122 protein-coding genes and 1 pseudogene (2 of these 123 only partly in view) are annotated in these 113,097 nt (G+C 64.5%); 41 read left to right on the top strand and 82 right to left on the bottom strand.

The features are described from left to right. Nucleotides 1–823: the 5' portion of a zinc metalloprotease HtpX gene (htpX, locus tag MYCSP_RS18495; RefSeq protein WP_088414632.1), read on the bottom strand. Its footprint begins 50 nt before the window's first position; the window shows 823 of its 873 coding nt (coding positions 1–823); the start codon lies at nt 821–823; its stop codon lies beyond the left edge, outside the window. 69 nt (nt 824–892) lie between these two features. Next, nucleotides 893–1,879, bottom strand: coding sequence for a polyprenyl synthetase family protein (locus MYCSP_RS18500; protein WP_088414634.1), 987 nt, complete (start codon nt 1,877–1,879; stop codon nt 893–895). 38 nt (nt 1,880–1,917) lie between these two features. Here MYCSP_RS18500 and menJ point away from each other — a divergent pair, with 38 nt between their 5' ends. Next, a complete protein-coding gene (gene menJ / locus MYCSP_RS18505) occupies nt 1,918–3,147 on the top strand; it encodes a menaquinone reductase (RefSeq protein ID WP_088414636.1) in 1,230 nt (409 codons plus the stop codon). Nucleotides 3,148–3,171: 24 nt separating this feature from the next. On the opposite strand, the gene MYCSP_RS18510 is transcribed toward menJ, so the two are convergent. The 6 genes from MYCSP_RS18510 to MYCSP_RS18535 form a co-directional block, all read right to left on the bottom strand. Next, a complete protein-coding gene (locus MYCSP_RS18510; RefSeq protein WP_088414638.1) occupies nt 3,172–3,855 on the bottom strand; it encodes a demethylmenaquinone methyltransferase in 684 nt (227 codons plus the stop codon). A 100-nt stretch (nt 3,856–3,955) separates the two neighbouring features. Beyond that, nucleotides 3,956–5,098, bottom strand: coding sequence for a glycosyltransferase family 4 protein (locus MYCSP_RS18515; RefSeq protein ID WP_070909293.1), 1,143 nt, complete (start codon nt 5,096–5,098; stop codon nt 3,956–3,958). 61 nt (nt 5,099–5,159) lie between these two features. Then, nucleotides 5,160–5,600 carry a DUF3592 domain-containing protein gene (locus tag MYCSP_RS18520; protein ID WP_083335691.1) on the bottom strand — a complete coding sequence of 147 codons (441 nt, stop codon included), beginning with the start codon at nt 5,598–5,600 and terminating at the stop codon, nt 5,160–5,162. After that, a complete protein-coding gene (gene menD, locus MYCSP_RS18525) occupies nt 5,597–7,219 on the bottom strand; it encodes a 2-succinyl-5-enolpyruvyl-6-hydroxy-3-cyclohexene-1-carboxylic-acid synthase (RefSeq protein WP_088414640.1) in 1,623 nt (540 codons plus the stop codon). Before menD ends, MYCSP_RS18520 begins: the two co-directional genes overlap by 4 nt. A 12-nt stretch (nt 7,220–7,231) precedes the next feature. After that, the gene (locus MYCSP_RS18530; RefSeq protein ID WP_070909291.1) at nt 7,232–8,068 is read right to left on the bottom strand and encodes an alpha/beta fold hydrolase; all 837 of its coding nucleotides are present in this window, start codon (nt 8,066–8,068) and stop codon (nt 7,232–7,234) included. A gap of 11 nt (nt 8,069–8,079) precedes the next feature. Then, nucleotides 8,080–9,048, bottom strand: coding sequence for an o-succinylbenzoate synthase (locus MYCSP_RS18535; RefSeq protein ID WP_088414642.1), 969 nt, complete (start codon nt 9,046–9,048; stop codon nt 8,080–8,082). 121 nt (nt 9,049–9,169) lie between these two features. Between MYCSP_RS18535 and MYCSP_RS18540 the strand changes: the two genes are divergently transcribed. Genes MYCSP_RS18540 through MYCSP_RS18550 form a run of 3 tightly spaced genes read left to right on the top strand, consistent with a single transcriptional unit; the run spans nt 9,170 to nt 10,745 of the window. After that, complete coding sequence (locus tag MYCSP_RS18540) at nt 9,170–9,502, top strand: hypothetical protein (RefSeq protein ID WP_070909289.1); 333 nt, start codon at nt 9,170–9,172, stop codon at nt 9,500–9,502. Between the two features lie 59 nt (nt 9,503–9,561). Continuing rightward, entirely contained in the window at nt 9,562–10,263 is a 702-nt protein-coding gene (locus tag MYCSP_RS18545; RefSeq protein WP_088414644.1) for a Clp protease N-terminal domain-containing protein, read from the top strand. Between the two features lie 32 nt (nt 10,264–10,295). Next, a complete protein-coding gene (locus MYCSP_RS18550) occupies nt 10,296–10,745 on the top strand; it encodes a nitroreductase/quinone reductase family protein (RefSeq protein ID WP_083013438.1) in 450 nt (149 codons plus the stop codon). Here MYCSP_RS18550 and MYCSP_RS18555 read toward each other — a convergent pair. After that, a complete protein-coding gene (locus MYCSP_RS18555; protein ID WP_083013437.1) occupies nt 10,742–11,923 on the bottom strand; it encodes a GGDEF domain-containing protein in 1,182 nt (393 codons plus the stop codon). The two genes, MYCSP_RS18550 and MYCSP_RS18555, sit on opposite strands and share 4 nt — an antisense overlap. Beyond that, nucleotides 11,920–12,936: a pirin family protein gene (locus MYCSP_RS18560; protein WP_088415665.1), complete on the bottom strand. Its 1,017-nt coding sequence runs from the start codon at nt 12,934–12,936 to the stop codon at nt 11,920–11,922. Before MYCSP_RS18560 ends, MYCSP_RS18555 begins: the two co-directional genes overlap by 4 nt. Before the next feature lie 49 nt (nt 12,937–12,985). Here MYCSP_RS18560 and MYCSP_RS18565 point away from each other — a divergent pair, with 49 nt between their 5' ends. The 5 genes from MYCSP_RS18565 (at nt 12,986) to MYCSP_RS18585 (ending at nt 15,947) form a co-directional block, all read left to right on the top strand. Continuing rightward, nucleotides 12,986–13,336, top strand: a complete 351-nt coding sequence (locus MYCSP_RS18565; protein ID WP_088414646.1) for a GNAT family N-acetyltransferase — start codon at nt 12,986–12,988, stop codon at nt 13,334–13,336. Beyond that, on the top strand, nt 13,333–13,791 hold the full coding sequence (locus MYCSP_RS18570; protein ID WP_088414648.1) for a carboxymuconolactone decarboxylase family protein: 459 nt from the start codon (nt 13,333–13,335) through the stop codon (nt 13,789–13,791). The genes MYCSP_RS18565 and MYCSP_RS18570 overlap by 4 nt, the downstream gene beginning before the upstream one ends. A gap of 108 nt (nt 13,792–13,899) precedes the next feature. Continuing rightward, nucleotides 13,900–14,595, top strand: a complete 696-nt coding sequence (locus MYCSP_RS18575; RefSeq protein WP_088414650.1) for a hypothetical protein — start codon at nt 13,900–13,902, stop codon at nt 14,593–14,595. A 57-nt stretch (nt 14,596–14,652) separates the two neighbouring features. Further along, entirely contained in the window at nt 14,653–15,573 is a 921-nt protein-coding gene (locus MYCSP_RS18580) for a 1,4-dihydroxy-2-naphthoyl-CoA synthase (RefSeq protein ID WP_088414652.1), read from the top strand. 26 nt (nt 15,574–15,599) lie between these two features. Further along, entirely contained in the window at nt 15,600–15,947 is a 348-nt protein-coding gene (locus MYCSP_RS18585; RefSeq protein WP_157886201.1) for a hypothetical protein, read from the top strand. A gap of 175 nt (nt 15,948–16,122) precedes the next feature. On the opposite strand, the gene MYCSP_RS18590 is transcribed toward MYCSP_RS18585, so the two are convergent. Next, entirely contained in the window at nt 16,123–16,782 is a 660-nt protein-coding gene (locus MYCSP_RS18590; RefSeq protein ID WP_088414656.1) for a hypothetical protein, read from the bottom strand. Between the two features lie 88 nt (nt 16,783–16,870). Then, nucleotides 16,871–17,707 carry an SDR family oxidoreductase gene (locus MYCSP_RS18595; RefSeq protein ID WP_088414658.1) on the bottom strand — a complete coding sequence of 279 codons (837 nt, stop codon included), beginning with the start codon at nt 17,705–17,707 and terminating at the stop codon, nt 16,871–16,873. 133 nt (nt 17,708–17,840) lie between these two features. Between MYCSP_RS18595 and MYCSP_RS18600 the strand changes: the two genes are divergently transcribed. Both MYCSP_RS18600 and MYCSP_RS18605 read left to right on the top strand, forming a co-directional pair. Beyond that, entirely contained in the window at nt 17,841–18,728 is an 888-nt protein-coding gene (locus MYCSP_RS18600) for an SDR family oxidoreductase (protein ID WP_088414660.1), read from the top strand. Nucleotides 18,729–18,755: 27 nt separating this feature from the next. Continuing rightward, nucleotides 18,756–19,142 carry a VOC family protein gene (locus MYCSP_RS18605; RefSeq protein ID WP_088414662.1) on the top strand — a complete coding sequence of 129 codons (387 nt, stop codon included), beginning with the start codon at nt 18,756–18,758 and terminating at the stop codon, nt 19,140–19,142. A gap of 30 nt (nt 19,143–19,172) precedes the next feature. Here MYCSP_RS18605 and MYCSP_RS18610 read toward each other — a convergent pair whose 3' ends face one another. Both MYCSP_RS18610 and MYCSP_RS18615 read right to left on the bottom strand, forming a co-directional pair. Then, entirely contained in the window at nt 19,173–19,454 is a 282-nt protein-coding gene (locus MYCSP_RS18610; protein ID WP_088414664.1) for a hypothetical protein, read from the bottom strand. Between the two features lie 28 nt (nt 19,455–19,482). Continuing rightward, a complete protein-coding gene (locus MYCSP_RS18615; RefSeq protein WP_088414666.1) occupies nt 19,483–20,772 on the bottom strand; it encodes an inorganic phosphate transporter in 1,290 nt (429 codons plus the stop codon). Nucleotides 20,773–21,039: 267 nt separating this feature from the next. Here MYCSP_RS18615 and MYCSP_RS18620 point away from each other — a divergent pair, with 267 nt between their 5' ends. The 3 genes from MYCSP_RS18620 to MYCSP_RS18630 are packed head-to-tail and all read left to right on the top strand — an operon-like array spanning nt 21,040 to nt 23,080. Next, nucleotides 21,040–21,381 (top strand): DUF3349 domain-containing protein, encoded by a 342-nt coding sequence (locus MYCSP_RS18620; RefSeq protein WP_070909275.1) that lies wholly within the window; start codon nt 21,040–21,042, stop codon nt 21,379–21,381. Continuing rightward, complete coding sequence (gene menE / locus MYCSP_RS18625) at nt 21,378–22,526, top strand: o-succinylbenzoate--CoA ligase (protein WP_088414668.1); 1,149 nt, start codon at nt 21,378–21,380, stop codon at nt 22,524–22,526. Before MYCSP_RS18620 ends, menE begins: the two co-directional genes overlap by 4 nt. A gap of 35 nt (nt 22,527–22,561) precedes the next feature. After that, nucleotides 22,562–23,080 carry a cupin domain-containing protein gene (locus MYCSP_RS18630; protein ID WP_162266262.1) on the top strand — a complete coding sequence of 173 codons (519 nt, stop codon included), beginning with the start codon at nt 22,562–22,564 and terminating at the stop codon, nt 23,078–23,080. Here the strand turns inward: MYCSP_RS18630 and MYCSP_RS18635 are convergent, their stop codons facing one another. Beyond that, nucleotides 23,081–23,539, bottom strand: a complete 459-nt coding sequence (locus MYCSP_RS18635) for an SRPBCC family protein (protein WP_088414672.1) — start codon at nt 23,537–23,539, stop codon at nt 23,081–23,083. A 52-nt stretch (nt 23,540–23,591) separates the two neighbouring features. On the opposite strand from MYCSP_RS18635, the gene MYCSP_RS18640 reads away from it, so the two are divergent. Next, nucleotides 23,592–24,089: a pyridoxamine 5'-phosphate oxidase family protein gene (locus MYCSP_RS18640; RefSeq protein ID WP_088414674.1), complete on the top strand. Its 498-nt coding sequence runs from the start codon at nt 23,592–23,594 to the stop codon at nt 24,087–24,089. Here MYCSP_RS18640 and MYCSP_RS18645 read toward each other — a convergent pair. Beyond that, nucleotides 24,086–24,859 carry an S-methyl-5'-thioadenosine phosphorylase gene (locus MYCSP_RS18645; protein ID WP_070910001.1) on the bottom strand — a complete coding sequence of 258 codons (774 nt, stop codon included), beginning with the start codon at nt 24,857–24,859 and terminating at the stop codon, nt 24,086–24,088. The genes MYCSP_RS18640 and MYCSP_RS18645 overlap by 4 nt on opposite strands. A gap of 322 nt (nt 24,860–25,181) precedes the next feature. Here MYCSP_RS18645 and MYCSP_RS18650 point away from each other — a divergent pair, with 322 nt between their 5' ends. Continuing rightward, the gene (locus MYCSP_RS18650; RefSeq protein ID WP_235629571.1) at nt 25,182–25,799 is read left to right on the top strand and encodes a superoxide dismutase; all 618 of its coding nucleotides are present in this window, start codon (nt 25,182–25,184) and stop codon (nt 25,797–25,799) included. Nucleotides 25,800–25,840: 41 nt separating this feature from the next. Then, nucleotides 25,841–26,713 carry a 1,4-dihydroxy-2-naphthoate polyprenyltransferase gene (locus tag MYCSP_RS18655; RefSeq protein WP_083013425.1) on the top strand — a complete coding sequence of 291 codons (873 nt, stop codon included), beginning with the start codon at nt 25,841–25,843 and terminating at the stop codon, nt 26,711–26,713. Between the two features lie 20 nt (nt 26,714–26,733). Here the strand turns inward: MYCSP_RS18655 and MYCSP_RS18660 are convergent, their stop codons facing one another. From MYCSP_RS18660 to MYCSP_RS18675, 4 genes are all read right to left on the bottom strand, one after another. Beyond that, nucleotides 26,734–27,150 (bottom strand): hypothetical protein, encoded by a 417-nt coding sequence (locus MYCSP_RS18660; RefSeq protein WP_088414678.1) that lies wholly within the window; start codon nt 27,148–27,150, stop codon nt 26,734–26,736. Nucleotides 27,151–27,552: 402 nt separating this feature from the next. Then, nucleotides 27,553–28,134 carry a Clp protease N-terminal domain-containing protein gene (locus tag MYCSP_RS18665; protein ID WP_083013424.1) on the bottom strand — a complete coding sequence of 194 codons (582 nt, stop codon included), beginning with the start codon at nt 28,132–28,134 and terminating at the stop codon, nt 27,553–27,555. A gap of 6 nt (nt 28,135–28,140) precedes the next feature. Continuing rightward, a complete protein-coding gene (locus MYCSP_RS18670; protein WP_070909269.1) occupies nt 28,141–28,362 on the bottom strand; it encodes a sigma-70 RNA polymerase sigma factor region 4 domain-containing protein in 222 nt (73 codons plus the stop codon). Nucleotides 28,363–28,491: 129 nt separating this feature from the next. After that, a complete protein-coding gene (locus MYCSP_RS18675; RefSeq protein WP_070909268.1) occupies nt 28,492–28,827 on the bottom strand; it encodes a DUF4229 domain-containing protein in 336 nt (111 codons plus the stop codon). Between the two features lie 76 nt (nt 28,828–28,903). Between MYCSP_RS18675 and MYCSP_RS23350 the strand changes: the two genes are divergently transcribed. Continuing rightward, the gene (locus MYCSP_RS23350) at nt 28,904–29,065 is read left to right on the top strand and encodes a hypothetical protein (RefSeq protein ID WP_070909267.1); all 162 of its coding nucleotides are present in this window, start codon (nt 28,904–28,906) and stop codon (nt 29,063–29,065) included. A 22-nt stretch (nt 29,066–29,087) separates the two neighbouring features. Here MYCSP_RS23350 and MYCSP_RS18685 read toward each other — a convergent pair whose 3' ends face one another. The 8 genes from MYCSP_RS18685 to MYCSP_RS18720 form a co-directional block, all read right to left on the bottom strand. Then, the gene (locus MYCSP_RS18685) at nt 29,088–30,476 is read right to left on the bottom strand and encodes a MinD/ParA family ATP-binding protein (protein WP_070909999.1); all 1,389 of its coding nucleotides are present in this window, start codon (nt 30,474–30,476) and stop codon (nt 29,088–29,090) included. Between the two features lie 237 nt (nt 30,477–30,713). Further along, a complete protein-coding gene (ccsB, locus tag MYCSP_RS18690) occupies nt 30,714–31,673 on the bottom strand; it encodes a c-type cytochrome biogenesis protein CcsB (protein WP_083013423.1) in 960 nt (319 codons plus the stop codon). Then, entirely contained in the window at nt 31,670–33,277 is a 1,608-nt protein-coding gene (gene resB, locus MYCSP_RS18695; RefSeq protein WP_088414680.1) for a cytochrome c biogenesis protein ResB, read from the bottom strand. Before resB ends, ccsB begins: the two co-directional genes overlap by 4 nt. After that, nucleotides 33,277–34,056, bottom strand: a complete 780-nt coding sequence (locus tag MYCSP_RS18700) for a cytochrome c biogenesis CcdA family protein (RefSeq protein WP_083013422.1) — start codon at nt 34,054–34,056, stop codon at nt 33,277–33,279. Before MYCSP_RS18700 ends, resB begins: the two co-directional genes overlap by 1 nt. Then, nucleotides 34,053–34,652, bottom strand: coding sequence for a TlpA disulfide reductase family protein (locus MYCSP_RS18705; RefSeq protein WP_083013421.1), 600 nt, complete (start codon nt 34,650–34,652; stop codon nt 34,053–34,055). Before MYCSP_RS18705 ends, MYCSP_RS18700 begins: the two co-directional genes overlap by 4 nt. 3 nt (nt 34,653–34,655) lie before the next feature. Next, a complete protein-coding gene (locus tag MYCSP_RS18710; RefSeq protein ID WP_083013420.1) occupies nt 34,656–35,258 on the bottom strand; it encodes a histidine phosphatase family protein in 603 nt (200 codons plus the stop codon). 9 nt (nt 35,259–35,267) lie between these two features. Next, nucleotides 35,268–36,572 (bottom strand): glutamate-1-semialdehyde 2,1-aminomutase, encoded by a 1,305-nt coding sequence (hemL, locus tag MYCSP_RS18715; protein ID WP_083013525.1) that lies wholly within the window; start codon nt 36,570–36,572, stop codon nt 35,268–35,270. A gap of 85 nt (nt 36,573–36,657) precedes the next feature. Continuing rightward, complete coding sequence (locus MYCSP_RS18720; RefSeq protein ID WP_083013419.1) at nt 36,658–37,047, bottom strand: nitroreductase family deazaflavin-dependent oxidoreductase; 390 nt, start codon at nt 37,045–37,047, stop codon at nt 36,658–36,660. Nucleotides 37,048–37,068: 21 nt separating this feature from the next. On the opposite strand from MYCSP_RS18720, the gene MYCSP_RS18725 reads away from it, so the two are divergent. Continuing rightward, the gene (locus tag MYCSP_RS18725; protein ID WP_070909261.1) at nt 37,069–37,440 is read left to right on the top strand and encodes a nitroreductase family deazaflavin-dependent oxidoreductase; all 372 of its coding nucleotides are present in this window, start codon (nt 37,069–37,071) and stop codon (nt 37,438–37,440) included. Nucleotides 37,441–37,469: 29 nt separating this feature from the next. Here the strand turns inward: MYCSP_RS18725 and MYCSP_RS18730 are convergent, their stop codons facing one another. Further along, the gene (locus MYCSP_RS18730) at nt 37,470–39,554 is read right to left on the bottom strand and encodes a M13 family metallopeptidase (RefSeq protein ID WP_162266380.1); all 2,085 of its coding nucleotides are present in this window, start codon (nt 39,552–39,554) and stop codon (nt 37,470–37,472) included. Between the two features lie 98 nt (nt 39,555–39,652). On the opposite strand from MYCSP_RS18730, the gene MYCSP_RS18735 reads away from it, so the two are divergent. Next, nucleotides 39,653–40,432, top strand: coding sequence for a sulfite exporter TauE/SafE family protein (locus MYCSP_RS18735; RefSeq protein ID WP_083335683.1), 780 nt, complete (start codon nt 39,653–39,655; stop codon nt 40,430–40,432). An 81-nt stretch (nt 40,433–40,513) separates the two neighbouring features. On the opposite strand, the gene MYCSP_RS18740 is transcribed toward MYCSP_RS18735, so the two are convergent. From MYCSP_RS18740 to MYCSP_RS18790, 11 genes are all read right to left on the bottom strand, one after another. Next, a complete protein-coding gene (locus MYCSP_RS18740; RefSeq protein WP_088414684.1) occupies nt 40,514–42,691 on the bottom strand; it encodes a heavy metal translocating P-type ATPase in 2,178 nt (725 codons plus the stop codon). Between the two features lie 47 nt (nt 42,692–42,738). Continuing rightward, a complete protein-coding gene (locus MYCSP_RS18745; protein WP_088414686.1) occupies nt 42,739–43,497 on the bottom strand; it encodes a class I SAM-dependent methyltransferase in 759 nt (252 codons plus the stop codon). Between the two features lie 35 nt (nt 43,498–43,532). Further along, on the bottom strand, nt 43,533–43,781 hold the full coding sequence (locus tag MYCSP_RS18750) for a hypothetical protein (RefSeq protein WP_162266381.1): 249 nt from the start codon (nt 43,779–43,781) through the stop codon (nt 43,533–43,535). Between the two features lie 20 nt (nt 43,782–43,801). Continuing rightward, a complete protein-coding gene (locus tag MYCSP_RS18755; protein ID WP_083013414.1) occupies nt 43,802–44,320 on the bottom strand; it encodes a hypothetical protein in 519 nt (172 codons plus the stop codon). Further along, complete coding sequence (locus tag MYCSP_RS18760) at nt 44,313–44,750, bottom strand: hypothetical protein (protein ID WP_083013413.1); 438 nt, start codon at nt 44,748–44,750, stop codon at nt 44,313–44,315. Before MYCSP_RS18760 ends, MYCSP_RS18755 begins: the two co-directional genes overlap by 8 nt. A 37-nt stretch (nt 44,751–44,787) precedes the next feature. After that, nucleotides 44,788–45,264, bottom strand: coding sequence for a hypothetical protein (locus MYCSP_RS18765; protein ID WP_070909256.1), 477 nt, complete (start codon nt 45,262–45,264; stop codon nt 44,788–44,790). A gap of 101 nt (nt 45,265–45,365) precedes the next feature. Beyond that, complete coding sequence (hemB, locus tag MYCSP_RS18770; RefSeq protein WP_088414688.1) at nt 45,366–46,349, bottom strand: porphobilinogen synthase; 984 nt, start codon at nt 46,347–46,349, stop codon at nt 45,366–45,368. Between the two features lie 14 nt (nt 46,350–46,363). After that, entirely contained in the window at nt 46,364–48,004 is a 1,641-nt protein-coding gene (locus MYCSP_RS18775; protein ID WP_088414690.1) for a bifunctional uroporphyrinogen-III C-methyltransferase/uroporphyrinogen-III synthase, read from the bottom strand. Nucleotides 48,005–48,035: 31 nt separating this feature from the next. Then, entirely contained in the window at nt 48,036–48,959 is a 924-nt protein-coding gene (hemC, locus tag MYCSP_RS18780) for a hydroxymethylbilane synthase (RefSeq protein ID WP_070909249.1), read from the bottom strand. Nucleotides 48,960–49,030: 71 nt separating this feature from the next. Then, entirely contained in the window at nt 49,031–50,362 is a 1,332-nt protein-coding gene (locus MYCSP_RS18785) for a glutamyl-tRNA reductase (RefSeq protein ID WP_088414692.1), read from the bottom strand. Between the two features lie 144 nt (nt 50,363–50,506). Next, the gene (locus tag MYCSP_RS18790; protein WP_070909247.1) at nt 50,507–50,761 is read right to left on the bottom strand and encodes a glutaredoxin family protein; all 255 of its coding nucleotides are present in this window, start codon (nt 50,759–50,761) and stop codon (nt 50,507–50,509) included. 97 nt (nt 50,762–50,858) lie between these two features. Here MYCSP_RS18790 and MYCSP_RS18795 point away from each other — a divergent pair, with 97 nt between their 5' ends. Together MYCSP_RS18795 and MYCSP_RS18800 are read left to right on the top strand one after the other, a co-directional pair. After that, nucleotides 50,859–51,779, top strand: a complete 921-nt coding sequence (locus MYCSP_RS18795; protein ID WP_088414694.1) for an HAD family hydrolase — start codon at nt 50,859–50,861, stop codon at nt 51,777–51,779. Nucleotides 51,780–51,865: 86 nt separating this feature from the next. Next, on the top strand, nt 51,866–52,333 hold the full coding sequence (locus tag MYCSP_RS18800; protein ID WP_070909245.1) for an FAS1-like dehydratase domain-containing protein: 468 nt from the start codon (nt 51,866–51,868) through the stop codon (nt 52,331–52,333). Here MYCSP_RS18800 and MYCSP_RS18805 read toward each other — a convergent pair. Continuing rightward, nucleotides 52,330–53,334, bottom strand: a complete 1,005-nt coding sequence (locus MYCSP_RS18805) for an AraC family transcriptional regulator (RefSeq protein WP_070909244.1) — start codon at nt 53,332–53,334, stop codon at nt 52,330–52,332. The two genes, MYCSP_RS18800 and MYCSP_RS18805, sit on opposite strands and share 4 nt — an antisense overlap. Nucleotides 53,335–53,443: 109 nt before the next feature. Here MYCSP_RS18805 and MYCSP_RS18810 point away from each other — a divergent pair, with 109 nt between their 5' ends. The 3 genes from MYCSP_RS18810 to MYCSP_RS18820 are packed head-to-tail and all read left to right on the top strand — an operon-like array spanning nt 53,444 to nt 55,510. Continuing rightward, nucleotides 53,444–54,877: a DUF1254 domain-containing protein gene (locus MYCSP_RS18810; RefSeq protein ID WP_088414696.1), complete on the top strand. Its 1,434-nt coding sequence runs from the start codon at nt 53,444–53,446 to the stop codon at nt 54,875–54,877. Nucleotides 54,878–54,887: 10 nt separating this feature from the next. Next, nucleotides 54,888–55,232 carry a heme-binding protein gene (locus MYCSP_RS18815; protein ID WP_070909242.1) on the top strand — a complete coding sequence of 115 codons (345 nt, stop codon included), beginning with the start codon at nt 54,888–54,890 and terminating at the stop codon, nt 55,230–55,232. Next, a complete protein-coding gene (locus MYCSP_RS18820) occupies nt 55,229–55,510 on the top strand; it encodes a hypothetical protein (protein ID WP_088414698.1) in 282 nt (93 codons plus the stop codon). The genes MYCSP_RS18815 and MYCSP_RS18820 overlap by 4 nt, the downstream gene beginning before the upstream one ends. A 62-nt stretch (nt 55,511–55,572) precedes the next feature. On the opposite strand, the gene MYCSP_RS18825 is transcribed toward MYCSP_RS18820, so the two are convergent. The 7 genes from MYCSP_RS18825 to proC form a co-directional block, all read right to left on the bottom strand. Further along, entirely contained in the window at nt 55,573–56,160 is a 588-nt protein-coding gene (locus MYCSP_RS18825) for a DUF4352 domain-containing protein (protein WP_083013407.1), read from the bottom strand. 264 nt (nt 56,161–56,424) lie between these two features. Beyond that, nucleotides 56,425–57,354 carry an NAD(P)H-dependent flavin oxidoreductase gene (locus tag MYCSP_RS18830; RefSeq protein ID WP_083013406.1) on the bottom strand — a complete coding sequence of 310 codons (930 nt, stop codon included), beginning with the start codon at nt 57,352–57,354 and terminating at the stop codon, nt 56,425–56,427. A 142-nt stretch (nt 57,355–57,496) separates the two neighbouring features. Beyond that, nucleotides 57,497–58,570, bottom strand: a complete 1,074-nt coding sequence (locus MYCSP_RS18835) for a lysophospholipid acyltransferase family protein (RefSeq protein ID WP_088415669.1) — start codon at nt 58,568–58,570, stop codon at nt 57,497–57,499. Nucleotides 58,571–58,592: 22 nt separating this feature from the next. Next, nucleotides 58,593–59,657, bottom strand: coding sequence for an SDR family oxidoreductase (locus MYCSP_RS18840; protein ID WP_070909238.1), 1,065 nt, complete (start codon nt 59,655–59,657; stop codon nt 58,593–58,595). 63 nt (nt 59,658–59,720) lie between these two features. After that, the gene (locus MYCSP_RS18845; protein WP_003402602.1) at nt 59,721–59,822 is read right to left on the bottom strand and encodes a 30S ribosomal protein bS22; all 102 of its coding nucleotides are present in this window, start codon (nt 59,820–59,822) and stop codon (nt 59,721–59,723) included. Nucleotides 59,823–60,017: 195 nt separating this feature from the next. Continuing rightward, nucleotides 60,018–60,278: a helix-turn-helix domain-containing protein gene (locus MYCSP_RS18850; RefSeq protein WP_005061934.1), complete on the bottom strand. Its 261-nt coding sequence runs from the start codon at nt 60,276–60,278 to the stop codon at nt 60,018–60,020. A gap of 142 nt (nt 60,279–60,420) precedes the next feature. Further along, nucleotides 60,421–61,308 carry a pyrroline-5-carboxylate reductase gene (gene proC / locus MYCSP_RS18855; RefSeq protein WP_207547357.1) on the bottom strand — a complete coding sequence of 296 codons (888 nt, stop codon included), beginning with the start codon at nt 61,306–61,308 and terminating at the stop codon, nt 60,421–60,423. Nucleotides 61,309–61,482: 174 nt separating this feature from the next. On the opposite strand from proC, the gene MYCSP_RS18860 reads away from it, so the two are divergent. After that, complete coding sequence (locus MYCSP_RS18860; RefSeq protein ID WP_083013405.1) at nt 61,483–62,727, top strand: serine hydrolase domain-containing protein; 1,245 nt, start codon at nt 61,483–61,485, stop codon at nt 62,725–62,727. Nucleotides 62,728–62,803: 76 nt separating this feature from the next. Next, nucleotides 62,804–62,929: pseudogene (locus tag MYCSP_RS23730) on the top strand (LppU/SCO3897 family protein); the annotation flags it as partial. Nucleotides 62,930–63,165: 236 nt separating this feature from the next. Here MYCSP_RS23730 and MYCSP_RS23550 read toward each other — a convergent pair. From MYCSP_RS23550 to MYCSP_RS18880, 3 genes are read right to left on the bottom strand one after another with little or no spacing between them, the layout of a single operon-like run. Next, the gene (locus MYCSP_RS23550; protein WP_088414700.1) at nt 63,166–63,429 is read right to left on the bottom strand and encodes a hypothetical protein; all 264 of its coding nucleotides are present in this window, start codon (nt 63,427–63,429) and stop codon (nt 63,166–63,168) included. A 9-nt stretch (nt 63,430–63,438) separates the two neighbouring features. Beyond that, nucleotides 63,439–65,382 carry a WXG100 family type VII secretion target gene (locus MYCSP_RS23555; protein ID WP_235629494.1) on the bottom strand — a complete coding sequence of 648 codons (1,944 nt, stop codon included), beginning with the start codon at nt 65,380–65,382 and terminating at the stop codon, nt 63,439–63,441. After that, nucleotides 65,382–65,696, bottom strand: coding sequence for a WXG100 family type VII secretion target (locus MYCSP_RS18880; protein ID WP_088414702.1), 315 nt, complete (start codon nt 65,694–65,696; stop codon nt 65,382–65,384). Before MYCSP_RS18880 ends, MYCSP_RS23555 begins: the two co-directional genes overlap by 1 nt. A gap of 390 nt (nt 65,697–66,086) precedes the next feature. Here MYCSP_RS18880 and MYCSP_RS18885 point away from each other — a divergent pair, with 390 nt between their 5' ends. Next, a complete protein-coding gene (locus MYCSP_RS18885) occupies nt 66,087–68,363 on the top strand; it encodes a hypothetical protein (protein WP_157886202.1) in 2,277 nt (758 codons plus the stop codon). Here the strand turns inward: MYCSP_RS18885 and MYCSP_RS23715 are convergent. The 7 genes from MYCSP_RS23715 to MYCSP_RS18920 all read right to left on the bottom strand — a co-directional run bounded on the left by MYCSP_RS23715 (nt 68,360) and on the right by MYCSP_RS18920 (nt 73,618). Further along, on the bottom strand, nt 68,360–68,575 hold the full coding sequence (locus tag MYCSP_RS23715; RefSeq protein WP_088414706.1) for an excalibur calcium-binding domain-containing protein: 216 nt from the start codon (nt 68,573–68,575) through the stop codon (nt 68,360–68,362). The two genes, MYCSP_RS18885 and MYCSP_RS23715, sit on opposite strands and share 4 nt — an antisense overlap. 109 nt (nt 68,576–68,684) lie before the next feature. Then, nucleotides 68,685–69,128: a nitroreductase/quinone reductase family protein gene (locus MYCSP_RS18895; RefSeq protein ID WP_070909234.1), complete on the bottom strand. Its 444-nt coding sequence runs from the start codon at nt 69,126–69,128 to the stop codon at nt 68,685–68,687. 10 nt (nt 69,129–69,138) lie between these two features. Then, complete coding sequence (locus MYCSP_RS18900; protein ID WP_083013403.1) at nt 69,139–69,594, bottom strand: nitroreductase/quinone reductase family protein; 456 nt, start codon at nt 69,592–69,594, stop codon at nt 69,139–69,141. A 27-nt stretch (nt 69,595–69,621) separates the two neighbouring features. Beyond that, nucleotides 69,622–70,461: a thioesterase family protein gene (locus tag MYCSP_RS18905; RefSeq protein WP_083013402.1), complete on the bottom strand. Its 840-nt coding sequence runs from the start codon at nt 70,459–70,461 to the stop codon at nt 69,622–69,624. 5 nt (nt 70,462–70,466) lie between these two features. After that, nucleotides 70,467–71,312, bottom strand: coding sequence for a sugar phosphate isomerase/epimerase family protein (locus tag MYCSP_RS18910; protein WP_088414708.1), 846 nt, complete (start codon nt 71,310–71,312; stop codon nt 70,467–70,469). A gap of 16 nt (nt 71,313–71,328) precedes the next feature. Then, entirely contained in the window at nt 71,329–72,612 is a 1,284-nt protein-coding gene (locus MYCSP_RS18915) for a hypothetical protein (protein WP_088414710.1), read from the bottom strand. Nucleotides 72,613–72,670: 58 nt separating this feature from the next. Further along, nucleotides 72,671–73,618, bottom strand: coding sequence for a Ppx/GppA phosphatase family protein (locus tag MYCSP_RS18920; RefSeq protein WP_083013401.1), 948 nt, complete (start codon nt 73,616–73,618; stop codon nt 72,671–72,673). A 34-nt stretch (nt 73,619–73,652) separates the two neighbouring features. Here MYCSP_RS18920 and MYCSP_RS18925 point away from each other — a divergent pair, with 34 nt between their 5' ends. Beyond that, nucleotides 73,653–74,468: a hypothetical protein gene (locus tag MYCSP_RS18925; RefSeq protein ID WP_062920076.1), complete on the top strand. Its 816-nt coding sequence runs from the start codon at nt 73,653–73,655 to the stop codon at nt 74,466–74,468. Between the two features lie 12 nt (nt 74,469–74,480). Here MYCSP_RS18925 and mca read toward each other — a convergent pair whose 3' ends face one another. The 3 genes from mca to MYCSP_RS18940 are packed head-to-tail and all read right to left on the bottom strand — an operon-like array spanning nt 74,481 to nt 77,493. Continuing rightward, nucleotides 74,481–75,347 (bottom strand): mycothiol conjugate amidase Mca, encoded by an 867-nt coding sequence (gene mca / locus MYCSP_RS18930; protein ID WP_083013400.1) that lies wholly within the window; start codon nt 75,345–75,347, stop codon nt 74,481–74,483. A gap of 54 nt (nt 75,348–75,401) precedes the next feature. Beyond that, the gene (locus MYCSP_RS18935) at nt 75,402–75,947 is read right to left on the bottom strand and encodes an SRPBCC family protein (protein WP_088414712.1); all 546 of its coding nucleotides are present in this window, start codon (nt 75,945–75,947) and stop codon (nt 75,402–75,404) included. Continuing rightward, nucleotides 75,937–77,493, bottom strand: a complete 1,557-nt coding sequence (locus tag MYCSP_RS18940; protein ID WP_083013520.1) for a flavin-containing monooxygenase — start codon at nt 77,491–77,493, stop codon at nt 75,937–75,939. Before MYCSP_RS18940 ends, MYCSP_RS18935 begins: the two co-directional genes overlap by 11 nt. A 274-nt stretch (nt 77,494–77,767) precedes the next feature. Between MYCSP_RS18940 and MYCSP_RS18945 the strand changes: the two genes are divergently transcribed. Continuing rightward, complete coding sequence (locus MYCSP_RS18945; RefSeq protein WP_083013399.1) at nt 77,768–78,538, top strand: class I SAM-dependent methyltransferase; 771 nt, start codon at nt 77,768–77,770, stop codon at nt 78,536–78,538. Between the two features lie 15 nt (nt 78,539–78,553). Here MYCSP_RS18945 and MYCSP_RS18950 read toward each other — a convergent pair whose 3' ends face one another. From MYCSP_RS18950 to MYCSP_RS18985, 8 genes are all read right to left on the bottom strand, one after another. Next, complete coding sequence (locus MYCSP_RS18950) at nt 78,554–80,377, bottom strand: SDR family oxidoreductase (protein ID WP_088414714.1); 1,824 nt, start codon at nt 80,375–80,377, stop codon at nt 78,554–78,556. A gap of 15 nt (nt 80,378–80,392) precedes the next feature. Further along, nucleotides 80,393–81,463, bottom strand: a complete 1,071-nt coding sequence (locus MYCSP_RS18955) for a PDR/VanB family oxidoreductase (protein WP_162266264.1) — start codon at nt 81,461–81,463, stop codon at nt 80,393–80,395. A gap of 53 nt (nt 81,464–81,516) precedes the next feature. After that, nucleotides 81,517–82,401 carry a metal-dependent hydrolase gene (locus MYCSP_RS18960; RefSeq protein WP_005071100.1) on the bottom strand — a complete coding sequence of 295 codons (885 nt, stop codon included), beginning with the start codon at nt 82,399–82,401 and terminating at the stop codon, nt 81,517–81,519. A gap of 4 nt (nt 82,402–82,405) precedes the next feature. Continuing rightward, on the bottom strand, nt 82,406–83,359 hold the full coding sequence (locus MYCSP_RS18965; protein WP_088414718.1) for an SDR family NAD(P)-dependent oxidoreductase: 954 nt from the start codon (nt 83,357–83,359) through the stop codon (nt 82,406–82,408). A gap of 6 nt (nt 83,360–83,365) precedes the next feature. Continuing rightward, nucleotides 83,366–84,286 carry an SDR family NAD(P)-dependent oxidoreductase gene (locus tag MYCSP_RS18970; RefSeq protein WP_083013397.1) on the bottom strand — a complete coding sequence of 307 codons (921 nt, stop codon included), beginning with the start codon at nt 84,284–84,286 and terminating at the stop codon, nt 83,366–83,368. After that, nucleotides 84,283–85,854, bottom strand: coding sequence for a flavin-containing monooxygenase (locus tag MYCSP_RS18975; protein WP_088414720.1), 1,572 nt, complete (start codon nt 85,852–85,854; stop codon nt 84,283–84,285). Before MYCSP_RS18975 ends, MYCSP_RS18970 begins: the two co-directional genes overlap by 4 nt. A gap of 29 nt (nt 85,855–85,883) precedes the next feature. Further along, nucleotides 85,884–86,738, bottom strand: coding sequence for a metal-dependent hydrolase (locus MYCSP_RS18980; RefSeq protein ID WP_070909991.1), 855 nt, complete (start codon nt 86,736–86,738; stop codon nt 85,884–85,886). A gap of 157 nt (nt 86,739–86,895) precedes the next feature. After that, nucleotides 86,896–87,591, bottom strand: a complete 696-nt coding sequence (locus tag MYCSP_RS18985; RefSeq protein WP_070909990.1) for a TetR/AcrR family transcriptional regulator — start codon at nt 87,589–87,591, stop codon at nt 86,896–86,898. A gap of 292 nt (nt 87,592–87,883) precedes the next feature. Here MYCSP_RS18985 and MYCSP_RS18990 point away from each other — a divergent pair, with 292 nt between their 5' ends. From MYCSP_RS18990 to MYCSP_RS19040, 11 genes are all read left to right on the top strand, one after another. Further along, complete coding sequence (locus MYCSP_RS18990; RefSeq protein WP_062920083.1) at nt 87,884–88,543, top strand: TetR/AcrR family transcriptional regulator; 660 nt, start codon at nt 87,884–87,886, stop codon at nt 88,541–88,543. A gap of 348 nt (nt 88,544–88,891) precedes the next feature. Further along, entirely contained in the window at nt 88,892–89,854 is a 963-nt protein-coding gene (locus tag MYCSP_RS18995) for an MlaE family ABC transporter permease (RefSeq protein WP_088414722.1), read from the top strand. A gap of 2 nt (nt 89,855–89,856) precedes the next feature. Continuing rightward, entirely contained in the window at nt 89,857–90,735 is an 879-nt protein-coding gene (locus MYCSP_RS19000; protein WP_062920085.1) for an ABC transporter permease, read from the top strand. A 3-nt stretch (nt 90,736–90,738) separates the two neighbouring features. Next, nucleotides 90,739–91,827: an MlaD family protein gene (locus MYCSP_RS19005; protein ID WP_070909218.1), complete on the top strand. Its 1,089-nt coding sequence runs from the start codon at nt 90,739–90,741 to the stop codon at nt 91,825–91,827. After that, nucleotides 91,824–92,837, top strand: a complete 1,014-nt coding sequence (locus tag MYCSP_RS19010; RefSeq protein WP_088414724.1) for an MlaD family protein — start codon at nt 91,824–91,826, stop codon at nt 92,835–92,837. Before MYCSP_RS19005 ends, MYCSP_RS19010 begins: the two co-directional genes overlap by 4 nt. Then, nucleotides 92,828–93,856 (top strand): MCE family protein, encoded by a 1,029-nt coding sequence (locus MYCSP_RS19015; RefSeq protein WP_083014992.1) that lies wholly within the window; start codon nt 92,828–92,830, stop codon nt 93,854–93,856. Before MYCSP_RS19010 ends, MYCSP_RS19015 begins: the two co-directional genes overlap by 10 nt. A gap of 8 nt (nt 93,857–93,864) precedes the next feature. Further along, nucleotides 93,865–95,112: an MlaD family protein gene (locus MYCSP_RS19020; RefSeq protein WP_162266266.1), complete on the top strand. Its 1,248-nt coding sequence runs from the start codon at nt 93,865–93,867 to the stop codon at nt 95,110–95,112. Then, on the top strand, nt 95,109–96,143 hold the full coding sequence (locus MYCSP_RS19025) for an MlaD family protein (RefSeq protein WP_070909216.1): 1,035 nt from the start codon (nt 95,109–95,111) through the stop codon (nt 96,141–96,143). The genes MYCSP_RS19020 and MYCSP_RS19025 overlap by 4 nt, the downstream gene beginning before the upstream one ends. After that, a complete protein-coding gene (locus MYCSP_RS19030) occupies nt 96,140–97,231 on the top strand; it encodes an MlaD family protein (protein WP_062920091.1) in 1,092 nt (363 codons plus the stop codon). The genes MYCSP_RS19025 and MYCSP_RS19030 overlap by 4 nt, the downstream gene beginning before the upstream one ends. After that, the gene (locus tag MYCSP_RS19035; protein WP_070909215.1) at nt 97,228–98,028 is read left to right on the top strand and encodes a hypothetical protein; all 801 of its coding nucleotides are present in this window, start codon (nt 97,228–97,230) and stop codon (nt 98,026–98,028) included. The genes MYCSP_RS19030 and MYCSP_RS19035 overlap by 4 nt, the downstream gene beginning before the upstream one ends. A 3-nt stretch (nt 98,029–98,031) precedes the next feature. After that, nucleotides 98,032–98,841, top strand: a complete 810-nt coding sequence (locus MYCSP_RS19040; protein WP_088414726.1) for a hypothetical protein — start codon at nt 98,032–98,034, stop codon at nt 98,839–98,841. Here MYCSP_RS19040 and MYCSP_RS19045 read toward each other — a convergent pair. The 13 genes from MYCSP_RS19045 to MYCSP_RS19105 all read right to left on the bottom strand — a co-directional run. Continuing rightward, complete coding sequence (locus MYCSP_RS19045; RefSeq protein WP_088415673.1) at nt 98,838–99,365, bottom strand: SRPBCC family protein; 528 nt, start codon at nt 99,363–99,365, stop codon at nt 98,838–98,840. The genes MYCSP_RS19040 and MYCSP_RS19045 overlap by 4 nt on opposite strands. A gap of 8 nt (nt 99,366–99,373) precedes the next feature. Beyond that, on the bottom strand, nt 99,374–100,951 hold the full coding sequence (locus MYCSP_RS19050) for a flavin-containing monooxygenase (protein WP_088414728.1): 1,578 nt from the start codon (nt 100,949–100,951) through the stop codon (nt 99,374–99,376). A 38-nt stretch (nt 100,952–100,989) separates the two neighbouring features. Continuing rightward, nucleotides 100,990–102,540, bottom strand: a complete 1,551-nt coding sequence (locus MYCSP_RS19055; protein ID WP_088414730.1) for a flavin-containing monooxygenase — start codon at nt 102,538–102,540, stop codon at nt 100,990–100,992. Further along, nucleotides 102,537–103,394 carry an SDR family NAD(P)-dependent oxidoreductase gene (locus tag MYCSP_RS19060; RefSeq protein ID WP_083014980.1) on the bottom strand — a complete coding sequence of 286 codons (858 nt, stop codon included), beginning with the start codon at nt 103,392–103,394 and terminating at the stop codon, nt 102,537–102,539. Before MYCSP_RS19060 ends, MYCSP_RS19055 begins: the two co-directional genes overlap by 4 nt. Continuing rightward, a complete protein-coding gene (locus MYCSP_RS19065; protein ID WP_088414732.1) occupies nt 103,391–104,392 on the bottom strand; it encodes an alpha/beta hydrolase in 1,002 nt (333 codons plus the stop codon). The genes MYCSP_RS19060 and MYCSP_RS19065 overlap by 4 nt, the downstream gene beginning before the upstream one ends. A gap of 101 nt (nt 104,393–104,493) precedes the next feature. Continuing rightward, a complete protein-coding gene (locus MYCSP_RS19070) occupies nt 104,494–105,843 on the bottom strand; it encodes an ABC1 kinase family protein (protein ID WP_162266267.1) in 1,350 nt (449 codons plus the stop codon). A gap of 73 nt (nt 105,844–105,916) precedes the next feature. Beyond that, nucleotides 105,917–107,197: a TetR/AcrR family transcriptional regulator gene (locus tag MYCSP_RS19075; RefSeq protein ID WP_162266383.1), complete on the bottom strand. Its 1,281-nt coding sequence runs from the start codon at nt 107,195–107,197 to the stop codon at nt 105,917–105,919. A 150-nt stretch (nt 107,198–107,347) separates the two neighbouring features. Then, nucleotides 107,348–108,034 carry a response regulator transcription factor gene (locus MYCSP_RS19080; RefSeq protein ID WP_070909207.1) on the bottom strand — a complete coding sequence of 229 codons (687 nt, stop codon included), beginning with the start codon at nt 108,032–108,034 and terminating at the stop codon, nt 107,348–107,350. Further along, nucleotides 108,031–109,341 carry a sensor histidine kinase gene (locus MYCSP_RS19085; protein WP_088414736.1) on the bottom strand — a complete coding sequence of 437 codons (1,311 nt, stop codon included), beginning with the start codon at nt 109,339–109,341 and terminating at the stop codon, nt 108,031–108,033. Before MYCSP_RS19085 ends, MYCSP_RS19080 begins: the two co-directional genes overlap by 4 nt. A 150-nt stretch (nt 109,342–109,491) precedes the next feature. Then, a complete protein-coding gene (locus tag MYCSP_RS19090) occupies nt 109,492–110,262 on the bottom strand; it encodes a phosphoglyceromutase (protein ID WP_070909205.1) in 771 nt (256 codons plus the stop codon). Between the two features lie 64 nt (nt 110,263–110,326). Further along, nucleotides 110,327–110,860, bottom strand: a complete 534-nt coding sequence (locus MYCSP_RS19095) for a hypothetical protein (RefSeq protein ID WP_131822106.1) — start codon at nt 110,858–110,860, stop codon at nt 110,327–110,329. A 54-nt stretch (nt 110,861–110,914) separates the two neighbouring features. Beyond that, the gene (locus MYCSP_RS19100) at nt 110,915–112,240 is read right to left on the bottom strand and encodes a phthiocerol/phthiodiolone dimycocerosyl transferase family protein (protein ID WP_088414738.1); all 1,326 of its coding nucleotides are present in this window, start codon (nt 112,238–112,240) and stop codon (nt 110,915–110,917) included. 100 nt (nt 112,241–112,340) lie between these two features. Beyond that, nucleotides 112,341–113,097: the 3' portion of a flavin-containing monooxygenase gene (locus MYCSP_RS19105; RefSeq protein ID WP_088414740.1), read on the bottom strand. Its footprint extends 791 nt past the window's final position; 757 of the gene's 1,548 nt are visible here — the last part of the coding sequence; its start codon lies off the right edge, out of view; it ends in the stop codon at nt 112,341–112,343.

Below are 113,097 nucleotides of genomic sequence, written 5' to 3' on the forward strand. Positions count from 1 at the left end.
GATGCGTCGAAAACAGCGCCGCGACCCGATCGCCGGCCCGGAACGGGTTGGCGATCATCAGGTGCGACTGGCTGGCCAGCTGCGGCTCGGGCGGCAACGGCGCGGCCTGCACCCCGCCGGATATCTTGCGCAGCGCCGAAGCCAATGCCAACGGATCACCGGTCAGCTCGGCACCGGACTGGTCGGCCTGATACTCCCGAGAACGGGACACCGCCATCTTCACCACCGTGGCGGCAATCGGGCCCAGCATGGAAACCAAGAACAGCGCGATGGGATTCGGGCGGTCTTCATCGCCGCCGCCGAAGAAATTCATGAACATCGCCATATTGGCCAGCCCCGAGATGACCGCGGCAAGGGCGCCAGCCACGCTGGAGATCAGGATGTCACGGTTGTAGACGTGCGAGAGTTCATGCCCCAACACGGCGCGCAGTTCACGCTCGCTGAGCAGATCGAGAATGCCCGTCGTGCAGCACACCGCCGCGTTACGCGGATTACGCCCCGTGGCAAAGGCGTTCGGGGCATTCGTATCGCTGATGTACAACCGGGGCATCGGCTGGCGTGCGACGGTCGCCAGCTCCCGCACAATCCGGTACATGGAGGGCTGCTGCAACTCCGTGACCGGCTGGGCGTGCATGGCGCGCAGAGCCAGGGTGTCGCTCTTGAAGTACACGTACGCGTTCATGCCGACGGCAAACAGCACGGCCAGCAGCAGGATGCTCTTGCTGTGGAACAGCGAGCCGATGAACACGATCATCGCCGACATGCCGCCCAGCAGCAGCACAGTCTTGAGTCCGTTGGCGTGGCTCGGTCCTGCCGTCGGCATTAGCTTCCCTTTCCGTTACTTGGTTTCACTCAAGCTAACGAAGCAGAGACTGCTCGGGTTCCGGGCCCGCTATCCGTGGCGGCGAACGGTGTACTCGATGAGCACGCCCAGGGCGTCGCGGGCATCGCCCGGTGGCAACTCCGCCAGTTCGGCCTTGGCGCGGTCGGCATAGTCGATCACGACGGACTTTGCCGCCTCGAGCCCGGCGGAGGCCCGCAGCAGCGTGAGCGCCTCTTCCACCTCGCCGTCGTCGGTGATGGGCGCGGCCAGCAGCGTGCGCAGCCGGTCAGCGTCGGGACCGGTGTCACGCAGGGCGTAGAGCATCGGCAGGGTGTGCACTCCCTCCCGCAGATCCGTGCCGGGTGTCTTGCCCGACTCGTCGGTGAGGCTCTCGATGTCGATGATGTCGTCGGAGATCTGGAAGGCGGTGCCGACGATGGCGCCCAGGCGGCTGAGACGTTCGATCTGATCGTCGTCGCAGCGCGAGGTCATCGCGCCGAATCGCCCCGCCGCCGCGATCAGCGACCCGGTCTTCTCGTGAATCACCTTGAGGTAGTGCTCGGTCTCGTCGCCGCCCTCGGGCACCCCGACGGTTTCGCGCATCTGGCCAGTGACCAGTTCGGCGAAGGTTTCCGCGACGATGCGCACGGCCGTCGGACCCAGGCGGGACACCAGACGCGAGGCGGTGGCCAGCAGGTAGTCCCCGGCGAGGATCGCCACGTTGTTGCCCCACCGCGCGTTGGCACTGGGGACTCCGCGACGCTTCTGCGCCTCGTCCATGACGTCGTCGTGGTACAGCGTTGCCAGGTGAATGAGCTCGCAAACCGCTCCCGCGAGAATCACCTCGTCGTTGTCCGGGTCGGGCCCGGTCTGAGCGGCAAGCACCGTGAACAGCGGGCGGAAGCGCTTACCGCCGGCATGGAACAGGTGCAGCACGGACTCCGTCAACAACGGGTCGGACTGCCCCAGCTCGGTCACGATGAGGCTTTCGATGGCCGCCAGATGGTCGCGCACCTTTGCGGCGAATACGGGATCACCGAGGTCAACTCCGGCCACCGTGGTCGAGTTACTCACCGGTCCAACATACTGGGAAGGTGCAGACGTCAGCGGACCTGGTCGTCGTCGGTGCCGGCCCGGCCGGATCGGCGGCCGCGGCATGGGCGGCGCGCGCCGGGCGAGAGGTGGTCCTGGTCGATTCGGCGGTGTTCCCGCGCGACAAGACGTGCGGTGACGGACTGACCCCGCGCGCCGTCGAACAGCTCGAGTTGCTGGGACTCGGCCCCTGGCTCGACGAGCACATCCGGTACCGGGGTCTGCGCCTTCACGGATTCGGCGGTGATCTCGAAGTTCCTTGGCCCGGACCGTCTTTCGGCGGTACCGGCAGTGCGGTGCGGCGCACCGAGCTGGACGTCAAGATCCGGCAGGTGGCCGTCGACTCCGGTGCCAAGATGGCCGAATCCACCAAGGCCGTCGACGTGGAACGCGACACGGCGGGCCGGGTCACCTCGGTGCGAGTGCTCGACGACCGCGGGCCCGGAGAGATCGCGTGTAAGGCCGTCATCGTCGCCGACGGTGTGCGCTCGACCCTCGGGAAGGTCCTGGGACGCGAGTGGCACAAGGACACCGTGTACGCCGTCGCGGGGCGCGCGTACATCGAGTCGGCGCGCGGCGACGAGGAATGGATGACCTCGCACCTGGAGTTGCGCTCTCCCGAAGGCGATGTGCTGCCGGGATACGGCTGGATCTTCCCGCTGGGCGGCGGACAGATCAACATCGGTGTCGGGGCGCTCGCGACCTCCAAACGTCCCGCCGACGCGGCGTTACGTCCGCTCATCGAGTACTACACGGAGCTGCGGCGCGAGGACTTCGGACTCAGTGGACGCCTGCACTCGATCGCCTCGGCCCTACTGCCCATGGGCGGTGCCGTATCCGGCATCGCCGGCGCCAACTGGATGCTTATCGGCGATGCCGCGGCATGCGTCAATCCGCTCAACGGCGAGGGCATCGACTACGGGCTGGAGACCGGTCACCTGGCAGCAGAGATGCTCGATGCCGACGACTACTCACAGCTGTGGCCCGAGCTGCTGCGAGACCGGTACGGCCGATCGTTCTCCATCGCGCGGCGCCTGGCTGCGCTGCTGACACTGCCGCGCTTCCTGCCCGTGATGGGGCCTGTCGGCATGCGTTCTCAGACGCTGATGCGAATTGCCGTGCGGCTCATGGGAAACCTAGTGACCGATGAAGACCATGACATGATCGCGCGCGCCTGGCGAGTGGCCGGCGGCGGTTCGCGGCGCCTGGATTCGCGTCCGCCCTTCAGCTGACCTTCCCGGCGAGCGAGTACTGGGCTAGAGGGTGGCGACGTGCAGGGCGACGATGCCGCCAGTCAGGTTGCGCCACCGCACATTCGACCACCCGGCCGAGATGATCTGCTGAGCCAGCGCTTCCTGATCCGGCCACGCCCGAATCGACTCGGCCAGGTACACATAGGCGTCTGGATTGCTGCTGACGGCGCGTGCCACCTCGGGCAGCGTCTTCATCAGGTACTCCATGTACAGCGTGCGGAACGGACGGTTCACCGGGGTCGAGAACTCGCACACCGCAAGGCGGCCACCGGGCTTGGTGACACGAGCCATTTCCCGCAGGCCCTCGACGTGATCGACGACGTTGCGCAGCCCGAAGCTGATGGTGACTGCATCGAACGAATGGTCCGCGAACGGCAGCCGGGTGGCGTCGCCCGCGACCTTCGGCACGTCGCGGTGCACCCCCGCCTTGAGCATGCCGACGGAGAAGTCCGCCGCCACGCACCACGCGCCCGACTGGGTGAGCTCGGCCGTCGAGACCGCGGTCCCGGCGGCGATGTCGAGCACCTTGTCTCCGGGCTTCAGCTTCAGCGATTCGCGGGTGGCGCGGCGCCAGAAGCGGTCCCGACCGAACGAGAGCACGGTGTTGGTGATGTCATATCGCTTGGCCACCGCGTCGAACATGGACGCGACCTCGTGCGGGTCCTTTTCCAGGGTGGCGCGGTTCATACCGTGACGGTACAGGGCAGCCCGTGTCAGCGCCGACACGCCGTCTTACGGCGGGATCGTGCGGCGTGTGTCCGCCAGAAGCGGGCGTGTCGAGGCGGCATCAGGCCGTCATGATGCCGCGGCCCAGCGTGGTGCCCGCCGCGGCGGCATAGTGCTCCAGCAGCTCGTCGCAGATGGCGGGCCACGTGCGCGACAGCACACCGCGGCGCGCAGCCGCCGAGAATCGGCTGCGGGTCGCCGGCTGCACCAGGTGGTCGACGGCCATACCCAGCCTCGCTTCGAAGTCGGCCACCGGCAACAGCATGCCGTTGCGTCCCGGGACCACCAGGTCGCGCGGTCCCCCGGCATCGGGCGCGATGGACGGCACTCCGCTGGCCAGGGCCTCCTGCACCGCTTGGCAGAACGTCTCGTGCTCGCCCGGGTGGATGAAGACATCGAGGCTGGCGTATGCCCGCGACAGCGCCTTGCCGGTCAGCTCACCGGTGAAAATCGCTGTGGGCATCAGCTTTTCGAGTGCTTCACGCTCTACCCCGCCACCCACGATGACGAGCTGCAGATCGTCGCGTCCGGCCAGTACAGCGAGTCGTTCCACGTGCTTTTCCGGAGCAAGGCGCCCCACGAATCCGATGATCGGCTTGCCCTCGGGCGACCACGAGTGACGCAACTCCTCGTCGCGCGACGACGGGGCAAAGCGTTCGATGTCGACACCGCGTGACCACCGGAACACCCTCGGGATGCCGTGCGCGGCAAGGTCGTCCATCGCGGACGAAGACGGCGCCAAGGTGCGGTCGGCGCGCCCGTGCAGATGCTTGGTCCAGCGCCAGGCCGCGCGCGCGGCGAACCCGGCACCGTAGCTGTCGGCGAATCCCGCCACATCGGTCTGGTAGACGGCGACGGTGGGCACGTCGAGGTGCTGCGCGGCGCGCAATCCCCCGTAACCCAGAACGAACGGCGAGGCCAGGTGCACCACATCGGGTGCGAACTCACGAAGTATCCGGACCATGCGCGGCTGCGGTACCCCCAGCGGCAGGGTACTCACCTTGGGGAACATGATCGCCGGCACCCGGTGCACGGCGATGCCGTCGTATTCTGTCGCAGCGGGAGCCTGCCCGCGGGGGGTGTCCGGGGCGATGACGATGGCCTCGTGCCCGGTGCGGCCCAGGTGCTCCAGCACCCGCAGCACCGAGTTGGAAACCCCGTTGACGTTCGGCAAGAACGACTCGGCGACGATCGCGATGCGCACGTTGACAGCATGTCAGCGTCACCTGGCAGTTAGGTTGCCCCCAGGCATACGTCACGCAAACTTAAGCGTGAACGGGAGCCGGCCCCCTGCGCTGTATCCATGCGAGACCCAGTAGCACAGTCCCGGCCACCGCCCAGACCACCACGATGATGGACCCCGCGGGAATGATGGAAAGCGATGCGTTACGCCCTTGTACGCGAACCAGATCCGGGTTGGCCTTGTCGTACTCCACATAGATGCGCATTCCCGGGCTGAGCTCGGACGGGTAGAGAACACCCAATTCCGGCCGGTACGTGACTCGTTCGGGCGTGACGAACTCAATGGTGGAACGCCGCGGGCCCGCACTGAGCACCTCGGCGAGCGCGACGCCCATGTCCCGTTCGATGGACTTGTCGTTTCGCCAGGCTCCCGCGACCAGCAGCAGCGACTGCAGGGTCATCAAACCCGCCAGCACCAGCACTGCGATCCGGAACCTCTTGATGACGCGGGACCGCCGGGTCACAGGGCCGCCCGAATCGCGGCATGCAGCTCGCGCAGCGTCGAGCGGTCGGCCTTGACCTCCAGAACCCTGATGCCTCCTGCCGGTTCGTCCAAGGCGGCGCCGAGCTCCTCGACCGAAATGGAGTGCGAATCCACGTGGTAGGCCCGGCACAGCGCCGCGATGTCGACATCATGAGGGGTACCGAAGATGCGCGAGGAAACATCATGGAACCGCGGATCACCCTGCTCCAGCAGCTCGAAGATGCCTCCGCCGTTGTCATTTGAGACCACGATGGTCAGGTTCTCGGGCCGCGGCTCGGTCGGGCCGATCAGCAGGCCCGAACTGTCGTGTACGAAGGTCAGGTCGCCGATCAGGGCCACCGTGCGACCGCCCTTGTGCGCCAACGCCGCGCCGATCGCGGTCGACACCGTGCCGTCGATACCGGCCACCCCCCGATTGGAGCGCACGCGAACATCTTTGGCGCCCCAGGGCACCAGCGAGGCGTCGCGGACCGGGTTGGACGCACCGAGCACCAACTGATCACCGTCGCGCAATGACCCACAGACCTGTGCCGCCACATGCAGACCCGTGGTGAGCGGATGCGTACTCAGCTGCCCGCGCACCGCATCGAGAGCCTTCCGGTGCGCGTGCGCGCACCGTTGCAGCCACCCGGGATCGGGGTTTCCAGAGGTGACGGCCCGGGTCCCGGTTGCCTGCGAGTTCCCCGACACATCGGGCCAACGCGGCCCGGTAGTCAACGCGTACACCGGAATCCGGCTGTCCGCCAACAACGATGACACCTGCCGGTGCAACGTTGGCCGCCCCAACATGATGACCTGCTGGGGATGCAGCAGCGTCAGCGCCAGCGGGTGAACCGGGTTATCCGGTTGCGGCGCAGTCGGTTCAGACACAGTCGGCAAGGCCGACAGGTTGGGATGGAAGGCTGCGCCGTGTCCCGCGATCACCACGGTGTCGGGAGTCAGATCGATCTCGACGGGCTCGTCGAACGTCACGTCCGGGGTGTACGTCCACGGCGCCCCACCGGGGCGTCCGGCGGGTACCGGCCCGCCGTCGCGATCGGGCACCAACGGTTCCCGCAGCGGGATGTCGAACTGCACGGGGCCGGCGTTGGCGGTGCGAGATCCCTTGGCGGCAGCCAAGACTCGACAGGTCGCCGACCGCCAATGCGGGTTCTGGGCCTCGATCTTCTCCGAGCCCTCTTCTGCCAGGCCAATGCTGATGGCGGCGCGTACCTGGGTGCCGAAGTAGCCCAACTGCTCCATGGTCTGGTTGGCGCCGGTGCCAAGCAGTTCGTAAGGGCGATTGGCAGACAGCACGATCAGTGGCACCCGCGCGTAGTTGGCCTCCACCACCGCCGGACCCAGATTGGCCACCGCGGTCCCTGAGGTCATCGCGACCGGCACGGGGGCGCCACTGGCGGCGGCCAATCCGACGGCCAGAAAACCTGCGGTGCGCTCATCGATGCGTACGTGCAGACGCAGCCGCCCGGCCTTGTCGGCGTCATGCAGCGCAAAGGCCAGCGGGGCATTGCGCGACCCGGGGCACAACACGACATCGCGGACACCACCGCGGATGAGCTCGTCGACGACGGCGTGGGCCTGTGCGGTCGACGGGTTCATGCCATCAGGGTGTCATACCGTCTGCGCGGTGCTCGCAAAGAACTCCAGGATCACGCGGTTGACCTCGTCGGGACGCTCGATGAAGCCCAGATGTCCGGCATCGGCGATCTCGACGTACTTGCCGCCGGGGATCGCGTCGGCCACCTCCTTGCCCAGGTAGGGCGGCAGGGTCATATCGTCGGTGAACCCGATGACCAGCGACGGAACGCTGATCTCCGCGTAGGCGCCGGGCCGGTCGGGAGCGGGTATCGCGCTGCGCTGGTGATCGATGCCACCCGAGGTCGGCTCGGGCCACAGCGTGAACATGTCGATCCAGTCCTTGATCGCGGCATCGTTGTTGAGGGTCTTGGGCGAGAAGTTCAACAGCAGGCGCATGGCCGCCTGGTATGCCGGCGGCACCGCGACACCCGACGCGGACAGTTCGAGCTCGGCCTTGCGGAAGAACGACCGCGTGGAGTCCTCTCTGCCCCGGGTACCCATGAACACCGCGGCGGTCACCAGATCGGGACGGGTGAGCGTGAGCTCCTGGGCGATGAGCGCCCCCATCGAGAACCCGACCAACCGCGCAGGGGCAGCACCGAGATCCTCGATGAGAGCCGCGGTGTCGTTCACCATGTCTTGCAGCGTGAATCCGTCCGCCGACTCGGTGGTAGGCGGTATCCCCCGGTTGTTGAAGGTGATGGTGCGATACCCCGCAGCGCGGAATGCCGGCACCTGATGCAGGTGCCAACTGCGCCCCGCGCCACCGCGCCCGGAGATGAAGACGACGGGATCGCCCGAGGCACCGAGCGCCAGGGGTCCACGATCGTCGTAACTGATCTGGATGCCGTTGATGTTCGCGAGAGGCACGTTGACTGAACCTACCGGTTCAGCCGCGAGTAGCAGTCGGCCACTCGGCGTCGCCACCAATCGCGCCTGTCAGCGGGCGCGGCGAGCGCGGTGAGCCGAGCCGGATCGGGCGCCAACGACGCCACCGGGAGGTAGCCGTCGACGGGAGACAAGGTCTGGGCGACGTCCTCGACAAAGAAGCCGCCGGTCCCCAAACCGCAGGCGTGCTCCAACCCCGGCAACGCCGCCGCCGCGCGCAAGCCGATTCCTATACCCACCGCACTGTCCAGTGCACTGGAGACCACCACGGGCATGCCGATGCGCTCGGCGATATCCAGCAGCGCCCGCACACCGCCCAGGGGCGCGACCTTGAGCACCGCGATATCGGCCGCCCGTGCCTGCGCGACGCGCAACGGATCGCTTGCGCGCCTGATACTTTCGTCTGCGGCAATCGGTACGTCAGGAAGCCGACGGCGCAGCTGCGCCAGTTCCTCCACGGTGGCACAGGGTTGTTCGGCGTACTCCAGAGCGCCGTCGCGGGTCAACGCGGTCAGTGCCCGAACCGCCTGCTCGACGGTCCAGCCTCCATTGGCATCGACGCGCACGGTAGGGATCTGCGCGCGTACCGCTTCCACGCGCGCGATGTCCTCATCGAGCGCCTGCCCTGGTTCTGCCACCTTGACCTTGGCGGTCCGTGCCCCCGGGAAGCGGGCCAGCACTCCGGGAACGTCCGCGGCCGCGACCGCGGGCACCGTCGCGTTGACCGGGATTCGCGTGCGTATCGGCGCGGGCAGCTCCGTGTAGGCGGCCTCGATGGCAGCGGCCAACCAGACGGATGCCTCGGGCGGCTGATACTCGGGGAAGGCACCGAACTCACCCCACCCTGCCGGGCCGTCGATCAGCGCCACCTCACGGACGGTGATGCCGCGAAATCGCACCCGCATGGGCAAGGCGACAACGTGCAGCCGGTCGAGCACATCGTCCACCGCGGGTAGCTCCACACCAGCGATCGTCGCACGCCCGGGCCGGTGCCATCGCCGCCGAATGTGACTTTGGGTTCTAGAACCGCACCCCGACCGGATGTAAATCTGCCCTGATCGGCGAGTACGTAAAGGAGAGCACATGCTGACGGTTCACGGTGTCGCGGGATTTCAATCGGGTTGTCGGTGCGCAGGCTGCTCTTCGGCGGAATCGCAGCGACTGCAGCGCATCGGCGACTCGGAACGCGCACGCTGGGAGCCCATCAACCAGCGGGCCACCCGGCGCTCACAACGCTACTTCGCAGACGCCTCCGACCGTCCACTGAACTGGCAGAAGCCGTGGACCACGGACGAGATCGACGCAGCGCTGGACACCTCCTCGACCGCCGCGCAGGTCGCCACACACTTGGGCCGCTCGGTCGGCGCCATACATGCGGCCCGCAGGCGGTTCCGACCACGCCCGCGCCGCAACTAGCCCTTCAACTGGTCAACTTTTGGTTGACATGCTCAAGTTCGTCAACCTAGAGTTGACGCATGCCCGAGTTCTCCATCTCCTTCGACAACCTGATCGAATCCGTGCGCGGGATGCATCCCGACGGCACGGCCCTGGACCACCTCTCGGATGCGATGCTGCTGTCCGGGCGCCTGTCCGATCACGCCGACGCGCTGATCGGGCACTTCGTGGACCAGGCCCGGCGTTCCGGTGCCTCCTGGAGTGAGATCGGTTCCAGCATGGGCGTCTCCAAGCAGGCCGCGCAGAAGCGCTTCGTGCCGTCGGTGCGGATGTTCTCCCGCTTTACCGACCGGGCCCGACGCGCCGTCGTCGCCGCGGCGGCGTTCGCACTGGCCGACGGCACACCGATCACCGTCGCTCACCTGCTGGCCGGCGCCATCAGCGATCCCAAAGGTCTTGCTGCACTGATCGTTACGCAGGCCGGCATCACGACAGAGGCTCTCGGAATCCCCGAGCGAACAGCACCCGACTACGACGCCGTCGCCCCCAGGTTGCCCACGGCGGAGTTCGACGGCGACGCACAAGAGGCCCTGGAAGCCACGCTGCACACCGCACTTCGGCTGGGCCACAACTACATCGGGACCGAGCATCTGCTGCTGGCCATCCTCTCCGGCCACACCGACGTCTCGCGGAAGCTCTCCGAACTGGGGCTCAACGCGATCGTGGCCGAGGAGCAGATCGCCCGGCTTCTCGGGGAGATCCTGCAGGGTAAGACCCCCTAGCCAGCGGGCACCCGAGGGCGTACCGTGATGTCATGTCAGTTGACATCAAACCCGTTCCCAAATGGCTCAGGTACTTCAACAAGGTCGTCATCGGCGGGCACAAGATAGGCCTCAAGTTGCCGATGGTGGTGCTGACCGTGCCGGGCGCCAAATCCGGCAAGCCGCGTTCGACTCCGATCACCCCGTTCACGCTCGACGGACATCGCTATGCCGTGGGCGGGGTGCCCGGCTCGGCCTGGATTGCCAATGCCCGCAAGGCCAAAGAGGGCACCTTGACCCGGGGACGCCACACCCAGCAGGTACGCATCGTCGAACTCTCCCCCGAGGACTCACGCCCGGTACTGCGCGCATTTCCCGTCGAGGTGCCTACCGGCGTGGGCTTCATCAGGAATGCCGGGCTGGTCAAGGAGGGCACCCCGGATGAGTTCGAGGCACTCGCCGGGATCGCCGCGGTGTTCCGGTTCGACCCGCCCGAGAGCTAGGCGCCCCAGCGCCACACGTACTGATCGTCGGACTCTTCACCCGGATGACGAATCCGCGATTGGTTTCCGCCACCGCGCTTGGCCTCGTACATCGCACGGTCGGCGCACGCGGTAAGCACGTCGATCGCTTCCCGGGAAGCCACCGACACCACCCGCGAGATCGCCTGGGCCGCAACACCCACACTCGCCGTCACCTCGATACCCGCCGGCATCGAGTTTGTGACGGCCTCCCTGAGCCGGGCGGCGAAGTCGCCGACGGCCCCCGCCGGGCAGACCGTCATCACCAGGAACTCCTCACCGCCCGAGCGGCCGACGACGCTTGCACCTATCGCCCCCGAGGTGAACGCATTGGCCAGGTCGACGAGTACCCGGTCCCCTGTGCCATGGCCGTAGCGGTCGTTGATCGACTTGAACCGGTCGATATCTACGATGGCCGCGGCAATCACCCCGTCGCCTTCCAAGAGGTGTTCTCGCGTCGACTCGCTGTACAGGCGCTGCCACTCACCGTAGATGCCACGGCGATTGAGTAGCCCGGTCAGCGGATCGCGCTGCGCGGCCAGCGCATCCAGACGCACCACGGCGATCCCGAATTGGATCACCGCGGGTATCAACACCACGACCAGCAGCATGCTGGTCACCTTCACCAGCGCGGTCATCGCCGCACCGATGGTCCCCTCGGCGAACAGCCGGGCCGAGAGCGCCACGATCATCGGCGCGCACCACGCGACGTGGGCCACCAATAGCCGGTTCCCTAGGAAGAAGCTGACGTACGCCCCGACAGGCGTGAACAGCACGGTCCCCACCAGACCCGCCAGCGGATCCGAGTCCTGCCAGCAGGCCAACGCGATGCCGACATCGGCGAAGGCGACGAACACCACCGCCTCACGCAGCGACGGCCACGGTCCGACTACCCAGCGCACCGCCCACCCGAGCGACCCGAGTGCACACACCCCGACGATGACGCGACCGATCGTGCTGCGTGGCCCGGTGTCACTGAACTGCACGACAACACAGATCGCGGCGAATATCAGCGCATACGCACCGATGAGGTTGCGAACCGTCCGATCGAGCTTGCGTGCGTGCAAGAAGGCTCGCAGCCAGCCCGTAGGCACCGGCTCGGTCCACCATTGGCGCAGAAAGCCCATCCACGCGGTGGAGCGGACGTACGAGAGAATCACGATGTCGCGATGCCCGGATTGGCGGTCGGGGCATTACGTCTCGGCACCATCCGCGCCGTCGGCAACGGCGGCGCGGGCAGTCGGGCCACCGCACCCCGGTAACCTTCCACCTGCCCGAAGCGTTCCGACTCGGCCTGCCATTCCTCGCGGAACCCCACGATCTCGTCGTGGTCACGAGCGACGAAGTTCCACCACATCACGATCTGTTCGCCGAACGGCCTGCCGCCCAACAGGATCGCGCGCGCCACCTCATCCGTGGGATTCGTCACGGCGAGCTGCTGCACCCCCGTGCCGACGTATCCGAGCTCCCCACGCGACAGCCGGGTGCCCGACAACTCAAGGGCCTCGGTGTCTACCAAGAGCCCGTGCTCGAACCCTGGATCGATGTCGAAACGCACCGCGCTGCGCGGCTCTAGCAACAGCTCCGCACCCAGCAACGGGGTGGCGGTACGCACCGGCGATACCTGCCCTGCCAACGCACCCAAGAACACCCGCAGGCTCACCCCACCCACGACGACGACCTCGGGCGCGTAGTGCTGGAAGTCTCGTGCCGCGTCCCGCGCTTCGCCGGGCAGAGCTACCCATAGCTGCACGCCGTGCAGCGTGGTAGTGCCGGCCGTCGACACCTCCGAATGACAGATACCGCGGCCACCGGTCATCAGATTGAGCTCCCCCGGACGCACCATTGCGTGCACCCCGTTGCTATCGCGATGCTCGATCTCTCCGGTGAACAGCCAGCTCACCGTCTGCAGGCCGGTATGCGGGTGGGGCGCGACATCCATGCCACCGGTCCGGCTGACCTCGTGGGGTCCGTAGTGGTCGGCAAAACACCAGGCGCCGATTAGGGATCGCTGGGCCTGGGGCAAGGTCCGCAGCACCGTCATCGCACGCGGTCCGCCGAGCGGAACCTCTCGGGCAGTGAGTATTTCGACCACCGGACGTCCGGCGCCGTCCCGTGGGCAGGGGCCACCCTCACAGCGGGTTTCCGTCGGGGTGGTCTCGGTGTTGCTCATGTCATCATCATCGGCCGAACTGGCGGCACGTGCGGCATAGTTGGTCACCATGGACCGATCCGAAGCCACAGCCACGGTCGCCGACGCACCGGACAACCACCGATTCGAGATCACGGCAGACGGTGAACTGGCAGGGTTCACCGAATACCTGGACACCTCACTCGGCAGTACAGCGGTGCGAATCTTCTATCACACGGAGATCGACGAGAAGTTCGGCGGACGCGGCCTGGCCGGGACACTGGTGCAATCCGCGCTGACGTCCACCCGGTCCACGGCACGCAGGATCGTCCCGGTGTGCCCCTACGTCAGGAAATTCGTCGGCAAGCACCACGAGTTCGACGACGTCGTCGACCCGGTCAGCCGCGAGGCACTGGCGGCGGTCGAGGCACACCAGGGATGAGCCGGCATCGCGTCTACATCGACAAGCAAACCCCGTCTGTCTACCAGGGACTGACCAAGGCCGCCGCCGAGCTGCGCACGCGGGCCGCCGAGGCAGGGCTCTCGCGAACAACGTTGGAACTGGTCAACATTCGGGTATCCCAGCTGAACCGCTGCTCGTTTTGCCTGGACCTGCACACCCGGATCGCGCTGGAAGAGGGCGAGTCGACACAACGCATCGCCGTACTGCCGGCGTGGCGGGAAGCCGACTTGTTCAGCGAGGTGGAGCGAGCGGCCCTGGCCATCGCCGAAGCGGTGACGGAGGTCACCGGAGACCATCTCACCGACGAGCAATACGCCGCGGCGCGTGCGCAGTTGTCCGATGATCAGGTATCGGCGCTGGTGTGGTCGGCAATCATGATCAATACCTTCAACCGGATTTCGATTCTGAGCCGTCATCCGATCAAGCGGCGCTGATATCCGGTCGGACAGGGCGGGAATACGGCCGGGCCACCATGAGTTAAATTTCTTGAGCCAGACTAATGATCTGGTCATTGACATATCTCACGGGGAAGGTATTCGACGATGCCTCAGGTGCGTGCCACACATTTCCGTAGGACAGCGCGCTCGGCAGTGGTGGTGGCCGCACTTGCCATCGCGTTGTCCGGGTGCACCGTCTACCAGACGCTGACCAAGCCCACCGAAACCCCCCAGACCACGGCGGCAGCCACCGAGAGCGACCAGGAGCAGATCCGTCAGGTGACCGCGCAGTTGGGCAAGGCACTCGGCAGCCTGGACCTGGACGCCGGGAACGCCCTGACCTGCCCCCGCTATCAGGTGTCCAGCCGCACCGCCGACGAGAAGCTGGTTCCCTCGATCAACTCCTGGAAGGGTGCCGAGCAGGCACTGATGTACGGAGATACCTCGACTCTGGCCAGCGGTGTGGCACAACGGTTCCCGAGCGCCGGCAGCGGCGAACGCGCCACCCTCGTCAAGGCGATCGTCAACCGCGACCAATTCTCCTATCAGGCCACCGTGCTACAGATCATCCGCGAGTCCACGACTGTCGAGAAGTTCGCCATCGACAACATTAAGATCGTGGGTGACAGCGCTACCGGAGACATCACCGCGACCTACAGCTTCGGCGGCACCGGCATCCAAACCCAGACCAAGCCGAACCAGTTCCGCAAGGAAGGCGGCAAGTGGGCATGGTGCCAGCAGCCACCACCTGGCCTCTTCACCCAATGGACTACGCCCTCGACGGCGCAGTCGACGGCGTAGTCCTTCGCGGGCAGCTTCTGAGCGGCCGCGTACAAGGCGGCCTCTAGAGTCGGAGCCATGACCCCAGACGACGGGCAGACCGCCAATCCCTTCGACCCGACGCGCTGGCGGCCGGTGCCCGGTTTCGAAGACCTGACCGACATCACCTATCACCGGCACGTCAGCCAAGGCACCGTGCGGATCGCGTTCGACCGGCCCGAGGTGCGCAACGCATTCCGGCCGCACACTGTCGACGAGCTGTACCGCACCCTGGATCACGCACGAATGACCTCCGATGTCGGTGCGGTACTGCTCACCGGCAATGGCCCAAGCCCCAAGGACGGCGGCTGGGCATTCTGTTCCGGCGGCGATCAACGCATCAGGGGCCGCACCGGGTATCAGTACGCCGGGGGCGAGACAGCAGAGACCGTGGATCCGGGCCGCGCGGGGCGCCTGCACATCCTGGAGGTGCAGCGTCTCATCCGCTTCATGCCAAAGGTGGTGATCGCCTTGGTCAATGGCTGGGCCGCCGGTGGTGGACACAGCCTGCACGTGGTGTGCGACCTGACATTGGCCAGTCGCGAACACGCGCGCTTCAAGCAAACCGACGCCGATGTGGGCAGCTTCGACGGCGGCTACGGCAGTGCATACCTGGCCAAGATGGTCGGGCAGAAATTCGCCCGCGAGATCTTCTTCCTGGGCCGGCCGTACACGGCCGAGCAGATGCACCACATGGGTGCCGTCAACGAGGTCGTCGACCACGAGCATCTGGAGACCGTCGCGCTGGAGTGGACCGCCGCCATCAACGAAAAGTCGCCGCAGGCACAGCGAATGCTGAAGTACGCCTTCAACCTCACCGACGACGGCCTGGTGGGACAGCAGTTGTTCGCCGGGGAGGCAACACGATTGGCCTACATGACCGACGAGGCCGTCGAGGGCCGCGACTCGTTCTTGGAGAAGCGCAAGCCGGACTGGTCGCCCTACCCCTGGCACTACTAGGCCCGAAAGGCCGGGCTTAGCAGGGGTTGGGACTACAGCGATGGCCGCCGCCGGACGTCGACGGCACCACGGAGGTGACCGTCGTCGTCGACACAATCGTCGTGGGGACCGTAACCGTGGCCGTACTCGTGACGGTGCTCGGTACGGTTTCCATCGTTGTCACCGTCTCCGTCGTGGACGATGTCACTGTCTCGGTTGCCGTCGAGTTAGAGGTCACCGTCCTGGTTTCCGTCTCTGTCGCTGTCCTGGTCGAGGTACCGATTTCCGTTGCGGTGACGGTCACCGGGGTTACCGCCGGTGCGGTGGAGACCGAATGGATCACCGGGGCCGGCACGTCACGGCCCGCCTCTCCCGATTGCGCGAGCGCGGCGTGAGCACCCACCGCCCCGGCGGCGATCATCACGGCCACCGCGCCGGTCACCGTGTACCACATCAGAATTCGGCCTCGCAGCTGTCCGATTCCCGCTGCCACCGATCGGGGGACGTCCAGGCGCACCGCCTGTCGGCCGCGCGTGGCGGACCGAAGCAGTCCACGAATGGCTGGATCGTTCATCGGCCCGGCCCCTGCGAGTAGGCGATCGGGGCGAGCACGCCGTCGGCAGCCCGCAGTTCGTCCTGCACTTGTGCGGGGGTCAGCCCGAGCATGTCCGCGAGGTCATCGATTCCCACCTCTGCGAACGCGCTGAGCACCGTGGCCACCCGTTGAACCTGCGTCAACCGGGACAGCGGGTTGGGTCCGGAGCTGGATTGCCCGGTCATCGTCAGGCGTGAATGCGCGATCAGCGCATGGACAAACCAGCACAACGTGAAGGTCTGGATCGACGGGTGTACCGGCCCCCGCCATTTGAGAGTGGCCTGGGCGATCGCCGTTTCCATCAAGCGCCTGGCGAGCTCCGGATCGTCGCATAGCAGGCTCGCGCACTCTTCGAAGATCGGCTTTTGAACCTCGAAGGTTTGCGACATCTCCTCTTCGCGCCGGGTGAGGTCGGCCGTTATCCGCAGCCCGGACGGCAGACCGAATTCCACCTGTTTGATCGCGGGAAACAGCGCCAACGTCAGCGCCAACAGTCCCACGAATGCCAGCACGCCCAGCAGCATGGGACTACGTACAAATGGGCCCACCGCCGCCGCGGCAATCGCGACCGCGACGGGCAGCATGATGCGCGGCTGGAGCAGATCCGTCCACCGCCGAGGCTCGGTCTTACACATCGCGGGTACCCCTCTGTTGAGCTGAGTGGGGCAATCGTCGATGAATCCCGGGATGGAAGCGCGAGTATCCGACTACTCGGTTTTGGCGCTATTTGGCAGCGCGTTCCATCCAGAAGTCGAGTTCGAGATCCTCTTCGGCACATTGGCGATACTTGGAGAAGTCGGTGACGCCGGCCTCGGTGAGCACCTCGTCGTCGATGAAGCTGTTTCCGGTGACCTCGCGGCTCGGCTTGATCAGAATCTCGTACGCGGCGTCGGCCATGATCTCGGCCGAACGACAGCGGGCAACCAGCTCCGCACCGAGGATGTTGCGGATTGCGGCGGTGTCGATCGTGGTGCGGGGCCACAGCGAGTTCGACGCGATGCCGTACTTACGCAGCTCGGCAGCCAGCCCGATGGCCACCAGGCTCATGGAGAACTTGGAGATGGTGTACGCGGTGGTGGTCTGGTCGAACCACTTGGGTTCCAAGGTGATCGGCGGCGAGAGGGTCAGGATGTGCGGATTGTCGGCCTCCTTGAGCGCCCCGATCGCCGACTTCGACAGCGAGAAGGCGCCCCGCGCGTTGATGTCCTGCATCAGGTCGTAGGCCTTCATCGAAATCGATTCCGACGGTGCGAGATTCAACGCACTGGCGTTGTTGACCACGATGTCGATCCCACCGAACTTCTCGACGGTCTGGGCCACCGCGGACGCCACCACCTCGTCGTCGCGAACGTCCCCGAGGATGGCGAGCGCATGACCACCGGCGGCCTCGATCTCCTCGGCCGCGGTGTAGATGGTGCCGGGAAGCTTGGGGTGCGGCTCGGCCGTCTTCGCCATGATCGCGACATTCGCGCCGTCGCGCGCCGCTCGGAGTGCGATCGCCAGCCCGATACCGCGGCTGCCTCCCGACATGATGATGGTCTTACCTGCCAGCGATCCCATAGAGCCACGTCCTTGTCGTCATTGGGTGAGTGAGGCCAGCGTAGGGCACCGCCGATACGCGAGACCGTGCGAGATCTATGTCACCGGGACCCGGCATTTCGCGCCCGTCGAAAGAGGAATACAGTTCTTACTCGTGAGTAAGAACTCGGTCAGCAGTCGCGTCAGTACAGCCATCGCGCGCGCGGCCATGCAGCCATATCCCAGCCCCTCACTCCTGCGGGCCAAGTTCGATCCCAACTACGGGGTCCCCCTCAAGGGCAAGCGTGTGCTCATCACGGGCGCCTCTTCCGGCATCGGCGAGGAAGCCGCGTACCGCTTCGGCCAGCTCGGAGCCAAGGTCATCGTGGTCGCCCGCCGCGAGGACTTGCTGAGCGAGGTCGCTGCCCGCATCACCGCGGGCGGCGGCGAGGCCGACGCCATCGCCTGCGACCTCTCCGACCTGGATGCCATCGACAAACTCGTCGAGACGGTGACAGAACGCCACGGCGGCATCGACATCCTGGTCAACAACGCCGGTCGTTCCATTCGGCGTGCCACCCACGAATCCCTGGACCGTTGGCACGACGCCGAACGGACCATGCAGCTCAACTACTTTTCGCCGTTGCGATTGATCCGCGGGTTCGCACCGGGCATGGTCGAACGCCGCAGCGGGCACATCATCAACGTGGCCACCTGGGGTGTGCTCAACGACGTGGTGCCCAAGTTCGCGGTGTACAACGCGTCCAAGGCAGCACTGTCGACGGTCAGTCGCATCGTGGACGCCGAGTACGGCAAGTACAACGTGCACACCAGCACGCTCTACTTCCCCCTGGTGCGTACCCCGATGATCGCCCCCACCGATGCCTTCACCGACGCACCCGCACTGACCTCAGCCGAGGCGGCCGAATGGATGGTGCTGGCAGCACGCGTGCGTCCCGCACGGATCGCCCCACGCTTCTCGGTGCTGGCCGCGACGGTGAACGCGGTGGCGCCCGAGCTGGTGACACGCATGGCGCGCACCGGTCCCGAAACCCTGGGTTAGTTCGGCCTGCCGTGGTAGACACGGCTCATGGAGATATTGTCCAGCCGAATATTGTTGCGTCCTAAGGACTATGACACGACGCTGGCGTTCTACCGAGACACGCTGGGGCTGGCGATCGCCCGCGACTACGGGGCGGGCATGGTGTTCTTCGCCGGCCAGTCGCTCATCGAGATCGCCGGGCACGGCCGCCCGGACAGTCCCCCGCCGCCGTTTCCGGGTGCGCTCTGGCTCCAGGTGCGTGACGTCTACGCCACCCAGACCGAGCTGGAAAGCCGGGGGGCGTCGATATCTCGCGTCGCGCGACAAGAGCCGTGGGGTCTGCATGAGATGCATGTCGCGGCGCCCGACGGCATCACGCTGATCTTCGTGCAGATCCCCCCGGACCACCCGCTACGCAAAGACACCCGGCAGTAACTCCTGCCGGGTGTCTTTTATGCGTCTTGGCTACTTCTTCAGGAACGGGAAGAAGTCAACGCCGGTGTGGTGAATGATCGTCGTCCGGGTGATCCACAGCAGCGCGATGAGAATGACCGCGCCAACCAGGGTGAACAGCGCCAGTCCCAGGAACTTCACGGCCGGGTTCGGGGCGACCACGGTGCCGTCGTCATTGGTGCCACCGGCACCCGACGAGTAGGCGACCAGGCCCGCCGCGAAGACGGCAGGCAGACCCGCACCGAGAATCAGCCCAACCACGAGCACCTTGCCGATGGCTTCCAAGTAGTTCATCGAGGATTCCTTCTCTTCGCTGGGGTGGCTAGACCGAAGCCGTGTCGTTGGCGGAGTCCTTCTTCGGAGCATCCTTGACCGACACCTCGTCGGACGCTTCGAGCTCGACCTCACGAACATCGGCGGGGACCACCGAGTTGGTGGATTCGTCCCAATCGGCGTTGACATTGCTGGAGTCGACCTTCTCCTGCTGCGCACGCCACCACATGTAGCCGGAGAGCACCACCAGCAGGGCGAAGATGATCAGGTCGCCGACCATCGGGGTGGTGAGGTTGCCGACCAGGTGCGACAGCCAGTAGGACAGCGCGCCGACGATGCCCGCGGCGGGCAGGGTGACCAGCCAGGCCAGCACCATGCGGCCGGCCACGGCCCAGCGGACCTCGGCGCCGGGCTTGCCGACCCCGGTTCCCAGGATGGAACCGGTCGCCACGTGGGTGGTGGACAGTGCCATACCGGCAGCACTCGAGCTCAGGATGATCGCGGCCGAGGACGCTTCGGCAGCCAGACCCTGCGGGGACTCAATCTCGACGAGGCCCTTGCCCAGGGTGCGGATGACGCGCCATCCACCCAGGTAGGTGCCCAGGCCAATGGCGATGGCGCAGCTGGCGATGATCCAGAACGGCAGGCCGGTCTCCTTGACGTTTCCGGTCAGGTGGCCGGTGGTGATGAGCGCCAGGGCGATCACACCCATGGTCTTCTGCGCATCGTTGGTTCCGTGCGACAGCGCGACCAGGGACGCAGTGGCGATCTGGCCCCAGCGGAAGCCCTCTTCACGCCGCTTCTTCACCACATTGCGGGTGATGCGGTAGACCAGCCACGTGCCGGCGGCGGCCACCAGGCCCGCGATCAGCGGTGCGGCGAACGCGGGAATGATCACCTTCTGCAGGATGCCGTCCCACTTGACGCCCGAGGTGCCGATCGCGGCGAGGGCGGCACCGATGAGGCCACCGAAGAGCGCGTGCGACGAGCTGGACGGAATACCGAAGAGCCAGGTCAGCAGGTTCCACAGGATGCCGCCGATGAGACCGGCGAAGATGATCGTCAGGCCCATGGACGGGGTGATGTTGGGCAGCAGGTGACCGGTCTTGCTGTCCTGCACCTTGATCACCGAGGTGGTCACGGTGACGGCAACCTCGACGGAGAGGAAGGCACCGACGAGGTTCAGCACGCCGGCCAGCAGGACCGCGGTCTTGGGCTTCAGAGCGCCCGTTGCGATGGACGTGGCCATGGCGTTACCGGTGTCATGGAAACCGTTGGTGAAGTCGAAGGCCAGTGCCGTTGCGATCAACAGCACCAGGATGATCATGGTTGCGTCCATGGCGCTAATTCTGGGGCAAAGGCCTTGACTTTGACCAGCTGATGGCGGACCAAGTTTGGGCGCTGACCGGCCAGTTTGATATTTCCCGCAAGGAGTTCACATTCCGTTAACCTTCCGGGTGCTGACTGTTCGGACTGCGCGCCGGGCTCCGAGACGTTTGCGACTACCTTTCAGCCTGGCGACAATGGAAGCCATCGGCACTAGCATCGCTATGCAGTCGACATGAACCAGGACGGCCGCCCGTCCCCCTGTCAGGAGTAAGAGGCCGTGAACGCATTTCTGAACAAGATCGTCACCTGGCTTCGGGCGGGATACCCCGAGGGTGTCCCGCCGCCCGACTATGTCCCGCTGTTGGCATTGCTCGGTCGCCGCCTCTCCAATGAAGAGGTCAAGACCGTGGCCCGTGAGCTGATGGCCCGCGGCGACTTCGACAACATCGATATCGGGGTACTCATCACCCAGATCACCGATGAACTGCCCACCGGAGAAGACATCGAGCGCGTGCGCGAACGGCTGTCGAAAAAGGGGTGGCCCCTTGATGATCCGCGCGAGCCCGCGGACCACACAGACGAGCCGGGCTCCGGTCAGTCCTTCGACCACCCGGCGTGACGCGGCTGCTGCGCGCGTTGCCCGTGCCCAGCGGGCAGACGATGCTCGGCTTGCTTCCCCGCCTGGCCGAACTGCTCGACGGCCGTGGCGATGCGGTGCTGCCGGTGCCTGCCGACGATGCCGATCACGCACATTTCCTGGCCGCGGAGCTCGCGGCTGACGAGCCCATCGCCGAGGATGTCGCGGTGGTGGTGTCAACCTCAGGAACCACGGGGAAACCCAAGGGCGCCATGCTCACCGGCACAGCACTGTCCGCCAGCGGCGCCGCGACGCACGCACGCCTGGGTGGTGCCGGCCAATGGCTGTTGGCACTGCCGCCCCACCACATCGCCGGGATGCAGGTGCTGTTGCGCAGCATCCAGGCCGACACCGATCCCGTGGTGCTCGATGTCTCGGCAGGCTTCTCCGTATCGGACTTTGCGCGAGCGGCTGCCGAAATGACCGGCAGTCGCCGATACATCTCTTTGGTGGCAACACAATTGGCGAAAGCGCTACAGGACCCGGCAGCGTCCGAGGCACTCGCGTCCTTCGACGCGGTTCTGTTGGGCGGCGGGCCGCTGCCCGCTGCGGTCGCCATCAAGGCGGCGCAGGCACGCGTTCCGGTGGTCAGGACCTACGGCATGAGCGAAACCTGCGGAGGCTGCGTGTACGACGGTGTGGCACTCAGCGGTGTGCAGGTACGCATCGGAACGGAGGGTCAGATCAGCCTCGGCGGCGCCACGCTGGCAGCGGGCTATCGAAACATGCCGGGCCACAAAGCCTTCGCAGAACCCGGATGGTTCCATACCGACGACTTCGGCGAATTCCAGGATGGCCGACTCCGGGTGCTGGGACGTTTGGACGAGGCCATCAGCACCGGTGGGCTCACCGTGGCCCCGCAGGTGGTGGAGGCCGCCCTCGGCACTCATCCCCTGGTTGCCGAATGCGCCGTCTTCGGCGTGCCCGACGATCGGCTCGGCCAGCGCGTCGCGGTTGCGGTGGTGCCGGCACCCGAGGGCTCCCCCACTCTGGAGGACCTGCGCGAGCACGTTACCGCGACGCTCGACGGCACCGCGGCACCACGCGAACTGCACCTGCTCGACGAACTGCCCCGTCGCGGAATCGGAAAACTAGACCGTCGCGCCCTGGTAAAACGCTTCTCTTGACCTCAAGTTCACTTGAGTTCCTACCGTTGAGCGGTATGACACTCGAACAGTTTGTGGCGGGATCAGCTCCACTGGTTCGCGATAGCGATCGCGAAATCGTCAGCACTGCAGCCGGAAACAAGACCGGACTGGTGATGGACTCCAATGCGACGGGTGGCGCGGTCAGCGTGCTCAGTATCCACCTACCGAGGGGTTCCGACGGCGCCGCACCGCATTTCCACACGCGCTCGACCGAACTGTTCTACCTGGTGTCAGGACGGCTGGAGGTTCTGGCCGGAGATCACATCGAGATTCTGGAGCAGGGCGACACACTGCTGGTTCCGCGACTGATGCCGCATGCGTTCGGCGCGACCACCGACAGCGACGCCAGCATCTTCACGGTGCTCTCCCCCGGTGTCCAGCGCTTCGACTATTTTCGACTGCTGGACCGAATCGTCCACGGCCAGGCCGATATCAGCGAGCTGGAGACAACGCCGCAAACATACGACAACCACTTCACCAAGAGCCCGGTGTGGACTCGAGGACGCGGGCTGTCGGCGCTGGACTCCGCGTAGTCACGCGGCCTCGGCAACCACCTTGATCCGATTCAAGGTTTCCCGCATGCCGTTGCGATTGGTGCGTCCGCGCGCCCAACCCAATAGTGCCCAGTAGATCCGCACCGGCAATGACGGTGTCAGTTCGAAGGATTCGGTGACGTCGGTGCCGTCACCGGCGGGCTCGAACTGATAGCGCCAGGTGTTGACCGTCTTGCCGTTCGGCAAGAGCACCGCGAAGGCAAACGAACGTTCGCGATCGCACTCGACGATCCGGCACACTGTCCAGTAGACGGGCCCCTTCTGATTGCGCTTCACATGACCGCGGAAGCGCACACCCACCGCGGGCGCGCTCGCGCCGTCGAGCCATTCGGCCTCGAACGTCTCCGGACTGAACTTCCCGGTGTTGGTGATATCGCTGACCAGCTCCCAGATCGTGGCTGCGGGAGCCGACATGTGGACGGTGACCGAATCACGCATGGCGTTACGGTACCCGCGATGAATCTGGCCGGCGGGGCGGGTCTATCCCTGCATGACCCTCACCCCTCATTTCGATCAGCGCTTCAGCGAGCCGGGCGCCTCGGCGCCCGCATGGACCGACGTCTCGGACTTGCTGGCCGCCGCCGAGCTGTACTGGATCAGCACCGTCCGGGCAGATGGCAGCCCACACGTCACCCCGCTCGTGGGCATCTGGCAACAGGAATCGTTCGTGTTCTGCACAGGCCCTGCCGAGCAGAAGGCCCGCAATCTCGAAGCGAACGCCGCGGTGGCCGTCGCAACGGGTATCAGCACCTGGAATGACGGGCACGACGTCGTCGTCGAGGGCACAGCCGAACGCGTGTTGGATGCCGCCGCGCTGCGCAACGTCGCGGACGCCTACTTCGAAAAATACGGCGAAGACTGGAAATTCACGCCGAGCGACGGCGGTTTCGGCGAGGGCGATCAGTTCGCGGTCGTATACAAGGTAGTGGCGTCAAAAGTGCTGTCCTTCACCAAAAAACCCCACGGACAGACGCGTTACGGCCGCTAGGGAAGCTCGATGGGCAGCTTGACGCCTTCATGTGCACGGCAATGTGCGCAGGTGTCGACGGATTCGGTGGCAGTGACCGCAGAGCGCACCAGCTCCTTGAATCCGCCGATATTGCGCTCGAACTCGGCGAACACGTCGACCGCACGGACACCCTGTCCATGTTCGATGCCGGCATCCAGATCGGTAACCAAGGCGATTGCGGCATAGCAGATCTCGAGTTCCCGAGCCAGCACCGCCTCGGGGTATCCGGTCATGTTGACCAGCGTGAAACCCTGAGACGCATACCACCGGCTTTCGGCACGGGTCGAGAACCGCGGCCCCTGAACCACCACCATGGTGCCGCCATCGACAACCTCGGGCTGCAGGGATACGGCGCGCAGCCCCGGGCAGTACGGATCGGCGAATTCCACGTGGATGCCGCCGCTCTCGAAGTACGTCTGCTCACGCCCGTTGGTGCGGTCGACCAACTGATCGGGCACCACGATGGAGCCGGGCCCCAAATCCGGGGTCAGGCTGCCCACGGCGCACGGCGCGAAGACCCGGCGCACGCCCAGCGCCCGCAACGCCCACATATTGGCTCGGTAGGGCACGGTATGCGGCGAAAATTCGTGACGACTGCCGTGCCGTGGCAGAAACGCCACCTCACGTTCGCCCACCAGACCGATCGTGATGGGCGCGCTCGGCTCGCCATAGGGTGTCGACGGGGCAACGGTCCGCACCGGTTTGTCGAAGAACGAATAGAAACCGCTACCACCGATCACCGCGAGCATGCCGCCATTGTCGTTCACCGTCCCGCCTCATGGCCAATTGGGGCGAATCGTCGTACCCCACACTCATTGGTCGCGTAAACATATGCAATAGTTCCCAACGCATTTCGGCGGCCGCGCCGACGATATTGTTCCGACAGATTTGCGCCGGGAACCTTGACGCACCGCCCACCACGGTTACGGTGGATATGTGAATTCGATTGGTTCTCAACTACATCGAAGACAATTCCTGCTCATGATGGCGGCATCTGCGGGAGCCCTGGCGCTCACGTCATGTTCCAACCAGCCGCGAGAGGAATCGACTCCCACGAAAAAGGCGGCCACCGTGTATGAATTGCCGAATCTCGACTGGGACTACTCGGCCCTGGAGCCGCACATCTCCGGCGAGATCAATCAACTGCACCACGCCAAGCACCACGCCGCCTACGTCAAGGGCGCCAACGACGCCGTCGAGCAACTTTCGACAGCACGCGAGAAGGGCGACAACGCGTCGATCGTGCTGTTGGAGAAGAACCTCGCCTTCAATCTCGGGGGTCATGCCAATCACTCCATCTGGTGGAAGAACCTGTCACCGGATGGCGGCGGCAAACCCCAGGGTGACCTGGCATCCGCCATCGATCAGCAGTTCGGAAACTTCGACAAGTTCCGCAGTCAGTTTTCTGCGGCGGCCAACGGCGTTCAGGGCTCGGGCTGGGCATGGCTGGGGTACGACACCCTCGGCAAGAAGCTGCTGACCTTCCAGATGTACGACCAGCAATCCAATGTGCCGTTGGGCACCATCCCGCTTCTGGGCCTGGACGTCTTCGAGCACGCCTACTACCTGCAGTACAAGAACGTGAAGGCGGACTACATCACGGCGTTCTGGGACGTGGTGAACTGGACAGACGTTCAGACCCGGTTCGCGGCGGCCGTGACCAGAGGGCCGGGCCTGATCTTCACGTAGCCTCCGGGACGACGCGAACGCGCCGTGGCAGGATTTGCCACATGGCCAGCATCACGCAATGGATTGAAGGTTCCCGTCCCCGCACCTGGCCTAACGCGCTGGCCCCTGTCATTGCCGGTACCGGCGCTGCGGCAGCAGCGGGTTCAGCAGTCTGGTGGAAAGCCCTGCTGGCCCTGGCCGTATCAATCTGCATGATCATCGGTGTCAACTTCGCCAATGACTACTCGGACGGCATCCGCGGAACCGATGACGACAGGGTCGGACCGCTGCGCCTGGTGGGCTCGCGGGTGGCCTCACCCTCGGCGGTAAAGGCCGTGGCCATCGGATTCCTGGCCCTGGGCGCGGCGGCAGGTTTGGCATTGGCCATCACCACCGCATGGTGGCTGGTGGCGGTCGGGGCGGCGTGCGTCGCCGGAGCCTGGTTCTACACCGGCGGTTCGAAGCCCTACGGATACAGCGGATTTGGCGAGATCGCCGTCTTTGTGTTCTTCGGTTTGGTGGCGGTCCTGGGCACCGAGTATGTCCAGGCGCTGGCGGTGAGCCCGCTCGGCGTTGCACTGGCGGTGGCGATCGGCAGCTTTTCCAGCGCGGTGCTGGTCGCCAACAACCTGCGCGACATCCCCACCGATCGCGAATCCGGCAAGATCACGTTGGCCGTCCGGTTGGGCGACGCGCGCACCCGGATCCTGTTCCCGGCGCTGCTCGCCGTTCCGGTTCTGATCAGCATCGGCCTGGGCATCGGTCACCCGTGGCGCCTGCTCGGGCTGGTCATGCTGCCGTTGATGGTCAAGGCCGCCCGCCCGGTGGTCACCAAAGCACAAGGGCCAGCATTGATCCCGACGCTGCGCGACACCGGGCTCGCCATGCTCGGCTGGGCGATTCTCACTGCCTCCGCGCTGACCTGGTTGAGCTAGCACCCCAGGTCAGCGACCAGTCAGGAGAAGTTCTTACAAACAACGCCGGTGTTCTGGCATGTGGCACCGGTGTGGTCCGGCGCGCTCACCCATCCGCCACCTTGGGTAAGGCCAGGAGGCAGATCCGTGCGATTGGGGTTGCCGGTGGCATCGCAGAACACCCAGCTGTTTTGGCACGCGTGTCCCTGGCCGTGAGGAAGCGTTCCCCAGCCGGTGTTGCCGTCCCTGCCGGGCTGCTGGTTGGTAAACGACTGGCGCGTACCGTCCCCGACACCGGGCCCGGGTATGGGCGTTGTCGGCTCCACCGGGCCTGCCAGCGATGCCGCTGTGGCCGGCTCGCGCAGAACGCTGGCACCCTGCGTGGTGAATCCGTACAGAGGAAGGGCCAACAGCGCCGTACAGAAGAGAACGTTTCTTGTCTTCGTCAATGCATTCATAGCGACTCCGTGAAATCCGCGTATTGGGGTGCGGCCCCGGAAAAAATCACTGGAGACAAAAGCACGGCGCCGCTTCTATGTCACCCACAGTACACCTGTTGTTCATTTTGAATCAACGAGAAGTTAAGAGGCGTGGAACACCCCTACCCCGGAGGGGGTATGCCCATCACAATGCCCGCTATACCACCCGCTACCTGGATGGACAGACTCATATGGCGGGTGGTCCGCCCCGCAGCCGCCCATACCAGCGCTCTCACACCGGCCCTGGCGGGCGGCCGACTGTTGACCCCGCTACCGTCCAGTGCTATCGGGTCCGCTGAGCGTCTCGCGGGCTACCGGACCCGCCCCGCACGCGGTCCCGGGGAACGGGTTTCCCAGTTCCACTCCACGGGGCCGGGACAACTAGGCGGCCTGATCGAGCAGGCCGACCACCGCCTGACGCAGCTCATCGGCGGGCACACGCTCGGTGATGACGGCCAGCGCCACCGGATCGGCACCGCGCAGGATGCCCAGCACCATGTGCTCGCACCCGATCCAATTGTCTTTGTGCGCAATGGCTTCCCGCAACGCCAGCTCCAAGCACTTCTTGGCCGAAGAGTTGAACGGGATCATCCCGAACGGACGCCAGCCGCGGATGCGCCCCCTGCGGCGCCCCGATTTTTCAAGGGCCTCGTCGAATGCCTTCGGGCCAAAGACTTTCGAGACGCTCTCGCGCACCTGGGACAGATCGATGCCGATCGCCTTGAGTGCCTGAGCGTCCTCGTCGTCCAGGGGCGGCTCCACGGATCCCGTGCGCAGCCGGTCGCGCACACCGTCGGCCGTCAGGCCATATCCGATCAGCAACTCCGACAGCGGTCCGCCCGCGCTCTCGAGCACCCCGACCAGGACATGCTCGGCACCGATGCGCGATTCGTCCATCTCGCGAGCCTCTTCTTGCGACAGCACCACGGCGACCTTGGCCGACTTCTGGAACTTCTCGAACATGGCTACTCACTTCCTCGCGCGGTTGTATTTCTGATGCACGGCCTGGCGGCTCACCTCGAGCGCCTCGGCGATGGCCTGCCAACTCCACCCCTGGCTGCGGGCGTTGGTCACGTGGATCGCTTCCAGTCGTTCACACAAGCGCCGCAGGGCCTGCACGGCCCGCAGGCCCACGGCGGGATCGGTACTACTGACGGCGTCGTCCAGATCAGCCGCCGGGAGATCACTCATGGTTGTCAACGTAGATTGACACATAGGGCTTGTCAAGAAAAGTTGACAAACAAGAGTGCACCTCGACACGCCCGTTTATGGCGCGAAGATGCGATACAAATCCGCCACGAGGCGGAGTGTCGGCGAGGGCTAGTCGGTGTCGGAGGTCGCCGACCCTGCGGCTCCGCCGGGCTTCTCGCCGCGCAGGCGTGCCTGTAGGTCGGCACGATCGGCCCGGCGCCGCTCGTCGACGACGGCGATGCTCGCGGTCACCCGACGGCGCAGCGGCGCGAACACGGCCATGCCCAACGGCAGCGCGATGATCAGCGCGAACAGAATTGCGATCGCCAGCGGGAAGTCCTGGTAACCGATGAGCCGGGCCACCCAAAAGATCACCAGCGTCAAGACGACCGCAAGACCTAACCGCGCCAGGGTGTACAACGCGATGTCGATAGCGAGCCGGCTCCCCGGCGACCGTTCAGCCACGTCACCACCCTATCGCTGCACCGAACACCAACCTTGGCCGCGCGTATATTCGGAGTTAGTTGTTCAGGAGGCTCTTGTGTATTACGTGCTCATCGCGCTCGTGCTCGGCGCGCTGATCTACGCCGGGTGGCGAATCAGTCAGTCGGTCCCGACCCGTCCCCAGACCCGGGTGACCGGCCCCGACGACGACCCCGAATTCCTCTGGCGCATCAGCAAGAACGATCCGTCGGGGCCGTAAAGGCACCGGCGCGCCGCGCGGGCTAGCCCTGGAAGGTCTGCTGCTGGCGCTGCGTGCCAGTGAATCCCTGCGCCACCACGGCCGCCAGCTCGATGAGCGCGCGACGCGTCTGCGGCCGGAGCCGATCCAGGCTGATCTCGGCGCCCTCTTCCAGATGCGGATCGAACGGCACCAAGCGCACCGCACGGCACCGTCGCGAGAAGTGATCGACGACCTTCTGCATGTCGACCTTGCCCGAACGCGGACGCACCGCGTTGATGACGGCGACCGAGCGACGTACCAGCTCCCGATGCCCATGGGCATCGAGCCAGTCCAGGGTGGCCGAAGCGCTGCGCGCGCCGTCCACCGAACCAGAACTGATGACAACCAGGGTGTCGGCCTGCTCCAGCACCGACGACATCGCCGAGTGCATGAGTCCGGTACCGCAGTCGGTGAGCACCACGCTGTAGAAGCGCTCGAGAATCTCCAGGGTGCGCGAGTAGTCCTCGGCGCTGAACGCCTCGGACACCGCCGGATCACTTTCCGACGCGAGCACCTCCAGACGACTGGGCCCCTGTGACGTGTAGCTGCGGACGTCGCTGTAGCGCTGGATCGAATTGGCATCGCGCAACAGGTGCCGCACCGTGGCCGGTGTCTCCAGCGGCACCTTCTGGCTCAGCGTGCCACGGTCCGGGTTCGCGTCGACGGCGATGACGCGGTCACCGCGGATGGACGCGAAGGTCGCGCCCAGGGTTGCGGTGACGGTGGTCTTGCCGACGCCGCCCTTGAGGCTCAGCAGCGCGATCTTGTAGCAGCCTTGCAGCGGCTGATTCACCTGCGCGACGAGGTCGTTTTCCTCGGTCTTCTTGGTGCCCTCGCCCAGGTTGATCGTCCCGAACGATGCGCGGTATACGGTCTTGCGCCAGCCCGCAGACGGCGCCGGCTTGTGCGGGCGCAGCAACGCCGAGGTGGACAGGTCACGCGAGGACGGCGGCAGTTCCGGTCGAATCTGCGCGCCGATGCCGGTCTGCTGGCCACCCACCGGGGTGTAGTAGCGGGAGCCGCCGACGGGGGGCTGCTGGGCCTGCTGCGGAATACCCGACGGCGGGGTGTCGCTGGCCCAGCGATCCGCCGTGAACGGCGTCGGCTGCGAGGGCTGCTCGCCGGAGTCACTGAATCGGTTGTCGGCCCGGAACCCACCCGAGGATCCGGCCGCGCCGATCGCGGTGGGATCGGCGTTTTCCTGGCCTCCGGACGGAGTGAAATCAAGCGGTGCGAACGAGCCGCCGAGCGTGTTCAACGAAGGCACCGACGGATCGTGGCCGCCCAGGCCCGCGAGGTCCTGCTGCGGCGCGAACGGATCCTGGAACGGGACAGCCTGGAACTGCTGGGTCATCTCGTGGGGCTGCTGCGGTGCGCTCTGGCCGTACATCACCGGCTGCGCGGGCTCCTGAGCTGCCCATGGCGGGGCCGTCGGTCCACCCTGTGCTTCTTCGGTGTACGGCGACGGTCCATCCGGCGCGCGGTGCGCGGGATAGTCAGACATCGATCCCCCAATGCATTGGTTGGACGTGCAGTTCGGACGCGGAGAGTTCGGAACGACTGTTCAGAACGACTCAGCATCGCACCCTATCGCAGGTGTGATGAACCGATCTGGCGGAACAGTTCGCTAGCTCACACCAGCGTACGAGTGAAGACCGACCGTCACCAGGTTGACGAAGAACAGGTTGAACACCATGGCCACGAATCCGGCCACGTTGATCCAGGCCGCCTTCTTGTCCCGCCACCCGGCGGTGGATCGGGCGTGCAGGTAGGCGGCGTAGATGACCCAGGCCACGAAGGAGACGGTTTCCTTCGGGTCCCATGCCCAGAATCTGCCCCAGGCTTCCTCGGCCCAGATGGCACCGAAGATCACGCCGAATCCGAAGATGGGGAATCCGAAGATGGTGGTCCGATACGCCAGCCGGTCCAGAGCCTGGGCATCGGGCAGCTTCGCGGCGAAGGAGTTGTCGGGGAAGTACATCTTGATCAGGAACAAGATGCTCGCCACCCCGGCGACCAGGAAAACACCCGATCCGAGGCTTACCACCGACACGTGGATGGGCAACCAGTACGACTGCAGCGCGGGCATCACCGGAGCGGCGTAGGTGTAGAGGTACCGGCCGGACACCGTGAGCAGGATGAGCACCGGGATCAGCACGAAAACCCAGAGCGCCCGGTCATACCGTTTGCGCAGCACGACGGCCGCCGTCACCAGACCGCATGCGCAGGTGAGGTTGATGAACTCGTACATGTTGCCCCAGGGCACCCGCGTGGTGGCCACACCGCGCAGCACGATGCACACCAGCAGCAATCCGATACCCAGATACACAAGGGCCAGCCCGGCTCCGCCGACCCGCTCACCGAGAGGACGCTTGCCCTGCGGCACCACCAGACCCGGCTGGTTCCTGTCGGCGGACACCACCTCACCGCCGGAGCTGACGAGCTCACGCTGGGCGGTCTTGTTGCTCTGCCGGTATGCCAGCTCGATGGCCAACAGCACCAGCGCACCGACCATCACCACGATCGCCGAGGTGAAGGCGTAATCGGAGAACCTGGCCAGATTCACATCGATATTGGTCGAATTCATTCGGCATCCTGATCTTTGTGGCCGTTGCCGGCCATTGCTGTGCCCAGCGGGGGTAGGCCCTCAAGGCAGCGGTCGCACAACCGCTCGAACTCATCGCCCCAGCCGGAGCTGTCGGTACGCGCAAGCCCTCCGAGCTCCACGTTTACGGTACCCGCGGCCGCCCCCGGAGTCAGCCGCGCCCAAACCCGGCGGCGCTTGATGACGAGCGAGACCACCAGGCCCGCCATCATGGTCAGCGCGAAGACCAGCACCCACAGTTGGGCGGGGTCGCGCGACACCTGCAGATTCACGAAGTTGACCGCACCGTCGAACCTCACGATGGTGCCGTCATTGAGCTTGACCGACTGCCCCGGCAACAGATTGGCGCGGGCCACCTGGTTGAGCCGTTTCTGTTCGATCATGCGGGGATCGAGCTCGAAGATCGATTGCGCGCGACCCGAGTCCAGTCCGGTGTCGCCGCGATAGATGTTGATCGCCACGGCGGGCTTGCGCATTTCCGGGAAACTGGAGGAGAGCAGGGTGCCGTGCAGCTGTTCGGTGGGAGCGAACAGCCCCTGGATGGCAATCTGATTCTTGCGGCGCACGTTGGGATCCGGGTAGGTACCGGCCGGAGGATCGATGCGCACCGCACCCGAAGACAACAGTGTGGTGGGGTCGTCGGGCCGCCATTGAATCGTCTCGCTGCGTTTGCGCCCGTCCGGGAAGGTCACCGTGAAGGTGGGCGCATAGCCGTAACCGAGCAGGTACACGCGGTTGCCGTTGACGCGCAGCGGGTGATTCATGGCCAGACGATCGGGCCGCCACACATTGTTCTGTAGGTCGTCGCCGGCCTGGTACTCGATGTTCGATTCGAATGAATGCGCCTGCCCCGAAGCAAGATACGTGGCCTTGAAGTCCTTGACCTTGACGCAGATCGGATCCAGGTCGGTGCCGTCGACGGTGTTACCTGCCCGGAACGAGTCGAAGGCCGCGGGCGACGAGGAGCAGAATCCGGGACCGTTGTTGGCGATGACGATGACATTGCCCTCATAGCCGAACAGCTTGCCGACCGCAAAGGCCACCAACAGACCCACCAGCGACAGGTGGAAGACCAGATTTCCGAACTCGCGCAGGTAGCCCTTCTCCGCGGAAATCTCGGTGGCGTCGCCGTTCTGACGGGTGGTGCTGCGCCAGTGCCGGAGCCGATGGGCAATGGCCCCGGCCAGCTCCTCCTGATCCGCGGCGACGGTTCGGTCGGCGTGTTTAGGCAGCCGCCCCAGGTTCCGAGGCACCGGAACCGGCTGCGCGCGAAGAGCCTTGGCGTGTTCGACGGTTCTGGGGATGATGCATCCCACCAGCGAGACGAACAACAGCACGTAGATCGCCGTGAACCAGAAACTGGAGAACACGTCGAAGGCCTGCACACGATCCAGCCATGGGCCGATGGTCGAGTGTTCCGCCAGATATTCGTCGACCTTGGCCTGGTTGAGCGCGCGCTGCGGCAGCATCGCCCCGGGTACGGCGCCGAGGGCGAGTAGCACCAGCAGCGCCAGCGCGGTGCCCATGGACGTCAGGCCGCGCCAGGTGTTGCGCGAGAACGAAAAGAGACGCGTGGCGATTTTCACTAGATGGGCAACCTTGCGTCCGAAACAAACGAATCACGCACCCAGGACACGAAATCGGCCCACACACCGGTAATCAGCGCGACGCCGACCGCCAGCAGCGCGATACCGCCGATGATCTGAATGGTCCGAGTGTGCCGGCGCAGCCAGTCCATTCCGCGCACCGCACGGGCCGAACCGAAGGCCAACAGCAGGAACGGGATTCCCAGCCCGAGGCAGTAGGCGATCACCAGCGTGATCCCCCGGGCCACGTCGGCGCCCTCGGTGGCCGACGCGACGGCCACCACGCCGGTCAGGGTCGGCCCCAGGCAGGGGGTCCACCCGAGCGCGAAGACCGCACCCAGCAGCGGAGCGCCGGCCACCGTGGAGATGCGGCGCGGCGTGAACCGAATATCCCGCTGCAGGGCCGGCACCAGGCCGATGAACACCAGACCCATCGCGATCGTGATCACTCCCCCGATGCGTTGCAGCAGTATCTGATTCGTGATCAGCGTGGTCGTCATGCCCATCACCGCGACGGTGCCCAGCAGGAACACCGCGGTGAACCCGGCGACGAACAGCAAGGCCGACCCGGCGACCCGCAGCCGCGCGGCACGGGCACTATCCCGGTCGTCGGCGCCCACCACCGCGGCCAGGTACGACAGATACCCGGGCACCAGCGGAATCACGCACGGCGACGCGAACGACACCAGTCCGGCCAGCGCGCAGGCACCCAACGCCAGCAGCAGCGGTCCGCTGGTCGCCGCGTCCTGGAAGGCGGAGCCGGCGTCGGCGAGAATCACTTCGCATCTCCCGCAGGCTCTTTCGCGATCCGCTCGACGACGGGCTGCAGGTCTTGGGTAAGCAGCTCGCGCAGGAACACCGCCGCCACCCGGTGCTTGCGGTCCAGCACCAGGGTCGCGGGGATGGCGCCGGTGGGGAATTTCTTGCCGAACGCGATGAGCGTGCGCATCGGCGGGTCGTAGATGGATGGGTACGGCACCTTGCGGTCGGTCACGAAGTCCTGCGCCTTGGTGATCTCGTTGTCCCGAACGTTGATACCCAGGAACTCCACCCCTTGGGCATGAGTCGCCTTGTAGACGTCCTCCAGCGCGGAGAACTCCGAGCGACAGGGACCGCACCACTGCCCCCACACGTTGATGACGACGACCTTGCCGGCGAAGTCGCCCAACGACAGCGTCTTCGACGGGTCCAGCAGACTGGGCCCCTCGATGGGCCCGGGTGTCTGCCGCGCCTCGGGCGGGTCGTAGAAGATATCGGTCTTGCCCCCGGGCGAGACGAATTGGAACTGACCGCCGCGCGCCACGGCGTCATCACCGGTGGAACACCCGGTGATGAGCAGTAACAGCGCGGCCAGCGCCGCGACCACACCTCGCACTCGTTACCCCGCCGGTTCCGAGTACACGACGTCGACCAACCGCTTCCCGTCGAACACCAGCGAGGTCAACGAGGCGACATTGCACTGGCGCTTGCGCGGGTCGTGCCACAGTCGATTGCCCTGCAGATGCTGGCGAGCAGTCCACACCGGCAGCTGATGGCTCACGCATACCACCTCAGACCCCTCGGCACGCTCCCGGGCCCGCTCTATCGCCGCGGTCATTCGAGATGCGATGTCGCGGTAGGGCTCTCCCCAGGATGGCGTGAACGGGTCGCGCAGCTTCCACCAATTGCGGGGGTCGCGCAACGCCCCGTCACCCACCGACACCTTCATGCCCTCAAAGGAGTTCCCGGCCTCGATGAGGTCCTCGTCGGTGACGATGGCCAGTCCGTGGGCTTCGGCGATGGGCGTCGCGGTCTGCTGAGCTCGCAACAGGGGCGAGGCGACCACCGTGGTGATCTGGTTGCCCCGCAGCGATTCCGCCACCTTCGCGGCCTGCGCCTGCCCCTTGTCCGACAACCGGAAATTGGGCAGCCGGCCGTACAGGATGCCTTCGGGGTTGAATACCTCGCCATGGCGCATCAAATGAACGATGGTGCGACTCATCGAAATTCCTTACCTCTCCTCGACAGAGGCCGCGGCACGGGCAGCGGCGGGCAAAGCGTCGGCAATACGGTCGAACGCCTCGTCATCGAGGGCGGTGGAAACAAACCAGGTCTCGAACGCGCTCGCCGGCGGGTATACCCCGCGGCTGAGTAGTGCATGGAAGAACGCGGGATAGCGCCACGTTTCGGTGGCCTTGGCGCCCTGGAAGTCCTGTACCGGCTCGGCGCCGAAGAAGATGCTGAACATGTTGCCCGCGCGGCCGATCTGGTGTGCCACGCCCTCGGCATCCAGAGATGCGGTGATCAGCGCAATGAGTGCGTCGGCGTTACGATCAAGCGTCTCATAGGCTTTGGCGTCCGCGGCACGCAGTGAGGCCAGCCCTGCGGCGACCGCGATCGGGTTACCGGACAGTGTGCCCGCCTGGTACACGGGGCCCAGCGGGGCCAGTCGATCCATGATGTCGGCGCGGCCGCCGAACGCGGCGGCGGGCATGCCGCCGCTCATCACCTTGCCGAAGGTGACCAGATCGCCGGCCACCCCGTCGATGCCGAACCAACCCGAGCGACTGAGCCGGAAACCGGTCATGACCTCGTCCATGATCAGCAGTGCGCCATGGTTTTCGGTGATGCGCCGCAGCCCGGCATTGAAATCCGGAGCCGGCGCCACAGTGCCCATGTTGCCAGCGGCGGCCTCGGTGATGACGGCCGCGATCTCATCGCCTTGTTCGGCGAAGATGCGGGCCACCGCGCCGATGTCGTTGTACGGCAAGACAATGGTGTCGGCGGCCGAGGCACCGGTGACACCGGGCGAGGACGGCAGGCCGAACGTGACCACACCCGACCCGGCGTCGGCCAGCAGGGCATCCACATGTCCGTGGTAGCAACCGGCGAACTTGACGATCTTGGGTCGGCCGGTGAATCCGCGGGCTAGGCGCACCGCGCTCATGGTGGCCTCGGTGCCGGAATTGACCAGACGCACCTTCTGGACCGGCTGCACTCGGTCCACGATCTCGCACGCGAGATCGATCTCGCCCTCGACGGGGGCACCGTACGAAAGCCCGTCCTTGGCGGCGCGCTGCACAGCCTCCACCACCGCGGGATGAGCGTGGCCGAGGATCAGTGGCCCCCAGGAGCAGACCAGGTCCACATACCTGTTGTCGTCGACGTCGGTGAGCCAGCATCCGGCGCCGGATTTGATGAATCGCGGGACGCCACCCACCGCGGCGAAGGCACGCACCGGCGAGTTCACTCCTCCTGGGATGACGACTGAGGCGTCGGCGAACAGACGTGCGGAGTTGGGCGTCACGTCGGGCAGCGATGAGCCGCTTGCGCGAAGAGCATCAGACACGGCATCCAGTGTCTCAGCTGGCGCCAAATCGTCCACTACAGGGTGTAGTGGATCAGGCAGGTCTGAGCGCGAAGGTGGGGTGATCGGCGTCGTCGGGGAGCTGGGCGAAGTAGCCGTCGACCACCTTCCCCGCCTTGGGTTTGTAGGCGGCGATGATCGGGGCGCGGTCGGCCACCGGAATCTCGGTGGCTGTGTATGCCGTGGTAGCGCCCTTGACGGTGAGCGTGACCTGCGGGTTGGCCCTGATGTTCTTGACCCATTGACTCTCGCCGCGGGTCGACACCAGGTACTTGATGCCGTCGACATCCACCGTGGCCACCGGGATCTGCTGCGGCTCCCCACTGACCCGCTTGGTGATCGTGAGCGTCTCGCCGATATTGGCAACCATCGCCACCTTGTTGAAGACGTTTTTCACGAACCACGGGGGCTTGAGGTATGCCATGGATCACAGTTTGATGGTGGTATGCAACTGCCGCAATCGCTAGCGCGCTTCAACCGGTACGTCACCAACCCCGTCCAGCGCTTATGGGCCGGCTGGGCCCCGAGCTTCGCGATCATCGAGCACAAGGGCCGCAAGTCCGGCAAGGAGTTCCGGACACCGGTCACGGCTTTCAAGACGCCCGACGGCGTGGCCATCTTGCTCACCTACGGCCCCGACCGGGACTGGCTCAAGAACCTGCAGGCTGCCGGAGGTGGGAAGGTGGTGCGCGGGGGCAAGACGCACGACGTGATCAACCCGCGGGTGGTCAGCCGCGACGAGGCCGCGGCGCTGGTGAAAAGCCGCGCCTTCGGACGTCTGCCGTTCGAGCAGGCCGTGCTGCTGACCTATTCCTAGTCCCCTAATTCCGCGAGCAGTGAGCGCGCTTACCAGATCTTCACGAACTTGTCCGGCGGGTTCACCATGGGATCACCTGCCAGGCAACCAAATTCGGCGGCAAAGGGTGCGACGTTGGGCACCACACCGTTGATTCGCAGCGCCGGCGGGGAGTGCGGATCGCTGGCCAACTGCGTGATCGCGGCCTCGGGACGCTGCTTGTCACGCCAGATCCGGGCATAGTTCAGGAAGAACCGCTGCTTGTCGTTGAACCCGACGATGCCGCTCACCTTGTCCGCATCGCTCTTCTTGGCCAGCTCTGCGACCAGCGCGTCATAGGCGGTGTTGACGCCCCCGAGATCGGCGATGTTCTCGCCCAGGGTGAGCTTGCCGTCGACATGCAGCTCGGGGTGACCGGGAATGGGCGCGTAGGCGTTGAACTGCTCCACCAGCCGGTTGGCGCGCTTCTCGAATTCCTCACGGTCGTTCGGGGTCCACCAATTGACCCGGTTGCCCTCCCCGTCGAACTGGCTGCCCTCGTCATCGAAGGCGTGCGTGAACTCGTGCCCGATCACCGCACCGATGCCACCGTAGTTGAACGCCGGATCCCCCTTGGGGTCATAGAACGGTGCCTGCAGGATCGCCGCGGGAATGGTGATGCTGTTTTCCGTCGGGTCGTATTGAGCGTTGACCGTCTGTGGCGTCATCCCCCACAGCGACCGGTCGGTGGGATGCCCGATCTTGGCCATCTCGAAGTCGTGGTTGAACTTCAGTGCCGCCGCGCGGTCGGTGTAGAAGTTGTCGCCCGTCAGCTTCAGTTTCGAAAAGTCCCGATTCTTGTCGGGGAAGCCCACCTTGAGGATCAGCTTGTCCCACTTGCCCTTTGCGGCAAGTTTGGTCTGCGGACTCATCCAGTCGACAGCCTCGATGCGCTTGCGCAGCGCCTCTTTCACGTTGCCCACCATCTCGGTGGCGGAGCGCTTGGCGCGATCACTGAACATTCGGTCGACGTACAGCTGCCCCAGTGCCGGACCTATCAGTTCGTTGACGCTCTCCAGTCCTTGCTCCCAGCGCTGCTTCTGGGCGGTCGTCCCGGTGAGCGCCGAGTTGTACTTGAAGGCGTTGTCGCGGAAGGCCTTCGACAACGCCTCGGCCGACCTGTGCACGGCATGGAAGGTCAGATACGACTTCCAGGTGTCCAGGTCGGTAGTGGTCAGCAACCGATCGAATGTCGTGAAAAACTCGGTCTCGGCCAGCGAGAATGACCGGGCCTGCGGAGCCCCCAGCGCCTTCAGATAGGCGCCCCACTCGAAGTGCGGAGTCACCGCGTCGGCCTGCGCCACGGTGACCAGCTTGTACTGGTTGGCCGGATCGCGCCGCTGCACCGGGCTCAATGTCGCTGCAGCCAAGGCTGTTTCGAGTGCAGCCACCTGCTCCGCGCGGGCCTTGGCCACCGCTTGGTCGGCGCCGATCAAGCCGAACGTCGACGCGATGTAGGTGCGGTAGGCGTCGAACACCGCCGCGTACTTCGGATCGGTGTAGTAGTCCTTGGCAGGCATACCCAGTGCGTCGGCCCTGGCATAGCCGATCTGTTCGGTGGCGTTCGCATAGTCGGCCCCGGCCTCGAACCCGAACACCAGATGCTGTCCGGTGGCGCTGTCGGTGGCCAGGAATGCGACCAGTTCCTCGGGCGTGGTGATCTGATCGATCGCCGCGAGCGTGGGGCGGATCGGGTCGTATCCGGCCGCGTCCAGTTTCGCGTCATCGGTGGCGGCGCGGTAGAGCAGACCCACCTGGTAGTTGACCGACTCATGATCGGCGGTGCCCAGCCCGGAGACCGCGCCCTCGACAATCTCGCGCTGAACATTGCGCGACTCGTCGGAAAGCATGTCGAAGCTGCCGTAGCTGGACTTGTCCGCGGGGATGGTGGCCTGCTCGACCCACTTGGCGTTCACGAACCCGTTGAGATCGGTGCACGCGGCAAAACGCATGCTCAGCTGGGCATTATCGAAGGTTGGGATCGGCGCGTTGGACGCTACGGGGGCGGTGGGCCGATTCTGGGTGCACCCGGAAACAGACATGGCCAACACCAGCGCCGCCACACCGGCGGATCGACTCACACGCATGCCCACCATTTTGCCCATCTGAACCGCCACGTCGAGCCTCACGCTGTGGCGGGTTTCACTGAGAGCAGGAATTGGTTCGACTGGCTAACGGTCGTACGCTGGCACGAGTGCCGGTGCAGGAGATGTTTCTCATCGCGCTTGCCGCGTTCGGCGCCGGCGCGATCAACGTGGTCGCCGGATCGGGCACCCTCATCACCTTCCCCACCCTCATCGCATTCGGCTATCCACCCGTGGTCGCCACCATGTCCAACGCCATCGGACTGACCGTCGGCAGCATGACCGGCGTGTGGGGCTATCGCCGCGAGCTGTCCGGACAATGGTCCCGGCTCAAGTGGCAGATACCCGCGGTGCTGGTCGGCGCGCTCATCGGATCGTTCCTGCTGCTGCATCTCCCCGAGAAGACGTTCGTCACCATCGTGCCGGTGCTGTTGATCCTCGCGCTGGTACTCGTGGTGGTCGGCCCGAAGATCCAGGCGTGGGCACGCCGGCGCTCCGAGGCCCAGGGCCTGGACGCCGACCACGTTCCGCCGGGCCGCATGGCCGCACTCACCGGAGGCAACTTCCTCGTCGGGATCTACGGCGGGTACTTCACTGCCGCCCAAGGCATCATGCAGATCGCGGTGATGGGCGCACTGCTGCCCGAGTCCATGCAGCGGATGAACGCGGCCAAGAACGTACTGGCCATGATCACCAATATCGTTGCCGCCCTCGCCTATACGATCGTCGCGTTCGACCGGGTGAGCTGGGCCGCGGCCGGGATCATCGCGGTCGGCTCGTTCGCCGGCGGGCTCGCCGGTGCGCGCTGGGGGCGCAGGCTGTCCCCCGGCGCGCTGCGTGCGGTGATCGTCGCTGTCGGCCTGATCGGCCTGTGGCGCCTGCTCTTCTAGACGGCGACACGCCGTCTTATGGCGGCAACGTGCGATACGAATCCGCCACAGCACGGCGTGTCGACGCGACGGGGCGGCAGGCTAGCGGAAGGTCCTCAGCCGCAGGCTGTTCAGCACCACGAAGACCGACGACATCGCCATCGCCGCACCCGCGATCATCGGGTTGAGCAGACCTAGCGCGGCCAATGGGATGGCGGCGGTGTTGTAGGCGAACGCCCAGAACAGGTTTGCCTTGATGGTGCCAAGTGTCTTGCGCGATAGCCGCAGAGCCGTCGGCACGGTGGTGAGGTCACCACGCACCAGGGTCAGGTCGCTGGCCTCGATGGCGGCATCGGTACCGGTACCCATGGCCATCCCGATATCGGCGGTGGCCAGTGCGGCGGAGTCATTGACACCGTCGCCGACCATGGCAACCTTCTTGCCCTCGGCCTGCAGACGCTTGACGACATCCGCCTTCTCCGTGGGTTTGACACCGGCGATGACATCGCCCGCGGCGATACCGACTTCCTCGGCGACGCGCGCGGCCACCTCGGCGTTGTCGCCGGTCAGCAGTACCGGGGTGATGCCCATGACCTTGAGCTCGTCGATGGCCTGCCGGCTCGACGGCTTCACCGTGTCGGCCACCTCGACCTCGCCGCGGCGCAGTCCGCCCCAGGCGACCGCGGCGGTGGTGTTCTTGCCGGGGATGGCCTCGATCGAAACCTCTTGGCCGTCCACGACGCCGGTGACGCCGATACCCGGCTCGTTGCGGAAGCCGGTGACCGGCGACAGCGTCAACCCGGCCGCCCGCGCCGATTCCACGATTGCCTTGGCAACCGGATGTTCCGAAGCCGCCTCTACGGAGGCAGCGATGCGCAGGATCTCGTCGGCGTCCGCGACGCCCGAGCCGATGCTGCGCCGCACGGCCACCACGCTCATCGCGCCGGTGGTCACGGTGCCGGTCTTGTCGAGGACCACGGTGTCGATGTCCTTGACGTTCTCCAGCACCTCGGGCCCCTTGATCAAGACACCCAGCTGCGCACCGCGCCCGGTGCCCACCAGGATCGCCGTGGGCGTTGCCAATCCCAGCGCACACGGGCACGCGATGATCAGCACGGCGACGGCCGCGGTGAACCCCGACGCGAGCGGGTAGCCCTGGGCCACCCAGGCGACAAACGTGAATGCCGCGATGACGAGCACAACGGGGACGAACACCGATGACACCCGGTCCGCGAGTCGCTGCACCTGGGCCTTGCCGGTCTGCGCGTCGGACACCAGCTGCGCCATTCGGGCCAGCTGCGTATCGGCACCCACCTTGTTCGCGCGCACCACGATCCGCCCATGGGTGTTGACGTAACCGCCCACCACCGGGTCTCCCGCGCCGACCTCGACAGGCACGGACTCACCCGTCATGGTGGAGGTGTCCAAGGCCGAGTGGCCGTCGACCACCACACCGTCGGTAGCGATCCGCTCCCCCGGCCGCACCACGAATTCGTCACCCACGACCAGCTGGTCCACGGGGATTCGCGCCTCATGCCCACCGCGCAACACCGCCACGTCCTTGGCGCCCAGGGACAGCAGCGCGCGCAGCGCCGAGCCCGCGGACCGCTTGGCGCGCGACTCCGCGAACCTCCCGGCCAACAGGAACACGGTGACGGCCGCGACCACCTCAAAGTAGACGTGGACGTCCCCATGGGTGTGCCCGGCGCTGGCAAACAGCACCCACAGCGACCACACGTATGCGGCGATGGTGCCCAGAGAGACGAGGGTGTCCATCGTCGAAGCCCCGTGGCGTGCGTTGACGAGAGCGGCACGATGGAACGGGTAGCCGCCCCACACCAGGATGGGTGTGGTCAACGCCGCGACGACGATCTCCCAACCGGTGAAATGCCAAGGCATCACCATCGAGATGGCCACCACCGGAATTGCCAGGAGCAGCGAACCGATGAGCCGCACCTTGAGCTGACCGTCGGGCACGTCGTGGTTCATGTGATCCTGCGGATCCGAACCGTCATGCTCGTGGCGGGCCGGCTGGCCGCGATGTTGTGACCCGCCGATCACCTGGGCTTGGTAGCCCACCGATTCGACGGCCTTGACGAGATCCTCATCGGAGATCGAACCGTCGTGCTCGACGCGGGCGCTTTCCAGTGCCAGGTTCACGCGCGCCGTCACACCCTCGAGTCTGTTGAGCCCCTTCTCCACACGGGACGCACACGAGGCACACGTCATGCCATGCAGCCGCAGATCAGTGGTCTCCATGCCCGTGTCAGTGAACTCCATGCCCCAACAATACCCCTAGGGGGTACCAAATAACAGGGTGACCTGCGCTACAGACCGCGCCTGGCCACGACGATCTGCAACGGCATTGGCAGCTGAACCCTGGCGCGGAGTTCGACGACGATCGACGGGTCCGCATGGGCAGCAAGGCTACGCAACGCCTTCGGACCATAGGCACGCAACTGACTGATGGCGCCGTCATGAGCCACCGGACGCGCCCACCCCACCGCCGCCGACAGGAGGTACGAGGGCGCCAACAGCGGTGCTGGCAGGCGCAGCAGGTCGATGATCAAGAGGGTGCGCCCCACCCGGGTGCCCTCGGCGAACACCTTCGCGGCAAGCGAGGGCGGGAGATGGTGAAACGACAGCGCGAACACCACCAGATCGAACGCCCCATCCGGAGCGTCAATAGCCGTCGCATCCATGGCGCGGACGGTCACCCGGGAGTCCGAACCCAGGCCGGACGCGGCGATACCGGCGACAGAAGAGGGCTCGATGTCCGTCACCGTGACCGAGACATCGGGGCGCAACTTCAGCAGTTCGCGGGACAGGCCACCGTGCGCGGCGCCAAGCTCGAGCACGCGCGGACTATCGATGCCGACCAGGAAGCAGGCCGCCTGCTGCGCATTCCACCGGTGCAGCCCCTTCTTCTCGCCGAGAAGGTCAAGCGACTCGACGACAGCCTGTCTCTTGGCGGGAACGTCGTCGCGGTCCAGGTACTCCAGCCGGTCGGTCTGCAGCTTGCGATCCCATAGGCGAGCACCGAATCCAGCGCGCGGCATCAGGTCGATATCAACGGTTTCGGCCATGCCACCAGCGTAGGTCAATATCAGGCATCCTGATATTAGAATGAGCTATGAATCGCCTGGCCTGCCTCGCGCCGTGCCCGGACACCGCGTGATATCGCCATGACCAGGAATACGCCGGCCACCGCGGTGAGCGCGAGCGCCCGGGCCACGCAGGCACCGTCCAGCGCGGTGAAGTACAGCGTGGGCTCCCCCTTCGCGACCGGCGCGACCTCGGTGGGCACGCGGGCCGCCACCGCCGCCCAGACGGCGAGCGCGGCCGCCACCGCCGCGACGGCCAGATCCACCGCTACTCGTTTCCCGAACTTCACCACTGCTCACTCTCGATATCGATTTCCGGATCCTCCCCCAGATCCATGCCTGCCGGCGGTGCGGGCACCAACGTCGCGAGCGCCGTCCGCAGCTCCTGGTGCTTCTTGGCCCATGCCTGCGCCCGACGCCCTCCCGTCAGCCGCAGACCGACGGGTTTACGCCCCTTGGGCACACCCGTCAGCTCACCCAGCGGACGAGACTCCTCCCACACGTGGCGGTCGTCCTCGGGATACAGCCACTTGATCTGGCTGACCGCCAGGGTCTCGCCGCCCTGACGGAGCTCGGTGGGCGTCAGCTCCACGGTGGCGTGCACCCGCGCGGCGTATATCTGCAGCGATATGAAGAACGCGACGATGGCCGCGGTGATCAGCGGCATGACCAGGCTGTAACCCCCCTTGCCCCATACCTGCAGGCCGAACATGATCAGCCCGGCGAGCGGACCGAGTAGCAGCCACCGCCATCGACCACCGGGCTCGTAGAACAGGCGCGGTTCACCGTTCGGCACGTCAGCCATGGTCGCCCCCGTCGAACCAGTCCTGCGCGGAGGGCCTGATGACCAGCACATTGGCCACGATCAGCGCCAACGCCGCGATGAGCAGCAGCGGCCCCACCGAACCGGAGGTTGCCATGGCGATGGCACCGAGGACCGAGACCAACGACAGCGCGATCAACGCCCGGCGATAGCGCTTGTCTCCCTGCCGGGTGCGCCGCGCCAGAAAGGCGATGCCGACGGCCAACAGGATGCACAGCACACCCCACGCCCGGAAGTAGGTGACGAGATTTCGTACGTACTCGTCGCTCAGCTCAGGCTTCGCGGCGGCTCGCACCGCGTCATAACGCTGGGTCACTCCGGCCACTCCGTTGAGGAAGAGGGCCGCTGCCGCGACCACCCAGAACCAGAACGCCACATCGACAATGCGCGGGCGCGGTTGTTCGGGAGTCATTCGGGCGCCTTCGTCATTCGGGCAGCGTATCGGGGCGCTAGCGCTGCCTCGTCAGGTACGCGGTGGAGTCCTCGCGATGCAGTAGGAACAGGCCGCCACAGATCAGGACGGACGCGGTGATACCCGAGAGCGCCTGCACAATCGCCGGAACGCCCTCCAGGTCGATCAGCCGCGTCGCGGTGAACACCACCGACCCCACCGCGCCACCGGTCAGGAAGGTCCGGGCCAGCCGATACCCGGCGCGCATCAGGAATATCCCGGTGACGACGAGCGCTCCAACCACCACGACGATGAACCCGTTGAAGGCGTACACCGTCCACAGTGGAGCCGCCTTGCGCACCTCCGGGTCCTGCTGCCATTGGCCGACATTGGCGGCGAAATAGCTCACGATCATCAGCGGGAGCGAGGCCAGCCAGAGCCAACAGCCGGTGTCGATGTCGTCGGGCCGCGGCTTGGCCGGACCGCTCGGAGGTTGTCCAGCCAATCCGCCGGGATGGTGCGGATCGGGATACATCACTCGACCACGGTAGTGGAGAACCGCACGACCGTGCTCCGCCAGCTTGATCATCCGCGGACGAAGTGGACAAAATCGCAGCTAGACGCGGCTCGGTAGGCCTAACCGGCGAGCCAGCCCGCCGCATCCGCGGCCCAGTAGGTCAGCACGATGTCGGCCCCCGCGCGCCTGATGGAGGTCAGCGTCTCCAACGCCATGGCCTGCAAGTCGATCCAATTATTCTGTGCCGCAGCACAAATCATCGCGTACTCGCCCGAGACCTGATATGCCGCTACCGGCACCGGCGACACATCGGCGACCCGCCGCAGCACATCGAGGTAGGCCATCGCCGGTTTCACCATGACGATGTCGGCGCCCTCCTCGACGTCAAGTTCTGCCTCACGCAAGGCTTCCCGACCGTTGGCGACGTCCTGCTGATAGGTGCGACGATCGCCGCGCAGTGAGGAGCCCACCGCCTCGCGGAACGGACCATAGAACGCCGAGGCGTACTTGGCCGCATACGCCAGGATGATCACATCGGTATGCCCGGCAGCGTCCAGTCCGTCGCGGATGGCCGCCACCTGGCCGTCCATCATGCCGCTGGGCCCCACCACATGGGCCCCCGAATTCGCCTGCGCCACGGCCATGTCCACGTACCGCGTGAGCGTCGCGTCGTTGTCCACCCGGCCGGAGGCATCCAGCACCCCGCAGTGACCGTGATCGGTGAACTCGTCGAGGCAGGTATCGGCCATCAGCACCGTGGCATCACCGAGATCTGCCGACAGCGTCGACAACGCGCGGTTGAGGATGCCCTCGGGCGCCAGGCCGGCACTTCCGGTTGCGTCCTTGTCCTTCTCCTGCGGCACGCCGAACAGCATCAGACCACCCACACCGGCCTTCACCGCGTCCTCGGCGGCCCTACGCAGGGATTCGACGCTGTGCTGCACCACGCCGGGCAGCGAAGAAATCGGCTTGGGCTCCGATATCCCGTCCGCCACGAACATCGGCAGCACCAATTGTCGTGGCGCCAGCGTGGTCTCGGCCACCAACCGGCGGATGGCCGGGGTGGTCCTGAGCCGGCGGGGCCGCTGGCTTGGAAAAGGCACAGTAAAGGCCTCCGCTATCTCCGTCGACTCTTCTTACGCGGCGGTGGCAGCGCGCCCTCGGTACGCAGCCTGGCGGCGTGCTCGGCGAGCGCCTCGACCAGCGGTCCGACGGCCGCGGTCTCCGGCTGGACGTCCACCCGCAGCCCGAATTCGATCGCGGTCTCGGCGGTCTTCGGTCCGATGCAGGCCACGATGGTGCGTGCATGCGGCTTACCGGCGATACCCACCAGGTTGCGAACCGTCGAGCTCGAGGTGAAGCACACGGCGTCGAAGCCACCGGTCTTGATCATCTCGCGGGTCTGCGCGGCCGGCGGTGCCGCACGCACGGTGCGGTAGGCGGTCACGTCGTCTATTTCCCAGCCACGCTCACGCAGGCCCTCGGCGAGAGTCTCGGTCGCGATGTCGGCACGAGGCAGCAGCACCCGGTTCACCGGATCGAAAACGTCGTCATAGGGCGGGAATTCGTCCAGCAAGCCCAGCGAAGACTGCTCTCCTTCGGGCACCAGCTCGGGATTGATACCGAAGGCGCGCACCTTGTCGGCGGTGGCCTGTCCCACGCATGCGATCTTCACACCGGAGAAGGCGCGGGCGTCCAGGCCGAACTCGGCGAACTTCTCCCACACCGCACGCACCGCGTTGGTGGAGGTGAAGACCACCCACTGGTACCGGCCATCGACCAGACCCTTGACGGCCCTTTCCATTTGGGCGGGGCTGCGCGGCGGTTCCACGGCGATGGTGGGCACCTCGACCGGCAGAGCTCCGTATCCGACCAGCTTCTCGCTCATCTCGCCGGCCTGATCCTTGGTGCGCGGCACCAGCACGGTCCAGCCGTACAGCGCGCGGCTCTCCCACCAATTCAGCTTGGAGCGGCCACCGACCACGCGGCCGATCGTCAACACCAGGGCACCGGTCATCGGGCCGTGCGGGTCATTGGCATCCACCGGAACGCCGTCGATGAGCGACCCCAGCGTGGTCTCCGCGGTGCGCTGCGCGCAGGTGGTGCCCTGCGCGGTAACCGCCACCAGGGTCTGGTCGGCCAGACCATGCTCGATGAGCGCCTTGGCGGCATCGGGCACATGCGTCGGAGTGGCATGCAGGATCAGCGGGCCGGGAGCGGCGGCCAGCGCCGCCCAATCCACGTCACCGCGCACATCGGCGACGGTGTGCGCGGAGCCCGGAGGCAGGCCGGCGTAGGCGGGCACCGCGGTGCTCGACGACAGACCGGGCAGGATCTCGAAGGCCACCTGGGTCCGCGTGACCGCGTGAACCTCGGCGAGCACGGAATCGATCGAGAGCGGATCGCCGGCGACCAGGCGCACGACGTCCACACCGTTGCGGGCCTCGGCGACCAGAGTCTTGGCGACATCGGCAGGATCGCCCAGCGCCGGGCGGATGTCGATGGTCAGCGGCGGCTCGGCGGCGACCTGGCTGTCACCCGAAGCGGGCGCATCGTCACCGGTCACGGGTTTGACGGGCGCGGGAATCTCGACCGCGGATCCGACGAGGTCAAGCACCGCCTGCGGCACGTCGGGATCGGTGAACGCGACCGTGGCACCTGTGAGCACCGCGCGCGCCCGGACCGTCAACAGACCGGGGTCTCCCGGACCGGAACCAACGAACAGGATGCGCCCTGGCTTCTTGCGCCCTCGGGTCACTACTGCCTCCCATATCGGCGGTTTGCGCCGCCTATTCAGCTGTCATCAGTGCTCGCGCACCGAGATCGAGCAGCTCCCTCGCGACCGCGAGCCCAAGCTCCGCGGCCCGATCGGGGGTGCCGATCCCAGAGGCCCGAATCACGTCAGATCCGTCCAGCGCCGCCGCACATCCGCGCAACGACAGTTCGTCGAAGACGCGGCCTTCCTCATCGATCGACTCGACCACCTCGGCGATCGCGCCGACCGGTGCGGTACAGCCCGCCTCCAGCTCGGCAAGCAGAGCCCTTTCGGCAGTCACCGCGGCGCGCGTGTCGGTGTGATCGAGTTCCGCCAGCACAGCCACCAGATCGGTGGCCTCACTGCGGCACTCCACCGCCAGCGCTCCTTGAGCCGGTGCGGGCAACATCTGCACCGGTTCCAGTGTCTCGGTGATGCGGTCCAGACGTCCGATACGGGCCAAACCCGCCCGGGCGACTACCACAGCATCAAGATCACCGTTGGAGACCCTGCTCAACCTGGTATCCAGGTTGCCTCTTAGGGGGCGAATTTCCAAACCGAGACCCAGTGCTCTAAGCTGTGCCGCCCGTCGCGGAGACGAGGTACCGATGACGGAACCCGCGGGCAACTCCCCTAGCACCAATCCGTCACGAGCCACCAGAGCATCGCGATAGTCTTCACGTGGCGGAATGGCGGGTATGACGAACCGGGGGTCGGCCGCCGTCGGCAAATCCTTGTACGAGTGCACGGCAACATCGACGACATCGTCGGCGATGGCCTCACGAAGAGCAGCCGTGAAGACCCCCACTCCGATTTGCTCGACAGGTGCTGCCGACTGGTCGCCGGCGGTCGTCACGATTACCAGCTCTGCCTCGTGCCCTTTCGCGCGAAGCGCGTCCCGAATCACCCCGGCCTGAGTCGTCGCCAACAGGCTGCCGCGGGTACCAATTCGGATCATGAATGAGCCTCTCGGGCGATGACGGTCACGGTCGGACAAGCCTCTCGGCGAAGAACATCAACCACGACGCCCTATTCGTGTAATTCCTTTGTGGCGAGCGGTAATTCACCGGCCGTGGCCACCGCCTCGACGGTGTGCGGATCGAGCTCGAACAACTCGCGTAGTGCCTCGGCATAGCTGTCACCACCGGGCGCCGAGGCCAGTTGCTTCACCCGCACCGTGGGGGCGTGCAACAGCTTGTCGACGACGCGGCGAACGGTCTTGGCGACCTCGTCTCGCTCGGCTCCCGCCAGACTCGGCAGGCGCCCATCCAGACGCAGCAGCTCGGCCTCCACCACCTCGGCAGCCCGCTGACGCAGCGCGGTGACCGTCGGCGTGACCTCGGCCATCCGCTCGCCGGTCAGGTACCGGGCTACCTCGTCGTTGACGATCTGCCGTGCCGCGCCCGCGTCGTTGGCCGCCGCACGTGCGGTGGGCTCGCGCTGGATGCGCTCCATGTCCACCACGACCACGCCCGGCAGGCCGGCCACCGTGGGATCGACGTCACGGGGCATGCCCAGATCGCAGAAGACCAGCTGACGGCCACCGCCCAGGGCGCGGTGCACATCGGCCAGGGAGATCACCGGTCGAACCGCACCGGTACAGGACACCACCACGTCGGCCTGGGCCAGCGCTTGGTCCATGTTGTCCAGGGTGATCGCCTGCGCGTTCACGCCGGCCTCGCGCGCGGTCGCGGCAAGCCGCTGCGCACGCTCGGCGCTGCGGTTGACGACCCACAGGTTGTCGATACCGGCGCGGATCAGCTGTGCGGTGGCCAACGAGCCCATCGAACCGGCACCGACGACGGCTGCCGTGCGTCCGGGAAGCCCGTCGAGCTTGCCGTCGGCCAAGTCCAGGGCCACCGACACCACCGAGGCTCCGGCCGCGTCGATACCGGTCTCCGAATGCACGCGCTTACCCACGCGCAGCGCGCTCTGGGACAGCTCGTGCAGCACCCGGCCGACCGCCTGATGTGATTCGGCGGTGGCGTAGGCGTTGCGCACCTGGCCCAACACCTGCTGTTCACCGACCACCATCGAATCCAGGCCGCTGGCCACCGCGAACAGGTGCTCGACGGCGGCCTCGCTGTACCGCACGTAGGCGTATTTGGTGAGCTCGTTCATGCCCATCCCGGCATGCCGGGCGATGGCCTCCCCGATGACGGTCAGGCCGCCGTGAAAGGCCTCGACCACGGCATATACCTCGACCCGGTTGCAGGTCGAGAGCACCATGACCTCGGTGACCAGGGGCGATTGCAGAATGTGTTCGATGATCTTGGGCTGATCGGCCTCGCCAATCGCCAGCTTCTCCAGCACCGGCACAGGCGCGCTACGGTGCGAGGCTCCGAACAGCAGGACACTCACCGCAGGTCACTCCGCTGACATCTCAGGGGCTGACGCTCTTCGCGCAAGCGGCTCATCACTGTCCAGCTCCCTTGCTTTTGGTGAGGCTCGAACTTCATGCACGGTAGCCCCAAAATGGCCACTGGGCAAAATCCAAACAGCCTGTTATCGGTCACGTTTCAGGTCCGCCCGCAGCCGAGGCTCGTCCACTTCCCAGTAGCTGTGCTCCTGACCGTCCAGCAGGACCACCGGAAGTCGGTCACCGAACTCCGCCCGCAACGAGGAATCTGTGATCGCGGCCTCATCGACATCGGTGACCGTGAGGCCGACCCCGAACTCGTCGGCCAGGGCCGCCAACTCGCGCTGCGCGCGATCGCACGCGGAGCACCCGGCGCGGGTCAGCAGCGTTAGCGACGTCATACGCCAATTCTGCCACCGGGTCCCCCGAGTTCCCGCCACCCTCAGTAGGGTTGAGCGGCATCCGCACGCGGCGCACAGGAAGGGCGGGTAACCATTCATGACCAGCCCCCAGATCAACGGCGAACCCCCTGCCGAGGGCTCGACGGAGGATCAACTCCTCGCCGAGGCGTTCGCCGAAGACGTCGCGCGGGCTGCTTCCTTCGCCGAGGCCGACGCCGCCGCGGTCGACGAGACGCCGGGACCGCCGCCCGCCGACCTGACGGCGGCCGCGTTCTTCGATGTCGACAACACCCTGGTGCACGGCTCCTCACTTGTTCACTTCGGACGTGGCTTGGCGCAGCGCGACTACTTCCAGTACTCGGACATGCTCCAGTTCATCTGGGCGCAGGCGAAGTTCCGGTTGACCGGCCGGGAGAACTCCGACGATGTGGCGGCGGGGCGGCAGAAGGCGCTCTCGTTCATCGAGGGCCGCAGCGTCGACGAGCTCGTCACCCTCAGCGAAGAGATCTACGACGAGACGATCGCCGACAAGATCTGGCCCGGCACTCGGGCACTGACGCAGATGCACCTCGATGCCGGCCAACAGGTGTGGCTCGTCACGGCCACACCCAAGGAATTGGCGGAGACCATCGCCCGGCGGCTGGGCCTCACCGGAGCGCTGGGCACCGTTGCCGAGTCGGTGGACGGCGTCTTCACCGGACGCCTGGTCGGCGACATCCTGCACGGGCCCGGCAAGGCGCGGGCCGTGCGCAACCTGGCCATCCGCAACGGCCTGAACCTCAAGCGCTGCACCGCGTACAGCGACAGTGTCAACGACGTGCCGATGCTGTCGCTGGTCGGCACCGCCGTGGCCATCAATCCCGACGCGGAGCTGCGGGATGTGGCCCGGCGTCGTGGGTGGGAGGTCCGCGACTTTCGCACCGCCCGCAAGGCGGCCCGTATCGGGGTGCCGTCGGCCGTGCTGCTCGGTGCTGCCGGTGGGGCGTTGGCGGCGGCACTGGCCCGCCGCGAGAAGTGAGTGCCGCCATTACCGCTGCTGATAGGCTCAGCGCCGCTCGAACTGTCCTAGATTCGTCACTGACCTGCAGCGAAATGGGTTAATGCATGGCCATCCGCCAAGACATCGTCGGAACGCACTACCGCTACCCCGATTATTTCGAGGTCGGCCGCGAGAAGATGCGTGAGTTCGCGAGCGCCATCAAAGACGAGTGCGAGGTGAACTCCGGCGTCGTCGCGCCCATCACCTTCCTGGCCGTCGCAGGCCGGCGCGTCCAGCACAAGATTTTCACCGAGATGGACCTGCCCATCAACGTGGCGCGGGTGCTGCACCGCGACCAGAAGCTCAAGTTCCACCGCCCGATCAAGGCAGGCGACCGGCTGTACTTCGACAGCTACCTGGACAGCGTGCTCGAGTCGCACGGCATGGTGACCGCCGAAGTGCGCGCCGAGGTCACCGACGAGAACGGTGAGCCCGTCGCCACCAGCATCGTGACCATGATCGGTGAGGCCGAGGGACACGAACGCGATGCAGCCGCCATGGCCGCGAACATCGCCTCACATCGCAAGAGCTAGACATCTCTCCTGCTCAGCCGGTAAGCGCTCGGGGTGACTCCGAACCAGCGCTTGCAACTTCGGGTGAACACGCTCTGCTCGGCGTAGCCCAGCTGCCGGCTCAGGTGGTCCAGGCTCAGATCGGTATCGGACAGCAGTCGCTCTGCCGCTTCGCGACGGGTCTGGTCCACCAGTTCACCGAAGGTGGTGCCCTCGGCGCCGAGTCGCCGTTGCAGCGCCTTCGGGTGCACTCCGAGGTGTAATGCGATGTCCCCCAATCCGATCGCCCCGGTGGGAAGCAGCTGGCGGATGAGCAGCCGGGCCAACTGACTGGAATCGGGCTTGCGATTCACGTGGGTGCCGGTCAGATAGTCGACGGCGGTCTGGTGGGCAAGGTGATCCTTGGGCAAGGATTTCTGCATGTCGGTGGCGCGCAATGTGAACCCACCAACGGGTTCACAGAAGAACGGCGGACACCCGAAATAGTGCCGATAGGCCGATACCGCGGTGAGTGCCTGATGCGGGAGGTGCACGGAAACCGGTCGATAGCCGGTGCCCAGGAAGTGATGCAGCACCCGCAGCGTGACACCCAGGGACAGCTCAACGGCCTGCGCCTGCGGAGGCGCAGGTGCGAGTAGATACTCGAACTCGAACCGGCACAGCGCGGGATCGGGGTGGCCCATCATCCGGGCGCCGATCGCCGGACAGTATGCGCCCATGAACTTTTCAAGAATCGCGAAGGCGTCGGCAACCGTTGCCGCCGTGCGTGCCGCCAAACCGACCGGCCCCAGGATCTCGATGCCCTGTCGCCGGGCCAGTTGCCGGCCGAAGTCGGGTGCGTTCAGGGCGGTCGCAGTGTCCTCCAGTGCGCGGGCACCGTTGGGCAGCGAGATAAACCGCTCGTACGAGCCCGCATCGGCCGGCGAAACCCGGGCTGCGGCAAGCAGTTTGCTGCCATCACCGCCGAGCTCGGCCACCAGTTGGTGATAGTTGGTGAGCGCCGAACCCCGGATCACCGCCACGTCCCAAACTGTCAAATATTTGTCTTCTATTGTCAAGACAAGCAGGTGGGGCATGCTGCACGATCAACGTTCGGCGACTTATCGCCGCAACAGGAAAGGGTGGGCGCGCGTGAAGGTTTGGTGTACGCAGTGGACCAAATTCTTGGTCGTGATGAGCACCGTCGCATTGGCTACCGGACTCACCAGCTGTTCGAAAGAGTCTGATTCCCAGAAACTTTCCGCCGATGAAGCGAAGTCCATCGCCATGGACGCCTACATCTACGGTTATCCCCTGGTCACCATGGAGATGACCCGCCGCGTGATGACCAACGTGGAAAAACCCCAATCTCCGCGCGCTCCAATGGGACAACTCATGCGGATGCGCGAGTATCCCAATGCCGCGTTCCGTGACGTCACCGCCCCCAATGCCGATACCCTGTACACCAACGCGTTCGTCGACGTGGGCAAGGAACCGTGGATTCTGAGCCTGCCGGAGGCGAACGGCCGGTACTACCTGTTCCCTATGTTGGACGGGTTCACCAACGTCTTCGAAGTACCCGGAAAGCGTACGACAGGCACCGGGCCGCAGACCTACGCCATCACCGGCCCGGGCTGGAAAGGCACCCTGCCCCAAGGGGTCACCGAGTACAAGTCCCCTACGGCCATCGTGTGGCTGCTAGGCCGGATCTACTGCACCGGCACCCCCGAGGATTACGCGGCCGTACACGCGTTGCAGGACGAGATCTCGTTGGTGCCACTGAGTTCGTACGGCACGCCGTACACCCCGCCCGCCGGCACGGTGGATCCGGGCATCGACATGAAAACGCCCGTCCGCGAACAGGTCAACAATCTGAGCACCAAGGCATACTTCGATCTGCTGGCCACCCTGCTGAAGGACAACCCGCCCGCCGAGGCCGATAAGCCGATGGTGGAGAAAATGGCCAAGATCGGTGTCGAGGCCGGAAAGCCCTTCGACATCGACAAGCTCGGTGCCGACACCGTCAACGCCCTGCAGTCGGTACCCAAAGAAGCGTTCGACAAGATCATGGCGCACTTCAAGGACGCCGGCGCGAACATCAATGGATGGGTGTTCACCACGAAGACCGGTTTGTACGGCACAGACTATCTACAGCGTGCGACGATCACGGCAATCGGCTTGGGCGCCAACCGACCCCAAGACGCCGTATACCCGACCTCCGAGGTCGACAGCACCGGGAAACCGTACGACGGCTCCAACGCGTACGTCCTGCACTTCGACAAGGGGCAGTTCCCCCCTGCTGAGGGCTTCTGGTCCCTGACGATGTACGACGCGGGAATGTTCTTCGTCGACAACCCACTGAACCGCTACACCCTGAGCCAACGCAACACCTTCACCACGAACACCGACGGGTCGGTGGACCTGTACCTGCAACACGAGAACCCGGGGCCCGAGAAAGAAGCGAATTGGCTACCCGCACCCGCCGGGAAGTTCAACCTGATGCTTCGGCTGTATTGGCCCAAGGAGACCCCGCCCTCGATCATCGACGGCACGTGGAAACCGCCCGCTGTACAACGAGTCCCGTAAGGAGCTGTCCATGAAACTGATTGCCACAAGTCTGTTTACGGCCCTGGGCGCTGCTGCACTCTTCACCGCAGCAGCGGCGAACGCCGAGCCGGACCGCCCGCCGAACTGCACGGCGGCCGATCTGGCCGGGGTCTCGGCGGGCGTCGCCGCCTCCACGTCGAGCTATCTGTTCACCCATCCAGATGTCAACGACTTCTTCACCAGCCAGGCAGGCAAGCCGCACAGCGAGATACAGACCGCCGTGAAGGCTTACTTCGGCACCAACCCCGACGCCGAGAACGACCTACGCGCCATCCGGCAGCCGGTCGTGGACTTCCGCGAGCGCTGCCAGCTTCCGCAGGAGCGCCAGCCATGAGGCGTATGACGGTACTGGCGACCGTCGCGGTGGCGTTCGCCGGTCTACTGCCGATTGCGCAACCGGCGGCCAACGCCGACGTCTGTGTGGGTGGAGGACGCCGGATCTCGGTGAGCGGTTGCGCCAACATCGCCGACACCGTGCAGCGATACGCGCCCCCGCCCGAGGACTACGCGCCCCTGCCGGACGATCCCCCGCCTCCGCCGCCCCCACCGAACGTTCACGCCTGCGTGGGATACAACGGGCGCTGGGTCAGCGCGAGCGGCTGCAACCCCTAGCCGTCGCTCCGGTACCGGCGACGTACTCGACGACCACGCTGCCGGTGCCGTCCGCCGGTGATTCAGTCCTGAGACAGACTCACCTGGGTTCCGGCGGCCGTCGGCGAGTCACGCAAGAGGATCGCGGAGGGCTCGACCCCGTCGGGAACATCGAACGTGATGGATGCGACGACGCTCTCGCCCGGGCCGAGGTCCGCGCCGAGCATCGGCTGCGAGGCGTCTTGGTCCGCACCGAGCACCTGGTCTCCTGCGACAAGTTGCTGAATCGCCGGCTCGAATCGCTCGGCATCCGCACCGTCATTGACGACGCGCACCCCCACCACAAGATGGCGCCCCGGGGCAGCCTGCGGTACCCCGGAATCGCCAGCGGTAGCTGTCGCCGTGACCTCCGTCACCATCATGGCTAATGGACCCGACCGCACCTCCGCGGCCGCGCCACCGGGGCCGCCGACCGCCGAAGGAGCAACATCGGGAATCAGCACCGCCTGCGAGTACCGAGGGTTCCTACCGTCATGGATACCCGCAAGTGTGGCAACGACGATGAAGAGGGCGATGGCGCCCCCGAAAAACAGGGGTGCTGGAGGAAAATCGCTGCTAATCCGCTGATGGACGGCGGGCAGGTACTTGCCTTCCAGCGAAGGTGCGGTCACGATGGAGATCCTTCATTCAAGGTAGCGGTCTAGTAACATGATGCCTATTGAATGGATGATAGGCAAAGATTACGCGCAGTCTATCGACACAGCACAAGGATCGTTACAGCACGATTTTCGGACGCCATGAGGAAACGCCGACGATCACCCGCTACCGCCTCATCGACTCTTTGCTGCGCCGGGAGGTTCCCCCCGGGGTGCGCGCCGCCAGGACCTGCGGCGATTACACGAGCGTGACGACAACTCACGGTGGGGCCGCAACCCCTAGCCGTACTGGGCGGCGAGCTTGCCGATCACCGCGGCGAACTCGTCCATGGTGGCGTCCAGAATGTCCTTGACCGATTCGACACCACCGATGCGGCCGGCGACTTGACCGCTCATCGGCACGAAGGTGTCCATGTTGCCTCCGAAATAGAGGTCCATCGGATTTCCGGTGTCCAGGAGCGACACCAGATCTCGACGTTCCATCTCCTCGGTGCGCTCGCTGCGCAAAGCACGCAGACCCGGCTTGGTGAGCCGATTGAGCAGCACGGTGTCGGTCTCGCGCGCCGCGACAACCGCGGCCTTCCAGTTTCCATGGATGGGCGACTCCGCGGCCGACATCATCCTGGTGCCCATCTGCACGCCCTCGGCGCCGAGCGCGAAGGCCGCGGCCATGGACGCACCGTCGCAGATGCCGCCCGCGGCGATGATCGGAACATCGACCTGTGAGCGCACCAAGGGCAACAGCACCATGGTGGACGCACCTTTCGGATCCTTGAACCCGCCACCCTCGACGCCCTCCACCACCAGCCCGTCAACTCCGGCATCGACGGCCTTGAGCGCCGCCGCCAGTGTGGGGACGACATGAAACACGGTGAGCCCATGGTCTTTCAGAAAGCGGGTGTACTTGTTCGGATCGCCGGCGCTGGTCGTCACGAATTTCACGCCCTGATCAACCACGAACTGCGCGGTAGACGGGTCCCGCACGAAGGCCTGCGCGATGTTGACACCGAACGGCTTCTCGGTGAGCTCACGCATGATGCGGATCTCGTGCTTGATGGCATCGAGCTCGCCGGAACTGGTTTCGATGATGCCGAGCCCGCCCGCGTCGCACACCGCGCTCGCCAGCTGCGAACGCGCTATCCAGCCCATCGGGGCCTGCACGATCGGCCGCTCGATACCCAGCAGTTCGGTAACCCGGTTGGTGATCACCAGCCGAACCTACGCCTCCCCCAAGCAACTTCGAGGTCGCGGCGGCCCACAGAATCTCACCGACACTCCGCCTTATGGTGACAACGTGCGATACGAAAACGCCACGACACGGCGTGTCGGCGCAGAGAGAAGCGGCAGATGTCTAGCCGAAGAACATGTTGCGCCGACCGGCAAGCAACCGGTACAGCGTCTGCTGAATGGTCTCGCGCACCTGGTCGGTGACTTCGAAGGTCACCATCGGGTCGTCGGCGGCGGCATCGTCGTATCCCTCGGTCGGGATCGGCGTGCCGAACTCGATATGCCACTTGGACGGCAGCGGCACCAGGCCAACAGGACCGGCCGCCGGGAAGAGCGGAGTCACCGGGAAGTACGGCAGCCCGAACAGTCGGGCGATCACCTTCAGGTCGGCGATCATCGGGTAGATCTCCTCGGACCCGACGATCGAGCACGGAATGATCGGCGCCCCGGTCCGGATAGCCGCCGCCACGAATCCCCCGCGACCGAACCGTTGCAGCTTGTAGCGATCCTTGAACGGCTTGCCCAGGCCCTTGTACCCCTCGGGGAACACCGCGGTCAGCTCGCCCGCGGACAGTAGCCGGTGCGCATCGGCCGTGCAGGCCAGCGTGTGCCCCGCCTTGCGCGCCAGCTGCCCCAAGAATGGCGCGTCGAACACCATGTCGGCGGCCAGGTTACGCAGCGTCCGGTTGCCGGGGCAGCGGTCGTGCACCGCGACCGACAGCATCAGGCCGTCAAGCGGCAGCACACCCGCATGGTTAGCCACAACCAGGGCTCCACCGGTGGCGGGGATGTTCTCCACGCCGGTCACGTCCACCCTGAACCATCGGTTGAACAATGGTCTCAGCAAAGGAAGTAGCAGCGATTCGTTGAGGTGCTCGTCGAAGCCGAAATCGTCAACGTTGTAGTCGCCACCGACGCGTCGGCGAATGAACTCGGCGACGGCCGCAATGTTGGCCGCGAGCGCCGTCAACGACTCCTCGTCGCCAACGGGCGCGTTGCCCTGTGCCGCGCGAATCTCGTTGAGGTCATGGATCACAGCAGCGGTGTCCGCGGAATCTCCAGCCGGGGCGTCGTTGGTCAACGATGACGGGTGCCGCCGACCGGCGTCGGCACGCGCCTCCGCCCGGCGAGCGCGTGCAGCATGGCGTTCCGAATTAGCCTGCAGTTGAATAACTTTCGCTTTTGTCTCACCAGCCATGCTCTTCACCTCCACCCTATTTTTACGAACTGATCCTCTGCGCGAGTGCCACCGCGCGATCTCCCAATGAGCGTACCCACTCCGGCTCGATAACTGGAGTGATCCCGCGCCCCCGCACGTAATCACCAAAGGCCCCGATGGTCGTCCACTTGGGCTGGTATCCGAGCTCTGTCTTCATGCGCGTGTTGTCCATGGCACGCCCGTACGCCAGCCAGTCGCGCTGCTCGGAGCTCAACTCGGTATACCGCGTGCCCTTGGTGAAGGACGCGATCGCAGCGACCGCAAACGACGGCACCGGAATGCCGAGCTGACCGGAGCGCCGAACTGCCTGCGACATCATCATCATGCCGTCGGCCGCGATGTTGAAGGTGCCCGCCTTTCCCGCCATGGTGGCGCGTTCGAGCGCACCCAGCGCATCTTGCTCGTGCAGCAGCTGCAGGCGGGCGTCACGCCCGAGCATGGTCGGCACCACCGGACCCGCCAGATACCGCGCCAACGCGGTGTCCATGCCGGGGCCGATCAGATTGGCCAACCGCAGGATGGTCACGGCGACATCGGGACGGCGCCGGCCCAAGCCACGGGCGTAGCTCTCGATATCGATGCTGTCCCGTGCGAAACCGTCGGACGGGGGACGACGCGCACCCATCTCCTCGGTGAACATCACCGGATCCCGGGCGCTGGCCCCGTAGACCTGCGCGGTGGACTTGACCACGACGCGCTGCACCGTGGGGGCCTTCTGGCAGGCCGCGAACAACTGCATCGCGCCCATCACGTTCAGTTCCTTGAGCGCGGCACGTCCACCGGAGCGCGGCGAATAGGAGGCCGAAGCGGTGTGCACCACCGTGTCGACCTCGCCGTTGCGGATGACCTTCGCGATGAACGGGTTCCGGATATCCGCTCGCACGAACTCCGCCCGGCCCATCCGGCGCAGCAGATCCTTGCTCGGAGCGACCGCATCCACCGCGATGACACGATTGATCATCGGATTTTGCACCAGGCGCGCGGCCAGATAGCCCCCGAGGAATCTGCTGGCCCCGGTGACCAGCACAACCCTTGGGTAATGCAGATTGGTCTCGCCGGTACTCACGGACGAAGCTTATCCATCAAGGCAGCAGTAGGCATCCGGAGCGGACGCCCACTAACGCAAGGTTTACTTGCCGAGTTTTCTGCGCTGAACGCGGGTGCGACGAAGCAGCTTACGGTGCTTCTTCTTGGACATACGCTTACGCCGCTTCTTGATGACTGAACCCATGAACTCCTGCTAACTACTGTGAAATCGTCTTTACCGTGGGCGGTGTACAGCGGCTGATGCCAGCCGTACACGAGCGCCCTAACCCCTCAAGGCTTGAAACCAGGGTGCCGCACGACTCTACCCGTTACGGCCCCTCGTCAGGAAACCGGCCGAATCGCAAACCGCTACTCCGGCCGGTTCCTACTCGCCGACGGCCTAGCCGGCGTCGAAGTAAGAGGCCTGCAGCAGATCGTTGACCGCCTTGGCGTGCACACGGAACGACCGGCCGACCCGCACCGCGGGCAGCTCTCCGTTGTGCACCAGCCGGTAGACAGTCATCTTGCTGACGCGCATCAGCGCGGCGACCTCGGCGACCGTAAGGAACTGAGCCTTCCCGGATTGGCCAGCAGCCGACGCATCCCGGCCCGGCTTGGCGCCGGCCCCGTCGCGTGCGGATGGCCCGTTCATTGACGTCATCGCATACCCATTTCCCTCGGCACATGTCGTGCCGCCGATCTTCCCCATCGGCGGTACGGACACGCACGTGCTAGAAGGAGAATAGCGGGACCAGTGGGGTTACTGATACCCGTGTGGGCTAATTGATCAAGATTTGGTTAAATTACTCTGATGTGATTCCGAGCTGCTCGGAGCGTGTTTTTGCGGCGTCGACGGCCGCATAGACGCTTGCCCGCAAACCTCCACGTTCCAGTTCACGCAGCGCAGCGGCGGTAGTACCACCCGGCGAGGTAATCGTTGCGCGTAGCTCCGCGGCGGTCGTGTCGACCTCGGTACGGGTCTGCAATCCGGGGGCGCGATTTTCGTCGGTTTCGGCCCTTTCCAGGAGCATCGCGGCGGATCCGGCCATGGTTTGAATGACCAGATCGGTTGCGACGGGCCTCGTGAGACCCGAGGCGACCCCCGCATCGACGAGCGCCTCGACGAGCAAGAAGAAGTACGCCGGGCCCGACCCGGACAACGCGGTCACCGTGTCCATCTGCGATTCGGCCACCTTGATGACACTGCCCACCGACTCCAGCAGCTCGGCGACCGCGCTGAGCTGCTCGTCATTGGCGAATCGACCCTTCGCGAGGGCACTGACCCCGGCGCCGACCAGCATCGGGGCGTTGGGCATCACGCGCACCACCGGGGCTCCGGCGGCCAGTTTGGATTCGAAGAAGCTCGTGGAGACTCCGGCGGCCACCGAGACCAGCACCTGCTCGGTCTCCCGCTCGGTGCCCTCGGCATCCAGTTTCGCCAGCGCCGCGGCGATCTCCGTCGTCGCGCTCTCCACATCCGAAGGCTTGACCGCCACCACGATGAAGTCGGCTCCCTCGACGGCATCGGCCACCTCGCTGATCCGGATCGAGTAGGCCTCGGCAAGAGCCTTCGCCCGTGCGGGAACCTTCTCCGACACGACGATGTCCTTGGCTTGGCGCCCGGCCCTCAGCAGCCCGGAGATAAGTGCTTCGCCGATATTGCCGCCACCGATGATTGCGATTCTGGACATGCCGACCAGCATGGCAGACCCATTAGCACGTCCGGAAACGGCTTTCGGCCCGGATGCAGGACGTCGCCAGCGGTATGTGGGCACAGATATGCACATTCGCACCGGTTTGTGACTATTCGCAGACCTGACCTGGAGTAGTAGCGCGCGAGCCGAAACCCGGACTACAAGTTACATATGTCACAACCGCAGCGTCGCGCCGAAGCCGCCCCTGTCTTCACGCCTGTTCCCGCAGGCACCGATCTGCCCGACGGAGTGCACGGCTGGGCCCAGCCCGAGTTCGACCGGGTTGTCCGCAAGTTCGCGTCGATGTACGTCGGCCGGATCGGCGGCGGTGCACTCTGTGCGTACGTCGACGGGGAACCGGTGCTCGATATCTGGGCCGGAGAGGCGCGGCCCGGCATGCCCTGGACCCACGACACCGCACCCATCGTGTACTCGGCGTCCAAGGGTGTGACCGCGACCGTGATCCACCGGCTGGCCGACCGGGGACTACTGACCTATGACGCTCCGGTCGCCCGGTACTGGCCCGAATTCGCGGCCAACGGCAAGGAATCGGTGACGGTGCGGGAGGTGCTGGCGCACAAGTCGGGATTGGCGGCGTTGGCCCCGCTGGCGTCCACGCCCGAGGAGTTGCTCGACCACGAGCTCATGGAGCAGCGATTGGCCGCCGCGCCGGTCGGGCGCTTCTACGGTAAGGCCGCCTATCACGCGATGAGTTACGGATGGCTGCTGGCCGGACTCGGGCGCGCGATCACCGGCAAGGACATGCGTGCGTTGTACCGCACCGAAATCGCCGAACCCCTGGGAGTGGACGGCATCCACCTGGGGCGGCCACCCGCCGATTCACCGACGATCGCGGCGGGGATCTACGCGCAACTCGACAAGGCGGTCACGACGCCCTTCCTGTCTCGCGGCCTGTCCCTCGGAGCGCGCGTCATCGACATCATTCCGGCCGCGCGAGGTGCCACCGGTGCGATCCATGTGCCAGGTGCCGAACGCATCGTCGCCGACGACGGGCACACCAGTGCACCGCTGTACGACACGCAGATGGGCGCGGGTAACGCAATCTGCACCGCTCAGGGGCTGGCCAAGCTCTATGCCGCACTGAGCAATCGGGGCCGGGTGGATGGGCGGCAACTGCTGTCGGAGGAGAAGACCGCCGAACTGGCCTGCGGCCGCGGGATCAGGGCCAGCCTTCCCATCGCCCGCGACATCTGGGAACTCGGCTACCACTGCATCCCCGCACCGGGGCTGGTGGGCGGTTTCGGGCACATGGGCGCGGGCGGTTCCACCGGTTGGGCAGACCCGAAGCGCCGCATCGCTGTTGGGCTGGCGCACAACCACCTGATACTTCCCAACCCGATGCACAACGTCGCCTTCCCCCGGCTATGGGCCGCGACCCTACGGAGTGCGCGCTAGGCCGTGGCGGCAAGTGCCTGTCGGTCCTCGGCAGCAAAGTGGGAGCATGCGTCAGCCTTGAGGGAAAACGGGACGCCCCAAACTGAATGTGGTGGATTGCGGTTCCCCTCCTACCAACGGATTTAAAGTCGTGCAACGTGTTTCGACACCGGACCAGTGCCCCCAAAGGCGTGGACCAGCGGTTCTACCGCTACCCCGATGAAGGCGAGTGGACAGCCCGTCTAGATCTCGCCTGCTCGGCAAATGATTGCCTCGTCACGAATCAGACATCCGCTCGCAGGGGCACTTGCGACGACAAAGTGTCTCGAACCGATTCAAGCCTGTTGGAGTGCTCTGAGACCGGATACGCCCACCCCGTGAGCGGGTTCGCGGTGCGCATAGAGACGCAGAAGAAAGCGGCCCTGCGAAAATCCAAACCGGACAAAAATAGCCTTGACTTTATATAGGTGTGCCTCTGTTTCGACCCGGCTTTTGAATTAAGAGTTCATCATGTTCGTGTCGCCGACAGGACTCGACAAATTCGAGGGCTGATTCCTGGTTGGCAAGGAATGTATCGTACTGGCCAGGGCTTACTTTGTAGTACTCTACATAGTCAACGATTCCGTTGCTTACCGGAAACGAGACATAGTGCACCCCAAGCTCTGTTTCGATACCTATCCAATATCTATCTTCTTTGGAGAAGTAAGTGTTCTGGAACGCCATTTTTTTCTGTCACCTACCTGGGATGTCCGATATTTTGTAGTCTTCTCGTGGAACTCTTCCGCCATCAATTATCGCCTCGGACTCTCCGCCCGGCAGACGTCCACCTGGAATCCATTGACTGTTGGCTCCAGCCTCGTTACCTGACGGCATTCTTAGATCGTAGCTCCTGGGGTCCTCTATATCGACGCGAACTATTCTATTTTTGTCAAGGAATCCTTCGGGTAGCCCGAGGGCGTCTTCCATTGCGCGAGGATTTCCATGGGTGGCATTCATCAATGCATCTGCTTCGCCCTTTGGCATCACGAAAGAGGTGCCGTCTCGCTGGCCTATCCCGAAACTGTCGAGATTCTCATCGGTCATAAAACGGGCGACGCCTTTGTCGAATTGCTCCAGATGCTGCTGAATGTACTCATGTGGCAGATACGTGGCAGGGTCGGGGCGATCACCCTTCTCGATAGATAGGATCTGGTCACGGAGTTCACTAGAGATCTGGCCGGATGAATCAAAAGCGCTATGGCCTGACCAGCTGTCGTTGCTTGGCGCGTGATGATCGCTCGTGATTGGTGTGTGGTGGTCCACCGTTGATGGCGACGGATGATCGAGCGGCGTGGGCGCATAGTGCGTGTCGTCGAGTCCGTGGGTGAGGGCGCGCCCTTCTGCACCCGTGAGGTCTCCGAGTAGCCCGCGTGCTCCGGCTGCGGCTTCGCCGCCAACCGCCCCACCGGCTAGGGCCTCGGTGCCGAGGATCATGTTTTTGCCGATGAACTCGCCGGGGTGGTTGTAGAAGTCATTGGCTTGTTCAATACCCATTTTGGGTGCGGCTAAGGGGTCGGTCGTCAGTTCGTGGGCCTGGTGGGCTGCGTTGATTCCTAGTTCTTTCCAGGCTTCGGCGACACCGGGTGCGCCCGGACCGGCTTGTCCGGTAAGGATTTTCGCCTGTTCGATCTGGCCGTCAATGGTCTTGGTGGCCGAGTCGCTGGCGCGACCCATGATGTCGTTGAACTGATCACCCGGCGAGCGGTGTAGCGGCACCTCGCCTGGTGTGCGCATCTGCTCGGCCTCGGTCATGAAACGCGGGGTCTGCGCAGCCTTGACCGCGTCGTCGACCCGCTGCTCGATCTGATCGGCAGGCACCTTCGCGTTGATCAGGTTTTGGCGAGTGACTTCTTTGAACGCCGGAACATCACGGTCAGCCAATGTCGGGGCGAGCTTGGCCGGCTTTGTTTTGTCGATATTGCCCACACCCGGCACAGCCCCCACGCCGCCAAGCTGGTGACCGTCCACAGTGGTTTTGGGATACAGCTCTTTGTAATTGATCGTGTCAATGCCGCCAGGGGCAGCAGCAGCCTTGGTCGCCCCCGGATCACCATCTGGGTTGGGAGCGGCAAGATTCGCCAATGCACCCGCCGCCCCATCGGGCTTAATCGCCGAACCGGGTATCGGAGCCAATGAGCCACCAGGCGCGCTGGACGGCGCGGGGGTGGTCGCTCCATCGGTGGCGTGAATCCCGGCGGCAAGGTCATCGTTGGCCTGTCCACCGGCAGCACAGAGCTGTTTGATCGTGTTGGCGATGTAGTCACGATCAGACTTGTTGAAATCCTTGCTCAAGGGGGTGACTTCGCCGGTTGCCTCGTCGATGGAGAACTTGCCGGCCGCTTCGTTCTCCAACTTGGTCAGCAACTGTTTGAGGCCCTCGAACTCATCGCCCGCCCGATCAACTTTCCTGGCTGCGTTCTCATATGCCTCGGCGTCGGCGCCCAGCCCTTTGCCAAAGGCGCCGATTTCGTGGTCGGCGTTATCGGCAGCCACCCCGGTCCAGGTGCCTTTGTGCGGCAGATCCGAAATCCCGGTTTTGATGGCACGCATCGAGGCGGCTTTGGCGCGCAGACCTGCGGCAATGTCACGAATCGACTGAACACTGACCTTTTTCAGCTCGCCCACCGACAGCAACATCAGGAACCCTCGTAGGCGCGGGTGTTAAAGATCCTGACCTTGGACTCCTCATCGGCCGTAGCGAACGCATACCCGCACTTATCGAAGGCATCCCGGAAATGCGTCAACTCGTTGCTGATGTGCAGCGACTTAGCTTGCAGGTCAGCGGATTTGGCCGATAACACAGATGCGGCTACCCCCACCAGCCCGGAGGCTGCTCCGGTAACTTTGGCGTCGGCGGCCCGGTGTGCGTCCAGATGATCGCGCAGGTGTTTGTCCATCGCGTTCGCCGAGGCATGCAACCGCTCCGGGGTCACCTGCAACGGATCAGTCACCCTTGATCCCCCTCGCGTAGCCAGCAACCCTCCCGATCAGCCAAACAATACAAGCCGCACGGCGCCGCCGCCAACGATAGCGAACACCGAACCACCCGACCAGAAAATTGCAGAGAGGGCTGGCCGAGTAAGGCGTGCACCCAACGCCTAAGGGGCACACCTCCCGAGGGTGCGCCAAACATGTGCCGCCTACCACGCCGAGTGGGGTCAGACGGTGCGGCTTGAGAACCGCGAGCATGTGTCAGCCTTTTCAGGCATACACAGGTGTAACGAACGTACGACGGCAGGCAGGTGTATGCCCGATGCCTCATCTGTTACTAACAGGAATCAGGCTCCTGCGGCATATTTAAATAGGTCGCACTGTCTCAACGTCCAGCTTATTCTGCCCGTATGGAACACGGCGGACAACAAGATCATTTTGCTGGAATCTTGGAACTTATGCGCGCAGGGACTTCTAATGCACTAAAGCAAGCCCAAGAACTGGCGCAACAGGTCCTTGAGCGTTCGGTAAGTTCGATCATATCCGATAGTGCTGCATTTGACGCGTTCGACCTGTTGGCGTGGCTGCGGTTAAGGGAAATTCCGCCAAATATCATGCCGGGCCAGAAGCCTATTGAAGATGGCATCTTGACGCCGATGTCCTTTGTCGCCCTGTCATTACTGCCGCGAGACAGTCGTGTACCCACCGAAACAGAGGGTGCATCGCCTGAGCTGACGTGGGCGACGATCAACAATTTGCATCAGACGTGTCAGGAATTGCATCGGATGAGTGTTGTGTATTGGGAGCTGAAAAAGTATCATCTGCGCGATAACTATCATATTGATTTCGCGTCAATTCACAGATTTTCGCGCCAGGAGACGTCAATAGAAGAAATATATTTCATTGAGGACACCATAGCAGGACATCTCTTTGATCTCAAAGAGATGAACGATGTTTTCAAATTTGTATACGGTGTCAGCTATGCGGAACTAATACAGATCAGAAATGCTATCGGCGACTGCTATATGGAGGGCTGGCTGGAATATTCTGCTCAGTCCGACCTCAATAATAGCGTCGTCTCTGCATCAGTTCTCGGTACCTTTCCCGATGGCCTGCCGTTGGGAGAGCTAGGCACACTCGTCTCGTTCACGCCTGAAGTGGTAGCGGGCCGGTGCGGGGTAGATGTTGAACGCGTTATCCGCGCACTTGATGTTTTGAGTGTCAATTTTAATTCCTCATTGAATCCGTGCGACCTGGTAGACGGGTACATGTGCGGCCGAAATCCATTTTCGACCGCAGTTCTACTAAGAGACGAGTCGGGAAATTACTGCGTCGTTCAAACCCTGGATAGTTATCGGATTAGGATGACCATTGAAAATGTACTGTATGACGAAACCATCGATCATAAAGACCTCAATAAATTGAAGAGGAAATACGAGGAGCGTCGTCGGCTAGTCAGCGAAGGCGCAACTAATGAGCTTATTGAGGGCATCCTCGGACAGCCAGGGGTGGAAAACCTAAAATTCTATGGACCTATATTCAAGCATGGACAATACCTCGAACCGATAGAAAGTTACGGGAAAGAAAGAGCAATATCGGAGACGAAGGAATCGCACCTCGAAATAGATGGCTTCTTCTCTGTCGAAGACGTTGTGATACTAGTCGAAGTGAAAGGCCGCAGGTTGCGGGTGTACCCAGACGATATCCGAAAATTCGATGGGGAGATCAAAAAAGCGGTTGGCGAAGGCGCGCGACAATTAGAGACACTTACTCGACTTATCGAAACCAACCACGGACTATGGATAAGAAAAGGGAAATCCATTCATTGGATTGACTTGATTCAAGTCTCCGAAATCGTACCGCTAGTGATAACACTCGACGACTACGGGGCCGCGAACCTAGCCGTCAATGCATTCGGCGCAGACAACCAATGGGGTGTCATCCCTTATGTATGCTCATTGCACGATCTAGTGGTCATAGCAGAGATTTTCGATCATCCAGCGGAATTTCTTGCCTATATTCGGCAGCGCCGACAAATCACACATTTAGCCCCTGCTGCCGATGAACTCGACCTGTTGGACGCATTCCTCGACGGAACATTGATCGACTACACCGATCAAGAACCACCCCAAGACATCCTCCTCGATGTCACCCACAGGCTGTATACGTACATGTACTGGGCGCATGGCATCCATAACACGCCCTACGCCCCAAAACCATCCCTCCAGGCCCCCGCCGAAATTTCACGCATTATCGCGTTCCTCACCGAATCAAAGAAACCAGGATGGTTCTGGTTTTCCGCCGGGCTGCTTAGCCTGACCAGGCGACACCAAGACGCCATCGCCAGCGCAATACAGCAGAGCGTGGAGCGCACCCAAGCCGACCAGCTACCGCATGACTTCTCGTTTACCACAGGTCATCAGGAACCCCGGCTGCTCGTGGCTATCACCTGCCCCGAAGGATGGGATCAGACGGAAATCCAGACAATTCTTTCGTTTATTCTGATGAAGAAACGCTCTGAACTCAATCCCCGTGGCACGTTGAGCCTCATACTCGACTCGTCCGGGACGATACGGTATGGGGACTTGGTGATACCGGCTCTGAGCGTCACCGAGGACGGGCATCGCACGTTCTACTGGCCCAAATGGCACGGCAACTCGAACGAACAAACACCCACTGCGTCCTAACCCTCGCAGGCCAAGCCGTCTCCGTCTCGATCCAGCTTGGCCGAGTAAGCCGGTGCGCCACGCGGAATGTGGTAGTTGCCGTCCGCCGCCGCGGAGCTGCTCCTCGACGAGCGCGGTGAGGACCTGATGCGGCGCTCAGTCGCCTTTTGGACGCCCCGGATACGGGACGCGCACAGATTGAACCGCTGCATGCCCGATCGCACCAACGTCATCGCGACGGCCCCACGATGGGCTCGGGAATGTCGTCGCGGGGGCTATCCGCCGTCGCCAATGACGGCTTCAGGGCCATGTAGCACCCGAGGTAGCTTGAGCGCCTTCGTATTAGGCGGGCACGCAGACGATGACCGGGATGTCCCGGTCGGTGTTCTTCTGATACCCCGCATAGCCGGGGTTGACCTTGACGATCGTCGGCCACAGCGCGGCCTTCTCCTCGGCCGAAGCGGTGTGTGCCGTGTAGGGCCGTGCCACGTCGTCGACGGCGATCTCGACGGCCGGGTTGGCCACCAGATTCTTGTACCAGGCCGGGTTTTCGGTGCCGCCCCCGTACGAGGCCACCAGCACTACCTTGTCGGGCTCGTAGATCGGCGCGGTCAGCAGCGTGCCGCGGCGCTGCCCGGTCTTGCTGCCGATGGTGAACAACTCCACCGGCTGCATCCCCAGCACCTTCTTGGGATAGCGCCCGCCGGTCAATGCCAGCAGCACCCGGTGCCCGTTCTCCAGACCCCACGCACCGGCACGGATCGCCCAATCGGGTTGCTTGCTCATAGAAGTCTCCTTAGACCGGTTCGCAAATGACCACGGGGATGTCCCGGGCGGTGCTGCGCTGATATCCCGCGTACGGATTCCCGAATCCCCGGGTGATCTCCGGCCACAGCTCGGCCTTCTCCTGCGTGGAGGCGGTCCGGGCGATGTACGGCTTCGTCTCGCCGCGCACGGTGATCTCGACATTCGGATTGGCGACGAGGTTCAGATACCACGCGGGGTGATGCGAGGCGCCTCCCAACGAGGCGATCACGACGATCCGCTCCGGTGTGAAGATGGGCGAGCTCAACAACGAGGAGCGGCGTTCACCCGACTTGCGCCCGATGGTGTGCAGTTCCAGCGTCGGCATGAAACCGAGCTTGTGCGGCCAGCGGCCACCGGTCAGCTTCAACAGCGCCCGGTGCCCGTTCTCCAGCACCCATGCGCCGGTCTCGGCGGCCCAGTCAGGCGTCTTCTGCTTGTCGCCCATGCACGTCTCCCTCGTCAGGTAGCCCGATCAGTTTACCGGCACCATGGCGAGCTGGCGAGACTGCACCACCAGAGCGCCTTCGGAGTCGATGACGGTGTGTTCGGAATCGAACCAGTGCTGCCCGATCTGATTGGTGCTGCAGAGCACCCGCAGCCAGCCGTCCGCGGGCAACGTACGCAGATACGTGGTCAGCTGCACGGTAGGCGCCCAGCCGAAGCGCCCCAGCGGGAACGTCACCGGCACCGAGATGTCACCGCACACCAAGGCGAACAACCCGTCGGGCGCCATATCCCGCGGGCGTGCCCACAGCACGATCTCGGGCTTGCCGCGCTCGCTCAGGTCGCTCATCGACCGTAGCGACGGCCGCACGTCGATGCCGCCGAACAGGTGGAAGATCTCCCCCATCGGATGGCCTTCGCCGATGGGGGCCACCCCGGGCGGTGGTTCGGCGGGCAGCTGGGTGAGTGCCGGCGGCAGGGCCGTCAACAGTGGACCCACATGCTGTTCGGGAGTTCCCAGCGTGACGACGGCGTGGACCGCCGTGCGGTCGCCCTGGACGAGCTCGGCATCGACGAGCGAGATCTGTCGGCCGCGCTTGCGCACCGACGTGCGCACCTGCATGTCGCCGGGCGAAGGTGCGAACAGGTAGCTCGCGCTGACGGCAATGGGCTCGCTCTCCCCTGCAGACGGGCCACTCGCGTCAAGACCTTCAGCCAGCGTCTCGCGTGCGGCACCGGCGAGCAGCGCCAGCATGACGCCGCCGTGCAGCTTCGGTCCGATGGTCCAGATGTCGCTTAGGTGCGCGTCGAAGAGCCCATCGCCCGCGGGGGTGAGGGACATTGCTTGCGCGAAGGGAGCATTAACCACGCCGTCTATCGCACCAGATGGGTTCTGGCGAACTCCAGCGACTCCCTCAGAATGGCCTCACGCTGGTCTTCGGTGCGGGCGGTCGAGGTGTGCACCTCCAGTACCACCTGCCCGGTGAAATCGCCGGTCGCCAGCTCCCGGCATACCTGCGCGACGGGCTGAGTTCCCTTGCCGGGCACCAGATGTTCATCGACCGAGGCACCCGTGCCATCGGTGAGATGCAGGTGCGTCAGCCCCGATCCCATCCGGCGCATCATGTCCAACGCATCGGTCCCGGCGGTGGCGGTGTGCGACAGGTCGAGGGTGTAGTGCGCGTGATTGGCGTCGGTGGGATCGAAGGACGGCGCAAAGGCCGAGACTCCGATTCCCGGCCTGCCGCCGCGGCGCTTCATGCGCTCCACCGACGTCTGCCCGGCACCGAAGAGACGGTCGGCCCGTAACGGGAACATGTTCTCCACCGCTACGTGAACATCACTCGAATCCTCTAGCGAGGCAACCTGTTCGGCGAATCCCTCGGCATAACGGCGCTGCCACCGAAACGGCGGGTGCACCACGACAGTTTGAGCGCCCAGTTTCTCGGCTGCCCGAACGCTTCGCTCCAACTTGGGAATCGGGTTCGCACCCCAGACGCGCTGCGACACAAGCAGGCACGGGGCGTGCACGGACAGCACCGGCATGTCGTACTTGCGGGAGAGTTTGGCAACGGCGCTGACGTCCTGACTCACCGCCTCGGCCCACACCATGAGCTCGACACCGTCGTACCCGAGCCGGGCCGCATACTCGAATGCCGCTTCGGTTTTGAGCGGATACACCGAGGCCGTAGACAGACCAACCTTGATCGCGGGGCGCACGGTTGGATAACGCTACCTAATCAACCGCTTGCAGCATGAGCACAAGTGGGCCGAACGCGATCAGAGCACCCACCACGATCGCAATGAGAATGCTGGCCAGGTCCACCGTCTTGCGAATCACCCACAGCGAGGCGACCAGGATTGCGATGAACAACACACCCAGGACCAGCGCGATGCCCTGATTCCAGCTCCACAGCTCGCGGAACCCGAAGAAGAGACCAGCGCCCGCAGCGGCCGCCAACAGATACTGCGCGGCAATCCAGCTGCCCTGCAGGTAAGTCTTGATCTTCTCCCGACGGTCGGCCTTGGCCTCGGCTGTGCCGGGTTGGGGCTTCTTGTCGGTGTCGACCGCGGCAAGCTGGCCGGCTTCCGGCTCGGCGAGACTGCCGTGCTCGTCGACCAGTTCCTGAAGCTCGTGCTCCAGCTGGTAGTCGTCTTCCCGGTCCTCGAACTCGTCGTCCTCGACATCCTGCTCGGCATCGTGGGAGGTCCACTCGACGGCAGAGCCGTGCGCGTACTCGGCGTACTCCTGGTCCTCTTCGTATTCGTCCTCTTCGGACTCCGGCTCGTCGCGCTCCGCGTAGTCCGTGTGGTCCGCGGTCTGCGCATGTGTGTCTTCGTGAGATTCGGCCTCCGGCTCCGGCTGCACGACGGCGACGGGCTCGGGTTCTGGTTCGGGCTCAGGTTCGGGTTGCTTCACGGGCTCGGGGCGAGACACCGGCACGATCGGAGCGGCGGGAGGGGCCGGTGTGGTAGCGGCGGGCTCAGGCGCCGGCTCGGACTTGGGTTCGTTGGTGACGGGGGAAATGACACCGGTGGCGTCGTTGAAATCGATCGATTTGCGCGGTTCGCCCGGCCGGGTGACGGGCGTAGGGGTCGGCGGGAAGATGCTGCGCAGCGAGGACGCCATCGAGGACGGTTGCGTCGGCGCCGGGGGCTGCGTAGTGGCGGTGCCACGCCGCGCAGCTTCGTCGGCCATGCTGTCGCCGCCGAACAACGCGTCCTCGTTGGAACGCAGGTAGGAACGTGCCTCTTGTTGGGTCGCAGCCTCGGGAGCCTTCGGCGCCGACGGCGGTGTCGCCGCCTCGGGAGCCGCCGACGGAGCCGGGTTGGGGCGCGCGCGGCCGCCCTTCTTATCGCGGATGACGGGTATCTCACCGGTCAGCTCGGCCACCGGGATCGCGTCGGCATTGCCCCGCATCCGGCGACGATGCCCGCTGATCTTGCCTTCGGCGGCGCCATTGCGCGCCAGCAGCTCGGCAACCGATACCGGCCGCTGCGTGTCGTCTGACTCGCTCATGTCCTTCTCCTACCGTCCGAAGCTAATGTCGCCGGCTCTGCGGCTCCGGGGACGGGTCTTAGTCAACGAATGCCGTGCCATCTGCTTCGCTATCCAGCTTGCGCAGAATTAGCCCCTCGCGCAGGGCCCATGGACAGATGTCGACCGCCTCTAACGACAGAGCACGCATGCTTGCCTCTGCCACGAGTGCTCCGGCGACGATCTGAGGCGCCCTGTCGACACTGACTCCCTCCAACTCCGCACGGTCTGCGGTCGTCATTCGCGAGATGAACGCGATCAACTGACGCAGGCCGCTAGCTGTAAGTGTCCTCTTAACACGTGGTCCTGCGCCGGAAGGTGCAGCACCGGTGAGTCGCGCGAGCGACCGGAACGTTTTCGAGGACGCTACGGCCAGATCGGGCACCCCTGCCGCCGCCACCTGCTTGGCGGCGTCGACCAGTTCCGATTCCAGCCAGTCACGCAGCATAGCGACGCGGCGACGTCCCGGCGGATCTTCGGCCAACCACTCCCGAGTCAGTCGTCCGGCGCCCAGGGGCAGGGATAACGCGATGTCGGGTTCTTCGTCGACTCCGCAGGACAGCTCCAGGGAACCACCACCGATGTCGAGGTTGATGATGCGTCCCGCGCTCCAGCCGTACCAGCGCCGCACCGCCAGGAAGGTCAGCCGCGACTCGTTGACCCCGGAGAGGACCGCGAGGTCCACACCCGTCTCCTTCTTAACGCGCGCCAGCACCTCATCGGAGTTGGTGGCATCGCGTACCGCCGAGGTGGCGAACGCCATGATCTCCGCGCAGCCCGAGCTGCGGGCAATCTTGGAGAACTCCTGGATGGTGTGCACCAGGCTGTCGGAGCCCTTACGCGTCAGCTTGCCGGACTCGTCGATGGCCTCGGCCAGACGCAGCGCCGCCTTGGTGGAACTCATGGGTGTGGGGTGACCACCCCGTCGGGCATCGACCACCAACAGGTGCACCGTGTTGCTGCCGACATCCAGCACGCCTAATCGCACGCAGCACAGGTTAGTGGGTCTACCGTTTACATCTGTGACGACGCTGCCAAAACAGCCCTTTGGACGTGACGCCTCCCTCGACGGCCAGGAGGTGGAGCTCGACTTCGCCCGCGAGTGGGTGGAGTTCTACGACCCGGAGAATCCGGAGCATTTGATCAAGGCCGACATGACCTGGCTGCTGTCGCATTGGACCTGCGTGTTCGGGACTCCGGCGTGCCAGGGAACCGTTGCTGGACGACCAGACGACGGTTGCTGCTCGCATGGGGCCTTTTTGTCGGACGCCGATGACCGGGCGAATCTGGACGACTCGGTGAAGAAGCTCACCGACGCGGACTGGCAATTCCGGGACAAGGGGCTGGGCCGCAAGGGCTACCTGGAGAAAGACGAGCTCGATGGGGAAAAGCAGTGGCGCACACGCAAGTACAAGGGCGCGTGCATCTTCCTGAACCGTCCCGGCTTCGCCGGCGGCATCGGCTGCGCCCTGCATTCCAAGGCCCTCAAACTGGGTGTGGAGCCGTTGACGATGAAGCCCGAGGTGTGCTGGCAGCTGCCGATTCGGCGGACCCAGGCCTGGGTGGACCGTCCGGATGGTTCGCAGATCCTCAAGACGACGATTACCGAGTACGACCGGCGCGGTTGGGGTGAAGGCGGCGCCGATCTGCATTGGTACTGCACGGGAGACCCCGCCGCCCACGTCGGCAAGAAGCAGGTGTGGCAGTCCTACGGACCGGAACTGACGGAGCTTCTGGGCGAGAAGGCGTATGCGGAGCTGGCCGCGATGTGCAAACGACGCCGGGGCCTTGGGCTGATCGCGGTGCATCCGGCGACGGTGGCCGCAGGCCCTCACTAGCTCCTCGCTCGGCTAGAGCCCGGAGAAGAGGTCGGTCTCGGGCGCGGCCACATCGACCCGGGTGTGCGCGAGTTCGAACTTTTCCGTCGGCCACAGGTGTTGTCGCCATGTCCACGGCACCAGGAAGAACGGCCCGTTGGGGTCGACCTGCGACGCGTGCGCACGCAGCGCCCTGTCTCGCACGGGGAAGTAGTCACCGCAGGCGACCTCGGTTGTCGCCCGGCGGCCCCGCAGTCTGCGCGTCAGCAGGCCCGCCGCTCGCACCCAGCCGGGCACCGCCACATCGCCCAAGCGAGGATCCGCCGGCGCACCGGATGCGCGTCGTGGGATGCGACTGACCGCCCGCTCCGCCCGACCCGCGAACCGCACCATTCGCGGTGTGACCCGAACGATTTCATGAAAGTAGTAGAGCTTGGCCACACTGCTGCAGGCGTGATAGGCCGCTACAGCCATCTGGTGGCAGCGGACGTGATCGGGGTGCGGATAGCCGCCGCACTCGTTGTAGGTGAGCATCACATGCGGCTGGAAATGCCCGATCAGCTCCACCAGGCGCGCCACCGACTCGGTGAGCGGCACCCGAGCAAAGCCATCCGCCGGCAACAAACTGGGATTCAATTGCAGGCCGGAATCCATGAATCCCAGCCAATGATGTTCGACACCAAGGGTTTTAGCGGCGAGCGCCATTTCCTCACGACGCACATCGGACAGGTTCTCCCGGACACCTGGCAGCTTCATCGCCGGATTGAGGATGTCACCGCGCTCTCCACCGGTGGCCGTCACAACGAGGACCTCATGGCCCTCGGCCGCGTACTTGGCCAGGGTCGCCGCACCGCGGCTCGACTCGTCGTCCGGGTGGGCGTGCACCGCCATCAACCGCATGTGGTCAGTGGAACACAGTCCACCAGGCGCACGACGCACGGCCGGGCAGCGCTGTCAGCCGGTACGCCGCGGCCCGCGCACCGGCAACTCGCGGGCCAGCCCACCGAGGCCGAACCAGAACACCGGCTGAAGCACGGCAGCGGCCGGCCGGATCAGGAACCGCGAACCCGGGATGTTCGTCAGGTACCGCGGCGCGCAGGCCAGCGTCCAGTCGACGGTTGCCTTGCCGGGTTCGGGCTCCGGCACCACCCGGTATTCCTCGCACCAGGACCCGAACACCGGCAAGGTGGCATCTAACGCCGTGTATCGCATGACACGGGGCGCATCGAAATGAATGATCTGCTCATGCTGGGCGAACACCATCCACGAGTGGATGTACATCTGGAAATCTCGGACGGTGCCCGCACTCGGCTCGATGTCCAGCGGGTACCGGCAGCCCCACACCGAGGGCAGCCAGGACCACATTCGGTCACCCGACACCACTCGCCATACCTCTTCCGGTGATGCGTTGAAGGTGCGCCGCACCCTGGTCACGAACGGCGCCGTCGCGAAGAAGTCCTCGACCCCGTCTGTCGCGATGGGCACTGCGTCAAACCGCATGTTCGATCTCCTTAACCGGGCTGCTTATCCGCTTGAATTCATATGCGGTCGTGGGAAATTGGACACTGCGCCGGTACGACTGCAACACCGTCCACGGCCGCACATAGGGCGTATCGCCCTGCGAGTTGATGAAGTAGCTGTTGGACCCGGCGCAGTTCACCGTGAAGTACCGGTTCAGGTTGGCGCCGCTGCGCGTGATGCTCGCCTGGAAATCGTCGAGCGCCTCCCGGGTCACCTCCACCCACGTGGCTTTTCTGGCGCGGGCCAGCTTGATGACGGCTTCGATATGGCGCATCGAGTTCTCGAGGATGTAATGAAAGCTGGTACCGGTCCACGAGTACGGGCCGACGAGCATGAACCTGTTGGGAAGGCCCGGGACCGACGTGCTCTGGTAGGCCTGTAGCCCGTTCTCACGATAGAACTCGGCCAGGTCGAATCCGTTGGTGCCCAGTACAGTTCCCGACCGATAGGTTTCCGGGTCGGAGAACATCTCGTAACCGGTGGCCAGCACGAGGACGTCGATGGGGCGTTCGGTGCCCTTCTTGTCCACGATGCCGGTCGGGGTGATCCGCTCGATGCCGTTGGACACCAGCTCGACATTCGGCCGGTTGAAGGTCGGCAGGTAGTCGGCGCCCAGTGTGCCGCGCGTGCAGCCCGCGCCGAATCGCGGGCGCAGCCGCTGCCGCACATCGGGGTCGCTCACCTTGTACCTGAGCCAGCCGAGGTATGCCCACAGCGCCACCCGATCGAAGATCGCCGCCCCCACCCGGAACAATGGCTTGGGGGTGTAGATCAGTACACGCAAGCCGAGTTCTATGCCCGCCAACGCAATACCATTCACGGCATTGGCGAACCTGCGCCCGGCCAGCATCCGCTGCAGCGGCCGAGGCAGCCGAAAGTCCGGTTTCGGAAAGTACCACTGCGGCGTTCGTTGATACACGTCCAGATGCTCGACCTCACCGGCGATGGCCGGGGCGATCTGCACGGTGGAGCTTCCCACTCCCACGATTCCGACGCGCTTGCCACGCATGTCCACATCGTGTTGCCACCGCGAAGGCACCTGGATCGGCCCTGCGAACGTGTCCAGGCCCGGAATGTCCGGTGCCGTACGCGGATTGATGTAGGCACCGATGGCACTGATCAGGAATCGGGAAGAAATGCTCTCACCGTCGGCGGTGTGTACCCGCCAAAGATGGTTGTCTTCGTCGAACACCTCGCGCTCGACGCATGTTCCGAACCTCGCGTGGGCCCGCAGCCCGTGCTCGACCACCAAATCCAGTGCGTACTGCTGTATTTCGGCACCGGTGGCAAAGAATCGCTCCCAGTCCCCCTTTGGGGCGAAGGTGAATTGGTAGGCGACGACCGGGATGTCCGCCCCCACCCCCGGATAGGTGTTACGCAACCACGTGCCACCGAAGTCCTCGTCCCGGTCGATGATGACGAAGTCCCGGACACCGATCTCGATCAGCTTGATGGCCGCGCAGATGCCACCCAACCCGGCACCGATGATCGCGACCTCGTAATCGGGTTCGTCATGCAGGCCCATGGTTGTGTCCAGGGTTCGTTTCACGGCAGATCCCTTCCATCGCTCCGGCGCGTCTCGCCGTGGGCTCGTCGGTACGCCACCAGACCCACCCAGTTCCCTAAGCATCGAGAATATTTAACAGACTGACATGCCATTCGATAAATTACAAGATGGCGGCACCCGTCCATACTGCAGAAACTCTCCCCGGGCGAACCTATCCGTTATTTGAAGTATCCAGTACTATCCGTTGCACACAATTCACTCAATCGATGTGGACCCTGGAGGGACCGTGGGCATGCTGCATGATCCGAATCTGGCTGAATCGCTGATCGACCCCTCGCGGATCACCCACCCACCGCGGCGCGATCAGGGCTACCTCGACGTCCTCGGCCCCGAAAACGACGAGCCGGTTTCCCTGGCCAACCGATTCATGCAGAGCCCACTGTTGGCCGCGATCTACGAGCGCGCCTGGCGCCCGATGTTCACCCGCGGATTCAGCTACGGCGGTCGAAGCACCCTCAAGGCGCACACCGCACTGATGGACGAGATCGCCGGGCGTGGCGATCGCAAGATCCTCGACGTCGCATGCGGCCCCGGCCTCTACACCCGGGAACTCGCGGCGCAACTCGGGACCGATGGAGTGTGCATCGGTCTGGACCTCTCTGGCCCCATGCTGCGGCGGGCCGTGCGCGACAACTCCGCGCAGCACGTCGACTACATACGGGGCAGCGCACACGCACTGCCCTTCGCCGACGCGACGTTCGACACCGTGGTCTGCCTCGCCGCGCTGTACCTCATCCCCGACCCCGAACAGGCCGTGCGAGAACTCTGCCGGGTGGCGGGGCCCGAGGGACAGATCGTGATCTTCACGTCCCTGCGGACTGCCGCGGCGTCCCTACCCGGTGTCACCAGGGCGATGCGCGTCGGCGGTTTCCGGGCGTTCGGGCGCGACGAGGTCACCGGCTGGCTGCGCGCTCAGGGGTGGACCAACATCGACCAAACACTCACGGGTCAGGGACAATTCATCCGTGCCCGCCGCGAGGCCGCCCTCCGAATGGCGACCTAGCGGCGAGCCCGTCGTCTACTTCTTGGTGGGCACCAACTTGATGAGGTCGGTCATACCGGCCTTGCTAGCAAAGTAGCGCGTGAGTCCGGGCGCCAGCCGGTTGTTCAGGTACTGCAGCCGGGCCTCGGGCGTCACGGGCACAACCTGCTTGTTCTTGCGCACGGCACTGACGATCTGGCGAGCCACCTTCTCAGGGCCGTAGCGGCGCATCGCGTATGCCTTGTCGCCGGCCTGTTGCATCCGCACCTCTTCATCGGCGCTTACACCTGAAATCTTGGTGTTAGCAACAATATTGGTGTGCACGACGCCGGGGCAGATGGTGGTGACGCCGATGTTGTGGGCCGCGAGGTCGGCCCGCAGGCAGTCCGAGAACATGAACACAGCCGACTTGCTCGTCGAGTACGCCGTGAAAGCCTTCTGCGGACTGTAGGCAGCCATGCTGGACAGGTTGACGATATGACCGCCGAGCCCGCGTTCGGCCATCTTGGCACCGAACGCACGGCTGCCGTTGACCACACCGAAGAGGTTGATCTCGATGACGCGCCGAAACTCACCCGAGGGCGTGTCCAGGAATCCGCCGGCGGCACCGACTCCGGCGTTGTTCACCAGGACATCGGGCACGCCATGGAGCTTCACCACCTCCTCGGCATGCGCGTTGACGGCGTCCTCGTCCGCGACGTTGAGACGGTATGCGTGCGCGACGCCACCCGCCTGCTCGATGAGTGCGACGGTCTCATTGGCGCCGTCCAAGTTCACATCGGAAAGCACTACTTCGGCACCCTGCCGGGCGAATTCAAGTGCGGTTTCCCTGCCGATACCACTGCCGCCACCGGTGATGACCACCAACTGATCCTCGAACGGTTTGCGACTCTTGCCCATTTCTGCCCTCCGTAACGCGCGGGCTGGTTGGTTGCCCGACACCGCATCGATGAGTTCGGCAGCCGCCGCCGCGAGCACCTGTGGGTGTGAGAACGGCAGCCAGTGGCCGCCATCGAGCACCCGCCGCCATGTCTGCCGGTTCCATTTGGGCTCATCGTCATAATTGGACTGGCGCACCGCGGGATCACGGGCGCCGACGATGACCTGGACCGGAATGTTGGTGTGCCGATCCTGCGGGTGCAGCATCGCCGGCAGCGCGTTGGCGCGATACACCCGCAGGGTCCTGGTGATGTCGCTCATGAAGGTCGGCCCGAGGTGGATCTCCTCGACAGCCGCCCCTTCCGCAAGGGAAAGCCCTGTACGCCATCGCCTTTCGTTCATGGTGAGTTTGAGCAGGATATTCGGGATGATGGGAGTCATGGACCCGAACATGTAGAGCAGAGAGCCGATCTGCCCGAGCGCCAATGCGACGTTCTTGGGCGTCGGGTTGCTCAGCCGCGACCGCACCCAGCGGCTCATATGGTGCGCCGAGGGCCCGGATACGGAAGTGAACGAAGAAAATCGGTGCTCCAGCTCTGGATTGCAGATGGCTTCCCACATCGCGACGCTGCCCCAGTCGTGCCCGAGCACATGTACCGGGCTGTCGGGGCTCACCGCGTCGGCGACTGCGACGTAATCGCTCGCCATCTCGGTGAGGCGAAAGTCGCGGAAGCTCTTGGGGTTGGTGCTCTTTCCAGCTCCGCGATTGTCGACCGCGACCAGCCGGAAGCGGTCTTTGAGCAGCGGCACCACTCCGTCCCACAGGTGATGCGAATCGGGCCACCCGTGCACCAGCAGGATGGTTTCCCCATCGGGGTTACCCTGCACGAAGTACGCCACGTCGATATCGCCGTTGCGCACCACGTGTTCGGTGACACCGTGATTGGCCACTCCGTCCTCACGCTCAGTCGTGAGAGTCATCCCATATCTCCGTTCTCAGATGTCCAGTACCAGGCGCCCGCCGTCGGCACGAGACACACACAGGAGCATCTGGCCTTCGGCGCGCTGAGTTTCGGTCAAGAGGGTGTCGCGATGATCGGGGCTGCCCGCGAGCACCTTGACTTTGCACGTGCCGCAGAAACCCTGTCGGCAGGAGTGCTGTGTGCCGGGCCTGACGGCGAGCACCGTTTCCAGCGCGCTCTTGTCGGGCTCGACGTCCAAGACGGGGCCACCGGCACCCAGTTGCACCTGAAACGGCACGCCGTTCTCGATGGGCGGTGCCGAGAATCTCTCGAAATGCAGTTCCACCCCTGGTGATTCGGCGACGGCGTCGCGAATCACTTTCAGCATGGGCGCGGGGCCACAGCAGTACACCGCGAGATCGGCATGCAGCAGCGGCAACAGATCGGCGGGTGCCGGCAACCCGTTCTCGTCATCGGTCCGAATGGTGATTCGTTCGCCGTACCGGGCCAGCTCGTCCCGGAAAGGAATGGATTCCCTGCTACGCCCGGTGTACGTCATGGTCCAGGGCAGCCCCAGATCCGTCGCCGCCGCCAACATGGGAAGGATCGGCGTGATCCCGATACCCCCAGCCACGAAATGGAACTGACGAATCCCGGTGTTGAGGTGTCCGGTAGTGGCCAGCGGGAACGCGTTCCGCGGGCCCTTGACCCCGAGCGTGCCCCCGACATGGACACTGTCGTGCAGCTCTACCGATCCGCCGTTGCCATCAGGTATGCGTCGCACCGCGATCCGGTATCGGTACCGGTCTCGCGGGTCGCCACACAGCGAGTACTGGCGCACAGCACCCGAGGGCAACGTGACATCCAGATGTGCGCCCGGCCGCCACTTCGGCAGTTCCCGTCCGTCGACGGCACCGAGTGTGAACGCGACGACGTCCTGGTCGGCGGCGACCACCGCACGTTCACGCACGATCAGATTCAGCGATCGGTCCACCGGTGTGGGTTGACGAACCGGGCCCAGCAGGGGGCTCAGTCGCAACACCGCGGGCAGTGTCTTGCCCAACGCCGTGACGGCCGAAGGTCCCACGACGTCCAGAACTTTCATGCCCCAACCGAGAGGATGGCGGCCCTTCCGGGTCGCCATCGGAAGTGTCCCCGTCATGCCGCGGCCGCGGCCTTCGCGGCCGGAGACTTGGCCAGGTAGGCCACCGCCTGCGCGGTGTCTCCGATGGATTCCGGTGTGAATCCCGGGCGCAGGAAACTGCGGAAACCCTCGCCCAGGACACTCCAGCGCAGCGTGGCGCCACGCTTCATCGACCGGTTGGTCTCACGAAGCCAGCGCACCAAACTCATCTTTGGCACGTCGGGGTCGGCGCGCGCGAGCAGCCAGCTGAGCAGAATGAGACCCACCGGGATGGTCGCGCAGGAGCCGATGAAATACGCCATCATCCGCGGCCGCCCCACCCCGAGGTGACGAGCAAGATCCCATGCGACGCTTCGATGTTCGACTTCCTCCGCCCCATGCCACCGGAACATGTCGGTGATCACCGGATCAGCGCCGTACTGCTCGAAGTCGTGGTTGAGCAACCAGTCTCCCGCGGTGGCCGTCAGATGCTCGATGCCCGCGATGATGGCGATGCCTTCGACCATCACCCGGTAGCGCACCTTCGGCGGGAGCCGGTCCGTCTGCTGCTTGAAGGTGGCGAGCAGGCGGTCGGTCAGATCGTGCAGCGGCTGTGCGTCGATACCGTGCTGACCGAAATACTGCAGCAGCGCCTTGTCGTGTGTGTCGGAATGCAACTGCTCCTGGCCGATGAAGCCGATGACCTCTTCACGCAGCTTGTCATCCTTGATGAACGGCAATGCCCGACCGAACACGTCGACGAAGAACAGCTCGCCGGCAGGCAGCATGAAGTTGAGGGCCGACAGCGCATGCGAGGCAACCGGCTCGTCGGGGATCCATTGCAGCGGCGAATTCGAGAAGTCGAAACTGACGTTGCGCGCGTGCAGCGCCACCTCGCCGATGTCTGCGATGTCATTCATCTGTCTACCTCCGCGCTGCCGTGGGATTCCGGGACTCCCGGGCGCCACTCTGGCGCGGGAGCAGGTTCATGTCGTCTAGCTTGCCGAGCGCCCAGGCACCCCATCGCTCGGCACGTTCGATCGAGAACGCTTGTGTGGTACGGCGGTTGATTCCCGGCGCGAGGCGACCGAGAACGTAACCGAGCCATGCCTCGGTGCGCACCGGCACCACCGCAAGGTCATACCGCACCGCCCTGACGACGGCCCGTGCCACCAAATCCGGACTCATCGGAGAGAACGGCAATCCTGCCGCGAACTCCTGCACCCGGCGCATGATTTCCTTACCGCGCTCGACCATCTCCTGGTCCACACCTACGGTTATTCCGTTCAGCCCGATGTTGGTGTTGATGAAGCCGGGGCAAATGGCACTGACTCCAACTCCTTTGGACCCCAATTCAAGACGCAAACACTCGGTGAGCATCTTCACCCCGGCCTTCGACACCGAGTACGGCGCCATCACCGGAGTCGGGGTGAAGGCCGCGGCCGAGGCGATATTGACGATGTGCCCGCTGCCGCGTTCGACCATCTGCTCCCCGAACACCCGGCACCCATGTACCACCCCCATCAGGTTCACCGAGAGCAGCCGGTCCCAGTCCGCCGGTGTGAGCCTCAGAAACGGGCCGCCCAGGGCTATGCCGGCATTGTTCACCAGTACATCGGCCACACCGTAATCGGCCAGCACATCCCGTGCGAAGGTCTCCCATTGGTCTGGATCGGTGACATCCAATTGCGCTGCCGATGCCGTGTTGCCATCCGCCCGGATCATCGCCGTGGTGGCCTGCGCGGAATCGAGATCCATGTCGGAAACGACCACGTGGGCTCCGTGTTTGGCGAATCGCATGGCGGTCGCGCGGCCGATTCCACTGCCCGCGCCGGTCACCACGACCAGACGGGGCTCGAGTTGATTGAGTTTCACCATGACCTCCTACCCCACGCTCTCGACAAGTACCGGACCCCGACGCTCGCTCTGTCTGACCGCCGCACGCGCCCCCATCCGCTCGAACCTGTCGACGCCGAATGGGGCCATAAGCCTCCTGTTCACCGCAGGGAAGGCGCGGGACAGGAAGTACCCCAACCACGACTCCGCCTTCACCGGAACCACCACGAGATCCCATCGGACTGCGCGGGTGACCGCGCGCGCGACCAGATTGGGGCTCATCGGAGTCCAGGGCAGCTTCTCCGTGATCTCACGTACCCTCTGCATGCTCCGTTGGCTCGCATCGACGATTTCTTGGTCGACACCCACCATCGTGCCGTGCAACCCGATGTTCGTGTTGATGAATCCCGGGCACACCGAACTCACACCAACACCTTTGGGCCCCAATTCAAGACGCAAACACTCGGTGAGCATCTTCACCCCAGCCTTCGACACCGAGTACGGCGCCATCACCGCCGTCGGGGTGAAGGCCGCGGCCGAGGCGATATTGACGATGTGCCCGCCACCGCGCGCAACCATCTGCTCCCCGAACACCCGGCACCCATGTACCACCCCCATCAGGTTCACCGAAAGCTGCTTCTCCCAATCCGCCGCCGTCAGCTTCAAGAACGGACCGCTGACGACAATTCCCGCGTTGTTCACCAGCACGTCCGGCACCCCGTGCTCAATGGATACATACCGGGCCACGTCCGCCCAGTGCGCGGGGTCGGTGACGTCGAGTTGCACTGCCGAGGCATTGCGGCCCTCCGCCCGAATCAGGTCCACCGTCTCGTTGGCGGTGTCCAGGTCCACGTCGGTGACCACCACGTAGGCGCCATGTTTGGCGAATCGAATGGCGGTCGCGCGGCCGATGCCGCTTCCGGCGCCGGTCACCACTACCAGGCGAGGCTCCAGCGGATTGTTTCTCACGCACTCTCCCCGGCGGTCGACGTCACCGTCTCGGGCACTTCCGATCCCGTCGAGTAACGATAGACATCGAGGTCAAAGTGGCGATTCTGCCAATACATCTCACCGTGCGTCGTCGGACGAAATGGCGAATCTCCATGCTGGTCCAGGTAATACGTGTTTGAGCCGGCGCACACATCGGTGAACAAGAAGTTCTTCGCTTGCCGCTTCAGACACTTCTGGAAGTACTCGTCATGAGCCTGCTGCCGGATCTCACAGACGGTGGCACCGCGACGCTTGGTCTCCGCGATGGCTCGAGCCAGGTGCGCCGAAGTCGCCTCGATCATCCACAGGTAGGAGCCGAGAACGAATCCGTACGGGCCGGTGATGGAGAACATGTTCGGATACCCGGGCACCGAAACCCCTTGGTAGGACTGGAAACGATGCTTGTCCCAGAACTCGCCGAGATCCTGGCCGCCACGACCGAGCACGGGGAACGGCGGCACCGAACCCCTGTCCCACAGCTTGAATCCTGTCGCGCAGATCAGCACATCGACCTCGTGCTCGACACCGTCGACCGTGCGCACCCCGTCGGCCGTCACGCATTCAATCGATTCGGTGATCAAGCTGACGTCAGCCCGGTTGAAGGTCTTGAGGTACTCGTTGGACATCGAGGGGCGCTTGCAACCCAGTCCGTACTGCGGGATGAGCTTCTCGCGAATCACCGGATCGTCGATCTGCTTGCGCATCCATCGACGCATCGGCGCCTCGCCGCCGCGCCTTACCGCATTGATCAACCACGCCGGCCCCGCTACCTGACCGCTCATGGCCAATTCGATTCCCACAGTGGCCACTGACCGGATGGCGGAGCGAATCTGCTTGTTTCCCAGAATGATCCGGCCCAGGGGACCTATTTCCATATCGAACTTGGGGCCCACCCAGATGGGAGTGCGCTGAAAGACGGTGAGATGACTTGTCTCGTCGACGATGGCGGGAACCAACTGCAGCGAGGTCGCGCCCGTCCCGATGACAGCGACACGTTTACCCGCAAGTGCCACATCGTGATCCCACAGCGCGGTGTGCATGAGTGTGCCGCCGAAGTCCTGGATTCCAGGGATATCGGGCATCTTCGGGCGTTCCAATCCGCCGATCGCCATCACGCAGTACCGGGCGGTGATCTCCTTGCCACCATCGGTAGTCAATCGCCACAGGCTGTTTCGCCCATCGAACCCCGCATGGGTGATGCTGGTGCCCAACCGCAGCTTCTCACGCAGTCCGTATTTGTCCACCATGGCGTCGGCGTAATTCTGCAGCTCATCCCCCGGCGCGAACAAACGCGACCAGTCGCCGCGCTGCTCGTAGGAGAAGCTGTACACCACCGATGGGATGTCGACCGCGACACCCGGGTAGGTGTTCGCATGCCAGGTGCCCCCCACCTGATCCCATTTGTCGATGATGATGAAGTCGTGTATCCCCTTGCGTTGCAGAGAGATACCGGTGCCGATTCCACCGAATCCGGCGCCGACCACGGCCACCTCGTGATCGGGTTGTTCCAGCTCGGCCGTCGTTGAATGCCGTGCAGCAGTGCTCACGGTGCGCGTCTCCTTTGACGTGTCGCGGGCTACTTGAGGTGATCGACCAGAATTCCCTTGCTACCGAAGAGCTCTTGCTGCCAACGGTCCAGCAGCTCGTCGGTGTCTATGTCGTCCGGGTGGAAGCCGGGCCGCAGATACTTGCGGACGTCGCCCAGGATGCCCTTGAACAGCGGCCCGCCGAAAAGTCCCCGCGCTTCTCTCATCAGGCGCAGGGGCTGGCGCCGCGCGACCGGGTCGGCCAGCAGTGAGCCGGCGAGGATGCCTAGCGTCAACGGCGGGACGATGGTCATCGCGACCAGCATGAGACCGATGCGCATGGCCTCGGTACCGCCGACCGCGCGGTACACGTCGAAGGCCACCGACTTGTGTTCGAGTTCCTCCAGGGCGTGCCAGTTGAGCAGGTGCCACACTTCGGGGTCACCCGGGATGGCCTGCACTTCCTCACTACCGAGCGTCCGCTCGGCCAGGATCGCGGTCATGTGCTCGGCCATCGCCGTGAAGGCCAGGTGAGCGCGCGGCGGGAGCATGTTCTCGAAACGGATCAACCGATCGACCTGCTTCTGCGAATCCCACCATGCGATGGGGTACCCCAGTTCGACGAGCTTCTCGTTGACGCGTCGGTGCTCCTGACCGTGCACCGACTCCTGACCGATGAATCCGGCGACACGCTTCTTGAGCACGGGATCGGTGATCTGATCGGAAAACTTCCGCACCGAACGGATGAAACCCTCTTCGCCCGGCGGGAAACCGCCGGACAGACCCGCCACGAAGTGGCTGTAGACGATGTCGTTCTCCACGAAGTACTTGTGGGCATTGCCGTCGTCGCCAAAACGAAACCGAATCCGCCGGGTCTTGGGGTACACCGCAGCTGGGCTCGCCATCTCACCACTCCCATTCGTGACCATAAGTTACTAGTACTTCAAGTACTACCTGGAGTACACCATAGGACCACGGCAGTGTGACGCGCAATACAACGCGACAAGTGAAATGGACTCAAAGAGGGCGCAGTTCGATCAAGGGTCGACGCGGCGCGAGCAGTTAGTCGGCAGGCGGGAGGACGGGATCGTCGGGATTCAGCTCGACACCCCGGGCCTTGGCCGATGCCGCCAACCCGCCCCATACGTAGACCACCAGCTCGTCGACGAGGGCTTCCTTGCTGATCACGGGCTCATCGAACCAGCGCAGCACGGCGATGCCGGTGGAGGCCAGCACCGCGTCGATCACGTACTCGATGTGATCGGCGTTGCCGCCGCGGGAGCTGAACATCGAGCCGACCAGCTGGGCAATGGCATCGGACAGCGGTCGCCCGCTCTCGATGAGCGATGTGGCGTTCGCATACTGAACACTCAGCAGAAAGCGCACCAGGTTGGGCCGCTCGTCGACAAGATCGACATAGCCGGCCAACCCCGAACGGAACAGCTCGAGCAGGCTGACGGACAAATCGATGTTCGACACCAGTCGCTCGACGACCAATTCCTGAACGCGCATCGCCACCGCGGTGAAAAGGGCTTCCTTATCGGTGAAGAAGCGGTACAGCTTGGGCCGCGAGATACCCGCGGATTTGAGGACGTCGTCGATCGACAGATCGGGTCCGAGTTCGTCGATCGCGTTCAGCGTGGCTTCGACCAACTCCGCGCGGACCTTCGCACGATGCTCGCGCCACCGGTCGACACGGGCGTCACCGGTCAGCTCAGGAAGGCCGCGCTCCGGATACACCTGCGTTGACACGCCCACATCGTAGACCGACTGGCCGGGTCTCCGGCGCGCATAGCACCAGGTACACGAATCGCAGATCTCCGAGATCACTCTCGGCAAGCAATCTCGGTGAGACTTCCAGCAAACAAACGGCACTCACCCGACGGTATCGGTGTCCCTAGAGATAGGTATGCACCACTTCCACTTCACCTCGGAGTATTTACCCGGCCTATCGTTCAGCTAATGAAATCGTTGTGACCGCGCCCGAACAATGTCCCGGCATGTTCGTGCATTTTCCAACATATTTGCCAGCAGTGGTTACTGTGTTCGCGTGGCCAGCACAGACGGCGGTCGGCGAGGGCCGGGCCGCCCGCCCAATCCGACGCGTGCGCGCGAACGTCAACGCGCGCTGACCGAGGCCGCCGCACTGGAGTTCGCCGAAAAGGGCTACCACAAGGCCAGCATCACCGATATCACCCAACGGGCCGGTGTCGGCCGGGGCACGTTCTACCTGTACTTCGACACCAAGCGCGACGCCCTGGATGCCGTGATCGACAGTTATTTCCAGAGAACACTCGCGGCAGTGAACGACACCAGCGATTTACTCGGAAACGCCGGTGACTTCGAACTGCACCTGCGCACGGTATTCACGCGGCTGTTCGACATGCTGGACAACAGCCCGGAGATCATGCAGGTCATCCTGCGTGAGGGCCTGCTCGACACGGCGATGACCAAACGCATGTTCGGCATTCTCGACCTCATCGAGGCCATCAACGTCACCATCATCGAACGGGCCGTCGACGACGGCGCCATCACCGGCACGGTCGACGCCCCATTCCTGGCTCACGCCATTACCGGGTTGTCCATGGCGGCGACCCTCAAGGCCATCCGGGGCGAGCTCGCGGCGGACGCACGCGAGTCCTACATCGCCTCATTTGTCCAGCTAGTACGGTCGGCGACGACGAATTCTGCGCCCGCCGCAAATTCTTGACAATTCGCGTCCCAAGATCACAAACCTGCGCTAACCTCTGCCGTAGCCAATAATCTGACTACCGAGTCAGTGAATTGCTGAGGCCAGGGTCGGGGGACCTCCGACGGCTTCGCCATGACAGCGCCCAGACCGGGCGACGTGACATATCCGCATGCGCGCGGCACATAACTGCTAACGGCCAAGCGGGGCAACACCGCGCTTGACACGGACCATGACCTACACCACACTAAGCCACCGTATGTGATGCAGGGTACTAGTTACCCATTGTTACGCAAACAGAAACACTGGGCCGTTACGCCAGCTCAGCCCGGGAATGCGAAGCCGAAGGAGCCGCTGTTGAACTCAGCCATGAGTCAGGTGGCGGCCGAGGTGCGTAGGGGACCCACCGACCAAGACTGGCCCGAAGAGCCGGGCACCGAATCCGATAGCAAACCTGAAGCCGAGACCACAGGCACTTCTGCACGTGGCGGGGTCTTCCAGCTACTGGATCGGGCGCCACGACTGGCCAAACGTCCCATCGAATATGTGGTCTCTCAAACCGATTCGATGTTGAAGACACTCGGACGGTATGTCGACCTTGTCGCGCAGTCCTTCGCGTTTCTCATAAGCGACATCATCCGTCTGCGCCACCCGTGGCAAGACACTGTGATCCAGTCCTGGTTCATCCTGACCGTCACCGTTGTCCCGGCGATTCTGGTGTCGATCCCGTTCGGCGTGATTGTCGCCGTGCAGGCAGGAAGCATCATCTCGCAGGTCGGAGCGTCGTCGATCTCTGGTGCCGCGGGCGGCCTCGGAGTCATCCAGCAGGGGGCACCCATCGTCGCCGCCCTCCTTCTCGGCGGCGCGGCGGGATCGGCGGTCGCCACCGACCTGGGTGCGCGAAGCATCCGCGAGGAGGTCGATGCCATGCGCGTCATGGGTGTCAACCCGGTGCAGCGGCTGGTGACTCCGCGCCTGGCGGCAATCCTTTTCGTCTCACCGCTGCTGTGCATCTTCATCATCTTCGTGGGAATCTTCGCCGGGTATCTGGTCAACGTCGGTTTCCAGGGCGGCACCCCGGGCAGCTACCTGTCCTCCTTCGCGGCCTTCGCCAACGTCAACGACGTCACCGTGGCGGTTCTCAAGACCTGGCTGTTCGGTGTGGTGGTCATTTTGGTGGCGTGCCAGCGTGGCCTGGAGGCCAAGGGCGGTGCGCGCGGTGTCGCCGATGCGGTCAACGCCACCGTGGTCATCGGCGTGGTCACCGTCATGGTGCTCAACACCGTGATCACTCAAATCGTCGCGATGTTCATGCCGTCGAAGGTGGGCTGATCATGGCCACCTCCCGCCCCTCCCGGTACTTCCCGGACGAACTTCCCGCGGCCGCGCGGTCCATCTGGAACTTCACCAAGGGCGCGGGCGGCTCGGCCGAACATCTCGGCCACCAAATCACTTTCGTCGGCCTGGTGCTGGCCGCCATCCCCCAGACGCTCAAGCGCTACCGGCGCCAAACCGGCGTCCTGCTGGTCGACATGACATGGGGCAACGGCTCGATCATCGTCGGCGGCGGGGTCATCGGCGTGCTGGTGTTCATGGGTGTGGCCGTCGGGGCATCGGTCGGCATCGTGGGTTTCTCGACCCTCGACATGGTCGGCATGGGATCGCTCACCGGATTCATCTCGGCGTACGTGAACACCCGGGAGATGGCGCCGATGATCGCCGCGATCGGCTTTGCCGCCCAAGCGGGATGCCGGATGACGGCGGAGATCGGCGCCATGCGCATCTCCGAAGAGATCGACGCGCTGGAGGCGCAGGGCATCCGGTCCATCCCGTTCGTGGTCACCACCCGGGTGATCGCCGGAATCATCATCATCGTCCCGCTCTACGTGTTGACCCTGCTGCTGGCCTACGGCTCCTGCGCGTTCATGGTGTTCTACGTTCACAACCAGTCGCAGGGCGTCTACAAGCACTACTTCGACTCGTTCGTGCACCCCATCGACGTGCTCTATTCGGTCATCAAGGCCGTCGTGTTCGTCGTCATCATCATCGCCATCCAGTGCTATCAGGGGTACTACGCAGGCGGCGGCCCCGAAGGCGTGGGCATGGCCTCCGGCCGCGCCATCCGGGCATCACTGGTCGCGATCGTCCTGTTCGACATGCTCCTCACGTTGCTCTTCTGGGGCAACAATCCTGGAATTCAGATATCGGGGTAACGGGTGGCCATCTACAAAGATCCGAGTGGACGGTCCGCAGGTCCGGCCGCTCTCAAAGTCCGAGGGCTCGTCCTGGCGCTGGTGGTGGCCGCGGGCGGCTACTCGCTCTACCAATCCGGAATCGGCAGTTACGGCCAACCTTTCGAACTCACCCTCATCACCAACACCATCGGTGAGGGCATGGGTCCCGGCGGCGAGGTCAAGTACCGCGGCTACAACATCGGACAGGTCAAGTCGCTGCAAACCACCGGATACAACAAGCAGCGGATGACGGTGATCCTCGACGGCCGGCAGGCCAAGGCCCTCACGTCGGATACCAAGGCGCAGTTCACATCATCGAACATCTTCGGCACCGCGGCCGTCGAGCTCGTCAGCAGCGGCGTCGGCGAACCACTGAAACCCGGTGGCGTGCTGGAGATCAGCAGCGACGTCAAGGCAGCATCCATCACCGGGTTCCTGCGGATGGGTCAGCGACTCGGCGCGATTCTTGATACCCGCGAATTCAACGCGATCATCGCGACATTCGAGCGCCACGCCGACCTGACTGCCCCTGTGGTGAGGTCCTTCTGGGATCTGTTCGGAATGATCGCCGACTCCCAGACCGTGCCCTTCTCCAAGACCCTGGCCGTGATGGCCTCGATGATCGAGGGGACCAACGATTTCACCCCGGTCATCGGGTCGGCCAACAAGCTGTTGGACGGTCTGGACTTCATGGTGGGACCCGGTAACACCGAGCGAGCGACCGCCGCGCTCGATTCATTGTCGGACCTGCTGAAGGTGGCCGGTGACGGCTTCCGCGACAACAACGACTGGGCCGTCCCGTTGATTCGGTCGGTGCTGGATCTGGCCATTCCGTACACCTACTTCCTGGGCAGCCTCTCCCCCGCCTTCGACAGGCTCAACGGCCTGCTGGACCGCACCACCGCGGCATTTCCCGTCGACAACGGCAAGGTGCGCCTGAATGTCCAGCTGATCATGGACACCGCACCCGGTCTCGGCGCCGCATTGCCGATGGCGCCCGACGGTCAAGCCGCTTCCTCGGCCGCACCCACGGGGCCTGCCGCCGGGCCAACCTCTGGAGGACAGCGATGAAGCGGATCGCACTGCTGATGACTGGCCTGGCCGCCATTGTCGCGGTGGCGGTGGTACTCACCCTGATCATCGTGAACGCACTGCGCACGCCGGTGAACGGTCCGGTGCGGCGCTTCGACGCGTTGTTCACCGACGCTTCGGGATTGATCATCGGCAACGATGTGCGCATCTCCGGAGTGCAGGTCGGCAAGGTCGAGAAGATTCACCTCGACGGCAAGAACGCCCGGGTGACATTCAACGTGCTGACCGACCATCCCCTGTACCAGAACACCACCGTCGCGATCCGATACCAGTCGCTGGTGGGACAGCGGTACGTTGAAATCGCTCAGGCGCCAAGGCCCAGTGCACCCCTGGCGGCAGGCGCCACGATACCGCTCGGGCAAACGATCCCCTCGTTCGATATTGCCAAGTTGTTCAACGGTTTTCGACCGGTCTTCGAAACGCTCGATCCCGCCCAGTTCAACAGGCTGACGCAGAATATTCTTCAACTCATCCAGGGGGATCAGCGCGGTATCGGACCGATCCTGCGGGATATCGATGCCGTGCTGAAGCTCTCGGTCGATCGCCAGGCCGCCTTGCAGACCATCATCACGAATCTGGGTGACATCTCCAAAGAGCTCGGTGGCACCTCGGATGAGTTGTTCTATCTGATCAACGACCTCAACGACGTGCTGGAACCCTTTGAGAAACAAGCCGACGAATTCAACAGGGCCGGCAGGGACGCACTACCGGTGCTCCGCCGCTCGGTCAGCCTGCTGCGGTACATCGAGAACACCGTCGACGGCGCTCAACTACCCCTCTACGACGTCGCGAGCCGAACCACTCCGGGCACCCCGACCATCATGGCCGGTCTGTCGTTGATCCCCGACCTCGTGCAGGGCATGCGCGATGCCTTGATCGAGGAGAAGACCGCGCCTCCCACCGCATTCGAGTGCAAGAACGGCATGGTGAAGCTACCCGGTGTCGGTGAGGTGTCCTTCGCCAATCAAGACCTGGTGGTGTGCAAGTGAATGCGCTGAAGCGAATTTTCGCGAGAAACAATCCAATCCTCGATGAACACCAGGCGGCCAAGCGCAATCGCCGCAATGGACTCATCGGCGTCCTCGTCATCGCCTCGGTATTGGCCGCAACCGGAGTGGCTTTCGTCAACACCAGCGGCATGAAGACCTACGCGCTGCATCTTCGGGCCTCGGGTGGGCTGCGCGCCGGCGACGATGTCCGAATCGCCGGTATCTCGGTGGGCAAGGTGTCGACCGTGAGTATCGATAAATCCTTGGTAAAGGCCACCTTTACGGTGGATCACTCGGTTCCGGTCGGATCGGAGTCGCGCGCCGACATCCGGATGCTCACCCCGCTGGGCGGGCACTATCTGGCCCTGTACCCCGAAGGCGATGCACCCCTGGGAAGCACACCCATCCCGCCCGAACGCACGAGTGTCCCCTTCGAGATCAACGAGTTGTTCCAGAAGTTCACACCCGTGGTGCAGAAGGTGGATGCCAAGGTCATCCACGACAGCCTGATGGAAGTCGCTAACGCTGTTGACAAATACCCCAATGGTTTACGCGACTTCTTCACCTCGTCTCAGTCGCTCATCAGCGCGCTCGCACCGACCACCGAGGACTTCCACGCCACGCTGAACTACGCGAACGAGTACCTCCGGGCGTTCAAGACGGGCAAGGAACAGCTCGCCAGCATCGTCACGATGTTGTCCAAGCTCGGCGCCAAATACAGCAGTTCCACGACCGACCTGATCGAGGTCTTTGTCCTGCTACGGGATCTCATTCGGCTCTTGAACCGATTCTTCACGGCGTATGCGCGCGACTACGAACCGATGCTCAACGGCCTGGACGACATCGTCGATACCCTCACCAAATACCCCGAGAAACTCGGCAAAGCCGCCGAGCAGTGGGGCCAACTCGTCGGGATTGTCTTGCCCATGCTCAGTGGCAACGGCATCACCATCAACGAGAACGATCGAGTGATCCCCGGACAAGACGTCTGCCTACCGCACTTCTTCAGGTTCTGCTGAGGCCCTTGATGACACAGCCAGTATTCATTCAGAACATCGCGAACCGCATCGCGGCAATGCGGCCCGCCGCGCGCGCGGGCTCGGTGAGCGCCATCGCCCTGGTGCTCGTTGCGGTGGTGGCCACCGCCGGAATCTTCGGCGCGCGCACCATCTTCCCCGCGGTCAAGAACCTCGTGATGCCGTATCTGGGAAATGCCCATATCCCGCTGCTGGACCACACCCGAGCGCTCTGTGCCAATTTCCGGGACGGGTCCGGTTTGTACAAGGGCAACAAGGTTTTGCTCCTCGGTGTCGAGATCGGGACGGTGACGGAGGTCGCGAACAAAACCGATCACGTTCAGGTCGACTTCGAGATCCCCGAAGATATGGAGCTGCCCGCCGATGTGGGCGCCGCCAGTTATTCGCAGTCGGTGATCACCAATCGCAGCATCGAACTCACCCGGTCATGGAGCGAAGGCCCTAAATTCGCTGGAGACCAATGCATCTCGACGGAGAACACCAGAACACCGGTCACCGTCACCGAATCGTTCTCTGCCATCGGTCAGCTCGCCGACACCCTGATGCAGGCAGCGCCTGGACAGGATCCGGCGAACTCGCCCGGCGTGCAGGCACTCAACAAGACCCTCAAGGGGGCGGCCAGATCCCTTGACGGCGTTGGTCCCGGGTTCAAGGAAATGCTCAACAACCTCACCACGATGGTGGGTGACCCCTATAAGGCCGATGCGGACTACCGGCAGCTGTTCGAGAACAGCGCCATCGTCACGTCGAACTGGTTGCAGTACTGGAATGAGTTCTCGGGCGTGGTCAAGTCGCTCCCCGACGTGGCCCGGTTGATCGCGGGCATCTCCGATAACTTCGCCAGCGGTCTCGACTACTTGACAACCATTCTTCCGACACTGAACGGCATGGTGCAGCGCGCGGCCGGCCGGCTGTACAAGAACGTCTTCGACAAACTGGTGCCCTGGATACGCGATATCCTCAATGCGTACACCCCGCACATCCTGACGTTCTTCAACACCTTGCCACCCATGATCAATTGGCTGGCCGATGACATCTATCTGCCTAACACCAAGACCCACAACGTCACCTATGTACCTCCGCGCGTTGCCATCTCACCCGAGCAGGCCAGTGCCATCTGCCAGAATCTGCGCGACCGCAACACCCCGGGCTCCCAGGCCGCCTGCGCGCCCGGCACCGCCTCGGACCCGGTGACCCTCGGCTTGACGAACCTGATCATGGGGGCGGCACTGTCATGATGCGACGCGTACTGACCTTGCTGCTCACCACGGCACTCGCTGTGGTCCCGGCGTGCTCGAGCGAGGCCCTCGACCCCACCAAGATGCCCATGCCCGGCGCCTACATCCCGAAAGACACGTACCGGGTCAAGATCGAGTTCTCCAGCGTGCTGAATCTGCCCGGGCGGGCAAAAGTCGACTCGGGCGGCGTCCAGGTCGGTCTGCTGGACCGGGTGGAGCTCAAGGGCACCACGCCGGTGGTGTACGTGGACATCGACGGCGGCGCCAAATTCCCGAAGAACGTCAAGGCCGAGCTCCGGCAGGCCACCGTGCTCGGGGACATCTACATCGCCATGATCTCGCCCGCGAATCCGGTTCCCGCCCAGCTGCAGAACGGGGACACGATCGCGCTGGCGGACACGGTTCCGGCCGCGAACGTGGAAGACCTCATGCGCTCCATGTCGAACCTGATCGGCGGGGGCAGCCTCAACACCATGCAAACCACCGTCGCCAACATGAACAGCGCCTTCCCCCCGCCGGAGGAACTCGATCGCATTCATCGTGCGCTGGCCGGAATCATCAACGACCTGTCCAACAACCAGGACACCATCAACAAGATCCTGACCAACATGCAAACCATCAGCGAGACCTTCCGAGCCAACAAGGGAACGTATCGACGGTTGCTCACCGAGGGCCCGACCAAGTTGCCTTCACTGGCCAAAGTGGTTCTCAGCCTTAGCGATCTGATCATCTATGGGGCCGAGTTCGGACGGCAGATCTCACAGATCCTGGACTATCCGAACCTCATGCAGATACTGTCCTACCTCACTCCGTTCATCCACAGCGCCTCCACCGCCGATACCACCATCCCGGTACTCGGCGACAAGATGGTTCGAACCATCCGTGACAGGATCATTCCCTTCTTCAAGGACGGCGGCCCCAAGTACACCGTCACCGATATCCAGACTCCCGACGGCACACTGGGTGTCAGCCCAGGGGAACGCGCCGATTCGGTGATCCGGAACATGCAGACGATGGGGCTGGTGCGATGAGACTCAACGTCCTGGTCACCCTCGCGGTGCTCTCGATCATCTCTCTGGTCGGCGCCGTCTACATGGCCTTCGGTGTTCTCGACATCGCCTCGACCAACAAGACCCATCACATGACGCTCATGCTGGAGAGCTCGGGCGGCTTGATGTCCACCTCGCAGGTCACCCTGCGTGGGATCAAGGTGGGAAGGGTCACCAACATTCAGGCCACCCCAACGGGTTTGGCGGTCTCGATGGCCGTCGACAGCGGCTACCCCATCCCCGTTGACAGCGAGGTCAGCGTTCAGAACCTCTCGGCAGCGGGCGAACAGTACGTGGAATTCAAACCCGTTCGCATCGAGGCGCCGTACTACAGCGACGGAGCAGTGATCCCCGCATCGAAGGCGGCACCGGTCTACACCGTCAGCGATCTACTGCAGAAGGGCAACGCGCTCATGCAGGCCATGAACGCCGACGATCTGCAGATAACCCTGAACAACGTGGCGGCCGGATTTGTGGACAACACCAAGACCATCGACGAGTTGGCCACCACCACAAGGCTGTTCGCGCAGATGGTGCAGGATGACAAACACTATCTGGGTCAGCTGATCGGCAACATGTCGACCTTGACCAACGGTCTCGGTGAGATCCGGGCCGGTGACATCTTGAAGCAATCCGCCAAGACCATTCCGAACAGCGTGGACGGCTTGGTGAGCCTGGTGCAGGTGATCCAGAAGCTCGAACCCCTCGTGGAAGCCGGTGCGGGTGATGGAAAGCCGCTGACCGACCTCGTGCAAAAGCTCGTCGACTACGTCCAGGCGCTGTCCGAACCGCTTTCAGAATTCGTCACCGTCCTGGAACCGGTCGTCGCGCCGCTACGCGATCTCAAGCTGGACGCTGGGCACTGGCTGGATTTCTGGGATTCGACCTTCAACAACCAGGGCGGGCTGCGCATCCATCTCGGCGTACCCGAGTGGCCGCAACCCACAGCACCCCAGCCCGCGTCCGCCCAGCCGGGAGCCCGCCCGTCGCAGCCGGCCGCCACCCCGACCACCCCACCCAAACCGACATCAGCTCCCCAAGCAGCAACAGCAGGAAGGCCTGGATCATGACCGACATCGACGAGCGTGCGCTCACCCTGGATGACGCAGATCCCGATGAACTCGCGCAACTGGCGACCAAGTCAACCGCCGACACGACCACAGACGACACCGCGGCCGAGCCGAAGGCGAAACCGGCGAAACGGGCCAAGGCCGTTGAACAACAGGCGGATCCGGTCGAGGGCGATAGCGGTCCCAACATCTGGAAGTGGATCACCTTCGGCCTGCTCACCTTGGGCATCGTGGGTGCGATCTTCGGGGGCTGGCAATACCAGAAGTTGTCCGATGCTCTCGCCGCCACGCGTTCGGGCGATACCGAACGCACCGCGGCCACCGACGCGGCATCCGCATACGCGATGAAGTCGCTTACCTACAGCTTCGAGGACCCCGACGGCTTCTTCAAGAACGTCAAAGAGAATGCCGCCGAACCGCTGAAGAACAAGTACAGCGATGCCGAGAAGCTGCTCAAGGCCATCATGCTGCAGGCACAGGTGACGTCCAAGGGCGAGATCATCGCCTCGGATGCCGTCGCCCAGCAGAACGGTATCTATCAGGTGGTGGTCACCACCCGCCAGACCACCCGGAACGTGCAGAACCCGGAGCCGCGGGCGACCACACTGGTGCTGCAGATCACCGTCAAGAAAGACGGCGACGGGTGGCAGGTGACCGATATCGGCCCCAAGAACGCCAACTCCACCGGCACCATCATGCATCCCGGCGATCAGAAGCTGCTTCCCGAGCAGGGCGCGCCCGGCAAGGCGCCCGTGCCCTCGCTCCCACCGTTGCCCGCGCTCCCCGGTCAGAAGTAGGCAATGACACGGCACATGCGTGGTCTGGGCGCGGGTATCGCCGCGGCCGCCGTGCTGGCGTCGGCTCAGGCCGTCCATCCGGTGGCGGTGGCGCGGGCGGCATTGCCGCCCTGCCCGAGCAGAAGTACGGTGATTGTCCCGGAAAGTCCCCGGGCACACACGGATTGCCGCCTGTCCGCGGCCGATGGCACCGGGATCACCTTCGACGTCGAGTACTGGCGGCCACACCCTGACAACAACGACGCACCGGACTATCCGCCGCTGTCGGCCAGGGTCACCATCAAAGATGCCTCCGGTAACAAGCTCCAAGAGGTGAACGAACTGCTGGAGCCCTCCAGCCCCGCACCGGCCGGTCTGCAGGACATCGACGGTGACGGCCGTGATGAGATGATCATCCCGATCTCCACCCGCGTCATGAATGGTGCCGTCAACACCCGGTTTTCGGTGTGGCGGGCCGAAAAGCAGACCACCCACTTCGAGCGGGTGCAGATGTTCGGGCAGGCCATCTACCCCAGCGGTGATGGGTACATCGTGGTCAACAGCGGCGCCTTTTCCAGCCGTGACCTCGATTTCTACCTGCCGACCGCCGCCGGATACACCCACATCGTCACGTTGACCATGACCGCCGAGGAAGTCGACCTCGATACCCGCAAGGTGCTCACCGCAAGCTGCATGATCCACAAGCAGGCCGGCCTGGGGGCCATCGACATGGACTGGCAGGATTCGCCGGTGTTCTGCGATTCACCTGCCGCCAAATCGATTTGGCCGGATGCCCAACGGGTGGAGACCAACCGCCGGGTGCAGGGCCGCTAGCGATTCTGGCTCGAGCCGTCCAACAGTTCGATGAGCGAGTGCAATCCGGGCCGTAGCCCCCACGTGAAGACCGCCCGCAGGAGAGGCTGCAGCCATCGCAGCGGCAGCCACGAAACAAAGCGCGGGGTTAACGCGACGGTCCACTCGAGCCTGCAGCCTCCGGGAACGCTGGTGAGCACGTAGTCCTCTGCCCACAGCTTCAGCAGCGGCCAGGTGCCCGCCACCGCGCAGTAGGTGATGCGATGCGGCGGTTCATATCGCCAGAATCTCTCGCGCTGGATCCATAGAAACCGCCATGGCGCCGATACCGTGCCCATCTCACGTTCCAGGCCGACACGACGCTGCGATTCGTCGTACCGCACGCCACAACCGAACGGAAGCCAGGACCACGCGTGATCGCTGTCCAGCGCCGCCCACACCTGACCGATGGGCACCGGAAAGGTATGAGAGGTGCGCAGCACGATGGCGGCCGATTCGAACGCGGTGTCGTCCGCCACGGGGATCAGGTATTTGGGCGCAAGCATCGGCCAGCTCACCGTGAGACGGTCTCCTGCGAACGCTCCACGGCCGCAGTGGAATCAGCGCTCGCGGGATGCTGCTCGTAGGCATAGTCTTCGGCCGGGAAGTTCCGGGCCGCACGTCGCGCCTGCAGGGTGGTGGTGGGGCGCAACAGCGGGACGTCGTCATCGGCGTTCTTCCAGTAAGAACGCACATTGTGATTGAGCTCGGTGAAGTAGTACTTCAAGTTCCGCCCGTTGCGCAGCATGAGCTGGTGGAAGCGGTCCAGCGCTTCCTGCCGCACCTCCATGCGCGTGGCTCGACGTTCACCCGCCAACGAAATGGCACGGACGATGTGGGTGACCGCGGTGTCGGCGAGCCCATGCCAGCCACCGTTACCTGTCCAGGAGTATGGCCCGACGATGATCCAACGGTTCGGAAACCCGGTGATCGAGACGCTTTCGTAGGCCCGCATGCCGTGGGAATCGAAGAATTCGCCAAGATCACGGCCTTGCGCGCCGACCACGCGTCCTCGTTTGTAGGAGGCCGGCTCGGAGAACAGGTCGAAACCCGTTGCCGTGATGAGAAAGTCAGCCTCGTGAACCGTTCCGTCGACGGTCCGGACTCCTTCGGGCACCACCTCTGCGATCGGGGTGGTGACCAGGGAGCAATGCGGTTTGTTGAACACCCGAGGGAAGTCGGAGTTGAGCGTCGGCCGATTCCCCAACGGACCGAAGGAGGGAAGAAGATCTCTTGCAACCCGTTTGTCCTTGACCACGGCACGCAGATAGGCCCCGTACAGAGCCCGCCCGGCGCGGTCGAACTGTCGCATCAGCGGTCGCATCACCGCGCCAGGAGTGTGGATCAGGAACCACAACCCCGCGCTCCCGCCGACCAGAGCCCCCCATTCGATCGCGGAGGCAAGTCCCGGAATACGCAGTGCCCATTGGGCTATCGCCGGGATCCGAAAATCAGGTTTGGGTATGCAATAGACCGGCGTCCGCTGGAATACCGTCAGTGACGCGGTGTCGTCCGCTATTGCTCCGGAGAGCTGCACACCGGTAGCACCAGTACCGATCACCGCCACCCGCTTGCCCCGCACGTCGTGTTCCGGCAGCCACTGCACCGGCGTCACTCGGGTCCCCGCGAAGCTCTCGATCCCCTTGATATCGGGCTGCTTTGGATCGAAGAAGGGGCCGATCGCCGACACCACAAACCGCGCGGTAATCACCAAGCCGTCGGCGAGGTTCAGCCGCCAGTGATGGTGCTCCTCGTCCCATTCCTCACTGCGGACATCCACCCCGAACCGGAAGTGTGAATGCAGACCGAAGCTCTCCGCGACACGCTGGTGATAGGCCTGGACCTCGTCGCCCGGCGCGAACACCCTGGACCACTGGGGATTACGGAAGAACGAGTACTGGTAGATCACCGACGGGATGTCCACCGCGATACCCGGGTACACATTGTCCCGCCATGTCCCGCCCAGGTCCGCCGCCCGATCGACGATGACGAAATCCTCGATCCCGGCTTGTTTGAGACGTACACCTGCACACAGGCCTCCGACACCCGAGCCGATCACAACCACGTGATGGTCGGGAGTTGATGTCGTCATGAGAGCTCCTCACTGAAACTGAACACAAGGGTGAAAATCTAGTTCGACCGGGCGGCAGCGGTTTCCGGCAAGGGGACAACGCTGCCGTCCGCCGGCAGCCGATCAAAGCGGAAGTCGTCCAGCGGAAACCGCTTGCTGGCTCGCGTCGACTGGTACGCCGTGGTGGGCCGCAGGAACGAGAAGTCGCCGTGGCGGTCGATGTAGTACGAGTTGGCGTTGACGCAGGCGCGGCCATGCATGAGCGTCGACTCGGCTTTGGGCGCGATGAACTCAAAGAATCTGTTATTGGCCTCTTCCGTCACCGCGAACGCCGTGGCCCCCCGCTTGCGCGCCTCGGTGATGACTCGCACCGCGATACGCGTGGCGTTCTCCACCATCACGTGCCAGGAGCTGCCGCTCCACGCGAATGGCCCAAAGACCATGAAGGTATTGGGCAACTGGGGCATCGTGACACCCTCGTAGGCTCGGGCACGATTGTTCTCGTAGTAGTCCGCAAGGTCGAAGCCGTTGCGCCCCTTGACAGGGCGCGCGCGATAGACCTCCGGGCTCTGCGACATCTCGAATCCCGTGGCAAGCACCAGCACATCGATATCGCGATGCACCCCGTCCCTGGTACGCACACCGGTTGGCGTGATCTCCGCGATCGGATCGGTGACCAGGTCGACGTGCGGCTCGGTGAAGGTCCGGTAGTAGATGTTCGACACGCTGGGGCGCTTGCATCCGAAGCCGTACTCCGGCGTCAGCTTCTTACGCAGTTCCCGATCACGTACCTGGCTGAACAGAAAGGCGCGACATGCCCAGTTGGGCACGAGGGTTATCGGGGCAATCTGCTTGCCATACACGGTGATCGCGACAAGGCCTACTTCCACTGCGGCCGCCGCGACGCCACGAATCAACGACTGCAAGCCCGGAACGTACTTCAGTGCCCACCGTGCGATACGCGGTATCGGGAAGTCGGGTTTGGCGAAGACCCAGATGGCACGGCGTTGGTACACATCCAGATGCGATGCGACTCGCGCCATTTGTGGAATGAGCTGAACCGAGGTGGCTCCGGTGCCGATCACGGCGATTCTCTTGCCCGCCAGATCGAAATCATGGTCCCAGTTCTGGGTCTGGATGACCTTGCCACCGAATGACTCCAGACCGGCGATATCGGGAACCTTGGGTTCGACGAAAGCGCCGACGGCGGTGATGACAAACCGGGACGTGATGAGGCGGCCGTCGGCCAGGGTCAGTCGCCACAGGTGGTTGTCCTCGTCCCAGACCCGCTCCATGACCTCGTGCCCCAGCCGGAGATGGTCGTTCAGGCGGTACTGATCCACCAGGCCGGCAATGTACTGCTGCACCTCGCGCCCCTTCGGGAAGGTGCGCGACCAGTTCGGGTTCTTCGCAAAGGAGAACTGGTAGACAATCCCCGGAACGTCCACTGCGACATCGGGGTAGTGGTTGTTGTACCAGGTACCACCGATCCCCGCCGAGCGCTCGAGGATGACGAAGTCGGTGAGACCAGCTCGCTTCAACCCGATGGCCGCCCCAAGTCCACCTATCCCCGCACCGATGATGACGGTTTCGTGCTCGGGCGCACTCATAGGGCAGCCCCGACCTGCCGGTCGATACGGCCGTCATACTCACTGCGGGCTAGACGATCCACGGGCCCAACCGTTCTGTCGGCGTTCACGACTCTTCGACCGAGCAGCCATAGCCACTCCGGGACCAAATGCTGCAGGCGAAGCGCCAGGACGGTGCCCCGTGGCGAACCCACCACCGCGGGCCTACGCCGTAAGGTTGCTACCGCATCGCGTGCCACCCATCCCGGCGGAATGATCCCCAGCTTCTCCCACCATTTGAACGGGATGCCGTCCACCAGTTGCGTGCGCACCGCCGACGGCATCACGGTCGAGATCGTCACGCCCGTGCCCACGAGCTCCTCGCGGGCGCTGCGCGCGAATCCGGTAGCGGCATGCTTCGAGGCGACATAACTCGCCAGACCGGGCGAGTGGATGGCACCGGCTGCCGACGTCACGTTGATGAAATGCCCTCTCCCCCGGGCGATCATCCGCGGCGCGAGCACCTGGAAAGAGATGTAGTGGCTCCAGAAATTGACCCGCATCGTCGCCTCGGCCACCCCACGAGGCTCTTCCAGCAGCGGGCCCACGGGCATGATTCCCGCGTTGTTCACCACGATGTCGATGGGACCGACGGACTCCTCGACTTCGGACACGACCCGCGCATACTCGTCGAGTTCGGTCACGTCCAGCACGAAACCTCGCGCTCCCGAACCGACCTCACGTGCGGCTTCGACGGCCGCATTGCCGTCTAGGTCGGCAATGACCACCCGAGCTCCCATCCGTGCGAGTCGGTGGGCGATGGAAAGTCCGATTCCCCGGGCTCCGCCCGTCACCAAGGCGACGGCGCCCTGCGTCTGAATCTCCGTGAACTTCATGCCGCCGGCTGCCCAACATGCGCCCGGATGAAGTCCGCGATCTCCCCAACGGCAGCCCTCGCATCCACGAGTACATCCGCGGCGACCTGAAAGACGTGCACCTGATTCCTCCATATCTGCAGTTCGACGGGCACCCCGGCCTCGGCCAGCCGGGCTGCAGCGAATTCGGCGTCGGGGCGCAGGATCTCGTCACTGCCCACCTGAAGAAGCGTCGGCGGTAGGCAGGCCAGAGTGGCGCGGTTGCCCTCCACGAAACTGTCCAGAACCGCGAGTTCTGCCGGGTCTGTCTCGGCGCAGAGCATGAGGCGTTCCATCGCGATCAACGCCGCCTCCGGGAACAGCGGGTCGTCGGATTGGGCGGCCAATACCAGCTTGCCGGCCGGGTCCCGTTGGACCAGAGGCGAAATGCACACCAGTGCGCCCGACGAACCGTAGCCACGACGCTGCGCGATCAGACTCGTGATCAGGGCAAGGAAGCCGCCGGCGGAATCCCCGGCGATCGCGATCTGCGAGGGTTGGTACCCCATGTCGATGAGCAACCGGAATCCGTCGAGGGCATCCTCAACGGCCGCCGAAACCGGGTGTCCCGGCAGCTTGCGATAGTTGACGGCAAGAGACGTGACACCGGCGGTCATGACGATGCGTGAGACCAGCCTGCGGTGTGAATTCAGGCCTCCGACGACGAACGCGCCGCCGTGCAGGTAGAGCACGGCGCCATGTGACGGGCCGTTGCCCGGCGACATGAGCTCTGCCTGACAGTGGGTGAGCCGCACGCGTCTGCGGCGCACTCCCCGAACGGGTCTGAGTACGACGGCCACAAGATCCACGACTCGATACGGCCATGGCAAATGTGGATACCGCGCCCATAGCGCAATCACCGGATAGGCGACGAGGCGGATCGCGACCCGCCCCAATCGCAGCAGAACCGTCAGCGACCCTCGCTCGGAGCGGGTGAGTTCCACACGCTCCTGATGCAGCGGCACCACATTGGCCGTCATCGGCGCTCCTCGGTGATCTCGAGCACGGGCAGTTGTTTAACAGACTGACATGCCATTCACAAAAATACAAGACGGCATTCCCGAGCACACCGAGTGTGCTGTTATCGCTGTTGAGCCCAGCTTTCTACGTCCGCACCCATAGCGGTCGCGGTCTCGGCCAGGCCGAGATACTCGCGCGCAATCGCCGACCAGGGTGCCTCGGCACCGAGCTTGCCGAGCAATGCGGCCACGCACATCTCCGTGCGCCGCGCCATCGCGTGCGTCTCCACCAAGCGCTGGTTCCGAATGCCTTCATAGAACTTGGAGGAGGGCAGCACGGCGTCGGCGACCGAACGCCTGGCGATATCCGGGGTCATCCGCACGCTTCCGTCCGCCAGATGCCAGCTACTGACCGCGCGGATGTATTCGGTGGCGGCGCTGCGCTCCATGGCGTCTGGATCTGCCAGGAATCCTGCCGCCACGGCGAGTTCGAATGCCGCGTCGTCATCTCCGGAGAGCAACGCACGAAACACCTTGCGCTGCACCTCCGCATCCTCGGGGTCCATATCCATGCACAGCCCGAAGTCGACGAAACCGACCCGACCGTCGGGAAGCAGCATGATGTTGCCGGGATGAGGATCGGCGCAGAAGAAGCCAGTTCGGTACATCTCCCCGCAATAGAAGCGGTAGATCGCCTCCCCCACCCGGTCGCGTACCGGCTGGTCCTGGCCGGCCAGCGCGTCGAAGGGCACACCGTCGAGGTACTCGGTGACCAGGACGTGTTCGGTACACAGTTCTGAAATCGGTTCCGGAATGCGGAAGGCCGGATGCCCCCGGAACACACCGAAGATCCGCTGGTGATGCGCCAACTCGGTGCGATAATCCACTTCCTTGATCATCTGCCGCTGCACCTCCGCGACGATGGCCTGAGTATTGCTGGCCGGCATCTTCTTCGCCGCCAGCCTGGTGACCAGCTGCAGATTCTTCAGATCCGCGCGAACCTTGGACGCGATGTCTGGGTACTGGATCTTGACCGCGACCATCCGCCCGTCGTCCAAACGGCCCCGGTACACCTGTCCGATCGAGGCCGAGGCGATGGCACCGGCATCGATGCTGACAATCCGGGCCCTCAGGTCGCCCAGCTCGCGCTCCAACGAGGCATGCATCGTCTCGTCGGGAACCCTTGGGGCATTGTCGAATAGGGGTGCCAGCCGTGCGGTGAACTCATCCCTGGCCGATGCGGACGTGATGCCCACGTCCACGACCGACAACAGCTGCCCCAGCTTCTGCGCGGCACCCTTCATCGAGCCTGCGACGGCAACCAGATCGTCGGCGAACCGCAGAATATCGGCGTCCCGCCGCGCGGCCACATCCGCGGAGATCGGCTTTATCGCCGTTGTTATCGCCGAACGTACGGCGTGACCGGCGACAACCTTTCCCAGCGCTGCCGCCCTCTTGGCGCGCAGCGGCACACCCGCTCGAGTTGCGTTGACCTCGTTGTCAACTGGTTCGCCGATGGGAGTACTCCTTCGTTCCCGCGCTGATCTAGGACGCTGGGTTCAGACCATAGAGCAAAAACTGCGTGATGGCTCGGGCGTACTCGTCGATGCTGTCCGTCCGCCCGTCGTCATCGACGATCAGCGTGACGCCGCCGACCAGCAAGGACACAAAGGCCTGGCCCAGGAACTCGGTATCGATCGACGGGTCGATCCTGTCGGCACCGATCATCGAATACACGGTCTGCTCACTGCGCACCGACGCGAAGCGGAAGAACTGAATAATCGACTGCAACGCCTCCGGATCCACCCCGGCAGCCTCTGTGCACACGAAGATCAGCGCCGGCAACCGGGCGGCCACCGCCTCCAGCGCGTTTCGGAATCCTTGCGCAAGAGCGTGTTCGATGGCCTGAGGCGCATCGAGACGGCCGACTGGTCGAGACAGGACCGGTTCCATCGCCGAGAATTCGCGGACCATCAACGCATCGAGTAGGTCGCGCTTGTTCTGGTAGTAGTTGTAGAACGTGCCATGGCTGACACCGAGCCGCTCGACGATCTCATTCACGCCGACGGCGTGATAGCCGTCGGACAGGAAGCAATCGAGCGCGGCGTCGAGAAGTTCGTTACGACGGTCGGCGGCAACCGGCACCGGAACATGCATGGAGTCAACGATTTCCACCGCGGCGCTGTCCGCGCCGGAGTGCGCGATGACGCCGTCGCGCAAAATGCCCTTCTCCGCGATCAGCGAGGCTGTACTCACGAAACGCTCTCGGGTACTGGGATTGTCGTGCCGACTCTGGGCCAGCAGAAAGCCGGGCAGCACCAACGACGGCAAGAGTCTGCCCAACAGGGCCTGGTTCTGCGCGTCCCCCACCAGCCAACCTGCCCGGCGGCCGCTGTCCAAACCTCGCTGCACGTACGAGTCGAGCATCGACTGAATGCCGACGACTCGCTGCTTGAGTTCCTTGTCGGCGGCGGCCGACTGGACGGTCAGCAGCTTCAGCAGCGCGGGCTCCTGGTCCACCAGCGCATAGAGGCGGCGGCCGCCCTCCATGATGATGTCGTTTCGTTCTTCGATACCGGCCGTCCCACCGACGACATCGAGAAAATCGTCGAGCGCCAGCGTGTCGACGAGCCGCTCCACGCCGTAGTCGAAAACCAGATCCAAAACCTCGCGCTTGCTGTCCACGTATCGGTAGACGGTGCCCTGCCCCATACCCGCCCGGTTGGCGATGTCGGACATGCTGGTCTGTTCGTAGCCGTTTTCGGTGAATGCCGCGAAGGCCGCGTCGACGATCTGCTGACGCCGTTTGTCGGCCAATCCGGACACCGGGGGCCGTCCTCGACGAGGGGGCTCCTGCGCCACTAGCTGCTCCATCGACGTTTCTGACCGAACGGACCGGACACGCCCGCGGATGCGCGCGTTTCACATTGCCGTCCGAGTGTAAACGCCCGCGCTAGCGCACCTGTGCGATCGGACTCAGCCTTCCAGTTTGTAACCGAGGCCGCGCACCGTGACCAGGTGCACCGGGTTGGCGGGATCGGACTCGATCTTGGACCGCAACCGCTTGACGTGCACATCGAGGGTCTTGGTGTCACCCACGTAGTCAGCACCCCAGACCCGGTCGATCAACTGGCCGCGGGTCAGCACCCGTCCACTGTTGCGGATCAAGTATTCGAGGAGGTCGAACTCCTTGAGCGGCAGGGTGATCGCCTCCCCGTTCACCGATACCGTGTGCCGGTCCACATCCATGCGCACCGGCCCGGCCTCCAGCACTCCGTCACCGGCGGCAGTCTCTTCGGAATCCGAGCCGCGGCGCAACACCGCGCGGATGCGGGCGATGAGCTCACGTGCCGAGTACGGCTTGGTCACGTAGTCGTCGGCACCCAGCTCCAGACCGACGACCTTGTCGATCTCGCTGTCGCGTGCGGTCACCATGATCACCGGAACGCTGGACTTGGCGCGCAGCTGCTTACAGACGTCGGTACCGCTCATACCGGGCAGCATGAGGTCCAACAGCACGATGTCGGCGCCCGCGCGCTCGAACTCGGCGAGCGCCGAGGGGCCATCGTTCACGATGGTCGCCTCGAAACCCTCCTTACGCAGCAGGAAGGCCAGCGGATCGGCCAGCGAGTCTTCGTCCTCAACAATCAAGACACTGGTCATCGACGTACATGTTCCTCTCGTGTAGTCGCTTTGTGCTCTTCGCGTAAGCGGCTGGGGGGTACTTGCGGTGGGACTTGGTTGGCCGCTTCTTTGCGGTGTGCGGTGTGGTCGGCCGGCGAGTCTGCATCGGTGCCGTCATCGACATCGACATCGGCGTCGTCTTCGTACACGGGCAGGGATAGCGTGAAAGTCGACCCGGTGCCCGGCTGGCTCCACAGCTTGATGACGCCATTGTGGTTGGCCGCCACGTGCTTGACGATCGCCAGTCCCAGCCCGGTGCCGCCGGTGTCACGAGAGCGCGCCTTGTCTACCCGGAAAAACCGCTCGAAGACGCGCTCCTGATGTTCTTTGGCGATCCCGATGCCGCGATCGGTGACCGCGATCTCGATCGTGTCGCCGCGACGGCGGCGGCTGATCGACACCGGCGATCCCTGCGGGGAGTACGCGATCGCGTTGGCCACCAGATTGCTGATCGCGGTGATGAGCAACGTGGGGTCGCCGCGTACCTCGAAACCGCTGGGCGCGTCGGTGGTGACCGCGATATCGGCGTTCTCCGCGGCCACCTTGGACCGGGTCAGCGCCTCGGATACCACGAAATCGACGTCCACGACCTCCAGGTCGGGCAGCTTTTCGGCGCCCTGCAGCCGTGAGAGCGCGATGAGTTCGGTGACCATGTTGCCCAGGCGGCGCGACTCCGCAAGCACCTGCTCGCCGAAATGTCGCACCGTCTCGGGGTCGTCGGAGGATTCCAGCAGCGCCTCGGCGAGCACACCCATCGCACCGACGGGGGTCTTGAGTTCATGGCTTACGTTGGCCACGAAATCGCGGCGGGTGGCCTCCATGCGGACGTGCTCGGAGTCGTCGTCGACGTAGATGACCACCCAGCGCGTGTCGGCGTCGGACAGCCGGCGCACGTGCCCGCGCAGAGAGAACCCCACACGGCCCGGTGCCTTCGGCTTGGTGGTCAGGTCCACTTCTACGTCCTCACCGGAGACCAGGGTCCGTTGCGCGGCGTTCCACGCCTGCTCGTCGAGCTGACGGTCGCGCACCAAGCCGAGTTCTCGCGCGCGGGCGTTGACCAAGACCACATCCTGATGCTTGTCGACGACCACGATTCCGGTCGGTGAAATGGCGACGATGCGCTCCAACATCTGCGAGACGGTCAGGCCGCTCTGGGCTACCTGCGAGCCCTTCCGGGTGTTTCCGTGGGCCGATGGGCGACGCGCGTACCACACGCCCAGCGCCGCGCCCACAGCAAGCGCCGCGAGCGCAGCGGTCGCGACGAGAAGGGCCGATGCGGCGGTCACGCGAAAAGCGTACGCATTCGGTGAACGTCACCCCAGCAGCGTGCGGCCAAATGCCGAGCAAGTCACATATTCCGGCACAGGTGTTAGGCGTGAGTTCACCGAATATTCGCCGATTGGCGATCTTCCGGTGGCGCCAGGCTCACAGTGGGGTTATTTCGCACCCTGGTTGGCTACTGCCGCCGCTCCCGCGGCGGCAGCCTCCGGGTCCAGGTAGACCCCCCCGGCGGTGATCGGCTTGAGGTTCTCGTCGAGGTCGTACCGCAACGGAATGCCGGTGGGGATGTTGAGGCCGACGATCTCCTCGTCGGAGATGCCGTCGAGGTACTTCACCAGGGCACGCAGCGAATTGCCATGAGCGGCAACGAGAACTGTCTTGCCCGCGCGCAGTTCGGGAACAATGGCCTCTTCGTAGTACGGCACGAACCGAGCCACCACGTCGGCCAGACATTCGGTGAGCGGTCCCCCGTCGATATCGGCGTAGCGAGGATCCTGATCCTGGCTGTAGTGGCTGCCCCGCTCGATGGGCGGCGGCGGAGTGTCATAGCTGCGGCGCCAGGCCATGAATTGGTCCTCGCCGTACTTGGCCTTGGTTTCCGCCTTATCCAGCCCCTGCAGCGCGCCGTAGTGACGCTCGTTGAGGCGCCAGTCCCGCACCACCGGGATCCACAGCCGGTCGGCCGTGTCGAGGGCCAGGTGCGCGGTGTTGATGGCGCGACGCAGCAGCGACGTAAAGAGAATATCCGGCAGGAGCCCCTGCTGAGCGAGCAACTCACCGCCCCGCTGTGCCTCTGACCTGCCCTTTTCGGTCAGGTCGACGTCAACCCAGCCGGTGAACAGGTTTTTGGCGTTCCACTGGCTCTCGCCGTGGCGCAGCAGGATCAGGGTGGCCCCGTTTGTCTGACTGGAGGTCTCGCCGCTCATGGGCGCCAGTCTCTCACGTGCATACCCCGGCGCACCCGACGTCCCACCGCCCGGTGGCCCGCCCTCACCCCAGTCCCCGGTTCGCCTCGGCGCTCCGCAGGTCCTGGACCACAACGCGTGCATGCGTGACGAGTTCGTCCACGGAGTATCGGCACGCGACAGGATCACGCACCACGCCCACATCGACGCGCAGGACGTTGAGCGCGTTAGCGAGGTGCAGGGCCACCACCGCGCCCGACCACCGGGCCGTCGGCGGCCTCGGAACCTGCATCGCCGCGGCCAGCGTAATCACCTTCCGCGCGGCCGGGTCGTCGACGAGTGTGGGCGCCCGTGCTGCGGACAGTTCCTGGGCGACCATGTCCAAAAGGGCCTCTTCGGCGATGGCCGCTTCGAAGAACTGGATGTGCTGGATGTAGACCACGTCGTCGCCTGACATATGCGCGCCGGTTGCGAAGAACGCGGCCGTGACCGCCCGGGCAGACAGGCCCGCGGTCACCACGCTGCCGATCGCAGCCGCCGCGATGTCGAGAACCTCGACATCATCGGTGAATCCCATCTGCTCGCGACCCCAACCAGATGTGTCGAAAAGTGACCTCATTGCGGTACCTCCTACCGTCGCGGAGACCTTTGGCCGTGGAATTTCTCGGTTAGGTCAATCGAAAACCGTTGCGGGAATCAACTTCTCGATCTCGAACTGCAGTATCTGCTCAATCCTTCGGACGGCACCGCCGCCGGCGGTCAGTTTGGTGAAATCGATACTCAGGCGACCGTTGTAGCTGGTCACGAAGTAGATGCGACCCTCGACCATCGCCAGGCCCCGTGTCGCGATGAACGCGCTGACGGCGTGAAGTTCCACACCGCAACGAAAATCGTTGATGTCGACACCGTCCGGAGTGGTGAACTCCGAGACGCGACCCCAGTTGGTGATCTGGATGGCGGTGAAGGTCGGGACCAGGCCCCCCGCCGGAACCAGCAGGAAGTACCGCCTGGCCAGAGCTAGCGCCCGGCGCACGTCACCGCTGCGGACGAACACAGTCTGATGGATGCGGGTGGTTTCCAGCCCATCGCGAATGTCCGCGATCACTTGGCGGGCAAGGTCGAGCACGTCGCTGCGGCGGTCGACGTCCAGAATCATCTCGGCGATGCCCAGCACATTGGTGCCGCCCGTGGGAGCGACCGGCGGATCGATCCGTCCGCGTAAGTTGACAAAGGACGAAATTGCCACGGACAGTCGATCTTTACCCGACATTTCCCGTTCGGCGAGCGCCAATGCCGCGCTGACGAGCCCGTTTAGGGTGATCCCGTGTGTGCGTCCGATCTCAAGCAGCCGGTCGGTCTGCTCCACCGATAGGTGAATGCGCGCTCGCTCGGCGCGACGTGGACGCAATGCGGACCAGATCGATTCGGGCCCCCGGTATGCAGGACGCAGATCCATCACCTGTCTGGATGCCGATTCTGCATAGCCACGCGCGCGCAGCAGCGTCTCCGAACTCGCCGGAATCGGATGTCCAGCCACGAGCTGCCGCCCGCGGTTACCGGACGTTCGCATCCGCTCGGTGTAGAGCGTCCAGAAGTCGTGGAAATATGCCAGGGCGGCATCGGCATCGGCGATGGCATGGTGCAGAAGCAACGTCACACGGAATTTGTCGCCGGACCGACACACCCGCAGCGAGCAGACCTGCCCGATGGGCAATGCCGACTTACCGGCCATCGGATAGTCCTCGATGTCGGCGGCACCGACATCGAGGAACACAGCCGCTGGGCGGCGACGAGGCGCGAATCGCAGTTCGAACCCGCGCCGTGACATGTGGATCCTGCCGCCCAGCAGGGGGTACTTGTCGACCAGACCGGCGAGTGCATCCTCAAGTGCGGTCTCGTTCAGCACTCCCGTGCCGTAGCAGTGCTGGGCCACGGTGGCGCCCGAGACGACGAACACTGACTCCGAAGGCGCCAAAACGCGCGGCGGCAGCTCGGGCATGAAGCTCCTTTGGGCGATAGACCACACATCGAGTACACAGTTATCGGTACCAAGAGTACGTGATACTACATGTACTAGATAGGCGGTTCACCGCCTTCGGCTACCCCGCGACCGCCCGCACCGCCTCTGCCCGCCCCTCAAATGCGTAGTCGTGCAGCGGAAAGGTTCGCGACGAACGCCGCGCCGCTTGCGTGGACATCGGCCGGATGTAGGCGGACTCACCGTTGTGGTCGAAGTAGTAGCTGTTGGCGGTGGCGCAGTTGCCGACTTGAAACAGCGAGGTGGCATACCGGCCGCGGACCTGTTCGGTCCAGTCCGCCGCGGCCTGCCGGCGCACTTCGACATCGGTCGCACCCAGGCGCTGCGCCTCCGCGATGACCCGGCCGATATGCGCACCCGCGGTGTCCACCACGCTGTGCCAGGTGCCACCGGTCCACCCATAGTGTCCAAAGACCTGGAAATAGTTGGGCAACCCGGGGATGGAAATGCCGTGATAGCTCTGCGGCAGTTGATGCGCGTAGAAATCACCGAGGTCAAACCCATCGCGTCCGGTCACCGGGGTATCCCGGTAGATCTGCGGGTCGTAGAACAGGCGGAATCCCGTCGCGAGCACCAGCACATCGATATCGCGCTGCACTCCACCGCGCGTGCGGATTCCGGTCGGGGTGATGGTCTCGATCGGATCGGTGATGAGGTCGACATTGTCCCGATTGAAGGTCTGCAGGTACGAGCTGGAGACCGCCGGACGTTTGCACCCGAAGTCGTAGTCGGGAGTCAGCTTGGCACGAAGCTCCTTGTCCGGCACCGCCATCCGGTAGGTCACGTTGCGCAGGAAGCCCGATACCGCTTGCGGGATG

It is taken from the genome of Mycobacteroides saopaulense, from assembly GCF_001456355.1.
GTDB classification, from domain to species: Bacteria; Actinomycetota; Actinomycetes; order Mycobacteriales; family Mycobacteriaceae; genus Mycobacterium; species Mycobacterium saopaulense.

Excerpts from the sequence above, each read along its gene's own strand:
- MYCSP_RS19030 (WP_062920091.1), top strand. The coding sequence starts at position 96,140 with ATGAGACTCAACGTCCTGGTCACCCTCGCGGTGCTCTCGATCATCTCT.
- MYCSP_RS18895 (WP_070909234.1), bottom strand. The coding sequence starts at position 69,128 with ATGAGCAAGCAACCCGATTGGGCGATCCGTGCCGGTGCGTGGGGTCTG.
- MYCSP_RS18950 (WP_088414714.1), bottom strand. The coding sequence starts at position 80,377 with ATGACTCTCACGACTGAGCGTGAGGACGGAGTGGCCAATCACGGTGTC.
- MYCSP_RS18655 (WP_083013425.1), top strand. The coding sequence starts at position 25,841 with ATGGCCAGCATCACGCAATGGATTGAAGGTTCCCGTCCCCGCACCTGG.
- MYCSP_RS18545 (WP_088414644.1), top strand. The coding sequence starts at position 9,562 with ATGCCCGAGTTCTCCATCTCCTTCGACAACCTGATCGAATCCGTGCGC.
- MYCSP_RS18820 (WP_088414698.1), top strand. The coding sequence starts at position 55,229 with ATGAGGCGTATGACGGTACTGGCGACCGTCGCGGTGGCGTTCGCCGGT.
- MYCSP_RS18510 (WP_088414638.1), bottom strand. The coding sequence starts at position 3,855 with ATGAACCGCGCCACCCTGGAAAAGGACCCGCACGAGGTCGCGTCCATG.
- MYCSP_RS18850 (WP_005061934.1), bottom strand. The coding sequence starts at position 60,278 with ATGACGTCAATGAACGGGCCATCCGCACGCGACGGGGCCGGCGCCAAG.
- MYCSP_RS18630 (WP_162266262.1), top strand. The coding sequence starts at position 22,562 with ATGACACTCGAACAGTTTGTGGCGGGATCAGCTCCACTGGTTCGCGAT.
- MYCSP_RS19080 (WP_070909207.1), bottom strand. The coding sequence starts at position 108,034 with ATGACCAGTGTCTTGATTGTTGAGGACGAAGACTCGCTGGCCGATCCG.
- MYCSP_RS18640 (WP_088414674.1), top strand. The coding sequence starts at position 23,592 with ATGACCCTCACCCCTCATTTCGATCAGCGCTTCAGCGAGCCGGGCGCC.
- MYCSP_RS18685 (WP_070909999.1), bottom strand. The coding sequence starts at position 30,476 with ATGTACGGCCAGAGCGCACCGCAGCAGCCCCACGAGATGACCCAGCAG.
- MYCSP_RS18845 (WP_003402602.1), bottom strand. The coding sequence starts at position 59,822 with ATGGGTTCAGTCATCAAGAAGCGGCGTAAGCGTATGTCCAAGAAGAAG.
- MYCSP_RS18725 (WP_070909261.1), top strand. The coding sequence starts at position 37,069 with ATGCAACTGCCGCAATCGCTAGCGCGCTTCAACCGGTACGTCACCAAC.
- MYCSP_RS18605 (WP_088414662.1), top strand. The coding sequence starts at position 18,756 with ATGGAGATATTGTCCAGCCGAATATTGTTGCGTCCTAAGGACTATGAC.
- MYCSP_RS19060 (WP_083014980.1), bottom strand. The coding sequence starts at position 103,394 with ATGAAGTTCACGGAGATTCAGACGCAGGGCGCCGTCGCCTTGGTGACG.
- MYCSP_RS19010 (WP_088414724.1), top strand. The coding sequence starts at position 91,824 with ATGAAGCGGATCGCACTGCTGATGACTGGCCTGGCCGCCATTGTCGCG.
- MYCSP_RS18665 (WP_083013424.1), bottom strand. The coding sequence starts at position 28,134 with ATGTTCGAGAAGTTCCAGAAGTCGGCCAAGGTCGCCGTGGTGCTGTCG.
- MYCSP_RS18765 (WP_070909256.1), bottom strand. The coding sequence starts at position 45,264 with ATGTATCCCGATCCGCACCATCCCGGCGGATTGGCTGGACAACCTCCG.
- MYCSP_RS18940 (WP_083013520.1), bottom strand. The coding sequence starts at position 77,493 with ATGGGCCTGCATGACGAACCCGATTACGAGGTCGCGATCATCGGTGCC.
- MYCSP_RS18580 (WP_088414652.1), top strand. The coding sequence starts at position 14,653 with ATGACCCCAGACGACGGGCAGACCGCCAATCCCTTCGACCCGACGCGC.
- MYCSP_RS18835 (WP_088415669.1), bottom strand. The coding sequence starts at position 58,570 with ATGGCTGGTGAGACAAAAGCGAAAGTTATTCAACTGCAGGCTAATTCG.
- MYCSP_RS23715 (WP_088414706.1), bottom strand. The coding sequence starts at position 68,575 with ATGACGTTGGTGCGATCGGGCATGCAGCGGTTCAATCTGTGCGCGTCC.
- MYCSP_RS18610 (WP_088414664.1), bottom strand. The coding sequence starts at position 19,454 with ATGAACTACTTGGAAGCCATCGGCAAGGTGCTCGTGGTTGGGCTGATT.
- MYCSP_RS18815 (WP_070909242.1), top strand. The coding sequence starts at position 54,888 with ATGAAACTGATTGCCACAAGTCTGTTTACGGCCCTGGGCGCTGCTGCA.
- MYCSP_RS18645 (WP_070910001.1), bottom strand. The coding sequence starts at position 24,859 with ATGCTCGCGGTGATCGGTGGTAGCGGTTTCTATTCGTTCTTCGACAAA.
- MYCSP_RS18885 (WP_157886202.1), top strand. The coding sequence starts at position 66,087 with ATGGAACACGGCGGACAACAAGATCATTTTGCTGGAATCTTGGAACTT.
- MYCSP_RS18960 (WP_005071100.1), bottom strand. The coding sequence starts at position 82,401 with ATGAATGACATCGCAGACATCGGCGAGGTGGCGCTGCACGCGCGCAAC.
- MYCSP_RS19025 (WP_070909216.1), top strand. The coding sequence starts at position 95,109 with ATGATGCGACGCGTACTGACCTTGCTGCTCACCACGGCACTCGCTGTG.
- MYCSP_RS19020 (WP_162266266.1), top strand. The coding sequence starts at position 93,865 with ATGACACAGCCAGTATTCATTCAGAACATCGCGAACCGCATCGCGGCA.
- ccsB (WP_083013423.1), bottom strand. The coding sequence starts at position 31,673 with ATGAATTCGACCAATATCGATGTGAATCTGGCCAGGTTCTCCGATTAC.
- MYCSP_RS18760 (WP_083013413.1), bottom strand. The coding sequence starts at position 44,750 with ATGACTCCCGAACAACCGCGCCCGCGCATTGTCGATGTGGCGTTCTGG.
- MYCSP_RS18540 (WP_070909289.1), top strand. The coding sequence starts at position 9,170 with ATGCTGACGGTTCACGGTGTCGCGGGATTTCAATCGGGTTGTCGGTGC.
- MYCSP_RS18720 (WP_083013419.1), bottom strand. The coding sequence starts at position 37,047 with ATGGCATACCTCAAGCCCCCGTGGTTCGTGAAAAACGTCTTCAACAAG.
- MYCSP_RS19000 (WP_062920085.1), top strand. The coding sequence starts at position 89,857 with ATGGCCACCTCCCGCCCCTCCCGGTACTTCCCGGACGAACTTCCCGCG.
- MYCSP_RS18560 (WP_088415665.1), bottom strand. The coding sequence starts at position 12,936 with ATGAGCAACACCGAGACCACCCCGACGGAAACCCGCTGTGAGGGTGGC.
- MYCSP_RS19035 (WP_070909215.1), top strand. The coding sequence starts at position 97,228 with ATGACCGACATCGACGAGCGTGCGCTCACCCTGGATGACGCAGATCCC.
- MYCSP_RS18980 (WP_070909991.1), bottom strand. The coding sequence starts at position 86,738 with ATGGCGAGCCCAGCTGCGGTGTACCCCAAGACCCGGCGGATTCGGTTT.
- mca (WP_083013400.1), bottom strand. The coding sequence starts at position 75,347 with ATGCGGTTGATGGCGGTGCACGCCCACCCGGACGACGAGTCGAGCCGC.
- MYCSP_RS18660 (WP_088414678.1), bottom strand. The coding sequence starts at position 27,150 with ATGAATGCATTGACGAAGACAAGAAACGTTCTCTTCTGTACGGCGCTG.
- MYCSP_RS19090 (WP_070909205.1), bottom strand. The coding sequence starts at position 110,262 with ATGAGCGGCGAGACCTCCAGTCAGACAAACGGGGCCACCCTGATCCTG.
- MYCSP_RS18615 (WP_088414666.1), bottom strand. The coding sequence starts at position 20,772 with ATGGACGCAACCATGATCATCCTGGTGCTGTTGATCGCAACGGCACTG.
- MYCSP_RS18550 (WP_083013438.1), top strand. The coding sequence starts at position 10,296 with ATGTCAGTTGACATCAAACCCGTTCCCAAATGGCTCAGGTACTTCAAC.
- MYCSP_RS23550 (WP_088414700.1), bottom strand. The coding sequence starts at position 63,429 with ATGGCGTTCCAGAACACTTACTTCTCCAAAGAAGATAGATATTGGATA.
- MYCSP_RS18995 (WP_088414722.1), top strand. The coding sequence starts at position 88,892 with ATGAGTCAGGTGGCGGCCGAGGTGCGTAGGGGACCCACCGACCAAGAC.
- MYCSP_RS18900 (WP_083013403.1), bottom strand. The coding sequence starts at position 69,594 with ATGGGCGACAAGCAGAAGACGCCTGACTGGGCCGCCGAGACCGGCGCA.
- MYCSP_RS18575 (WP_088414650.1), top strand. The coding sequence starts at position 13,900 with ATGCCTCAGGTGCGTGCCACACATTTCCGTAGGACAGCGCGCTCGGCA.
- MYCSP_RS19045 (WP_088415673.1), bottom strand. The coding sequence starts at position 99,365 with ATGCTTGCGCCCAAATACCTGATCCCCGTGGCGGACGACACCGCGTTC.
- MYCSP_RS18570 (WP_088414648.1), top strand. The coding sequence starts at position 13,333 with ATGAGCCGGCATCGCGTCTACATCGACAAGCAAACCCCGTCTGTCTAC.
- MYCSP_RS18935 (WP_088414712.1), bottom strand. The coding sequence starts at position 75,947 with ATGCGGTTTGACGCAGTGCCCATCGCGACAGACGGGGTCGAGGACTTC.
- MYCSP_RS19050 (WP_088414728.1), bottom strand. The coding sequence starts at position 100,951 with ATGACGACATCAACTCCCGACCATCACGTGGTTGTGATCGGCTCGGGT.
- MYCSP_RS19100 (WP_088414738.1), bottom strand. The coding sequence starts at position 112,240 with ATGCCCGAGCTGCCGCCGCGCGTTTTGGCGCCTTCGGAGTCAGTGTTC.
- MYCSP_RS19055 (WP_088414730.1), bottom strand. The coding sequence starts at position 102,540 with ATGAGTGCGCCCGAGCACGAAACCGTCATCATCGGTGCGGGGATAGGT.
- MYCSP_RS18565 (WP_088414646.1), top strand. The coding sequence starts at position 12,986 with ATGGACCGATCCGAAGCCACAGCCACGGTCGCCGACGCACCGGACAAC.
- menD (WP_088414640.1), bottom strand. The coding sequence starts at position 7,219 with ATGAACCCGTCGACCGCACAGGCCCACGCCGTCGTCGACGAGCTCATC.
- MYCSP_RS18945 (WP_083013399.1), top strand. The coding sequence starts at position 77,768 with ATGCTGCATGATCCGAATCTGGCTGAATCGCTGATCGACCCCTCGCGG.
- MYCSP_RS18860 (WP_083013405.1), top strand. The coding sequence starts at position 61,483 with ATGTCACAACCGCAGCGTCGCGCCGAAGCCGCCCCTGTCTTCACGCCT.
- MYCSP_RS19095 (WP_131822106.1), bottom strand. The coding sequence starts at position 110,860 with ATGAGGTCACTTTTCGACACATCTGGTTGGGGTCGCGAGCAGATGGGA.
- MYCSP_RS18730 (WP_162266380.1), bottom strand. The coding sequence starts at position 39,554 with ATGGTGGGCATGCGTGTGAGTCGATCCGCCGGTGTGGCGGCGCTGGTG.
- MYCSP_RS23555 (WP_235629494.1), bottom strand. The coding sequence starts at position 65,382 with ATGTTGCTGTCGGTGGGCGAGCTGAAAAAGGTCAGTGTTCAGTCGATT.
- hemC (WP_070909249.1), bottom strand. The coding sequence starts at position 48,959 with ATGATCCGAATTGGTACCCGCGGCAGCCTGTTGGCGACGACTCAGGCC.
- MYCSP_RS18710 (WP_083013420.1), bottom strand. The coding sequence starts at position 35,258 with ATGAGTCGCACCATCGTTCATTTGATGCGCCATGGCGAGGTATTCAAC.
- MYCSP_RS18590 (WP_088414656.1), bottom strand. The coding sequence starts at position 16,782 with ATGTGTAAGACCGAGCCTCGGCGGTGGACGGATCTGCTCCAGCCGCGC.
- MYCSP_RS18955 (WP_162266264.1), bottom strand. The coding sequence starts at position 81,463 with ATGAAAGTTCTGGACGTCGTGGGACCTTCGGCCGTCACGGCGTTGGGC.
- MYCSP_RS18965 (WP_088414718.1), bottom strand. The coding sequence starts at position 83,359 with ATGGTGAAACTCAATCAACTCGAGCCCCGTCTGGTCGTGGTGACCGGC.
- MYCSP_RS19065 (WP_088414732.1), bottom strand. The coding sequence starts at position 104,392 with ATGACGGCCAATGTGGTGCCGCTGCATCAGGAGCGTGTGGAACTCACC.
- MYCSP_RS18745 (WP_088414686.1), bottom strand. The coding sequence starts at position 43,497 with ATGGCCGAAACCGTTGATATCGACCTGATGCCGCGCGCTGGATTCGGT.
- MYCSP_RS18595 (WP_088414658.1), bottom strand. The coding sequence starts at position 17,707 with ATGGGATCGCTGGCAGGTAAGACCATCATCATGTCGGGAGGCAGCCGC.
- MYCSP_RS18800 (WP_070909245.1), top strand. The coding sequence starts at position 51,866 with ATGGCCATCCGCCAAGACATCGTCGGAACGCACTACCGCTACCCCGAT.
- MYCSP_RS18740 (WP_088414684.1), bottom strand. The coding sequence starts at position 42,691 with ATGGAGTTCACTGACACGGGCATGGAGACCACTGATCTGCGGCTGCAT.
- MYCSP_RS18670 (WP_070909269.1), bottom strand. The coding sequence starts at position 28,362 with ATGAGTGATCTCCCGGCGGCTGATCTGGACGACGCCGTCAGTAGTACC.
- MYCSP_RS18755 (WP_083013414.1), bottom strand. The coding sequence starts at position 44,320 with ATGGCTGACGTGCCGAACGGTGAACCGCGCCTGTTCTACGAGCCCGGT.
- MYCSP_RS18790 (WP_070909247.1), bottom strand. The coding sequence starts at position 50,761 with ATGACGTCGCTAACGCTGCTGACCCGCGCCGGGTGCTCCGCGTGCGAT.
- MYCSP_RS18915 (WP_088414710.1), bottom strand. The coding sequence starts at position 72,612 with ATGAGCGAGTCAGACGACACGCAGCGGCCGGTATCGGTTGCCGAGCTG.
- proC (WP_207547357.1), bottom strand. The coding sequence starts at position 61,308 with ATGTCCAGAATCGCAATCATCGGTGGCGGCAATATCGGCGAAGCACTT.
- MYCSP_RS19040 (WP_088414726.1), top strand. The coding sequence starts at position 98,032 with ATGACACGGCACATGCGTGGTCTGGGCGCGGGTATCGCCGCGGCCGCC.
- MYCSP_RS18635 (WP_088414672.1), bottom strand. The coding sequence starts at position 23,539 with ATGCGTGATTCGGTCACCGTCCACATGTCGGCTCCCGCAGCCACGATC.
- MYCSP_RS18795 (WP_088414694.1), top strand. The coding sequence starts at position 50,859 with ATGACCAGCCCCCAGATCAACGGCGAACCCCCTGCCGAGGGCTCGACG.